Consider the following 111,633-nt stretch of genomic DNA (forward strand, 5'->3'; position numbering starts at 1 on the left):
TTTTGTGGTTAAAAACATTGTACCGTATCAGGCACTCATATGGCCTTTTCTTTTTACACAATTATATGGACTTTATCTCAATATTTATTTTTTAATCTAATGATTGACATTCCTTAAAAAAAACTTAAAATCTAAAAGTATGAGCAGAGAAAATTTAATTTTACCCACGTTAGTTTTAGGAAAAAGTGTTCGTTCTTGATTAACAGTAATGTTTGCTAAATATTTCCATTGAGAAAGGTTGTGTACCCTGGCGTCAAATGGAAGAATAATTAAAATCGGAAATAGCTTAGTCAAATTTTTACTGCAAGAACCTCCTTTTCCTAAAGCGGTCATTAAAGGAATAGGTGAAAAAAATTACTTTAACTACGTATTTGTGGCGTTGCAAACGTCAAAACTTGATTACTTTGTTTTGGATTTTATTAGGCTCTCTTTGTGTGACGGCCAATGGTTGGGCTTCAGGTCAAGCGCTAGCGGCGATTGTTGCATTAAACTTTACAAAATTTTTCTATTGGTCCTTGTGTTTGCTGGCGGTCAATCTTTTGTGGTCCTTACAGTTATTGATGGTGGGGAAAATGGAAGAAAAGTCCATTCAAGGGATGGATGTGGAAATACGCAAAGATATTACAGAGCATTTAACGAAACTTTCTTATCAAACATTTCATGAAGAAAGCGTTGGGACGTACCAATCATGGTTAACGAATGATATTGTGATGATTAATGAAGCAGGCTTTGAGGTCTTATCTTTAATGATTAGCCAGTTTTTGACGATTACCTTTAGCATTATCGTCTTAATCACGTATCATGTCTCGTTACTAGCGACTACTTTTATTTTTGTGGTCTTGATGCTGATTGTGCCTAAATTTTTTCAAAAGAGTATTCAAGAGCGTGCTTTAAAAGTCAGTCAGGCTAATGAAGGACTGACTAAAAAAGTCTTAGATAGCTTAAAAGGATATGATGAGCTGTTTGCTTTTGGTAAAAAGTCTTGGTTGGTGGAGCATACTAGCCATGCTTCTCAAAAATTAGCGACCCAAAAAGTTCGCTATGCTGGTAAAATGGGACAATTAATGGGAAGTTCCAATGGCGTGAGTCTCATTAGCCAAATCGCTATTTTGTTCCATGCGGGTCTCTTGTATGGCAAAGGTTGGGTATCTTTTGGCGTTGTGGGAACGTCGCAATACTTTGCTGCAAACATTTTTGCTGGCTTAACGGGTTTTACTGCCAATCTTGGTGAATTGCGGGCAGTGACGCCACTATTTGAAAAGTTTTTCGCCCAAACTGAAGCTGGAGCGGATGGTGCTAGTATCGAACCACTGGAACTTTTAACCGGAGAGGACGTTAGCTACACCATTCAAGGACAACAACGCTTAAAAGAAATTTCTTTTGAGTTTGCTAAAGGTGAGAAATACGCTTTAATAGGGGATTCCGGTTCAGGGAAATCCACCTTACTCAATATTTTAGCAGGTCATCTGCCTGATTTTAGTGGAAAACTTTATTGGAACGGTCAGGAGCTTACCCAAAGAAAACCTGCCAATTGGCTGCAACACGTGACTTATGTCAATCAAACGCCCCATTTATTTAACGAAACGATTTTAGACAATCTGACGCTAGGAACAGCTTTTCCCCTGGAAGATGTCGAAAAAGTTTTGCAAGCGGTAGGCTTATGGAAATTCGTCCTTCAATTACCCGAAGGCTTACAAACGGTGTTAGCAGAAGATGGACAGAATTTTTCTGGTGGGCAAAAGCAACGCCTCGCCCTAGCCCGGGCTTTATTATTTAAACGCTCGCTTTTTCTAGTAGACGAAGGAACTTCGGCATTGGACGCTTCTTCCGTTGCGGCGTTAGAAAATATCTTGTTGGCAGATCCAGAGTTGACGTTACTGCTAGTGAGCCATCATCTAAGTGCAGCTACCAAAGAAAAATTCACAGCGATTTATACCACAACAAAATAAAAACAAAGAGTCCTTACTTTGCGGAGTGAGGACTTTTTGCTAGAACATTAAATTTTCAGTTGACATGTGCATCGTCATGCATGTAATAGAGACGAGGAGTGAAAAGCATGGAAAAAAATTTGATAGTCAACAGTGTCGGCAATGGCTGGCAGAAAATGTCGATATTGATTTTTTCCGGACGATTTGTGACCCGGTACGCAGTGAGCTGCTGATTTTCCTAGCGAGCAGTGGTGAGCTGACGGTGGGGGAAATTGCGGAACATTTTCCACAAAATCGTTCCGTTATCTCGCGGCATTTAGATCAGATGCATCGGCTCGGGGCAGTAGAGCGCCGTAAGGTCGGACGCGAAATTTTGTATCAGGCTAATAGCCGTCTCATTGTTGATAAATTTGAAGAAGCAACTACCCATATGAAGGCAGTCTTAAAAAATTAAAGGCTGTCTTTTCTAACGGACTATGTGTGCATTAGTACGCACGAATGCTTTTTATTTTTCCGGCTTTAAATTTAAATTTCCTTAGCACAGGAGGCTAAACAAATGAGTTTTATCGAGTTTCAAAACGTATCGAAGGTGTATCAAAGTGGTGAAGTCCAAGTGACGGCGGTGAAAGATGTTAGTTTCACGGTAGAAGAAGGAGAGTTAGTGGTGATTGTGGGAGCCAGCGGTGCTGGGAAAACAACAATCCTAAACATGCTAGGCGGTATGGACGCGGCCACTAGTGGGAAGATTACTATGGACGGAGAGACAGTGAGTTCTTTTTCTAAAAAAGAATTGATGCATTATCGGCGGGCTGCAGTGGGTTTTGTTTTTCAATTTTATAATTTAGTACAAAACTTAACGACGAGAGAAAATGTCGAGTTGGCTTCGCAAATTGTGGATCAACCCTTAGACAGTTTAGCGTTCTTGGAACAAGTCGGCTTAGGGCAGCGGCTGAATAATTTCCCAGCACAGCTTTCTGGTGGTGAACAGCAACGGGTGGCCATCGCCCGCGCTCTAGCCAAGAATCCGCGTTTGCTTTTATGTGACGCGCCCACCGGAGCTTTGGATTTTGAAACGGGGAAAGTATTTTGACCTTGTTGCAAGAAGCGAGTCGTAAAGAAGGCAAGACGGTGGTCATTATTACCCACAATGCAGCTTTTGAAGCGATTGGCGATCGGGTAATTCGCGTCAACAGTGGTACGATTGTGGAAGAGAAAATAAATGACCAGCCCGCTTTAGCAGAAGGGTTGGTTTGGTAATGAAAAATTTATTTCAACGCAGTAGTCGTCGTAATATCCAAGCGACCTTTAGTCGTTATCTCTCATTAATTTTAGTCAGTTTCTTGGGAGCGGGGATGTTAGCTGGGCTTTTGGCCATCGCTCCGGATATGAAAAGCACCGCCGATGAATATTTCCAAGAAAAAAATACGGCGGATTTAAAAATTTCCTCGCCGTTAGGTTTTACCGACGAAGATTTAACGCGGGTCAAAGAAAATAAAAATGTCGCTACTATCACTGCCAGTCAAACCTTTGATGGCGTGGCGCAATTTGGCGCTAGTAGCTACACGTTGCGCGTTCAAGAGTTAGTAGCGGCAGATAAAATGAATCAGCTAACTTTAAAACAAGGACGTCTCCCTGAAAAAGCCAATGAGGCGGTAATTGTCATCCCACCAGACGGCTTAAAGGATTTGAAAATTGGTGTAGAAGGAACCTTTGACACAGCAGACACGAAAAGTTATGTCGCAGATTCAACGTTTAAAATCGTTGGTGTGGTGACGAGCCCCCTTTATCCCACAATAAGCAAGGAACTTCCAGTAAGGGGAAAGGAACGGTGGATTTTGTTTTATTTACCCCGTCGGCAAGTTTCATCACGACTGAGGCTAATACCTTTTATGTGCAATTTAAAAATACGCATCAGCTAAATAGCTTTTCATCAGCTTATGAAGATGCCGTGACAGCAGACATCGCCAGTTTAAAAAAATTTTCCACCCAGCAAGCGCAAAAACAATATGCAACTAAGGAAGATAAACTAGCAACTGCTCAAAGAGAATTGACGGAACAACAAGAACAATTAACGCTCTTAAGTAGTCAACTGGGAGCAGATAATCCACAAGTGGTGACGTTAAGCCAACAACTCGCTACAGCCAGCACAGAACTGACTACAGCGCAAGCGCAATTAGCCACGATTCAACAACCCCAATGGTATTTTGAAGCCCGTAGTCAAAGTCAAGGCTTTGCCATTATTAAGGCTGATGCAAAGAGCATGAAGAGTCTAGCGGCAATTTTTCCGGTAATCTTTTTTCTCGTAGCGGCCCTCGTTGCTTTAACGAGTATGACCCGAATGATTGATGAGGAGCGCACCTTAATTGGCACCTTTCAATCTTTAGGCTATAGTGATGGCAAAATTGCTAGTCGCTACCTCAGCTATTCAATTTCCAGCACTTTAATCGGGAGTGTGTTAGGTGTAATCGCCGGCTTTCTCACCATGCCGAAGATGATTTGGATTGCTTATTCCACCCAGTACAGTTTGCCGGAAATTGATTTAGCAATTCACTGGACATATGCGCTTTTGGCAGTGGTGGTGATGGTGGTGATTACGAGTCTTGTCACTGCATGGACGGTTAGAAAAACGTTACAAGGAGTAACTGCTGAACTGTTGGTGCCTAAAGCTCCAGTTGCTGGAAAACGGATTTTTTTAGAGCGGCTTACTTTTTTGTGGCGCCGTCTTTCCTTTTCGCAAAAAGTGACGCAGCGTAATATTTTTCTAGATAAAAAACGGATGCTGATGACGGTCTTAGGCGTTATTGGCAGTACAACTTTACTGGTCACCGCTTTTGGTCTGCAAAATAGCGCCAGTCAATTTCCTAAAAAGCAATATCAAGAGTTGACGAAATATAACTTAGTCGCGTTTTTTCCGGCGACTACGCAATTAACGACAGGAGAAAATGCGGCACTAGGAGATACACAAGTCATTGCAAAATTTTTACCCGTCCACACCGAAGCTATTGAAGTTAGTGGCACTCAAAAGGACAGTCAGAGCTATTTTATTAATTTAGTTGTGCCGCAAAAGCCTGAAGACTTGGGAGCTTTCGTTACCTTGAAAAATAAGCAGAAGACTTTTTCATTGACGAAAAGTGCGGTTCTCCTCACTAAAAATGTAGCGGAACGTTTGCATTTAAAAGTTGGCGACACTTTCTCGGGTAAACTTTTGAGCCAATACACTCCGGCTCAGCTGACTTTAAAAGGAATCGTGGATAATTACCATTTAAACTATTTATACTTAAGTCCTCAGCTTTACCAAGAAACTTTTCAAACCGACTTTAGTCTCAATCAAGCGCTAGTCATTGGTAAGAATCAAACTGCGTTGCCTTCTTTACAACAACAAGCAGATATTACTAACGTGGAAGAGACCCAGACTACCATGGAGCGCTTGATCAAAAATATGGCCAGCATTCGTTTTGTGGTGGTGATTTTAATTGCTTTAGCTAGCATGTTGACGATTGTCGTGCTTTACAATGTAACCAACATTAATATTGCCGAGCGCACGCGGGAAATTGCGACGTTAAAAGTTTTGGGCTTCACAGATGGGGAAACTTACAGCTACGTATTTCGGGAGACGATTGGCTTAGCTGTCATGGGCACTATTCTCGGGCTACTCACTGGTGGTGTCTTGTTTCAACAAATCATTCGTTCTTTCGGAACGGAGTATTATGTTTTTGATGCCAGCATGACTCCCCTGACTTTTATCTATGCGATGCTTACGTCGGCGATTTTCACCCTGATCATTAATCTTTTAATGATTCCTAAGATTAAAAAAATTGATATGTTGACTTCCTTGAAGTCGATGGAGTAAAAATATTTTGGTCCTCGTGCTAGTTATGAGGGCTTTTTGTTGTCCATTGCACAAGATAAAGAAATTTTGGGGGAGAAATAGCGCTGATTGCAGCTAGTTCAAACAAAATAAAAGATTTTTATATGTTTTTTTAATCACAATAGGAAAAGAATAAGTAATACAGTTTTTTGATGCTGTTTTGTAAATGCAACAGCTGATTTTCAAAAGAAAAATGATTGATTATATCATTTGACAGTTTGGAGATAATGGTACAATATATAATGCAGTTACAATGTTTTTTGAAAGGAGTAGACAATGTATTATTATGCCATGCCTTCGCACGATATTCGTGTGAATTTAGCGACGGAGCAATACTTGTTAGAAAAGGATTTTTCTGAGCCGCTGGTTTTATTTTATATTCAAGAGCCGTGCATTATTATTGGCCGCAATCAAAATGCTTTGGCTGAAATTAATTTGCCTTACGTGAAGCGAAAAGGAATTACTGTTACGCGGCGTTTGTCTGGCGGTGGTGCGGTGTACGATGATTTAGGCAACGTCAGTTTTAGTTTTGTGACTAAAGGTACCAAAGAAAATTTTGGGAACTTTAAAGAATTTACTGAGCCAATTTTAAAAGCAATCCACGACTTAGGGGCGACGGGGGCTGAAATTAGTGGACGTAATGATTTATTGATTGATGGTAAGAAATTTTCGGGTAATGCCATGTACAAGAAAAAAGGAAAACTTTTTTCTCATGGTACCTTGATGTTAGATGTGGATTTAGATGTCTTGCCGCAAGCACTCCACGTGGACCCAGAAAAAATTGCCGCAAAAGGAACCAAGTCCGTGCGTAGTCATGTGACAAATTTGCGGCCTTATTTAGCACCTGCCTATCAAGACTTGACTACCGTGGCCTTTCGTGACGAACTTTTGAAGCGCTTGTTCAAGGTAGACGATTTGGCGACAATTCAAGAGCGGCAACTGCAGTTAACGGCAGCCGATGAAGCCGCTATTGCAAAAATTGTAGCGGAAACTTACGGCAACGAGGATTGGGTTTACGGCGAGGCACCGCAATATACGATTAAAAGGCGCCAACGTTTTCCTAAAGTGGGGATTGTTGAAGCGCACTTAGAAGTGACGGCTGGAAAAATTTCGCAATTAATTTTTTATGGAGATTATTTTTCCCAACAAGAAGCCACGCCCTTAATCACGGCTTTAATCGGGGTGCCTTATACGCAAAAAGCGATTGCTGAAGCTCTGGCGCCCTTTACCATTCATGAATTCTTCAATCAATTGTCCGCTTCAGAACTTGTGGCCTTATTGGCAGATTAGGAGCTTGGGATGATTGTATTAAAAGCACTTAGCAAAAGTTTTACACGAGAGACAGCTGCTTTAGCGGACATCAATCTGACGATTAAGACTGGCGAAGTCTTTGGCATTGTGGGGGAGAGCGGCGCTGGGAAGTCTACCTTGTTACACCTCTTAAATCTCTTAAGTCCACCAACGAAGGGTGAAATTTTATTGGACGGAGTCGATCCTTGGCAATTGACGGAACAGGAAAGACGTCAACTACGCCAAAAGATTGGCACGATTTTTCAAACGCCCCATTTATTAGCCAATCGTACTGTGCTAGAAAATATTGCCTTGCCTCTTAAATTACAAGGAAGAAAAGATTCTGCTAAAGTAAACGAGTTATTAAACTTTGTTGGCTTAGGAGACAAAGGACGTGCTTACCCACGCCAACTCAGTGGTGGCCAACAACAGCGAGTCGCCATCGCGCGTGCTTTAGTCACCGAACCTGCCATGATATTGTGTGACGAGCCTACTTCGGCGCTAGACGAAAGGACGACGCTAGAAATTTTAACGCTCTTAAAACAAGCGCAAACGACTTTTCAACCCACTATTGTTTTTGTCAGTCATGAACTGACGGCCGTCAAGTATTTATGCCAAAACGCGGCTATTTTAGCGGCTGGTAAGCTGCAAGAAGTTACACCGGTGAGACAAAGGGCCATCGTCACCGACACTAACTACACGCAACAAGTTTTGGCGAGGTTACAAGCATGAGTTATTTAGAACGCTTAAATTATTTTCGGCCAGAGATGTTGCAAGCTTTACAAGAGACGGCCGTGATGATGGGGATTGCGATGGTGGCGGCCATCGTCTTAGGTCTGCCCTTAGGCGTGGTTCTTTTTCTCAGTCGTAAAGATGGGCTGCGACCACGGCGTAGTTTGTACTGGGGGGCAAATCTTTTTGTCGATGTCGTGCGTTCCTTTCCTTTTTTATTGTTAGTGGTGGCCTTGATTCCCTTAACACGCTTGGTGGTGGGCACCGCTTTTGGCACGTATGCGGCAGCTTTTCCGTTGAGTTTTGTCGGGGTGGCTATTTATGCCCGTTTAGTGGAGCAAGTCTTATTAGATATTCCTCAAGACGTATTAGAACTCGCACAAGGACTAGGAGCCACGACGCCGCAATTGATGAAAGAGTTTTTATTAGTGGAAGCGCGTAGTGGGTTGATTTTAAGTTTTACCTCGGTCACGATTAGTCTCGTGTCTTATTCCACCGTAATGGGGATTGTCGGTGGTGGGGGGATTGGGGATTTTGCCATTCGCTATGGTTATCAGCGCTATGAATACGATGTGATGTATACCACGATTGTGTTAATGATTGTGATTGTTTTATTGTTACAAGCTTTAGGAACGACGTTAGCAAATAAACTAGATCAACGAAAATAAGGAGTAGTGTAAAATGAAAAAAAGTTTAGGATTATTTTTATTGGTAGCAGTAGGGTTATTGGCGGCTTGTGGGGGCAACAAAAGTGAAGCGAATAGCGATCGCGTAATTAAAGTAGCGAGTCAAACGAGCCCCATGACCGATGTAGTGAAAAAAGCAGCCGAGGTGGCCAAAAAAGATGGTTGGGATATTCAACTGGTGGAAGTCAACGACAACATTCAATATAACGAGCTGTTAAACAATCACGAGGTGGATGCCAATTTTGCCCAACACGCCCCTTACATGGAAAAATTCAACGAAGAAAAAGATGGAAACTTAGTCGCCATCCAAAAAATTTATGATGCCAAAGTCGGCTTTTACGCCAAGGATTATCAAGATGTCGCCGACTTACCAGAAGGCGCAACGATTGCGTTACCTAACGATGTCTCTAATGAGGGACGGGCATTAGCGATTTTAAACGAAGCGGGCTTAATCCAATTAAAAGACGGTGTCGGCTTTAATGGCACTTTAAAAGATATTGTCGCCAATCCGAAAAATTTCCAATGGTTATCAGTGGACTTGTTAAACTTGGCCGAAGCTTATAACGAAAAAAACGTCGCCATGGTTTATAACTATCCTACCTACATTGCTAAAGTTGGCTTGAAACCAGCGGACGCCATCTTATTAGAAAAAGAAATTGACGACCGCTTTGCCATTTCTTTAGTGGCTCGGGAGGATAACCAAGACTCAGAAAAGATTAAAGAGTTGAAAAAAGCTATGACGAGTTCAGAAGTGAAGAAATTTTTAACAGAAGAACATAGCGATACCTTAGTTCCTTCTTTTTAAGCGATAGAAAAAACGACCGCCGACATTTACTCGTCGACGGTCGTTTTTGTAGTGGTGGGTATTTCTGCTAAATTAGTGAGGGTTAAATAATAAATCTCCCGATCTTCGACAATTAAGCGCTGTAAGTTTTGTAGTAACAATAAAACCCAAGCAAAAGCTAGGGCAAAAGCAATCAATTCAAAGGCGGTTAAAGATAAGTAGCCCACTGTTTGGAAAAGAATATTACAAACAAACAGAATAGCCCCCATGCCATAAGAAGCAACTAAAAACTCGCGACTGACTTGGGGCAGTAAAAAGCGAATCGCTAAAATTAAAATTAAAATCAAATAGACTAAATAATTGGCCGCTCGGTCGTGAATATTATGAAGCTGTGGTGTGTTGGGGAAAAAACCTACCGCACCTAAATCGATGGCCGTCAAGACTAAAAGAACTCGCAGGGTCAATAACCGATAATTTTTCGGATAAAGTTTATTTAAGTGAACGAAAAGATAATCCACTAAGACAATCATGAGTAAAGCGGTGAGCATCAAAGTCAGATTAAACTGCCAAGCATTTTTCGCATCCGTCGTTCCTAAAAAACTGAAGTTCACTTGCCACCATTCTAATTGGCTATTGGTGACCATCGCGCTAATAATGCCGCCAATAATCACGAGAATTAAAAGATTAATCAAGAGACTTGAAGATAAACTTAAGGCCAAAAGAATCATCACGTAATTTAAAATCGCCGCAAACATAAAATAAATTAAGGCGGCGGTTAATAAATCAAAACTCGCGCCTTTAAAGACAATGCCTAAGCCCCAAAAAGCAATTAAAAGGCAAATTCCTAAAGTGACGGCGACGGCTAAGACGACAGCCGGGACGTTGCGCCAATAAATGGAAGCAGCCGAGGCTACTTTGCTACGCTTTTGGCGAATGAAAAAAGTCAGGAAGGTAATGATTCCCGATAATAGCCCGACGACGATTGTTAAACTGGCGATGGAAATATTACCAGTTAAAGGAATCAGTTTCGTTTGTGCCCAAAGAAAATAGCCGATGAAAATGGCGGTACTAACTAACGCTGGAATTAAAAACCAGCGGAGGGAAATCGTTTGGGTATTGACTTTCTTTTTCAGGGGAGACAAGGTAATTTGTTTTTCGCTGATTGTTAGCGCAAATTCTTCTCCCGGTTCTAATTGTAATTTGTCCACGACCTCAGGGGGAATCTGGACATGCAGATGATCTTTAGTCACAAATCAGCACTCCTTTAAAAATATCTCCTCCTATCTTCTCAAAATCCGTTAAAAAGTACAAGTCTCGCTGTCAAAATCTCCTCCGCATCTTGCAAAATAATTTTCTTCTGCAGAAAATCTGTGTTATACTAAGTTAAATTTTAAGAGAAGGGAGTTTTTCTGGCATGCTTTTTAATAACAGTGATTTACTAAGTGCTTTGTATCGCCAACACCAAATGACTAACAAATTAGCCATTATGGGAGACGTACGCACTTTTTTTGTAAATTTACTGAGAAATTAAAAAATATCGCCAAGAAAAACCAACTACTCGTATAGTTAAATAACAATTGGCGAATTCTTTTAGAGTTCGTCTTTTTTTGTTGGCGACTTCAAGGAGTCCAAGATGGAAAAAAATATTCGTTACAGTTATCAATATAGTTTTTTACAATTTTTCGGCATTACTAGCCTGTGGGTGCTTTACCTGGCTCAAAAAGGTTTTTCTGCTTTAGAGATTGGCGTGATGGAAGGAATCTTTCATGTTACGAGCTTTTTATTTGAAGTGCCCTCTGGCGGCTTAGCCGATCGCATTGGCTACAAAAAAATGTTAGTCATGGGCCGAATCGCCAGTATCATCAGTTGTCTTTTGCTTATTCCCACCAATAATTTTTATCTTGCTTGCTTGAGCTTTGTATTTTCGGCCCTTAGTTATAATTGTGCCACTGGTACCAGTGAGTCTTTGGTTTTTGAAAGTTTAAAAGGGCTAGGGCGGGAAAAAGAATACTTGAAAGTCAATGCTAATCTCAACGCTTTAATTGAAATTGCCCAAGGGAGTGGGGTGGTAGTAGCGGGCTTATTGTCCCACTGGTTTTTTGACGGTACGTATTGGATTCAAATTTTCTTAAGTCTTTTTGCTATTTGGATTATTAGCCGGATGGTAGAAACGCCGCGGCCACTAGTCGTTAAAGTCAGTTACATTCAACAATTGCGTCAAGCCGCAAGCACCTTACAACATTTACCTGGCTTACTGCGTTTAATGTTGTCCTTTGCTTTATTGGATGCTGTCAATGCCACGTATTATTTTTATTTTCAAAACTACTTTGCCCGCCTAGGGATTGCTGGCTGGGGGATTTCACTTCTCGTAGTCATCTCCCTAGTCTTTCAAGTAGCTGGTGCGAAACTAGCACCGTGGATTGGTGGCAGATTTGCTATTCGCCACGTCTTTATTGGTGTCGTCGTAGCAGTCAGTATCGGCATTGGTGCCGCCAGCTTTTTACCGCGCTTTTTCGTCTTGGTGTGTTACATTATGGTGAACGCTTTACAAGCTTTGACTTATCCCATTAATTCTGACGCCATCAACCAACGCATTCCCTCTGCAGCCCGCGCTACTTTAAATAGCGTAGACAGCTTGTGTTATAGCCTGGTGATGATTCCGCTTTTTCCTTTGACCGGCTGGTTGATTGATGTCGTGGATTATCAAGTGACCTTTAGTTTGTTAGCTGCCTTTATTTTTATCGTCGGTCTTGCTAGCAGTCGTAAGTTAACAGCATAGACAAGCGCGTGGTATAATTGGTCATATCGAAAAAAGAAGGAGTTTTTTCAAGTGGAATATCAGCTTACTAGTCCTGAAGAAACGCAAGTACTTGCCGCAAAATTAGCGCAGCTTGTAACGCCCGGCACCGTGCTTTTCTTAATTGGCGATTTGGGTGCAGGAAAGACCACCTTTACGAAAGGTTTTGCATTAGGCCTGGGGATCAAACAAATGATTAAATCGCCTAGTTACACCATCATTCGCGAGTATGAGACAGGACGCTTGCCTTTTTATCATCTGGATTTGTATCGTTTGGCCGGCAATAATGATGATTTAGGTTTAGAAGAATATTTTGAAGGGGAAGGGGTCAGTGTCGTGGAGTGGGCCAACTTGTTGGAAGAGTTGCCGCGTGATTACGTAACGATTACCTTCACAAAAACTTCTTTGGAGGGTCGAATCTTAAATTTAAAAGCAACCGGTCCCAACAGCACTGCTCTTTTAAAAAAACTAGCTAAGGAGGAAAGCTGATGGAAGTAACCTTAGGCTTAGCTAGAGCTGCAGATGCCAAAAGACTGTTAGCTTACTTACAAAAAGTTGCCCAACAGACAAATTTTCTCGTGATGGAAGATTTAGCGATGGACTCAACGGCCTATGGTGAGTTATTGGATTTTGCGGCGGACTCTCCTCGACATTTGATGCTTTATGCTGAAGTAAGCGGTGAAATTATTGGCTTAGTGAACGTGAATGGTAGTCCAGAAGAAGCGAGGCGCCATTGCGGAGAAATCGGCATTACCGTGGATCAAAAATTTTGGCGCTTAGGCATCGGTCAACTGTTAATGGAGGAACTAGATTATTGGTGGCAAGAAGCCAGTAGCTTAACACGCCTTGAGTTATATGTACAAGAGCGCAACCATGCAGCCCGTGCCCTTTATCGTAAGTTTCACTTTCAAGAAGAAGGCTGCTTACAAGAAGGTGTCTTAACGCCCGATGCCGGCGCGCAAAATTTAATTTTAATGGCTAAACTGCAAGAAAAATGAAAATACCGCCGCGTTAAGGAGTGCACTCCTTAACGTAGCGGTATTTTCTTAATTTTGTTGGTGGACAAAAGGTTTTAACGCTTCGGGTCCGAAGAGCTCTGCTTCTTTTAATAAAATATTAGCACACGCCCGACTATCCTCTAACGCATCGTGGTGATGATCTAAAGCAATCCCCAATTCTTGACAACAAACATTTAAACGGTGACTAGGCCATTGGGGGAAAAATTTTTTAGAAGTCTTGACGGTGTCGATACTTAAAAATTGTGGTAAGGAAAGCTCTGCCGTGGTCAGACAAGCTTTTAAAACACCACAATCAAAGGGCGCATTATGAGCGACAATTAAACGTTGCGGTAAAAAATAATGGGCGATTTCTGTCCACATTTCGGAAAACTTGGGGGCGGTGGTGACCATCGCCGGTGTAATACCGTGGATGCGAATGTTTTGCGGACGAAAGGTTGTCTGAGGATTAATCAAAGTGTAATATTCCCCCACAATTTTACTGTTTTGCACCATGACTAAAGCGAGAGAGCAAGCGGAGTTCATTTGGTAATTGGCGGTTTCAAAATCCATAGCGATAAAATTCATTACGCCGTCACATCCACCGTTAAACCGACTGGACAATGGTCCGAGCCCATAATCTCCGTATAAATCTCAGCACCTTGTAACCGCTCGTTTAAATCTTGGGAAGTTAAGAAGTAGTCGATCCGCCACCCCGCATTATTTTTCCGCGCATTAAAACGATAACTCCACCAAGAATAAACTCCCGTTGTTTCTGGATAAAAGTAGCGGAAGGTATCGGTAAAGCCGCTCCCTAATAAGGCGGTGAATTTTTCCCGCTCTTCCGGTGTAAAGCCCGCATTTTTTTGATTGGTTTTCCAATTTTTTAAATCGATATTTTGGTGGGCGACGTTTAAATCACCACAGACAATGACGGATTTTTTAGCTTTTAACGTCGTTAGATAATTTTTAAAAGCTTCTTCCCAACTTAGGCGATAGTCTAAGCGTTTCAACTCATTTTGCGAATTAGGCGTGTAACATGTTATCAAGTAAAAATCAGGATACTCTAAAGTAATCAAGCGACCTTCTTGATTATGTTCTGTTTGATCCATACCATAATGCACACTTAAAGGATGATGCTTAGTAAAAATCGCCGTGCCGGAGTATCCTTTACGTTCCGCATAGTTATAATATTGTTCGTAACCTAGTAAATCAATTGCTAATTGTCCGGCTTGCATCTTGGTTTCTTGCAAACAAAAAAAGTCCGCATCTAAGGATGCAAAAATTGCCATAAAATCTTTTTGCATGACGGCTCTCAGGCCATTAACGTTCCAAGAGATAAATTTCAAGAAAATCCCTCCTTCCGCTTTATTTTAGCAGAAACTTTCCCAAAAGACACGAAGAGACAGTCAAAAATTCCCCGGTGGCAACTTCTAAAAACATCTGTTAAAATAGAAAAGATGTTAAAAGAAAGGACGTTGACTAATGAAAGATCTCTTGCAAGCATTATCAACTATTACTGTCTTAAAAGATGAACCTTTAAATAAATATACCTTCACGAAAACCGGTGGCCCGGCTGACTTTTTGATTTTTCCTAAAAATAAACAAGAAGTGCAAGCTGTAGTACAATACGCTAATGCCCACGAAATTCCCTGGCTAGTTTTGGGGAATGCCAGTAACTTAATCGTCCGCGATGGTGGCATTCGCGGTATCGTTATGATGTTAACCGAACTTGATGCCTTAGAAGCCCACGGTACAATGCTTTATGCTGGTGCTGGCGCAAAATTAATTGATCTTTCCTACTTTGCCTTGCAACAACGACTGACAGGTTTAGAATTTTCTTGTGGCATTCCGGGTTCTGTGGGGGGCGCACTTTTTATGAACGCTGGCGCTTATGATGGGGAAATTGCTAACGTGGTAGCTCACGTGGAAGTTTTAAAACCCGATGGTACTTTTGCGACGTATGAAAATAGCGAGCTTGCTTTTAGTTATCGTCATTCTTTAGTGCAAGAAACTGGCGACATTATTTTAGGTGGCTATTTCCAGCTAGCTTGCGGCGATGTGGACGCCATTAAATTTCGGATGGAAGAATTGACGAAGGTGCGCCAAGAAAAACAGCCATTGGAGTATCCTTCTTGTGGCAGTGTCTTTAAGCGCCCGGAAGGCCATTATACAGGCAAATTAATTCAAGACGCAGGACTGCAAGGGTTAAAATGGGGCGGGGCTCAAATTTCGGAAAAACACGCCGGCTTTATCGTCAATATTGACCACGCCACCGCCACTGATTATTTAGAACTTATCGCTCATATTCAACAAGTTATTTGGGATAAATTCCTAGTCCGTCTTGAAACGGAAGTCCGCATTTTAGGAGAAGAAGTGTAACCTAAAAAAGCAGCAATGCTCGTTTGTTAGTTTGACAAATGAGCATTGCTGCTTTTTTTAGATTTAACGAGACTTGGCGGCAACTTTCCATAAGACAGAAGTGATGGCCGCCGTGGCAATTGCTGCCACAATGGCTTCTGGTACACCGGAAGTCAAGATGATGCCCAAGATAATACCGTAGAGGGCATCGCTAGTGGCGCCAATTGCTGTCGCATACTGATCCATAAATAAAAAGTAAATAAGATTCATCACCAACAAAGTATTGGTCATGGAACCAAGAAAACCAGCCACTAACAAGCTAACCGATTTTTTTGATGGGGAAGTTTTAGCGAAACGTTTTAAAAATTGGTAGACAAAGTAAGGGACCACACCGATTAAAATGCGGGGAATTAAAGCCACAATCACGGAACGAAAATCTCCCGAGACAATAGGGGAGAAGATAAAGGATGTGACGGTGATTTGGGTGGTGGAGCGCAACATACTGAGAATTCCGAAAAAGCCCCCTAGTAAGGCGCCCACCCGTGGTCCTAAAACAAGGGAGCCAATAATAACTGGAATGTGCATCGTAGTGGCGTTAATCGGACCTAAAGGAATAAAACCAAGGAATGGAAAAGCATACATCAAAAGCATGATACCCATAAAGAGTGCTGTTAGGACAAGGGTGTGTGTCGATTGTTTTTTCAAGAGTCAATCCTCCAAAATTATTTCGTCAACACATGTAAAACGTGTTGGACGATGGTATCCACATTGGCTAAAGCACCGCGGCCATAATCACCACAAGCCAGCAAAGCTTCCCGTGGTAAAATCTCTTCGTAGCCTACTTCTTTTAAAGTAGCGAGATTTTTTTGCGTGATGGGGTTTTCGTACATATAAGTATTCATCGCTGGGGCAAGCACTTTAGGGGTCTCTGGATGTAGGGCTAAAGCTACCGTGGAGAGCAAGTCGTCGGCGATGCCGTTAGCCATTTTGCCAATCAAATTGGCTGTAGCTGGGGCGACTAAAAATAAATCGGCGGTCTTAGCTAACTCAATGTGATTAATCAAGGCTTCGTCAGGCTCCGCCATGACATCGAGATGGACGCGCCGCTTGGTTAAGGACTGTAAGGTTAAGGGCGTGATGAAAGCCGTGGCGCTTTTGGTCATAATCACATTGACCTCAAAGTCTAATTTAGTCAGTTGATTGGCAATGTCGGCGGCTTTATACGCTGAGATACTACCAGATACGCCTAAGACAATTTTCTTTTTCATTTTGCTTCCTCCTCTAAAACCCGTTGCAACATTTCAGCAATTTCTTTTTTGGTAAAAGCTTCGGCCACCACGCCGCGGGGACCAACGAGGTAAGCGTGGTGCTGCTGTGGCGCAACTTCCGTTAAATCATTAGCGACAATGTAGTCGGCGTCATTTTTTTTGAGACTGGCAGTAGCTACTTGGATTAACTCACTAGGTTCCACGTCCACTAATAATTTAAAACCAATTAAACGCGTGGTAGGTTGCAATTTTTTGATTAAACCAATTACTTTGGGGGTCTGTTTTAACACTAAAACTAAATGTTCGGCTTGTGAAGAAATTTTTTTAGCAGTGGACTGCGAGTCTGCTAAAAGTTGCTTAAAACTTTCCTCGACGGTTTTGCCCTTCTCAACATTTGTTTGTAGGGCAGCAATAAATTCAGTGTCGGGAAAACTTTTCGCTACAGTAAAATCACTGACGGCCATGGCATGAATCACGGCGTCAAATTTTTCTTGCTGTAATAGGTTTGTCAGACAAGCAGCTAAATCTTCAGCCGATTCAATGAGAATTGGCGTGATACCTTGTGGCTTCACGGCACTTTTAGTCGTGACATAGGTAACCTCATGTCCTAATGCCCGAAAGTTTTCCCCTAAGGCAGCGCCTAGGCGGCCACTGGAGTGATTGGTAATGGAACGCACGTCGTCAATTTTTTCGCTGGTGCCTCCAGCTGTAATTAAAAGTTTCATGTTTTCCTCCTCTTTAAGTGAACGCCACCAAAGTTCTTCCTTGATGGGTCTGTTGGGCAAAGCTTTGGAAAACTTTTGGCAAGTCAGCCAAAGATACTGTTTCTACCTGCAGTTTATCATAATCTATTTTAAATTCCTCAGTGAAGGCTTGCCAGATTTGTTGGCGCTTAGGATAAGGCGTATTCACCGAATCGATACCTAACAAATTAACGCCACGTAAAATAAAAGGAAAGACGGTGGTGTTCAATTTGAAGCCACCGGCATTACCAAAAGCGGCTACCGCACCACCATAGCTGATTTGCGGCAACAGGCGACTTAAGACTTCGCCGCCCACTGCGTCAATGACGTAATCATAATTTTGTGGCGCCAAAACTTTCGGCTCACTTTGTAACAGTTTTTGCGTGGCTAAAATTTCTGCGTGAGGTAAACGTTCTAAATAAGGAGCTTGTTCTTTTTGACTTACTAAGGTGACCTTAGTAAAACCTAATTTTTCTAAAATAAGACTTGCAATACTACTAACACCACCAGTTGCTCCAGTAATCAATAGGCGATGTTCTGGTTGCATCCCATGAGCTAACAGCGCATCAATGGCTAAACCAGCCGTTAAACCCGCAGTACCTAGCATCATAGCTTCTTTTGTTGTCATTCCACTGGGAAGAGGTACCACCCACTCTTTTTTTAAACTCGCCAGTTGACTAAAGCCGCCATTATGACTGACGCCTATCTGATAGCTAGTAGCAATTACTTTTTGGCCCACAGTAAATTCCGGCACACGACTAGCCAATACTGTACCTGCTAAATCAATGCCTGGAATTAAGGGATAGTGGCGAAGCACGCCGCCTTTAGGTAAGGTTGCCAAGTAGTCTTTATAGTTTACGCTAGAATACTCCACTTGAATTAATACATCTTCTGCCGGTAAAAAGTTTTGCGGAAAAGTTTTGACTGTTGCTGTAACTTTTTCCTCCTCTTTTTCTATCACCAAAGCTTGAAATTTTTCCATTAGACAAACCTCACTTTTATTTGTGTTTAAAAATAGTTTTCTTAAGTAAAAATAACAGAAAGCTCTAACTGCTCTAACTATAGGAAAGCAAGGGAAAACTGTCAAGAAAATTCCCAGCATAATCTTGAAATTTTCCAAGATAAATAGAAGGAAACGAACAATTTTTTTCACAAGTAAAATTTTTGAGGAAAAGGACTAGCTTATTTTTGTAAAGCTGTTAAACTAATTTGCGAGACCAAAATTACGGTCTTTTTTTGACAAGCTTTCACAAAAAAAGATAAAGGGGTTGAAAAAGTGGAAAAAACGATTATCGCGTTCCAAGATGTGGTGAAACAATACGAAGACACCCAGGATGCTGTGCTGAAAAACGTTAGCTTTGAAATTGAGGAAGGGAAGTTCTATACGCTGTTAGGCCCGTCTGGCTGTGGGAAAACCACGATTTTACGGATGATTGCGGGTTTCACAGAAGCAACCTCAGGGGATATTTTTTTTAACGGCAAACGCATCAATGACGTGCCAGCCAACAAACGACCTGTCAACACGGTCTTTCAAGATTACGCCTTATTTCCCCATATGAATGTTTTTGAAAATGTCGCCTTTGGTTTAAAAATCAAAAAGCTGCCAAAAAAAGAAATTGAAAAAAAAGTTATTGATGCTTTAAAGATGGTGCAACTCGCCGGTTATGAGGATCGTGAAATTAATGAAATGTCTGGCGGACAACGGCAACGGGTGGCCATTGCCCGAGCGATTGTCAACGAACCTTCTGTTTTATTGTTAGATGAACCCTTGTCAGCGCTGGATTTAAAATTGCGAACTGACATGCAATATGAATTACGAGAACTTCAACAACGCTTAGGGATTACTTTTATTTTTGTGACCCACGACCAGGAAGAAGCACTCGCCATGAGTGATGTGATTTTTGTCATGAATAAAGGCAAGATTGTTCAATCCGGCACACCGGTGGATATTTACGATGAACCTATTAACCACTTCGTTGCTGATTTTGTGGGAGAAAGCAATATTGTTGCCGGCACCATGGTGGAAGATTACCGCGTGGAATTTGTCGGGAAATCTTTTGAATGTGTGGATGGGGGGATGCGTCCTAATGAACCTGTTGAAGTGGTCATTCGTCCAGAAGATTTATCCATTACGACGCCTGAAAAAGGCAAGTTGGTGGTGAAAGTCGACACTCAATTATTCCGTGGTGTCCACTATGAAATTATTTGTTACGATGCTGACGGCAATGAATGGATGGTTCATTCCACTCGTAAAGCCAAAGAAGGTAGCAAAGTCGGTTTATCCTTTGAACCTGAAGATATCCACGTCATGCGCTTCAATGAATCTGAAGAAGATTTTGATGCGCGGCTGGAAAGCTACGAAGAGTAAGGAGGAGAGAACGTGACCAGAACAAGACGCTTTTTTGGAGTTCCTTATTATCTTTGGCTGTTGCTTTTTGTCATTGCCCCAGTACTATTGATTATTTATCAGTCTTTCTTTGATATGAATGGCCAGTTTACCTTGAGTAACTATGCGGCTTATTTTTCTTCAGGGACCTATTTAAAAATGACCGGCAATTCTGTCTGGTATGCTTTTTTGATTACCCTGTTTACGTTATTAGTGAGTTATCCTACTGCTTACTTTTTAAATAAAACGAAACACAAAGATTTGTGGTTGATGTTAATTATTTTACCGACATGGATTAATTTGCTTTTAAAAGCATACGCTTTTATCGGTTTGTTCAGTATCCACGGTTCAGTGAATACCTTTTTGAGTTTTCTAGGTATCGGTCCGAAACAAATTTTATTTACCGATTTTTCCTTTATGTTTGTAGCGGCCTATATTGAAATTCCTTTTATGATTATGCCAATTTTTAACGCGATTGAAGAAATTAATCCGTCCTTAGTGTCGGCTTCCCGCGATCTTGGCGCAAATAGTTTTGAAACTTTCCGGCGCGTCATTTTTCCTTTGTCCTTAGAAGGAGTAAAAGCCGGCATCCAAGCTGTTTTCATTCCTTCTTTGTCCTTATTTATGTTGACACGACTCATCGGGGGGAATCGCGTCATTACTTTAGGAACGGCGATTGAAGAGCACTTTTTAGTGACCCAAAACTGGGGGATGGGCTCGACCATTGGCGTTGTTTTAATTATCGCAATGCTCATTGTCATGGTCCTCACAGGAGAAAAGAGTCGCAAAGGAGGACGTCGTTAATGAAAAAGAAAAAATTTAGCTTTACACAACTGTATTTGATTATTATTTTTGTTTTACTCTACTTGCCAATTTTTTATTTAATTTTTTACGCCTTTAACGCTGGCGGTTCCATGAAAGAATTTACAGGCTTTACTTGGGATAATTTTGCGGCGGTCTTTGAAGATTCACGGCTGTTGGTTATCTTGCTAGACACCTTTAAACTAGCTTTCTTATCCGCTTTAATTGCGACTTTAGTAGGAACTTTTGGTGCCATGGGCATTTATTACGCTAAAAAAAGACGGACGCGGACGACGCTGCTCAGCTTAAATAATATTTTACTTGTTTCACCCGACGTCATCATTGGCGCCAGTTTCTTGATTTTATTTACGATGGTAGGCTTAACATTAGGTTTTACCAGTGTCCTTTTAAGTCACGTGGCCTTTAGTATCCCCATTGTTGTCTTAATGGTTTTACCAAAGTTGCGGGAAATGAATGACTCCATGGTAGATGCAGCTAGAGATCTTGGAGCCAATACTTTTCAAGTAGTAAAAAATATTATTTTACCCTATTTGACTCCGGGGATTATTGCCGGCTACTTTATGGCCTTCACTTATTCTTTAGATGATTTTGCGGTAACGTTTTTCGTGACAGGAAATGGTTTTACTACCTTATCCGTTGAAATTTACTCACGGGCTCGCCAAGGAATCAGCTTAGAAATCAACGCTTTATCCGCCTTAGTCTTTGTTTTCTCTTTACTATTGGTGGTGGGTTACTACTTTATTAGTAAAGATAACTTATCAAGAAAACAAAAACGTTCCCGCAAAGCACAAAGCGAGGTGGCTAACCTCCTATGAAAAAACTAAACACTTTATTTTTAGGGATTATCTTAATCATCTTACTTTTAACCGTGGGAGCTAATCGGATTGAACATGCCAAAGGACGAGCTAACGCTGATGTTGTAACGATTTACAACTGGGGAGATTACATCGATCCAGAGTTGATTACAAAGTTTGAAGATGAATCGGGTTATAAAGTGAACTACGAGACATTTGATTCCAACGAAGCGATGTTTACTAAAATTCAACAAGGGGGGACAGCTTATGATATCGCCATTCCCTCTGAGTACATGATTGAAAAAATGATGGAAGAAAAATTAGTGCTCCCGATTGATCACAGTAAGTTAACGGGGCTAGAAAATATCGATGCGCGCTTCTTGGATCAAAGCTTCGATCCTGGCAATCAATATTCTATTCCTTACTTCTGGGGAACGTTAGGAATTGTTTATAACGATAAGTTTGTCGCCCCTGAAGACATTCAGCATTGGGATGATTTATGGAACCCAGCCTTAAAGGATAGCGTAATGCTGATTGATAGTGCGCGGGAAGTTCTAGGACTCTCTTTAAACTCGCTAGGATACTCTTTAAACAGCAAAAATATGACGGAAATTAATGAAGCGGCTAAAAAACTGAGTAGTCTAACTCCGAATATTAAAGCAGTTGTCGCGGATGAAATTAAAATGTACATGATTAACGAAGAAGCAGCTGTCGCGGTAACTTTTTCCGGGGAAGCTGCCGACATGATGTATGAGAACGAACACTTGCATTATGTTATTCCTACTGAAGCTAGTAACTTATGGTTTGACAATATTGTTATGCCCAAGACTGCTAAAAATATTGACGGTGCCTATGCGTTTATTAATTTCATGTTGAATCCCGAAAATGCAGCGCAAAATGCCGAATACATTGGTTACTCGACGCCAAATAAGACAGCGCTTGAGCTGATGGATCCTGAAGTTACCAGCGATCCACAATTTTATCCAGATGATGAAGTCATTTCCCATTTGGAAGTCTATCAAAACTTGGGGCCAGAATACCTAGGCATTTACAATGATAAATTTCTAGAATTTAAGATGTACAGGAGATAATGGCAAAACTCAGCGAGAATGGGGATTTATCAACGTTCTAAAAAGCTAAAAATCGTCTTTATTCTATCTGAGTTTTCCAATCTTCTACCAAAAGCGGCTGAAAAGCCGCTTTTTTTGTGTTATTTTATTTTTTCTACCACGTTTTTCTACCAGAGATACTTTACTAGAAGAGCTTTACGATAGAGATTTTTACCAGACGATGTTGAAAATAAAAAGACAGAAACGCTTGACCGTATATAGATAATTATCTATATTGTATATAGATAATTATCTATATACAATTCAATAGGAGGTCCTCCATGGAAAACTATGAACAGATTGCTACCATCATGAAAGCCTTAGCTGATCCAAAAAGGCTGAAAATTGTTGACTTACTTTCTACAGCTGACTCTCTTTGTGCATGTGAAGTGTTGGAGCATTTTGACTTTACTCAACCGACATTATCACACCACATGAAGCTTTTAGAGAAGGCAGGAATTGTCAAAGTAACGAAAAAAAGTCAATGGCATCATTACGCTTTACAGGAAGATTTTGTTGAGGATTTCCTAGTAATTTTGAAGGAACTTCTTATCAAAGAAAAATCAATTAGCTAGTAAGCGATAGGAGTCTTATGAATGAATAATGTATCTACGGAAGTAACTGAAAAACCTGCAATAAATTTTTTCGAGAAGTATCTAACAGTTTGGGTATTGTTATGTATGGCAGCAGGTATGCTAATCGGAAAGTTTTTACCTAGTGTCGCAGACCGATTAGAAAGCTATCAAGTGTTAAATACAAATATTCCAATTGCCGTTTTAACTTGGGTTATGATTTTCCCAATGATGATGAAAATCGATTTTAAATCAATACTGAATGTCCGAAAAACATATCAGGGGATTATGATCTCTAGCATTACAAGCTGGCTAATTAAGCCGTTCTTGATGTTTGGCTTAGCCTCTTTCTTCTTTTATGTTGTTTTTAGCAATTTTATCCCAGCAGACTTAGCAAAAGACTATGTGGCTGGAGCCGTTTTGTTAGGGGCAGCGCCATGTACCGCTATGGTTTTTGTTTGGTCAAACCTTACAAAAGGTGATCCAGCGCATACCTTGGTTCAAGTATCAATTAACGATTTATTAATCATTGTCCTATTTGTACCAATTGTTTCCTTCCTTTTAGGAGTAAATAATGTGTTTGTACCATGGAATATTCTCTTTGCCTCCGTACTACTATTTGTGCTAGTACCGTTAGTTGGTGGGGCATTAACGCGATACTTCATGATAAAACGTAAGGGAATTGATTACTTTAACAATCGCTTCTTACCAAAGTTTGACTCCATTACAACGATTGGCTTGTTATTGACATTGGTAATCATTTTTACTTATCAGGGGGATATTATTTTAAACAACCCGTTTCACGTTCTCATGATTGCCGTGCCTTTAGTCTTACAAAATATTATTACCGCAAACTTTGCTTATTTTACTTGTAAATGGACAAAACAGCCTCATAATGTGGCAGCTCCAGCAGCTTTGATTGGTGCTTCCGACTTTTTCGAGTTATCGGTTGCCGTAGCAATTACGCTTTTCGGTGTCAATTCACCAGTTGTTCTAGTGACAACTGTAGGCGTTTTGACAGAAGTACCTGTTATGTTGTTATTAGTAAAATTGATTAATGGAACGAAAGATTGGTTTCCAACAAAAGGAGAAAATGAATGAAAAAAATCTATTTCTTATGTACAGGTAATTCCTGTCGAAGTCAAATAGCGGAAGGATTTGCAAAAAAATACTTAGACGATTCTTGGGAGATTCGAAGTGCTGGAGTTGAAACTCACGGCCTGAATCCTAGAGCAGTGACTATAATGGAAGAATCTGGAATCGATATTTCGAATCAAACATCTGATTTGATTGATTTGGACTACTTTAATCAGTCCGACATGATTATCACTCTTTGCGGTGACGCAGCAGATAAGTGTCCCATGATTCCAAAGGAAAGCACTCACCTTCATTGGGATTTAGTAGACCCCGCTAAAGCAAAAGGATCTGAGGAAGAAATTAGAAGTGCCTTCCGAAACACAAGAGATGAAATCGAAAAGAGAATGATTGAATTATCGAAGCAGTTAAATGTGTAATTCAAAAAGGGGTGGGGGAAGGTATGTGGACTTGGATTAGCGACCAATTATTGAAAATGGTTTGGCTAAATGATTTGATGGGGAAATTAATTGAGCGTTTTGGACTTTCAATCGATAGCAAGATAGGGGCAAGTCTTCAGTTCTTTCTGTTTGATACAATTAAGATTTTTATCTTATTAACGATATTAATTTTTGTCATGGGGATTATTCAGACTTTTTTTCCACCTGAAAGAACCAAAGTATTGTTGGGTGGCTTAAAAGGTTGGAAGGGGAATTTACTGGGAGCACTTTTGGGTACAGTTACGCCTTTTTGTAGTTGTTCTAGCATTCCAATTTTTATTGGGTTTACAACCGCTGGATTACCGTTAGGAGTAACCTTCTCCTTCCTTATTTCCTCACCAATGGTTGATATTGCCTCAATTATCCTGTTAATGTCTTTCTTCGGCTGGAAATTTGCGATAGCTTATGTTCTTTTAGGATTACTGCTAGCTGTAATTGGAGGTACACTCATTGATAAATTACACCTAGAGAATGAAATTCAAGATTATATTCGCGAGATGGAGGAAGGTCTTAGCCAAGTTGAAACCTATACCATAAAAAAAAGAATGGCTTATGGTTGGGGGCAAGTGAATGAGGTTGCTAGTAAAGTCTGGCTTTATGTATTAATTGGGGTTGGGATTGGTGCGCTCATTCATAATTGGATTCCGACCAGTTTTATTCAAAGCATCCTAGGTAATAATAATCCGTTTGGCCTGATTATTGCGACCTTAATTGGGGCACCAATTTATGCAGATATTTTTGGTGTTCTCCCAATAGCAGAAGCGCTATTCTCAAAAGGAGTGCCAGTGGGAACTTTGATGGCTTTCATGATGTCTGTCACAACGTTGTCTTTGCCGTCATTAATCATGTTAAGTAGAGTGGTTAAACCTAAATTGTTAGGAATCTTTATCACAATTTGTATTGTAGGTATTTTATTGATTGGCTTTACTTTCAATAGTATAGCTTTATAAAAAGTTAAGGGGGATTAGATAATTATGGAAATCAAAATTGTAGGTCCAGGTTGTAAAAACTGTCAAAAGTTAAAAGAAAATGTAGAAACAGCAGTGTCGGAGTTAGGCATTACGCCGACAATTACAAAAGTCGAAGATATGGCTGAAATCGTGAAAGCTGGTGTGATGAAGACGCCAGGACTGATTATTGATGATAAATTAGTTGTTAGTGGCCGAGTTGCAAAACCAAAGGAAATCAAGGAGTTATTGCAAGAGGCTTAAAAGAGATCAAAGATAGATAAATCACTGAATGTTTGGAGATATTCGAAAGAAGCATAAAATAATACTGTAAAGACAAACTCCAGGTCGGGTTTCGCCACAAGCGAATTACCCGATCTGGAGTTTTGTCTATTGCAGGGAGGCGCAGCCGGACTGCATGAATAAAGCCCCCGGTTCTAACAGGGGGCTAACAAAGAACAGGAAACTGGGACAACTACCCATTTGGGAGTGTCCTAGCAGTGTTTTCTTTGTCACATGCTTATAGAGCTTGTCACTTTATTTTGATGATGGATACGCTGCGTTTAACAGACGTTCTTTCTCGACTTCCATCACGAATGGTAGATAGAGATATTGCTGTTCTAGTAGGTATTGATTGTCCTCTGTGTACTGATAAGAAGCGGTTTCTTTTGAATAGACCAACGGAGCAATTCGCACATCCCCGGTTGATTGATTGATTGAGTATAGAAGAATGGCTTTTTCTACTAGTTTCTTGGGCAAATGTTTCCCAAAATAGGAATAGGATTCTTGATTTGCTAAATAGACGAGTAAGCGATCCACACTAAAGTTGGAGAAGGTAAAGGGCATCATGTGCAGAATATGATTTTGATTGTCATGGTGTAAATAGAGCTGCGCTTCTTTACCAAAATTGGTTGAACCAAGGTAAAGCCGCTTTTTCTCGTCGATACATTGGAAAGTAAACTGATCTTGTTCAGTTGGTGGAACGAGGTTTGTAATAAAAAATTCAACCATTCGATCCATTTCTTTTTCACTGACAAGATCTGCTTGTTTCAGTTCGTCTACTATCAGTCCTTCAATCTTAGGATCAAGCTTACCTGCCTTCTTTTGAAGCATTTCTAAAATGTATTGGTTTTCTTGCTCACCATACAAAAGATATTCGTTGGTGACATGGCCTATTTCTGCAATTTGGTGAAGGGTTTCGGTTTTTGGAAGGTTAATCCCACGTTCCCAGTTATTGACTGTACTTCGCGGTAAATCACCAATTAGTTTGCCAAATTTCTCCATACTCAACTTTAACTCTTGGCGAATCTGCCGAATTCGATTGCCAACTGCTTGCTTGTCTATCTCCATGAAAACTCCTCCTCATGATGAGTTCTTAAATTCAGTATACTTGTGTACTTAAAAAAAGTCAAAATCTATTGACTTAAAATAAATACAAGCGTACAATTGATTCGTACTTAAAATAAGTCTATCGGTTCTTTGACAAGTAAATAGCAGAAGGAGGTTTGTCTATGAACCAAGTTAATCAACATGATCTCGGTGAAGCCATTCGAGTTTCTCGAGAAGAAAGGGGGTGGACCCAGCGATATTTAGCAGAAAAAGTGGGAATTTCGAGATCGTTATTATCGAAAGTAGAAAAAGGAACGAGACGATTAAGTGAAGAAAAACTGAATCTTGTATTGGATAGTTTGCAAGAAGAGATTGTTCCAGTTAATCGTGTTTTGATTGATTATCTAACCATTCACTTTTTCTCGAATCAACATTTAAAGTTGATTGAAGAGATTATTGGCATGCCTATTGAACGCTTTGAGGAATTGGATTATGCACCAAAGGGCTATATTGGGCAATATGTTTGGAATCAAGTAATCACGATTCGGTATTCCATTGACGATACGGTTAAAGGAACCATAATGGAGTTTTCAGGTCAAGGCTGTAAACATCTTGCCATGCGTTTGAAGACCGCAAAATCAAACTGGCAAGAGTTCTTCCGTAAGGTATTAGATTATCAGGGAAACTTTACACGGATTGATTTTACTTTAGATGATTTTGTGGGGAGTCTCAGCATTCCAGAACTTAAGCGTAAGGTAACACTAGGCCATGTATGGACCACGTTTCAAGTGAGTGAATCTCATGGCGGGACGGATATCACAAATAATGAATCAAATGGCGAGACCTTGTATTTAGGCTCAAAGAAGAGTCAATGTCGCTTTTGTTTTTATCAGAAGGATTATGAACAACGAAAGCGAAGAGGAATACCACTTGAAGAGGCAGAAGTGAAAAATCGCTTTGAACTACGGTATCGAAAAGAGAAAGCACAAAGCTTGGCAAAGATTATTTCAAGATCCCATGATTTAACCAAACTGTTCTTTGAGTTACTTAATGGAGCAGTTTGTTTTTATGACCGTGATCCAAATGATCCAGGTGCAAAAGTTGATAAAAAATGGGCAGCCTTTATTGGCAATCATGGCGCAATCACTATTTCTTTAGAGACAATTCCTCAAAGCTTTGAGAAAAGTATGAATTGGTTAATTCATGGTGTTTCGCCATCGCTAGCTTTTATAGCACAAGTGGATCAAACGTTTCATTCTTCCTTGTTGTCTTTGATTATTGAACAAGGAGAAATGAATCCAAGACAGATTAAACTTCTCCAAAATATGAAGGCAGACCCAGAATATTATCAGGAGGAGGTTGAGTATTATGAACGAAAACTACAAAGTATATCAAATGAGAAAACAAGCTACTAAAAAAGCAAAGTACTGCTTACACAACAAGTTGTGCAACGTACTCCGCCTCGACAAGACGAGTATAACACAACCATTGAATGAGAAACAATTGATTATAAAGAGGATTAATTTAAAAGGAGTAAAGTATCAGGGGGTGAGAGAATGGAAACAAAATGTGATTTCATGGTAAATCGTGCAATTTTGATAGAGATGGGCTTTAAACCTAGTCAAGCTGCACGAATGATTAAAGAGAGCAAAACGTATCTTGCAAGGGTTGAAGGTATAGATTTTTATAACAATCGCCAAGTTGGTGTGGTACCATCTCGAGTGATTGAACATCTTTTCCACGTACAAGTTGCGGAATAAACAGTACAAGCGCGGTACAATTAAAGTAGCTTTTCTCGAGTATAGAGAGGAATGGTACGATGCCAAAAATTAAAAATATTTATCAAGACAAAAAAACAAAAAAATGGTTCTTTCGAGCATATCTAGGTATAGATGAAAATGGAAGAAAGGTTCAGAAGACTAAACGAGGCTATGCTTCACAAAAAGATGCCAAAATTGCTTATGACAAGTACATGGAAACACATGATTTTAACAAGACAGTTCCTAATCAACTGTGTTCTACCAATCAAATGACTTTCGAAGAGTTTTACAAGGATAGGTTTGTAAAATGGTATGAGAGACAGGTGAAAAGTCAAACATATGAGAATGCGCAATTTATATTCGAAAAGCGAATGCAGTTTTTCTATCATTTTCGTGTTCGAGATATTACAAGTCACGATATTGAGGATTGGCTATTTGAACTAAGCCAGACAGAGTCACGTAATTCACGGAAAAAAGTCAATGGCGAAACGTTATCAAAGTCTTATATCAATCGGATTCGGGGACACTTAAAGATTGTATTGGATCGGGCTGTTAAAGAGGGGGTGATTGCTAAAAATCCCGTTGAAGATGTTTCTTCGCTTCCCTCTGAGAATAAGAAAGTTGAGTTTTGGGAACACAGTGAGTTTCTAAAAGTGATGAATGAATTGAAGGACGATAAGATTCAAACCCACCATCGGAAGATTGTGTATGAAATGCTCTTTTATACTGGCATTCGGATTGGAGAACTTGAAGCTTTGTCTTGGTCAAATGTAGATTTCGAGAAAAACACGATAACGATTGAGAAGACACTAATTTATAATACAAAAAATGATTGGTATTTTTCGACTCCAAAAACTAAATGCGCTTATCGAACGATTGGGATGGGGAAGAAGCTTTCCTTAAAGCTCAGACAATGGTATGACTTGCAAAAACGAATTGGAAATTTTGAATATGTTGCTCAGTTGGACGGAACTTTTACGCCACCTTATTCTTTTGCAAACTGGTTAAAAGAGGCTGCTAAAAAAGCGGGCGTCAAACCGATTAAGCTTCACGCGCTACGACATTCTCATGTTGCATTTCTAATTGAGCAGAATATTCAACCGCTATCTATTCAAGAACGATTGGGCCATGCGAATATTCAAATTACTTTAGGAACTTACGGTCACTTATATGCAAAGTCAGATCAACAAGTAGTTAACGCTATTGATTATGTTCAAGAGGGCGCTATTCTTTCGAAAAATGACGATTTATTGCCAGTCTGAGTTTTCCACTACGCTACCAGAAGACAGACAAATGCTTTCGTACCAGTGTTTTTGGTTGAGTTGCTCCTGTTTAAGATGTATCGTAAGTAAGGGTACTCCTCAATGAAAGTAGCGTGACAGACAAAAAGAACTGTCCTTTTTAGAGAAATAAGATGAAGACTCGCATAACTTTTGTGCGAGTCTTTTTTGGCGATTAAATGACTGTGAAATATAAAGATAGCCGGAAAATATTTTTAAAACTTTAAAAAAAAATAGTAGTGAAAGGTGATATAACAGACCAAAGTTCTAAGTAAAAGTAGGTCTTATGGCTGATTCCTTTAGGATTTTGCTAGGTTAAGATAACAAGTGAATTGTTAGCAAACATAAGGAGGAGCAACATGAAAGTTATTGAAGCAAAACAAATTGTACGAAGTTACGGTTCCGGTCCCACCGCTTTTCAAGCGTTAAAAGGTGTGGACTTGACGATTGAAAAGGGCGAGTCTGTTGCAATTATCGGCAAGAGCGGCTCGGGGAAGTCTACGTTAATGCATATCCTTGCGCTTTTAGATCAACCGACTAGTGGCGAATGTAAATTGTTTGAGGAAGAGACAACAGCGATTAAGAAAAAAGCTTTGAATAAATTACGAAATGAAACGTTTGGTTTTGTTTTCCAACAATTTTTCTTGAATCCTAAAGATACGGTGTTGGATAATGTCGTGCTACCATTAAAAATTGCGGGTATCACCGGAAAAAGAAGAAAAGCCATGGCTATGCAGGCACTAGCTGCTGTGGAGCTTGCAGATAAAGCCCAAAACAAAGCAAACGACTTGTCAGGAGGACAGAAGCAACGGGTTTGTATCGCCCGAGCGCTAGTCAATCAACCTGAAATTATTTTTGCTGATGAGCCCACGGGAAATTTGGATTCCACCACCGGCGAAAAGGTAGAGGAACTTTTATTCAAATTAAATAAGGATCAAGGAATTACTTTAATCATTGTTACTCATGATCCAGATTTAGCGGCGCGTTGTGATCGACAAATAAAAATTAAAGACGGACTCGTGGAGGTAGCCTGATGAAATTCAAAGACAGTCTTGGACAAGCTAGCACAAATTTATGGCGGAATAAAGGACGGACTATTTTAACAATTATTGCTATTTTTATTGGAGCTTTTACAATCTCCATGACGATTGGTATTAAAATTGGGGTCAACGATTATATTGATAAACAAATTAATAATGTCGGACGAAATGATTTGTTACAAATTGTCAAAAAAACGGAAGGGAGTTCGACAGCAACAACTGATGGGCCAGCTGAGTATCATGCGGAAACGGGTAGTGCTGAAGCGGCTAGTATGATTAGCCAAAAGGATCTCACTGCTTTAGAAAATTTTTCAGGCTTAACAACAGTAAAACCAGGAGAATATTTTTCAGTGGATTACATCACTGGTGCTTGGGGGAAAAAATTTGTCCTCTCGGCTTCTAATACGGATGGTATTGATGTGGATTTAAAAACAGGTAAGCAAGTATCACAAAATGGAAATGCTTTAGAAATTGATATTTCACCAGACTACGTCAAGGCATTAGGCTACGATTCTCCTAAAGCAGCACTAAATCAAAGCGTGCATCTTGGGGTCTCGTCCCAAGCCACGGGTGTCCAAGAAGAGGTAACGGCAACCATTGTAGGGGTGCGCAATCCGAGCATTGTCAATAATGGTGATGCTGTGGTGAGTGAAGCGTTAGCTGAAAAACTCATTGCAATTAATCAAACAGATTTGCCAAAAGCGATGCAAGGACAATATTATTACGTAACGGCGGTAGTTAAGAACCCCACCGATGAAAATGTCGCAAAAATGAAAGATACTTTAGCTAACGCTGGGTATAATGCCAGCACCTTTGCTGATCAAGTGGGGATGATTCACTCTACTGTAGATGCGATTACTGGGGTGTTAACCTTATTTGGAGGAATTGCTTTACTAGCAGCTAGCTTTGGTATTATCAATACCTTATTTATGTCGGTACAAGATCGTACGCGAGAAATAGGTTTGATGAAAGCAATGGGAATGGGTCGTGCTAAAGTATTTGCTTCTTTCAGCATTGAAGCGCTGTTAATCGGTTTTTGGGGTTCAGCTTTAGGCGTTCTTGCAGCTTTAGGTGGTGGAGCGCTTTTAAATAAAATTGCGACAGATTCTTTTCTTACTGGCTTAGATGGCTTTCAATTAGTACAATTTAATTTCTCGGCCATTTTTGCTATTGTGGCAGTGATTATGTTGATTGCTTTTCTAGCAGGAACGTTACCAGCCAACCGAGCAGCACGATTGGATCCTATTAAAGCTTTAAGATACGAATAAAAAAATTTTGCCGGCTAGCTGATTCGTCTTGAAGAGAGGGGAATTGGCTAGCTTTTTATGATGGAAATCATTTTCAACGTTGCGGTAATATTTCTTTTACGTTGTTACTAGTCACGTTCAATTGGAAAAGATATACTAAGGACCATAGCATAATAAATATTTTACCAGGAAATGGTTCTGGTAAAGTTAGGAAGATGATTTTGATGAAAACGATTATTTTAAGTTTGCGCCCCACCGTTTTTCCCGCTCTCCTTAGTGGCTTAAAACGCTTTGAATACCGGCACACTTTTCCTGCTGATGTCTCCCAAGTTTATCTTTATTTGTCTTCACCAATGAAAGCAGTTGTGGGGGAACTCACCGTGGGGAAAAGAATTTCTTTAAATCAATTGCTGGTGGAAACGACAGATGAAAAAACAAAATCCCGCTTGCAAATTTTAACGGAAGAGGGTGCACGCTGGGCCATGCCAATAAAACAGTTAAGTCTTTTTCAACAGCCCATTTCCTTAACTACTGCGCGTAACTTTAATGAGGGATTTGTGGCCCCGCAATCTTATTGTTATCTAGAGCGTTATCCGCAATTGGCAGAACAGTTAGTGCAAAGTAGACGGCAAAAGAAAATTACTTGGCCGCTTGCTTCCACGGAATATTTACTTGGCTATTCTTGTCAGGAAATCTATCGCTTACCTACTTTTAAAAATTTGACAGGAGAATATTTAGGACAGAAAATTAAGGTTTAACAGAAAAGTCCCACAAGATTAGCGTTTTGCTGCTAATTTTGTGGGACTTTAAAAAAATATTTTACTTAGCGAATCTTCCGCCACATGGCGATAATCATCATAATGATTAAGCTCAGAGAAATTAAAACGGTGACTCCCCACCCGAGGTTCGTGAAAGGCAAGTCGACGTTCATGCCGAAAAAGCCAGTTACGATGGCGGGAATAGTTAACAGTAGCGACCAGACTGTTAAAAATTTCATGGTATCATTTAGATTGTTGTTTAACAAGTTATTGTAAGTTCCTTGGAGCTGTTCGATAATCTTTGAAGCTAGATCAATCATTTCCACGGCTTGGTTGGCTTCAATCAAAGCGTCGTCCAATTGTTCTTTTTCGCTAGCATTTAGTTTGCGGTAAACTTCTAACGCTTTAAATTGCGTTAAGAGCCCCGCGTTTTGCCGCGTCGCACTCACTAAGTAGACTAAGCCAATCTCTAAGTCAGAGAGCTCTAAAAGGTGTTTATTCGTCGTTTTTTCTCGCAACTTATGATTTAAAAGCGTGCGCTGCGCGTTGACTTCTGCTACTAAAGGAAAATAACCATCGGAAATGACAAACAAAGCGTGGAATAAAAGACTGTAGGTGCCCGTGCTGGTATTTTTTGCTAAAATATTGCGAATCAAGGGTAGCACATAGGCGGTACGATCTGTGACAATCGTAAATAATAAATTGTCCTTCACGATAAAAGTAAGCGGGGAAGTCTCGTAATGATTGTTGGTTTTCGTTTGGTGGGGAACATTAAAAATTAATAGAAAAGTTTCTGCCAGACTATCGTATTCCACCCGCGCACGTTCGTGTTGGTCAAGGGAATAAGAAATCAATTCATCAGAGAGCTGGTAAGTAGTGCTAATTTTGGCAATGGCTGCAACGTCACTGCCATCAACCGTAATCCAAAAATTTTCGCTATTGTGAAAAGGAATTTTTTCCATCTGCTCTGCCTTCCTTCTGTTTAAGATGCCGGAATAATATTATTGGGAATTGTGAAACCAGCTTGAGTCAAAGCCTCCACATAAGCTTTTAGAAAAGCTTCTTTGGTGCTGGCTTGCCGGCCGTTCACGGTATAAAGGATGGTACGATAAGCAAAGTTGCCGTTTCCTAAATCCACTAAGCCAAAGACGTTAGGGCCATCGGTAATCTCTGGGAACTCTACTTTTAATTTTTCGTTGACATCAACAATTAAAGTAGCAATTTTATCCAAACCTTCTTCGGGTAAAATACGAATATCAATAATCGCTTGCATATTGCTGCGAGACAAATTACTAATGGTGGTAATATTGCGGTTGGGAATAAAGTGTACCGTGCCGTCGTAACTGCGCAACTGCGTGGTACGAATCCCCACTGAGGTTACCGTACCCTCAATGTTGATGTTTAAAAGTTTAACATAATCCCCCACATCTAATTGGCGTTCTAACAAAATAAAAAAACCGGTAATGATGTCGTTCATGAAACCTTGCGCACCTAAACCAATGGCAATCCCGACAATCCCCGCCCCAGCAATGAGTGAACCTACCGGCACACCAAAGATGGAAAGTAGCGCGTACAGATAAAAGAAATACAACGTATAAACGTAAAGATTATCTAAGAGGGTGCGAATGGTTTTAGTGCGAGCTTGGGGCCGATCTTGCTTGTGTAGATAGCGAAGATAAACATGGTGAATAATGCTTTTCCCGCCCTTTAAGAGGAGTAAAAAGATCAGGGTGGTAAGGAGCAGGGTAATCCCCTTACTAATGATGATGCCTAAAATTTTATCCCAATCGATATTTTGCCAATATTTAGTCCAAGCGCTAAAATTTTCTTGGGTTTGTTGGATAATTTCGTTGCCAGTAGAATCTGTGGTGTTCATAGTGACCTCCTTATATTCATGGTCAATTGTAACAATTTTACTGCCAGATGAAAAGTTTTCCAACAAGTTACGATAATTTTTCGTCCCTAGTGCGGCTTTTTTTTTTACGATATTTCGACTATACTTAATGAAAAGTGAGGGAAGACCATGTTAAATTTAACTAGCTATTTAGCGCTAGGGCAAACGACTTTAAGTAATGGCTTATTAGATTATTATCACGAGCTAGGCTTAACGGACGCCCAGTGTTTATTATTGATTCAATTATTTCGCTTCCAACAAGCTGGCGATTTTTTTCCAGCGCCAGAGGTCTTAAGTCAAAAAACCGGGAAAGGCATTAACGAAATCTATCAGTTACTGTCGCAATTGCAAGAAAAGAATTGTTTGACGATTACGACATATCAAGACCAACATAAAATGAAATATGATCGTTACGATTTGACGTTAATCTTTGCTACTTTGGAAAAATTTTTGGCGCAAAAAAAAGCTACTGCTAGCCAAAAGCAACAACAAGGCGAGCAGCAAAAACTTTTTCAAATGTTTCAACAAGAATTTGGTCGCAATTTATCGCCTTTTGAATTAGAGACGGTAACGCAGTGGCTGGAAGTAGATCATTATAGTGTGGAGTTGATTCAGTTAGCCTTGAAAGAGGCTGTCTTGAACCAAGCTTTTAGTTTAAAATATATGGATCGGATTCTTTTGAGTTGGCAAAAGAAAAATATCACGACGAAAGGTCAAGTTCAAGTAGAACAAGAGCGCCATCAAAAAGAAATCGACCAGAAAAAGGCGCAACAAACGAATACTGAAGTAGCCGACTTACCAGAAATTCCTTTTGTCCCTTGGGCCAAAGGAACAGAGGAGGGACAAAGATGACCCGCAGTAAAAAAAGTATTCAGGCTTGTCTTTTGGCGATGCAAGAACTTTTCCCCCACGCTGCTACCGAATTGAAAGCAGCGACGCCCTTTCAATTTTTAGTGGCGGTGATTTTAAGTGCGCAAGCCACCGATGTCTCGGTAAATTTGGCGACGCCTGGTTTGTTTGCGGCTTTTCCGGATGCCGAAAGTTTAGGGCAAGCGCCTTTACAAGCGGTGGAAGCAAAGATTCAACGGATTGGCCTGTATAAAAGCAAAGCCAAAAACATTATTGCTACTGCGAAAATTATCCACGACACCTATCACGATCAGTTACCAGAAAGTATGGAAGAATTAATTCAACTCCCTGGGGTGGGGCGTAAGACGGCGAATGTCGTCCGGGGCGAAATTTTTAACATTCCTAGCTTTGCTGTAGACACTCATGTGGAACGGGTTTCAAAACGCTTGCAGTTTGTTACGCAAAAAGCCAGCGTCTTAGAAGTAGAAGAGAAATTACGTTGGGCACTCCCGGAAAGTCAGTGGGTGCAAGACCATCACACGATGATTTTCTTTGGTCGCTATCATTGCACGGCTCGCAAACCGCAATGTATAACTTGTCCATTGCTAGAAACTTGTAACTTTGGACAAAAATATGTCGCGCAACAAAATGGAAAATAACCACGCAAAAAAGGTTCGGCTGCGGCCGAACCTTTTTCATTTAACCTCCATTACTTGGGGGCTTCGTTGTTGTACCATTATTATTTCCGTTGGCATTCCCATTTCCTTGTTCGCCATTGCCCGTTGGTTCTTCTGGAGTTTCAGATGGTGTAGTAGTACTAGGGGTTGTCTCTTCCGTACTGGAAGAGACTGGCTCTGAGGAGGAAGAACTTTCAGGAACACTGGAGGAACTGGTGGAGCTTTCGGTGGTCGTGGAAGAAGTGGTACTTGCTGTTGTTGTCGAAGTGCTAGAAGAAGTGGTGGTCGTGGAACTTGAACGAACAGGTTCTTTGGGCTGACTTCCCTTTAGATACAATTCGCCCCCAGAACGAACGAGATCTGCTGGCATTTCCCAATCGACGTTATCGACATTTTCTGCTAACTTAATCATCATGTTCTTATACACTTTAGCGGCTACAGAGTGGTAACTTGGCGAGATAGATTGTAAATAGTTATCGTAGCCCGTCCAAACAGCCATGACGTAGTGCGTGGTGTAACCTACAAAGCTAACATCTGGCGTGCCGTCTTTATCACCAATAATTTGATCGTAAACGGTATCGTCGTAATTAGAGGTCCCTGTTTTACCCGCTTGAATTAAACCGGGAATTTCAGCAGTCACCCCCGTACCGTCATTCACGACATCTTTTAAGATATCCGTCACCATATAAGCAGTGGTTTCCTTCATGGCTTGTGAGCTTTCCGGTTGATAAGATTCTTCAGTACCATCTTGGTAAACAATTTTATTTACGTAATAAGGTTTAGAGTACGTACCATTATTGGCAAAAGCGGCATATCCCCCCGCAAGTTCTTCGGTAGAAATGGGTGCTGAAATGGCGGAGCTACCTTCAATTTTATCGAGATTAATTCCTAAACCGGTTAAAAAGTCATTAGCTTTATCGACACCGACCTCCACTAAGGTTTTCACAGCGGGGATGTTCCGGCTATCGGTTAAAGCATAGCGTAAAGTGATGTTGCCTAAATATTGATGATCATAGTTGTTCACTTCAAGATCTGTTCCTGGATAAGTATAAGGTTCATCTTTAATAATTTTTCCGGTGGAGTAATCTAAATACTCAAAGGCTGGACCGTAATCAATTAAAGGTTTGATGGTAGAGCCGACATCACGGCCAGCAGTACCCGTGTTGGTGGCGCGGTTAATCCCAAACTGCACGTTGTCGTCAATCTTGCGACCACCAATTTGGGCGACGACAGCTCCCGTAGTTGGATCGATGATGGTGGAAGCTACTTGCATTTGATCGTCAGGAAATTCTACGTATTCATCGCTATTAACAATGTTGTAAAGATTGGTTTGTTGTGCAAGATCAATATTTAAGTAAATATCCATCCCTTCGTTAAACGCATCTTTACCGGTTTTTTCTTTGACTTCCGCAATAGCGCTAGTTAAGTAGTTGTCGACAATTTTACGATTTTCAGAGATGTCTTTTTGCGCAATTAGCCCAGCTTGCACATCGGTGGCTACCGCTTCATCGTATTGACTCTGACTAATTTTTTTATTATCCAGCATCGCTTGTAAGACGACGTTACGGCGCTTAGTGGCATTTTCTGGTTGGGTGTAAGGATCAAAAGTATTAGGTGCATTAGGAATCCCGGCTAAAAGAGCAGCTTGCGCGACACTTAAATCTTTTGCGTCAATACCGTAATAACTTTCGGCGGCAGTACCGATGCCGTAGACCCCGTTGGCCATATACACGCGATTAATATAAAGAGTCAGAATTTCTTCTTTGGATAATTCACGTTCCAATTTTAAAGCGAGCCAAGCTTCTTGTGCTTTGCGCCGCAAGGTTTGATCCGATTGCTTCGTGGAGAAAAAGGAAAGCTTAATCAACTGTTGGTCTAAAGTGGAACCGCCGGCGGTAATGCCCCCGGCTTTTAAATTTCCTAAAGCTGAACCGATAATCCGAATCGGATCCACGCCAAAGTGTTTGTAGAAACGTTTATCTTCTACAGAAACCACCGCATCGCTTAAAACTTGGGGCACTTCAGATGGTTTTAGTTGAATTTGTTCATCAGAGCCTAAGCTATAAATTAAATCGCCATTGGCGGCTAAAAAACGGGTAGTGGCGGGCTCAGAAAGTTTAGTTAAATCTAAAGCCGGCGCATCTTTGACATAATAGAAAAATAAACCAGCACCAGCAATGACCGCCGCGACACCGATGGCGACTAATGCTAAAAAGATACGCAAGAGAATACTTTTTCTTTTTTTGCCCTGCGAACTTTTCTTTTGACCTTGATGTTGACGGGTACGACTCGTACGTGAGTTTTCACTCATGGAATGGGTCCTCCTTTGTTAAGGTTTGCGCCACCGCTTGTAGGTAGGGAATGCGGGGAGCGATACCTGGGGTTAATTCAATACTTTTTTGCTCCAGTTCTTTTAAAGAAATGGAACTTTTCGCGGCTTTTTTTTGCCAATAGTCAATTAAGACGGCAGCTTCTAAAAAGAAACACCGATGCAAACTAGAAAAATAAAGTAAACTAAAACATAGTCCACCTTGGGTCAGGCATGCTGCGAAATGATCAATTTGGTGCTGATGAAAATTTTTCAAAGGAAAAGAAGTTTTATTTTTGGTTTCTTTTGCTTCAAAGTCCAAGTAGTGTCCTTGATAGACGCCATTGTAGTCGGTCGTCGAAGCTTGGCGAAAGTAGGCTTCACGAATTACCGCCGCACTGCGCTTGGGATAATCGACTTTAACAATTTGTAGCGGTGTCGGTTTTTTGTGGACGACCGCCAGTTGATGAGCTAAATAATATTCGTTGCTTTCATTAATCGCTTCTTCCAAGTTCATACCACGCTTACCGTAAGTAACGGGCTTTTTAGCCGTGCCTTGCTTTTTTTGCTTTTCTTTTGCAAAATGTAAGGTAGGGTCTGAACCACTAGGATAGGAAATGTTCAATGGGATCACGCTCCTTCGTTGATTATAGCAAAGATGTGCTTTTCAGGAAAGGTGAGAAGATGGCAGTTATCAGTACACTCTACGTTACCGGTTATCGTAACTTTGAACTAGGAATCTTTCAAGAGCAGGATGAAAAAATTACGCGAATTAAAAAAGTCTTAACACTTCGCTTACGTCAATACTTAGCAGAAGGTCTCAACTGGGTGCTGGTGAGTGGCAATCTAGGCGTCGAGATGTGGGTGGTGGATGTTTGTCAGGAATTAAAAGAAGAATATCCGCAACTCCAAGTGGGGCTGATTTATCCTTTTCAAGACTTTGGCAGTCAATGGAAAGAAAATAATCAATTAAAAAAGCAGCAAATGGAAAGTTTGGTGGACTATCAAAATGCTACCAGTCATCAAGCTTACCAAAATCCTAGTCAGCTGCGAGCCCACACCCAATTTTTACTGGAGCACAGCCAAGGGGCGTTACTCGTCTACGATGAAGAATTCCCAGGGAAAACCCGTTACTTTTATCAGACAGCCCGAGATTATGAAAAAAATTTCCCTTATCAAATAGAGACGATTTCTTTTGATGATTTACAAAATTATGAAGAATAGTCAATTGATAGTTTTTTTTTTCATGAAAATTTGCTACAATGTAACAGTATAATAGAATAGCGAAGGTGGGAAGAAAATGCCAGAAATTATTTTAGGGGCAAAAGAAATTTTGCAAAAAGAATTTAAAACCAAAATGCGCGGGTATGATCCTGAAGAGGTGGATGAATTCCTAGACCAAATCATCAAAGACTATGAAAGCTATAATAAAGAAATTACTTTGTTACAAGAAGAAAACCAACGTTTAGTAGCGAAAATGGATCAAATGTCACGGGCGCAACAAACGATGTCGCGGGTGCAACAAGATGCGCCAAAGACTAGTGCCGTCACTAACTTTGATATCTTAAAACGTTTGTCCAACTTGGAAAAAGAAGTCTTCGGTAAAAAGTTAGATCAAGAAGACGAAGAAGATTTAGAAAAAACGAAACAATTTTAATGAAATAATTTTTTTGTGATTATTAGGTAATTGCGGCAAATGTATATTTGCTGAGGAAAGTCCATGCTCGCACTGGCTGAAACGCCGGTAGTGTTCGTGCTTAGCGAAACCATAAGCTAAGGTACCTTTTAGGTAACGGCAGAAAAAAATCCTAAGGGCAACTATGGATGAGTATTCTTGAAAGTGCCACAGTGACGAAGCGTTTTTGGAAACGGAAACGGTGGAACGCGGTAAACCCCTCGAGCGAGCAACCCAAACAATGGTAGGGGCGTTTTTCGACCGGAAACAAACGGAAGAAGAGCCGAGAAATCGGAGATAGATGATTACCCAAGTGTTTTTTTGCCTGGAAAAAACATTGGACAAAACATGGCTTACAGATAATCACAAACAGGTTGACCTTCTTGCAATTTGCGGAAGGCTTTTTTTTTAAGAAGAGGAGAATTTATGACAAATTATCAATTACTGGCAACTTGTGGGGCCGGTTTAGAAGCTTTAGTAGGCAAAGAACTGCGGGACTTAGGCCTAGAGTGTCAGGTGGAAAATGGGCGGGCCCGTTTTGCTGGTGATGTTGAAACCATTGCCACCACCAACTTGTGGTTGCGGGTGGCGGACCGCGTTAAAATTGTGGTAGGCGAGTTTGAAGCGTTAACTTTCGACCAATTATTTGAAGGGGTCAAAGCGTTACCTTGGGAGGATTTTTTGCCGATGGATGCAACATTTCCCGTCGCCGGCAAATCTGTTCGTTCCAAACTTTTCTCAACGCCAGACGTCCAAGCGATTACTAAAAAAGCTGTCGTTGAACGTTTGAAAAAAGTGTATCATCGTCCCAGTAGTGTACCGTTACCGGAAACCGGGGCTTTCTTCCAATTAGAAGTTAGCATCTTAAAAGACCAAGTGTTGTTAACTATCGATACAACCGGTCCAAGTTTATTCAAACGGGGCTACCGGCTAGAAAAAGGGGGCGCACCCTTAAAAGAAAACTTAGCGGCAGCTTTAGTGATGCTGACAAATTGGCGCAAAGAGATGCCTTTTTATGATCCCGTGTGTGGGAGTGGCACTTTATGTATTGAAGCAGCCATGATTGGGGCCAATATCGCACCGGGCTTTAATCGCGAGTTTCAGTGTGAAGCGTGGCCTTGGGTGGATTCGAAAATTTTTGAAGCCGTACGGGCGGCAGCTGACGAAGCGGCGGACTATGATGTAAAACTAGACATTGCCGGTAGTGATATCGACGGGAAAATGATTGCGATTGCCAAAGCAAACGCTGCAGAGGCCGGTTTTGGTGACCTGATTCAATTTAAACAATTAGCTGTGAAAGATTTTACCACCGAAAAAGAATACGGTGTGATGGTGGCTAATCCACCTTATGGCGAACGTTTAGGCGATCCTGAAGCCGTACACACCTTATATCGTCAAATGGGGAGTGTCTTTAAACCATTAAAGACCTGGAGTAAATATATTTTAACTAGCGATTTAGATTTTGAAAATTATTATGGGGCCAAAGCTACCAAAAAACGTAAACTGTATAACGGTGCATTACGAACGGACTACTTCCAATACTGGGGTCAACGTAAGCCGCGACCAGTGAAGGAGGAACAAGATGCAAGAAACTGATTTTTTAGCCTTTATTAAGGAGTTAGATTTATTAAATCGCAGTATCGCTTTACTAGATTGGGACGAACAAACAGGGATGCCGTCAAAAGCCAGCGACTACCGCAGTGAAATGACCAGCTACTTAGCAAGTCTCGCTTTCGATAAAAAAGTCGGTCCCGAGATGGAAGCATACTTAAGTTATTTTGAAAGTCACCAAGAAGAATTATCGGAAGTTGGGCAAGCCGTCTATTGTGAGGCTAAGCGCGATTTTGATTTGAATCAACGCATTCCTAAAAAAGCTTACGGTGCTTTTCAAAAAGGGAGTTCTAAAGCTTATGCCGCTTGGCAGGAAGCACGCCAGGCTAATGATTTTTCTTTGTTTGCACCAGCCTTAGCAGAAATCGTGACCTTTTTAAAACAATTTATTCCTTTATGGCAAAAAGACGAAGCAACACCTTACGATGTCTTGTTGAACCAATATGAACCCGGCATGACCACCGAAATTTTAGACAAAGTTTTTGCGGAAGTTTTAGCCGGCATCAATGAAATTCGCCAAACGTTACAAGCAAAAGGCCAAGCACCAGAGACGAGCTTTTTACAACGGACGGTGCCTTTAGACCAACAACGACGCTTTGTGGAAGAAGTAGCGCAGCGTTTAGGCTATGATTTTTCTCGGGGGCGCTTAGACGATACGATTCATCCTTTTATGACAGGCATCAACCGCAACGATGCTCGCATTACCACTCGTTGGCATGAAAATGATTTTATGTTTGCCACTTTTGGCGTGATTCATGAAGCCGGTCACGGCATTTACGAACAAAATGTCGATGCCAAATATGACTACACGAATCTTTCCGGCGGAACCTCCATGGGAATTCACGAGTCGCAATCTTTATTTAACGAAATCATCATTGGTTCTTCTAAAAACTTTTGGCAAAAACAATATCCCTTGTTCCAAGAAATTACGGGAGCTACTTTTGCTGATATTTCCTTTGAAGACTTCTACCGCTCTTTAAAGAAAACGCAAGCTTCCTTAATTCGCATTGAAGCAGATCCTTTAACCTATCCGATTCATATTATTATTCGTTACGAAATTGAAAAAGCTTTATTTAATGGGGAATTAACCGTCTCTGAGTTGCCACAAGTTTGGCGGGAAAAATATCAAGAGTATTTAGGCGTCACGCCCCCAGATGACTTAAGCGGTGTCTTACAAGATGTCCATTGGGCTGGCGCGAGCTTTGGCTACTTCCCATCCTATGCTTTAGGTTATATGTATGCAGCGCAACTTTATTACGCCATGAATCAAGACCAAGATGTGGAAGCCATTTTAGCAACAGATGACTATACGCCAATTCGGCAGTGGAATACCGAAAAAATTCACCAATACGGCGCTAGCAAAACACCAAGTTGGTTAATCAAAGAAGCAACGGGAGAAGAATTAAATCCTAAGTACCTGTTAGACTACTTACGGAAAATCTATTTTGTTGTTTACCAAGTCAAAGAATAATAGTTAAAAAGTGCGGCTCTGTTAGGAGTCGTACTTTTTATTTTGTGTTGCCATTTTTCTGGTGGAAACGCTATATTCTCTAGATGTTTTGTGCTATCATTAAACAAATAAAAAAGTTTGAGGGATGTTTATGCTAGGAGAATTTTGGGAAGTTTTAGGGATTGCCCCGTCCACCAATCAAGAGTTCATTACCCGTGTCTATCGCCAAAAGCGGCAAGTGGTGGCCGCGTCGATTGATGCGCCTCATACCGTGCGCCAAGTGGATGTCGCTTATGAAGCAGCGCTTCATTATGCAAAAAAATATGGGAAACCAAAGAAAAATTCAGTTAAACGTAATGCCGTGAAAAAAAATCACTCGGCATCATTAGACGCACGTAATAAAAATGTTGCACCAACCACAAATCGTCCGTCACAAAGTCCAACACGACGTCGTAATGCTCAAGGTCAGCAGCGACTTGCTCCCATTCCCCAGACGGTGGGGAATCATACGATTGGTCATGAGACGACAACCACCAAAAAACGTAACGCTAGTAAGAGCCAGTTATCAGGAGAAAAAAGGCGACCACAAACGCCATATGGTGAAGCACCTGGAACTTTTCAACAGACGAAGGACAATATTAGCAGCACTAAAAAAGGCGCTGGCACACGGAAAACCACAACGCGAAAAAAATCGACTGGTGCTTGGTTACTTGTTCTAACGATTGCGATGATTGTCAAAAGCTGGCCGGCCATAAGTAATTTTATTACTGAACAAGTGGCAGATATTTCTTGGGGTGAGGAAGCTGTTAATCTTTTTGACAACGGTCAAGCCCAGGAGGAAGATCCTGACCACAGCGCTTGGAAAGAGCAAGACGATTTAACAGCGAGGTTTATTTATTATTTTTATTTAGAGCCGCAGGATGCGGATAAAGAACAATTTATGACCGAAAACTGCAGCGCAGCCGTAGAAAATAGTGTGGGGGAGATCGCTGCACCGGTAACTTTTAATGCAGAAGAAAGAGACGCTTTAACGTCACAATTGATTACTACGGCTAACGGTAGAACCATTGAAGCGTGGTGGACAGCTGACACAACCAGCGAACCGTTTATTATTTTCGTACTAGAAGATAACAAAATTGCGGGCGTCTTTGCGCCAGATTGGTTAGACACGGATGGAGCAACGTTTGCTAAGTTGGCAGCTGAATTTGATTAAATAAAAAAATGTCGCTACTCCAACGAGTAACGACATTTTTTATTGGCAGACTTATTCAGCGACAGTTACGTCACCAGAAACAGTTGCACCGTTTTCTTCTAATTTAGCTGAGTCTTGATATTCAGCTTTTTCGAAAGTAACGTTGCCTTCAACTTTAGCGCCATCTAAGACAAAGCCATTTGCTTTGACTACGATGTTCCCTTTAACTGTGCCGTGAACGATGTTGAAGTTTTCAGATTCAACTGTTAAAGTTGGTACAGTCATTGTATATTCAGCCGTAACGTTACGGTTGTCGTCTTGAGCGTATAAAGCAAGTTTGCGGTAAATATCTTCTTTTTCGTCGCCTTTATTGTGGAATTCACCTGACACTGTCACGTCACTATCAAAAGTTACGTCAGCAGTTGCGGCGATAATCCAGTTACCGTCAGCAGATAAAGCTTTGGCTAAAACATCAGAGTCGTCACTAACAGAAGCAGTTGAAGTTACTTCGGCTTCAGAAGAGGCTGCCGTGCTTTCAGAAGTGGCTGCTTCAGAAGATGCTGAAGATGAATCACTTGTCTTGTCAGAGCTACATGCTGCTAATAATCCACCAGCTACCAATAAGGTGGCTAATAAAGATACTACTTTTTTGCTTTTCATGATATGTTCCCCTTTTATGAAATATTGAACAAACTGTTCGTACATTATAATAAGGCAGTTTGGGCATTTGGTCAATTAAAAAGTCAGCGCTTCGTGAAAAACGCCGACTTAAGTAAGGGGACATAGTGATGTAATAAAAGAAGAAGATTTTACACGGGACAGCGGATGTTTTATAACGGTTGCCCAACTTCTTTATGGACTTAATTCTATCATAAAATAAAAGGCTTTCAAGTATTATTTAAAAAAGATTGCAAGAAAAAATTTCCTGCAATCTTTTTTAAATTATTTTCGTTTGTTACCAATGGAAAAGACCGCAATACAACCAATACCTGTGTGACTGGCAATGGTAGCACCTAAAGGATAGATAATGATATCTTGCACTTTAATTTGGTCCATGATTTTTTTCTTCACGATTTCTGCATTGTGTAAATCATCAGAGTGGGCGATAAAAAGAACTTGCTCTTCAGGATTTTCAATATTATCTACGGTATCTTTAGCAAGCTGATCCAAGGCTTTATTCGTACCGCGTACTTTCCCGACATTTTGTAGCTTACCGGAAGCGTCCATAATAATCATGGGCTTAATGTTCATTAAGCTGCCTAGAACAGCTGCCGTTTTAGAAATACGGCCACCACGTTTTAAGTGATCTAAGTCATCCACCTTAACAAATGAATGAACGCGTAAAGCATTTTCTTCACACCAGGCTAAGACTTCAGCACGGCTTTTGCCAGCTTTTTGTAGAGCGTTAGCATAATGGACCATCAACCCTTCCCCTAAAGAAGCATTCAAGGTATCAAAGACGATGATGTCGGCACTAGGGTAATCTTCTTTAATTAAGGCCACCGCTTGAAGTGCGCTTTGATAAGAGCCGGATAAGCCAGAAGAAAAACATAAGTATAATAGCGGGATTCCCTTTTCTACAAAAGGAGTAAAAAATTCTTGATAGCGTCCGACGTTAATCTGGGAAGTAGTGGGCATGCCACCTTGGTGTAATTGTTCTACCATCCACTCCGGTTTAAAGGTTTCTCCTAAGTCATCGAAATATTCTTTGCCGTCAAGCATGACAGACATGGAGATGAAAGGAATATTTTGTTCCTTTAACCAAGTGTAGGGCAAGTCACAACAAGAGTCCGTAACGAGTTGATAGGTCATAGGTGACCTCCTTTGATAAATGTTTTTTATCCTCCTTATATTGTAAAGAACCGCCTAAAACTTTGCAAGCATTGCAGCGGAATAAATTCATAGGAAAAGGAAAAACTTTTTCGTTATTTTTTTGGCAGCTCTTCCAAAAGCGAAATGAACTCTTCTACCATAACGTGGTAGCTATCGTCGGCAGGACTCAAGTTATTTTGGAAGTAACCTAAAAAGCGCATCGAGATGTAACCGTGGAGCATACTGCGCAACATGCGGCTCTTGTTTAAAATGCTAACTTCATCCAATGGATAGTACGCCATAATTTTTTGCAAAATCCGATTTAATTCCATATTTTTTTCAATCAAGACCTCGGAATGGCTGTGGGGGATATTAATTAAAAGTTCGTAGACGCTCGCATTTTCAAAAGCGAAATCGTGATACAGTTGACAATAAGTCCGCAACGCATCGGGCCCACTTTTACCAACTAAACCACTAAGCAAGCGTTCCTTTAATTGGTCAATCAACTCTTTAGTCAAAATAAATTTTACTTCCCCCATATTTTTAAAATGATTGTACAAGGAAGGATATTTAATATTTAAACTAGCAGCAAGTTTGGGAAAAGTTATTTGACTCATGCCAATCTCTTTGGCTAAGTCACGGGTTGCTTGTAAAATTTTTGCTTGGGATAAATTCCTGCGCTGGGTCATAACACACCTCGATGAGAAAAATTTCATTGTTGTTTCAAGCATTTTCAATACTTAAACTACAAAAAATAGGTTATAACAACACGAATATTGTTAACCCTATTTTTGCACAAAATTTAGGTATGTCAACCACTGAGCGAGCATTTCCGGAAAATAATAGTTTATAATAAACTTTTTTTGGTGATAGTTTCGGTGATAGGTTTCGCTAAAATGGATTTTGCTTTCATTCGCCTTTACTCAATTCCCCTAGATATTCCTCCACTAAATTCATGGACCGTTCTCTAACTTCCGGAGTAATATGGGCGTAAATTTGAGTGGTAGAAATTTCTTTGTGTCCCAAAAGGTCTTTAATGTCTTCCAAAGGTACACCTGCTTGTCTGGCGCGTACAGCAAAAGTGTGTCTAAATTGATGGACGGTTAATCTAGGAAGCCCAGCTTTATCCGCGATACGATTAAATGCTGCGTTAACGCTTGAACCTTTTGGCGGCATGCCTTTTCCTTTTCCGATGGTGTTAATAAAAATAAAATGCTCTCCATCAATTGTTGCTGGCAATTCTCGAAAAGTGCTTAGCATATAATTCCGATAGCTTAGCAGTCCTTGTTTCGTCCTTTGGGTAATGGGAAGGGGGCGCACTCCGCTAGACGTCTTGGGGTCGTCTGTTATAAATTCCTCACCTTTTTCAGCGGCTAGCAGCCTTTCCCTAGCAATACTAATATAGCTTTTAGAAAAGTCTACATCCGACCACTGGGCGCCTAAAACCTCACCTTTGCGTAGTCCGGAATCTAATATCAATAAGGCAATGGGGTACCATATTGCATTTTTTTCTTTTTTAGCTTGATCTAAAAATTTTTGTGACTGTTCATAAGTATAATATTTTACCGACTTATCCAAGCTTTGCCGTGGAAATTCAACGTGTGTAGCAGGATTAATAGTCATGTATCCCGATTTAATTCCCCAGTTAAATGCGGTGCTCATTACAGTGTTTAATACCTTTGCTGTGGATATTTTTAAGCCTTCGCCACTACGACCGACTGTTTTATCGTTAAGCAAATCATCAATAAACTTCTGGTGAGCTTCTACGCCGTATTTTCCGATTTGGTAGTTAGCGAGGCGAGGTTTGATGTAGCTCCGCATAAACCCGTTGTAAGAGATGATAGTTCCTTCCTTAACCGATTTTTTGCTAGCAAGCCACGCGTCCATAAAATCGGAAATACGTGTCCGGCTTAAATTCTTTTTAGAATACTGTCCGGCTGCTATTTGCCCCTCGATAATCTTAGCAGCTTTTTCGGCTTCCTTAATCGTGTCAAAGCCACGTTTGTGGATTTTGATTTGTTTTCCCGTGCCAGGATTGATGCCATTTGAAATAAAGTATTCATACTTAGTTTTTCCGTTGCTTAATGTATATGGTTTAATCGACGCCATAATTTTTCTCCTTCTTACTTTAGATTGCTAAATCAGATTTACAGGCAGTATTCGAGTGATTAGTCGCGTTATTTCAAACGAATATCTTATTTTTTTGCTTAAAATAGGAACATATGTTCTTTTTAGTGGTAAAAAGAAAAGCCCGGAGGCTAATCTTTATGATAGATTTTCTGGTCAATTGATGATAACATAAAGTAAAACAAGGGACTTAGCCACTATCTACGCATAGGTACGGAGGCTAAGTTCTATTTTTTTATTTCCCCGTATTTCAAAATATCCCACATTGAAAATAATTTTCTATATGCTGATTTAAGATTGCCATCTTTTTTGTTTCTCTTTTTGTAAAGAGAAACAAAATTTGGCAATGCTATTTCTTTTACATATTTATTAAATTCTTCAAAGCTCAAATTTGGAGAATTGTAAGTGATTAAATCAATTTTTTTATTTAGCTGTAAATCCATTGCAAGGATGTCTTCTAGAGAGGCATAAGTTTTTTGATGGGATAAATTAATGGTACTTTTAATTCCGCTTATTTGTGCTTGATTTCTATTATTTATTTTATCGTTTATTCTATCTATTTCCCAAGGCTCAAGAGACGAATTATTAATATCTAAATTTTTATAATGGTATATAAAAGGATTTTTTGTTGCCGCTCCTTGGTTTGCAACAAATCTTAATGCGTTATCAGATAATATTTCATGTTTTTCAAGAACGTAATCTTCCATATAATTTGTGACTGTTGGATTTACAAAAATGTATTTTGAGTCCCCGATGGCAAGTACTATCGGCTTCCCTTGATCTATTTGTTCAGCGATATTTTCCAATTCCACGGGGGAAACTAGTACAGAATCAAGAGCTCCTTTTTGCCCCGAAGCCATCACTAATTTTTTTATTACACCATTGAATTTTCTAACTTCATAAGGACTCAACCCTTCATCGATTTTAGACAGTTTAGAAAATATTTCCTTATAGTTGTCAGTCTTGATGTGAGTGTAACTTATATTACTTTCACGATCTAAAATATTTTTTTCATCAATATTCGTATTTCCCTCTTCGTATTCGACAACGACAATTCGATTAGCTGTTTTCCTTAAATCCTCTATTGGAATTTGAGAAGAAAAGTCAGTTAATAATTTAACGACATTTCTATCTGTTAAGGAATACCCTAAGAAAATAATAGGAGAATGAATCATATTGCTTAACAATTTTGCGCTAATAAGGATAGAGTTTTTATCGTAAGAAGAATAGTCGTCCTCATCTATAACGATAGAAGATGGTTCGAGTACACTACCATGAATTTTATAAAGTTCTCCCCAATCTTCGTATGGATCAAAGAAACCTTTTTGGCCGATAAAAACTTTCGCCGGATTGTTACGTTCGCTCAAGATATCCTCTATAAACGTATCGTAATTAGTTGTTACTATTATTTTTGCATTCACTAGGACATCGCAAAAAAGTTCATACTCTTCCATATCAATATTTTCTTTTAATTTAACTGATTGAAACTTCAAAGATAGAGCATATTTAAAAGGGTCAATAGATTTAAGGAAAACGTCTTCGGAGTTTAGATTTGGAATAGTAACTTCTTTTTTTCTAAATGCCTGATTAAATTTATCGTGGATGTTTTTTGCGACTTTTATATTCACCTGAAAGTTCTTTTCGTTCTCCGTTAAGTGCTGAGGTAGTTTTTCCTTTATTTCTGATAAGTAGCTATAAAAGTCATCTTGTGTTAATTCTACCCAAAATTGTTGTAACAAATCTAGCCAAGAGGGACAATTATTTAAATAACGTTTAGACATCCCTGAACCTATAAAAACAATAGGATACGTATTACGCTTCACTAATTCATCAAAAAAAGACATTCAAACACCTCATTTCTTTTCTTTTATCGCATTTACATCCCCAGCAGTTCCTTCTTCTTCGCGTCGAACTCATCTTGCGTGATAATACCATCATCAAGAAGGGCTTTAAACTTGCGAAGTTCATCGGCAGAAGAGAGAACTTGGACGGGCGGGGCGCTTTGTTCAATCGTTTGATTAGGAACCGCGTTGGGAATGATAGTATCCATTTTGTCGGTAAGCCGAATGATGTTAGACCACGCAGCACGAGCTGCCATAGAATCTGATTTAATAACCTTAGAAACAAATGCTAGCGGATAGTAAGTTCCTGAGTTTAAAGTTACTTTCACTACTAAAGACGTGGTCAGAGCAGGGCCTTGCTGTCCTTTACCTATAACGGCTCCTGTTATCATACCGGCGGGGCCGGCTATAACTCCACCGATAATAGCTTTCCCAAGTCCGCTTTTAGTTTTAACTTCGTTATTTTCAATTAGCTCGTAAGAATGCAATTCTTCATATTTCCCTTTATATTCAGGAGTGGTCAGGTTGGGTTTTATAGAAAACATTTTATTTGTATCGTCAAATGACATAAACATGAAGTCTGTTCCTATTTTTTCAGTGGGATTAAACACATCAAGGCCTTTATCATGATATAATTCCCGTATTTTCGCCATTGACATGGTTTTCAATTTGTTTTGCCCATCTTTCCAAATACCTGCTAAATCTACGGCACAATCGTGACAGATAAAGTCACCATTATCTAGTTTAAATTTAAAACGTGTTATCCCCAGTGTGTTATTGCACAAGGGGCAAGTTTCTTTTTTTCCAAATAATCCCATGAGAGAACCTCCAATCGCGTGGTAACTTTTATAATCCGAGTAGCTCTTTTTTCTTTGCTTCAAATTCTTTTTCCGTAATAACTCCTTCGTCAAAAAGAGACTTGAAGCTGCGGAGTTCTTCCGTCACAGAAATGGGAGGAATAACATTTCCGCCTTGGCGCTTAGCTTGACGAAACTTATCCATTACATAATCATAAAAAGCTTCAGCAGCTTCCGTTTTTTCTTTTTTCATCGCTCTGAGGACGACCGAATTAGGGTCTTTTAATGCGTCCAAGCTGGTTCCGCCCATAAAATTAGTTTGTTGGTCTGTCGCTAGCTCAGGACTGGTAACAAATTGAATATAACCATTAGCCCATTTTGTGGGTTTTTTGAATTCGATTGAAACAATATCTCTAAAATAAATTTTCTTGTCACCTTTGAAACCTTGTGCAGCCCAACCGCCTAGAGATTTCCGGGAAATAGTAATAGTCTCGTCATCCACAATGACAGTTCCGTTAGTACCTTTTAATTCCATGATAAACCCTCCTTAATACATAGCAATAATTTCTTTCACTCTATTCTCGAATGCAAGGTCTAAATGGTTGCATTCTAAAAATTTGATACAGTTCAAATCTTTTGTTTCCAATTCTGAATTGCTGAGGTATTTCTTTAGTAGCATTCGTAGCATTAAATCATCTGCTTCACGTTCCATTTTCGCTCTTGCATTGTAAGTAGCCCGGTAGAGTTCTAAATTTCCATTGTGCTTGGCAGCATGGCTAAGCTCATGGAGTAGGGCTTTTTTTTGCTCAAGCTCAGATAATTTCGTATCTAAAACAATCAATTTAGCTTCAGGGATGTAATAGCCTTCGTTATCCAAGTCCATGCTAAACCTAATCTGTACGCCTAGTTGTTTAATTAAATCTTTAATTTCATTATCATACATAGGCGATTCCTACTCATTACTTTTATTTTCTTTTAAATAGGCTTCAATAATGCTAGCTAAAACTTTTCTATCATTATCAGTTACAGGTTTACCCTCATAAGACATCACAGATTTAAGAGCTTGCTCAACGGTAAGCTCTTTTTGTTCTCTCGATTCGGCACTAACTTCATATCCCGCTAATTTCATCAAGTAGTTGTAATCAGCATTGTAAACTTTCGCCAACGTTTTTAACGTCTCAGGGCTGGGTTTAATCTCGTTGCCTCTGCGGCTGACGCCTTTCTCTAAATCCGAGATATAGGAGTGGCTTAAGCTTCCGTTAGATCTATCTGCGACGGACCGCAAGGATTCTGTTCCTCGAAGACCTCTTAAATAATCGCCTAATGAAATTTTGTTCGACATGTTCGTCACCTCTAACAAGATTGTATGATATATACTACAAAATTAAAATGAAAAATATGTAATAAATGGTTGACATGATGTAATACATGGATTACAATAATTCTTGTAAGATATGACTTACAAGTCGGAAAGGAGACATTATGAAAAACAAAATTCGCGAAATGAGAATTTCCAAGGGGATTAGTCAAAAAAAGCTCGCCGAGACCGTGGGTATATCTCGCCCATACCTTGCTGAGATAGAAAAAGGTTCAAGTGCACCAGGTACGCCAATCGCTTTAGCCTTAGCAAGCGCATTAGATTCAACGGTAGAAATTATTTTTTCGCTCAATTTGTCGTACGAATACGACAAAACGTGATAGAAAGGAGGCGGTGAAATGAACCGAAAAGAAAAAATCAGCATCATCTTGGACGCGCGTCCGAGATTAATCCACATCATCCAATGCGCTAGCGATGAACAGCTTGACCGTTTGGTCGAAGAAGTTCAAAAGGATTTGGAACACGAACTGATGGAAGCTTCATTTGCTTAAAGTTTACCAATACTACTTATTGATTGGTATCACCACAAATAAGAACGAAAGAGAGGGAAAGACATGCAGACACAATCGAAAGTTTTGAAGCGTCCTTTGTTGAATTGGCTCGCTAAAAGTAAGACGACCAAGCGAAGCCTAGCCGATGATTTAAAAGTTTCCAGACAATCTCCTAGTGACTGGACCGCTGACAAACCTAAACCAGTCACACCAGAAAATGCCGTTAGAATTTCCGATATTGCCAACGACACGGATTTAACAATGCAAATCATCTGGAAGTTTTTCGGGATATTTAGACCGCTAGACGGTGATATGTACCGACAAGACTTGTCTTCAACCGACAGCCTTCGGGAACTTGAGGAAAACGAGAGGGACGAAGCAAAACAACTAGCACAGCGAGTTTTGCTAAAGCAAGTCCACAAATTAAAAAAAGCCGATTACGACTTACTGCTCAAATTTTCCAAGGAACAAGCTGAAGCGGTTTTCGCAAATATTCAATATCTCAATGCTTTGTGTGAGGTGCAGAATTTATCCATCATGGATTTATTCGAGTATTTTATGCCGATGTGGCAAGAAGCAGGGTATTTCGGAGGTGACAACTAATGCCGTTAAAAAAATCGAAGATGGCGCCAATTGTACCATTACCATCAAGGACAGCTAAAAAGCATGAATCTAAGTGGATTACTCAGACGGAAGTCGCCAAGCGGCTAGGTGTATCAAATAGTTGGGTGAGTACCCACACAAGTCAACCAATTGACCCAATCCCGCACCGCCGATTGCTAGGTAAGCTGCAATACGACTTCGAAAAAGTCGAAGAATGGGTAAACAAAAATAGCGAGTATACGGGAATGGAGGCCTAAACGTGAAATCAATTAGACGACAATTTTTTATTTATCTCGTGGCTTTGGTAGCCGTGAGCGGGGGATTTATTTTAAGTCAATACGGACTAATCGCCATCGTGCTAATCTTTGCACCAATCGCATTGCTACTGCTCATGGGCTGGGACGAGAACCGCTACAAAAGAGCAGAAAAAAAGACTAGCGTCCGCCAACGCTAGCCAGTTAGAAACATTTGTAAATATTTTATACGTTAATTTTAACACGAAAGAGAGGAAAGAACAATGCTACCAAGTAACTATGATGCCATCATGGCAGACGAAAGTAGCCATGTGATGGTCAACACTCACAGGGATGTGCCAACGGAAACTTACGAACAAAAGAAACTCCGCTACATTTTAGAAATCACAACCAAGCCAAGAACACGCAAAGATTTTTATGATGATCCAATCGATAAAAATGATTTCGTTTACGAAGTCGAGTTCATCGAGTTTGATGTATCAGACTACCGTATGGACCAGTACCGAGGGACAGCAATCCTTTTACAAGGAAATCTAGGGACTTTCCTAGAGGAGCACGACGATTTTATCACGCTTGAATTTATCGGACGAGGTTCCGATTACTTTAAAACTTTGGAGGACGAATAAATGGCAAATGAACTTTTAGAAAAACCAGTAATTTATGAAGTTGACGGAGAAGAAATCAAGCTTACTGGAAACATCATTAAGAACTTTATTGCAAAAGGAAGTAAAAACATTACAGACGAAGAAGTGGTTAGCTTCCTTCAACTTGCTAAGTATCAAAAACTTAACCCGTTTTTAAATGAGGTGTACCTAGTTAAATTTGGCACAACACCAGCTCAAAACATTGTTAGTAAGGAAGCGTTTATGAAACGTGCAGAGCAAAATCCAAATTTTGAAGGATTTAAAGCGGGAATCATCGTGGAAAGAGACGGAGAGATGGTTAGATTGCCAGGAGCTATGAAGCTTTCTAAAGACAAGCTAATTGGTGGCTGGGCTGAAGTATATCGCTCAGACAGAAAAATGCCTATTGAGATTGAAATTTCTATGGAAGAATTTTCCAAAGGTCAATCTACTTGGAAGACAATGCCAAGCACGATGATTAGAAAAACGGCAATAGTTAACGCGTTGAGAGAGGCATTTCCTAACACGCTAGGGGCTTTATATACTGAGGAAGACCGAAGCCCTAACGAAATAAAGCAAGCTATCCCAGTTAAAGAAAACAAGGTAATAGATAAGCTAGAACAAAAAATAAAAAAAGCTGATGAAATCATAGAAGTTGTACACGAACCAGAAATAGCTATCCCAGTTAAGCCTAAAGAGCAACATGCAGAACAGCTCCAAGAAAATCTAGATTTGAAATATACAGGAGCAACGCCAGATTTTAGTAGGGAGGAAGGCTTCGATGACTATGACGAAGAAAACCTTCCTTTCTAGCGAAAATTACTATGGAAACGAGGCTAACTGGCAGTATATGTCAGTTAGCCAATATAAAAGGTTTTTAGAGTGTCCTGCATTAGCTATTGCTGAATTAAACGGCTGGGAAAGTAAAGCTGATAAAACAGCTTTATATGTTGGAAATTATGTTCATAGCTTTTTTGAAAGCTCTGAGGTTCATGAGAAATTTAAAGAGGACAATAAAGACATTATGTTTTCTTCCAGAAAGCCGTTTGGACTATTGAAAGCATATCAAGTAGCAGAAGATATGATCCAAGCGTTAAACCATCAGCAAGCTTTCAAAACCTTATATAAAGGAGAAAAAGAGCACATTGTTCAAGGCGAGTTGTTTGGTGCTGATTGGAAAGGGAAAATTGATTGTTTAAACGTCAAAGAAGGTTATTTCGTAGACATCAAAACTCATGCTGGCGATTTTAAAAAGAAAGTATGGAATGACCGCTACGGAATGCGAGTGAGTTGGATAGCAGATTACGGGTACTACTTACAAATGGCTGTTTACCGTGAGTTATTACGAATGGAATTTAACAAAGACTTCACACCGATTATTGCAGCCGTTAGTAAACAAAGCCCACCAGCTTTTAAGCTTTATGAATTACGAGAAGATATGATGGCTTTTGAATTAGAAGAATTAGAAAGAAGCCTTCCTAGTATTTTACAAATGAAATATGGGCAAGAAGAACCTAAGCATTGTGGTTCTTGTGAATATTGCCGTGAAACGATGCAAGTAACAGAATTTAGCGATACAGAAGAATAGGGAGGAAAGCCATGAATAATTATTTTCCTCACGATAGCAATTCTAGAAATTCCGATAAATTACTTCCTGTTCGTATGAAATTTGGCGCCGAGGGTTACGGCATTTACTTTATGATTTTAGAACGTCTCCGAGAAGAAAAAACATACACGAGTGTCAAAGATTATAACATGATAGCCTTTGACCTTCGTGTAGATGCTCAAAAAGTAAAGAGCATAGTTGAGGACTTTGGGTTATTTGCCTTCACCGATGATGGTGAGTGTTTCTACTCCGAAGGATTCCTTAAACGCATGGAGATAAAAGACGAAAAATCAAAGAAAAGGTCAGATGCTGGTAAAAAAGGGGCAGCTAAAAGATGGCAAACGGATAGCAATGCCATAGCAATGCCAATAACAAACGATAGCAAGGAAAGTAAAGAAAAGGAAACTAAAGAAAAGGAAACTAAAGAAAAGGATAGTAGAGCAGAAGAAAAGCAAAAAGAAGAGGCTGCTCCTGCTAATTCCGAGAATATGTTTCAGGCTTATCAACATTTCTTTGGCCATGGCTTTAGTCCAGTACAGGCTGAGGATATGCATAAATGGGCAGAGGACATAAGCGAGCCTTTAGTTATCGAAGCTATGAAAAGAGCAGCAATAGGCATGAAAAGCTACGGCTACTCAACGGGGATTATGAAGAAATGGGCTGATAAGGGCATAAAAACCATCCAAGGTGTCACTGAAGATGACAAAAGGTTTAATAGCTCTCAAGGCGCAAGAAATGACCGCAAAACCGCCAATCAGCTAGAAATGGAACGGCGTGAAGCTGAAATTGAGCGAGATTATGGCACTTTGCCATTTTAGGAGGGAAGTACATGAAAACAGGTATTCAACCGGCACAAACGGTAGGAGAGGCTATTACATTGCTAATTCAAAAGTATTTGTACGTGGTAGAAAAGCCTTGCCCGAACTGTAGTGGCGAGATGTTCGCTTGGCGTGAAGCTGAAGGACAAGAACCAAGATGTGCACCAGTATGTATGGCTTGCGGGTATGCTTCTAAGCTAAAAAGCGATGCAGTATCCACCGAGGCGATTTATCAAGCGAGCTTGAAGCAAAAGGCATTGCAGTACTTCCGGGGGTCTCTAGTTGGCAATAAGGATATGCTGAAAAGAACTTTTGACGACTATCACGCAAAGAATGCAGAAGGCTTGCAAGCTAAACAAACCGCCATGAAGTTTTGTGAGAATGTCTTAAAAGGCGAGCAACCGCATTTCATCATGACTGGGAATGTTGGAGCTGGAAAGACACATCTTGCAATGGCTAGCCTAAACGAGATTATGACTAAATCGAACTACGACAAGCGAGTACTGGCAATCAGCTATTCAGAACTGTTAGAAAGTTTAAAGTTCGCCATGGGGAATGATGCTGCAAGAAAGCAACTCATGGCAAATCTCATGCAAGACATTAAGACGGCAGATGTTTTACTCCTGGACGACTTAGGAGCGGAGTTAGGACATGAAAATAATCGAGTATCGGCTACTGACTGGAATATTAAAACGGTCACAGAGATTCTAGATGCAAGAGCCAGCAAAGCCACAATCTTTACCACGAACCTTACCGGCAAACAAGTTGGGACTGCATACGGCAAGCGAGTCATTAGCCGACTGTTGCAAGGTTCAGATGGCTATGTTGCGGCCTTTAACGAAACGAAAGACCACAGGGCGACTGCATGACAATGATCACCATCCCAATGCCGCCCAAGCCACAATCTAGACCACAGTCCACGATAAGAAGAGGCCGTATCTTAGTTTACGAAGAAAATCCCATGACACTTTATAAAAGACGGGTGGCCGGTTGGGTTTATGAATCGGGCGTGAGCAAGATTGTAACGGGGCCAGTGGCGCTCACGTTGCGGTTTTACATTGCCCCGCCTAAATACCTAGCCAAGGTCAAAAAGCGCCAAGAAGCGCTAAAAAATGAACAAATTTACGTGGATAAAAAGCCGGATGCTGATAATTATGTCAAGGCTATCTTAGATGCGATTAACGGCATCGTGTACAAGGATGATGGTCAAGTTGCTAGCTTATCAGCGGTCAAGCTTTACAGTTACAATCCACGGACAGAAATCGAGGTGACAGTGCTTGAAGCAGAAAAGCGAAATGATACCGACACAACGACAAATACGAGCGACAAGACGTAAATTAGCACTAGATGCATTTGATCGCGGCGACCACGAGTTATCCATAAAACTATTTGGCGGCAATGCCGATAAACTTGATGTGAGCCAAAAAACTTTAGTGACTATGGACTTACCGGAGGACGTGCTAGACGAAATCAGACGGAAATATATTGCTGAGGAAATCAATCAAGCGGAGATTAGCGAGCAATACGGGATACACCGTACTAGGGTATGCCTTTACTGCAATCAGCAAGGATGGACGCAAGAACGTAAAAATAAGCATAGCCGAAATTATGCTAAAGCCGCGGTAGAGGTAGCTAGTCTTATCCGTCAAGGATTGACGGAAAAAGAAATTATGGCGCAAGGTTACACGCCGGGGCATATTAAGGCCGCACGAAGATTGTATAAACTAAAAGGGACGAGGGGACGGAAATCTAATGACGATTAAATTTACAGCAACAAACGGCGCTCAATTGCCATGCAGAGCAACAAAGGGCAGTGCGGGTTATGATTTTTACGCGACAGAGGACGCGACGATACCGAGTGCGTGGGGGGAATTTGATAATTATAGATGTGCCTATGCGGACGCGTTGAATTGGGATAGCGTTGATAAAGCGAAGGAAACGTTTCTAAAATCCACCGCTTCAACCATCATCGAAACTAACATTGCAGCAGAGATGCCTAGCAACGTCTACCTGCAGCTTTGCCCACGGTCAGGGTTATCTATCAAAAATACGTTAATCATGCCTAATAGCGTGGGAATTATTGACTCTGACTATTTTCCGAATACGGTCAAGTTTGCATATGTAAATCTTGGCGCAAATGATGTGCACATCAAAAAAGGCGAGCGCATCGGTCAAGGGATATTTTTAAATTATCTCACTGTGGACGATGATACCACGACAGCGGAAAGAGATGGTGGCTTTGGCTCAACCGGAAGATAACGCCATCGAGAATGTTTGCCGCAACATCATGTGGTACGCCAGGACACACGACAAGATAGACGACTTGCGGATAGAGATGCAGGGGAGCTTTGGTGCTATGCGTGATGGCGTATATAATCCGACTGTTAGAAAACTAGTACGGATAGCTACGGCATTGGATATTGATTTAACAGAAATTAGCATACTGCTAGAGTCGGAAGTTCCGGAAACGGAGTATCAGCGCGGGTATCGTGAGGGAGCCGAAAGTGTGCGGGATAAGGTTAAGGCGGCACTGGTTTGATTAAAGGAGGAAGCGGAATGAAAACAAAATTTAGAGCGTGGGATAAAAAAGAAGAAGTAATGCGAGAAATTAAAGCATTGATTTGGGAAGAAAACAATCTGATAGCGCATTGCCCGCCAAGAGGACACGAATACAACGAGTGGTTTACCGTTGTATTGCAAGGATGTGAATACCAGCTCATGCAATCCACAGGCTTGAAAGACAAGAATGGTGTGGAGATTTATGTTGGTGATATCGTCATTTTGACCAACAAGTCAATAAACTACGCCGATACCTATTGGCATAACTATGCGGAGGTTTTCCAACACCCGAATGGTGCCTATCGCTTGAGAGGTAAAGGAATATATGAGACGGAACTTTACAGCAACAGAAAACAAGTAACTCTGAATGGAAATATTTATGAGACACCGGAATTGTTGGAAAACGACCGATTTTGTACAGAGACAGATGACCCGGATTATTAATCAAACCTTGGAGGAAGAAGATGAAGCACTATCTAATTAAATACGGTAGGTACTATCTCCTATCGGTTGATAGAAAAACAGACAAACATCCGTCTAAGTTAACGTTAGTAGAGTTTAAGAGCGGAGCGACATGGTATCAAAAAGAAAAAACGGCGGTTAGAAGAAAAAGCCGTGAAGAATGGGACGGCGAACAAAAAGTAAAACGAAAAAAGCCATCCCTTACGGAATGACCTCGACAAGATTATTTTACCATAAGGGGTGAGCAAATGGACTTATTTAATTTAGATGATTATCAAATTCCTACTGCCGATGAAGTGGATATGGCCAAAACTAAAAATAATGTCGGTGTCTTCTTGATGGCTTATAAGTCAGTGCGGCAAAGAATCGGTTGCCCAAGAGAACCTAAAATCACATCTACCTTTGCAGATACGCCGGCATTTTCTAACGAGTTCCATTCCCAAGTTGAACAAATTGTGATTAAAAACGATTCAGACCGTGAGGAATTTTTACGCCTAAACGAAATTTATCGGCGAGGGATTTCTTCCATTCAGCATCCTTTCTTGCCAGAGGTCACAGACCGTAGAAAATCAGTCTTTTATAAGCGTTATATCCAAGGATTAGCGATTTATCAGATAGCCTTAGAAATAGGGTACAGTGAGGATGTGGTAGCCGAAGAGAGCCGCGAAAGTTTAATCCAATTTGCAAATGCTATCGGAATTTTGGCAAAATCGGACTTTAAGCGGAGTTCGTCCGGCTTTTAGTCGGGAATGTGTCGGCTATAAACCCTGCTCACACCGGTATAAATCGAGGTAGTATGTTATTAGGGACATCTGGGCAAGCACAGTTGTTTTCAAACGCTAACCACCAAAAAACCAATTAAGGGAGTTGAAAAGCTTCCTCCTTGTATTTGACCTTACAAACTAGGTTAGCGGTTATTTGAGGAGATGAGTACCAAGCTCACGTTAAGGTGCAATGCCTTTACTTCTCGTTGGCATAAGCCAAAATACACGTATACTGTTTTGCGTGTGTACAAGATTTTTCTCCTTTCTTTTGTTTAGTGGCTGCGGAAACAGCCACAACAGGCATATTCATACCGAGAGACCTTCCGAACGACGTCGGGAGGTTTTCTTGCGTTCTAGGGGGCGTTTAAATGTACTGGTACGTTGAGTTAGCAAAAATATTAATACATAGTCACCCGCTTGTAATTCAGGCGGAGTTGCACAAACAGTACAATCTCTTGGAATGTATGGAGCCTATGACAGACGAGGACTGCGACAGGTACAAACTTGTTTATCTGGGACATGGAGCAAGGGAGGAAATCACAGATAAATTAAGCAGGTACGAATGAAAGGAGTTGGCGCTACATGACTAAATTGACCGAAAAGCAGCAGCGTTTTGCCGATGAGTACATCATTAGTGGTAACGCCACTCAAGCCGCTATTAAGGCAGGGTATAGTAAACGGACGGCCAAACAGATTGGTCAAGAAAACCTGACTAAACCTGACCTCAAAACATATATAGACAAACGTCTTGAACAAATCAAGTCCCGAAAAATTGCAAGTCAAGAAGAAGTATTGGAGTACCTAACTTCTGTAATGAGAGGCAATGAGCAAGAGCAAACATTAATTAATTCAGGCGAATGGCAAGAAATAACTGAAATTGATGTTGGCGCAAAGGACCGCATTAAGGCTGCTGAATTACTTGGCAAACGTTATGCCTTGTTCACTGACAAGGTGGACTTACAAACTGGCGATATCGTGATTAAGGTAGGTGATTGGGATGCAGACGAAGAAGATTAATATCATTCTGGAGTTTCCTAAGCCTTCAAAAGTGTTCAACCGGCATATCTATAGCCTGTTAGATGATTATTCAAAATTTACTGAAATTCACTACGGTGGTGCTTCATCTGGCAAGTCTCACGGTGTTGTTCAGAAGGTCGTATTAAAGGCTTGTAAAACATGGAAGAAACCACGCAAGGTTTTATTTCTTCGCAAGGTTGGTCGGTCTATTCGTGATTCTATTCTGGCGGATGTGATGGCTTGTCTTTCTTCTTTTGGGCTAATAGATCGTTGCAAAGTGAATATGACCGACTTCCGCATCACGTTACCCAATGGTGCGGAGTTTTTATTTAAAGGAATGGATGACCCAGAAAAGATTAAATCCATCAAAGGCATTTCAGACGTAGTGATGGAAGAAGCTACTGAGTTTACTCTTGAAGATTACACACAGCTTACTTTGCGTTTGCGGGATAGAAGCCATAAATACCGGCAAATCTTCCTCATGTTTAACCCTGTCAGCAAGCTGAATTGGGTGTACCAGCATTTCTTTAGTGAAAAAGCGATTGTGAATCCGGAACGTGTCGGAATATTTCACACGACTTACAAAGATAATCGTTTCTTGGATGATGAAAATAAGACAACCATTCAAGAGCTAGAGAAACGTAATCCTGCTTACTATCGTATCTATGCATTAGGCGAGTTTGCCACGCTCGATAAGCTAGTCTTTCCTGTCTACAAGAAAAGAAGATTGGACAGATACGGTCCGGAGTTAATTAATATTCCTTCTTATTTTGGTCTGGACTTTGGGTATATTAATGACCCATCAGCGTTCGTTCATATCAAAGTAGACCAACAAAACAAGAAGATTTATTTCCTAGAAGAACTGGTCAAAAAAGGAATGCTTAACGATCAGATTGCTAATGAAGTAAAAAACATGGGCTATGAGAAAGAAATTATTACCGCTGATTCTGCTGAGAAAAAGTCCATCGAAGAAATAAAGCGCTTGGGAGTTAAACGGATTAGACCGGCTACTAAAGGTCCTGATTCAATTATTCAAGGAATAAATTTTCTTTTGCAATATGAATTCATCGTAGATGACCGCTGTGTAAAGCTAATCGAAGAGTTAGAGAATTACACTTGGCAAAAGGACAAGAAAACTGGCGAGTACAAAAATACGCCAATCGATTCTTATAACCACGTGCTAGATGCTGCCAGATATGCAGTAGAAGAAATTAACAAGAAGAAAGTAAAATGGCTTATTTAAAGGGGTGAGTATATGCAAGATTTATTGTTGAGTGAAGAACCAGCCAAAATAGCAAAAGCATTGAAATCTGTGATTGAAAAAGACACTAAGTCCACTGCAAAAGAAGCGGCAAGAGAAGGTGTCCGCTATTATTCTGGAGAGAATGATATTCTCAAAAATAGAATTTTCTACATTGATGATGAAAACATTTTGAGGGAAGATAAGTACGCATCTAATACGAAGATTCCTCATGGCTTTTTTCCAGAGATTGTAGACCAAAAAACGCAGGTCTTGCTAAGCAATCCTTTGGAAGTAGTAGCCGAAGATGGACGATTGCAAGAAGAACTTGATAATTACTATGATGAGGATTTTCAAGTTTTCCTGCAGGACGTTGTGACTAACGCTTCTCAAAAAGGATATGAATATATATTTGCTAGAACGACTGAAGAAGACAAATTAACTTTCCAAGTCGCTGACGCATTGAAAGTAATTCCTATCTATGACGACCGGAACAACTTGAAAAAGATTGTCCGAAGCATTGATAAAGAAATCGTGAAAGATGGAAAAACAATTGTCGTTCACATTGCTGAAGTGTGGGATGACAAGCAAGTTTATTTCTTTAAAGCAAAAGATAAAGAAGAATTTGCGCTAGATCCCGACATTCTGCCTAATCCAAGACCGCACGTTTTAGCGATTGACGAAAACAATAAGAAATTGCTAGGGCGTTCATATGGTCAAATTCCTTTCTACCGTTATCAAAATAACGCTAAAGAAACTAGCGATTTGAAGCCCATTAAAGCATTGATTGATGATTATGATTTGATGAATGCTTTTCTATCTAACAACTTACAAGACTTCACAGAAGCAGTATATGTTGTTAAAGGATATGAAGGAGATAACTTATCTAAACTTCGCCAAAATATCAGAGCTAAGAAAACAGTTGGTGTTGATTCAGACGGTGGCGTGGATATTAAAACTTTTGATATTCCTGTTGCTGGCCGACAAACGAAAATGGCGATTGATAAAGAAAACATTTATAAGTTTGGTATGGCTTTTGATTCAACTGCTATTGGGGACGGAAATATCACAAACGTGGTGATTAAATCCCGATATAGTCTTTTAATCATGAAAGTGAATAAAACAGAAGTTCGTATTCGTGCTTTGTTGAAATGGATTAATCAAATGGTGGTAGCTGATATTAATCGCCGGTTGAACACTAATTACAATGCTAAAGAAGTTTCCTTTGAGTTCACTCGTGAAATGATGGTAAATGAAACGGATTTAGCCACCAACGAAAAGACCGTTGCTGAAACTCGTCAGATTATCATTAACACAATTTTAGAAGTTGCTCCACAGCTACCTGAAGAAGAAGTTCTTCGCATGATTTGCGAGCAGTTTGAACTTGATTTTGAAGAAGTGCAATCCGCCTTAGAGGAAGAGCTCTACACGAAAGGCTTAGCGACTGGGACGGATGAGGAGGTGCTGAACAGTGGACCAGCAAACCAAATGGGAGAAGGAACTGGAGCGCCTAACCAAGAAGCAGTACAAGAAAACGGACAGCCAACTATTTAATGTGTATCGTAAAGCTTTGATTGATATCAAGAAGAAGTTGAAGGATTATACAGACCAATACGACAGCTTATCTTTTTCAAATCGTCTTCAAGTGGAACGTATGTTTCAGGTAGCTAATGAGATTGTTAAAATTTTGAATGCATCTCAACCGAAAATTAACGAAATTATTGAAAAGTATTCTAGCCAGCAAACCGAACTAGGCTATTACGGCACGTGGTACACGCTGGAACAATCTCAACAAATTCAATTGCAGATGCCCGTTCTGAATCATGACTATGTGGTGAAGGCAGTGAATGCCCCTGTAGACGGTACGAGGCTTTCTAAACGGCTTTACAAGCACCGCGATAAATTAGCTGAAGCAACCACACAAAGCATTGTGAATGGGCTATTTAGTGGTAAAGGGTATAAAGAAATAGCCAAGATGATTGCCTTACAAACTGAGGCTTCTTACAAACAAGCTTTGAGAATTGCACGAACTGAAGGTGGGCGAACTTCTTCACTCGCTCAACAGGAATCTTCCGAACGTGCTGAAGAACTAGGCGTCAAGATGGAAAAGAGATGGCTGGCTACTTTAGATGCTAAAACTCGTGATACACACCAAGCTTTAGATGGCCAGACGGTTCCAATTAAAGGAGACTTCACTTCAAATGGCTACAAGGCTAAAGGCCCACGCCTTTTTGGTGTAGCTAGCGAAGATATTAATTGCCGTTGCACTACGATTAATATTGTCAATGGTCTGTCCCCGTCCATGCGAAGAGACCAGGAAAGTAAAGAGTATATTCCTTATAAAAATTATGCTGAGTGGCTAAAAGATAAAGGGGTGTCATGATGGCCGTGTCAACTAATATAGAGCGTTTATTGAAAGGCATTCTAGAAGAAAAGAAAAAGCAAACGAAGATTTTAAATGAAATAGCAAATATCTTGAGCAAAAGTAGTAAGTCTTGATTAGCTTCAGGGCTTTTTATTTTGTCCTGGTGATGACGTTAAACCCACCACTACTGTTGCCGGCAGTATATCCGGACAAATCCAAGCGGAACCGACCGCTATAAAAGGTATGGAGGGAATAGAAATGGAATGGATTAAAACGATTTTAGAGCAGTACAAGAAAGAAGACGGAACATTTGATGTAGAGGGTGCTAACAAGGCAATTGATAAAGCATTTCCTGAAAATGCTGTGCCGAAAGACCAATACAACAATGTATCTAGCCAATTGAAAACTGCAAACAAAGCTTTAACCGATTTGAAGGAGCAAACAAAAGATAATCCTGAAATCCAAAAACAATTGGAAGATGCCCAACAAGCACGAGAAAGTGCTGAAGCTGAATTAAAACAGTTGAAGATTGACACAAGCGTAAAAGATGCTTTGCAATCGGCCGGTGCAAAAGATGTTGATTACGCTATGTTTAAATTGGGCAAATTGGAAATGGATGCAAAAGGGAATATCAAAGATTTGGATAATCGAGTTAAAGAATTGAAAGAATCCATGCCGGATTATTTTCAAACAGCCAAAGAGCCGGAAACTAAAAATGAAACTGATGAAGGTGCTGGCAATGGCTACAGAACAATAGACAACGGCTTACAAGATGGCAAAGAACCCACTGGGACAGATGTCTTTCAAGCAATTGTCGACAAATACTAATTAAATTGGAGGAATTACAATGGCTTTAAAACTTTATACAAAACAATACGCTGGTATGCTGCCAAAATTATTTGAAAAGAAAGCGAAATTCTTACGGGCTTTTGGTGGGACTTTACAAGTTCGTGACGGTGTATCTCAAAAAGAAAACTTCTTAGAATTGAAAACATCTGATACTGATGTGGTAATTCAAGCATATTCTACTGAAGAAAACGTTGGCTTTGGTTCTGGTACAGGTTCTACTTCTCGCTTTGGGGAACGGAAAGAAGTGAAGTCTGTAGATACTACAGTGGCTTACGAAACACCTTTAGCAATCAACGAAGGTATTGATGACTTTACCGTCAATGATATTCCTGATCAAGTTGTTGCCGAACGTTTAGCATTGCACGGTGTAGCTTGGGCGCAACACGTTGATGGCTTGCTCGGTAAAGCTATTTCTGATAACGCTTCTAAGACATTAACTGGTGAATTATCTGAAGCTGGCGTGAATAAATTATTCGCTGACGCTCATAAAGAATTCGTGAACAATGATGTCTCTGAAAACATCGCTCACGTGGCATATGTAACTTCTGACGTGTACAATTTCTTAATTGATAGCAAATTAGCGACTACTGCTAAAGCCTCTTCTGTAAATGTAGATGAACAATCTTTATACAAATACAAAGGATTCGTTTTAGAAGAATTACCAGATTCTAAATTCCAAACTGGGGAAAATGCTTATTTTGTTGCCGATAACGTTGGCGTTGCTGGTATTGGCTTACAAATTGCACGTGCTATGGATTCTGAAGACTTTGCCGGCACAGCCTTACAAGCGGCTGCTAAGTACGGTAAATTTATTCCTGAAGCAAACAAGAAAGCTATTTTAAAAGCTAAATTAACTGCACCTACTGAACCCTAATGCCACTCCTTTAAAAGAGGAGGATAAACCGACAGAGGCTAATACAATCGCTGAAATTAAAGCTTATCTTGATGCAAACGGCATTGATTACACAGGTAAGACTTTGAAAGCCGACTTATTAGCTTTAATCAATGAGGAAGGTGCATAGCCTTCCTTTTCATGTAAGGAGGGGTGCACATGATTATTTCTTTAACAGATGCTCAAAAGATTGACCCTAACGTAACTCAAGAAGAACTAGATGCTTATGAACAAATGGTCCGACAATTGACACATAACACATTTCAAAATTTGAATGTAAGATACTGGCAATTAGATTTTGAAGATAGCGCTGTTACTTTTGCAAGTAATCCGCCGAGTGGAGAACCAATTGCTTTAAGAGCAGGAGACACAATCCAAATTAGTGATTCTAAATACAATGACGGGCTGTATGTTATTCAAGAGGTAGAAAATAAACGTCTAGCGTTAGACAATCCAAAGCTTTTTTATACTGGACTATATACTGGCGCTTTTCTAACTAAGATTGAGTACCCGGCAGACATTCGCTTTGGCGTTTCTGGACTGATTGAGTTTAAACACAAGATGGGTTCTAAGCTGGGTATCAAATCCGAAACTATTTCTAGGATGTCAGTAACGTACTACGACATTAACTCTACGGATAACATCGAAGGGTTTCCTGCTTCAAAATTCAGTTTCTTAAACAAATATAAAAAAATGAGGTGGGGCTAATGTATCCACCTCGTGTTTTTAGTTTGCAAAAAAGAGTTCAGTTGGACGATGGTATTGGTGGTTTTGAAGAGAAATGGAAGGCTGTCAAGAAGGTTTCTGGTTATATTGACTTATTGACAGGAGATGACAGAACAAGCCCACAACAAGCTTTTATTGAGGAATCTACGCATGTTTTAGTGATACCTGATTATCACGTAGGCATTACTGACGAAATGCGAGTGGTAGACGATGAAAGTCGTTGGTATGAGATTACCTATTCAGATAATCCAGTCGGGATAGCTCATCATAACGAACTCTATTTGAAATATGGCGGGGTGCTTCAGGATGGGCAATAAATGGGAATTTAAAAGCTATCGCAAGGAAGTAGAACGTCAATTAGATGAAACATCAAAAAGAGGCCTAACGGCAGTTCTGGAGTTTCTCAAGTCTGCCATCAAAGCCAACGCTCCAGTACAAACAGGACATTTGCGAGATTTTATTTCTTATCAGATTAAAAAAGAAGGCGCATCTATTGTAGGTGTTGTCGGGTCTCCTGATGAATATGCTGTATATGTGGAATATGGTACCGGGGAATTTGCTGAAAATGGTGCTGGGCGTAAAGGTGGCTGGGCTTACCAAGCGCCTGATGGAAAATGGTACTTCACATACGGAATGCAGCCTACTAAGTTTATGCGAGAAGCTTTCCGCCAAAATAAAAGCCAAGTACAACAAATTTTGGGTGAAGAATTTGGAGCAACATTCAAAGGAGCGTGAGATGAGTGATTGAATTTTTGCAAGAGTTAACAAAGTTATTGCGAGAGATTAACGAGGAAACTTACTATGACCGCAATCGAAAAAAGGAAGTCGTTTATCCGTACGCTACCTTTGATTTTGATTCTGAGCCTATTTCTCGTAATCAAGACGGTTTTTATCTGGATATAGATATTTTTGATCTAAACTCTAGCTACATTCGCATTATCGATTTAGAAGATAAGTTTAAAGACAAGCTACTGTTCAGAAGAATTCTTATGTCAAATATGTATTTACGATTCTCATTCCTTGGGTCTTCTAAGGTCCCAACAAATGACGAAAATTTAAAAAGGCGCAACGTACGTCTTTATATCAAAATAGATTGGAGAGATAAACACTATGGCATTACCAAGAACGAATTACACTAGTAAATCTGCGGAGAATTTCCGTTACGATTCTGCAGTATTGTTTAAAGATGTTGATTTTGAAAGCGGGGTTCCTACTACAGGGACACCGATTGGTGCTACAAATGGTGGCGTTAAAATCAAGTTTGAAAAATCCTATCGTAAAATGGAAGTAGACGGTACTTACTTGTCACCCGTAAAAGGATTAGAACGTATTGAGAGCGCTACTGCTACCATTACAGGTACGTTTAAAGAGTTCTCTACAGAGTTGCTTGCTGCTGAAATTCACGGCGCTGTGACAGACTCCACTAAACTAACAGGCTATCAAGAAATTACTCCAAAAGTATGTATCACAGAAGATGACTACTACGAAAACTTAGTGGCTGTCTGCTGGAATAGCGATTGTGGCGAAGGCGAACCAATGACTTTCTATGTGTTAGATAACGCACGAGTGACTAGCGCTTTTGAAGTATCTACGGAAGACAGCAACGAACATAGTGTAGAAGCTACCTTCACTGCTCATCAAAGTGTAGAACAATTAAACAACCGTCAATTGCCTTACCGTGTCTTTAATAAAAAAGCAGTAGGAGCTGGTGCATAATGGCTTTAGAATTGCGTGAGTTAAAAGGTGACGATATTTTTCCAATGTTAGCAATCGTGGGTAAATTAAACATGAAAGACGAATTTGTCAATATGTTTAAGAAAAATACAGCAGTCAGCAATGTAATCCCTATGGATCATTTAAAAAAAGAACCAACAAAGGCTGAGTTGAAAAAAATAGAAGAATTGCAAGCAAAAAAAGCAAAAGAAGCTACTGAACGTGGCATTGAAGCTGGAGCTGCTTTACTTCAAAAAGTATTAATGAATATTTCTACAGTAAAAAATGATTTAAATAGCTTTCTTGCTGATTTATCCGGTAAGACTGTAGCTGAAATCCAAGATTTGAGTTTAATTGAATACACAGGAACGCTAATAGCTTTCTTTAAAAAGCCTGAGTTAGCTGATTTTTTCTCCTCTATCGCCTCGTTGTTGAGCTAGATGATGGCGAGTTTCGGATAAAAGATACTCTGTGGCGTAGATACGGAAATCCACAGTCCCTTCTAAACACGTATAGTTTGGAAGCGACTGCGGATTTTATTTTTTATGTATTTGACCGTGAGCAAGAAGATTTGCTTTGGCAACAATATCTCCACACGGATATGCTAATGAGCTTTAAAGAATTTAAATCCAAACAAAAAGTTAGAGATATTCGCTCTATCCAGAAACAAAAACCAATTAGCAAAACAGAAGAGAAAAATCTTCTTAACTTTGCAAAAGCAACCCTATTTTCTAACGAGAAGGGCGGTGAGAATTAATGGGGGAAATATTCAAACTCTTTGGAACGATTGGCATTGAAAATGCCGAAGCTAAGAAGGCTTTGCAAGAAACTGAAAAGCAAGGCGAAACAACAACTAATAAGCTAAAAGGGTTCTTTGATAAGCTAGGAACTAACATTGGAAAAACCTTTTCAGGTATTGGCAAAAAGATTGATTTTAAAGGTATCCACAAACAGTTTGATACTTTGGGCGGTAAGATTAACTCCGCGCTTGTAAAAGGGGTTCAAACGGGCGCTAAAGCTGTGGCAGTAGTCGGTGGTGTAGCTATGGCTACCGCTGGAGCAACCTTAGTTAAAAGCATGAACCTTGCCGGCGAGCTGGAACAGAACTTAGGCGGTAGCGTGGCAGTATTCGAGAAATATGCTAACGAGATGCAGCAAACAGGGGTTAATGCCTTTAAAACGATGGGTCTGTCACAATCAGACTTCTTAGCCACCGCAAACGTTATGGGTTCTTTATTCCAAGGTACCGGGTTTACAGTTAAAGAATCTATGGATATGACTTCTGAAGCTATGCAAAGAGCTTCTGACGTTGCTTCTATCATGGGTATTGATATTGACAGCGCAATGCAATCTGTAGCCGGTATGGCTAAGGGCAACTTTACAATGATGGATAACTTAGGTGTCGCTATTAATGACACCACCATCGGGAATTATGCGTTGTCTAAAGGTATTGAAAAGTCTACGCAAGAAATGTCTATTCAAGAAAAAGTCGGACTTGCCAATCAGTTGTTCTTGGAGAAAACCGCTAAGTATGCCGGAAACTATGCGAAAGAAAACGATACTCTATCAGGTTCTTTGCAAACCGCTAAAGGAGCTTTAAGCAACTTTATGTCGGGTGCTGGAGATATTGATGCAGTAGTAGATTCTTGGATGAATTTTGGTTCAGTTGCCGGTAAGATGGCTAAAGAATTAGCGCCAAAACTATTTAAGGGATTACTTCAGGCTATTCAAACTTTAGTTCCAAAGATTCCTGGAATTGCTGCCGACTTAGCCGAAAACTTCGCGAGCGTGTTGGCAGAGATGTTCGGTGACGGTGCGAGAGATGCGTTCGGGGTGCTGTATGACACGATAGTTGCATCGATAGACGGTCTTAAATCTGCTTTTGATTTTATCGTCAAATACAAAGATATCTTTACACCTATCGCGGTAGGAATTGGTGCAGTGGTAGCGGGGTTGAGCGCTTATAATGCGATTACTAAAATTGCTACTGGCATTCAAACCGCTTTTAATATAGTTTTGAGTGCTAATCCAATTGCTCTTGTAATTATGGCAATTACTGCCTTGGTTGCCGGCTTAACCTATTTCTTCACTAAAACAGAAACAGGAAAAGAAATTTGGCAAAAGTTTATGGACTTCTTAGTGAATACTTGGAACTCCATCAAAGAAACTGCAGTGAATGTATTTACAGCGGTTTCTGAGTTCTTTTCTACGACTTGGGCTGCTATTAAAGACTTCTTTGTGAACACATGGAATAGCATTGTTGAGTTTATGACACCAATCATTGAGACGATTAAAAACGTCATTACAGTGGGGTTCATGCTCATTCAATCAATCATTGAAGGGGTTATTACTTTTGTAACTTCGATAATTCAAGCAGGATGGAACATCATTCAAGCGGTATTCCAAACAGTAATGAATATCATTCAGTCAATTATTGATGCAGTATGGGGTGCTATTGGTGATAAGGTAATGGCGGTAATGACTTCCATTCAAAACGTTATCTCTACTGTCTGGAGTGTCATTAGTAGCGTGGTTTCTACTGTGGTTAATGCTATTAAAGATACTGTCGGAGTAGCCTGGGATTGGATTAGTTCTAAAACTAATGCTGCTTTCAATACTGTCAAAAGTGTAGTTTCTACCATTTGGAATGCTATTAAGTCGGTCATTTCAACCGTTGTCGAAAATGTAAAAACTGTTGTATCTAATGTATGGAATGCAATTAGTTCAATAACATCTAGCATTTTTAATGCTGTCAAAGGCGTAGTAACAAGTGTCTGGGATAACATCAAGTCTACTATCAGCAATGTTGTAAATACTGTTAAAAATAAGGTTACGGAAGTTTGGAATGGTATTAAGTCCACTACTTCAAGTGTATTTAATGGTATTAAAGATGTGGCTACAAACGTTTGGAACAATATCAAATCTGCTATGACTGCACCAGTAGAAGCTGCTAAGAATACTATTAGTGGAATAATTGATAAAATCAAAGGATTCTTTAGCGGGCTTAATCTTAAACTTCCTGAAATTAAAATGCCTAAGCTTCCACACTTTAGCATTAAGGGTAGTTTTAGTTTAACGCCTCCTTCCGTGCCGAAGCTTAGCGTGGATTGGTATGCCAAAGGTGGTATCATGCAAAAAGCTATGGCATTTGGTATGAATGGCAATAATGTCATGGTTGGTGGCGAAGCTGGTAAAGAAGCTATTCTTCCGTTAAATGAACAAACACTTGGTGATATTGGCAAAGGCATTGCAGGACAAATGGGTTACAGCCAAGAAGCGGTAGTTTCCAAGCTAGATGAATTAATCTACGCCATTAAATCACTGTTTGAAGAATTTGAGGGATTAAAAGTAGTTCTTGATTCCGGCGAGTTAGTCGGTGCAATTAAAGAAAAGATTAACGAAGTTTTAGGTGAAAAAATTGTCTATGAAGGGCGGGGGATTTAATGCGACAAATTGAAATCAATGGTAAATGGACCTTTGACGACTATGGTCTACTATTAGCTCCTGACCCTGAAATAGGCACTGCTGAACCTAAAACAGAATTGATTGACATTCCCGCGGGAGACGGCTCCTTGGATATCAGTGAAGCCTTGACTGGAGAAATCCACTATAAAGACCGTGAACTAAAATTTGATTTACTTTTTCCTGAAGATCGTACGGATTGGGATGCTATTTACAGCACTATTTTGAATGCTTGGCACGGGAGAAGATTGCCTATCACTATGCCTCAGTATCCTGAATACTACTTTGAAGGGCGACTACACGTCAGCCGATTAGAAGAAGACAATTCAATGGCGAAGGTAGAAGTGAAAGCTACAGTTAATCCTTATCGTTTGAAAAAAGAAATAACTAAAGTTTCTGGAACTGTTTCAGGAACATCGCTTGTCTTTGAGTTGTTCAATCAAAGAATGTCTACTTTTCCTACGTTTAAAATATCCGCAAACTGTCAAATTAAATTTAACGGAGGGACTTATGCTCATAGTTCTGGCGAGTTTACTTTGGCTGAAATATTATTCACTGAGGGAATCAATACAGTTGAAATTGTGGTGCCTTCTGGAACTACGGTAGAAATTAGCTATCAAGAGGGGGCTTTATAAAATGTATCTCGTTAAATTAGATGGAGAAGTTTTATACGATCCCCGCGCTAAAGGGTACGAAATTTTCACACCAAAGTTAAAACTAGAAGTAAATAAAGTGGGTAGTTTTGAGTTTACGATTTATAAAAGCCATCCACTCTTTAATCGTATTAACAAATTAAAAAGCATTGTTGAAGTCTATCAGAATAATGTATTACGTTTTAGGGGTCGTGTCTTAAATGATACGGCTTCTTTTGTTAATGCGAGAAAAGTGACGGTTGAAGGCGAGCTTTCTTATTTCAACGATACAGTTTTACGACCGTACAGCTTCACTGGCCCAGTGGCAGATTACGTCCAATTAATACTAGACCAGCACAATAGCCAAGTATCCGCGGATAAACAGTTTGTTTTAGGAGAAGTGACAGTCACAGACCCTAATGACTTAATTGTAAGAAGTGATACGACTTATCCCAATACTTGGGATGTGGTGGAAGATAAATTGATTAAATCTCTTGGCGGTTTTTTAATGATTCGGCGTGAAGATGGCGTGAACTATCTTGATTACTTGGTAGATAGCGATTACCGCTCTGACCAAGAAATCACGCTTGGAAAAAATTTATTGGACCTCGTTAAAACATCTTCGGCTGCCGAGTTGTATACTGCACTACTGCCTTTGGGAGCAGAATTACACGACGGAGAAGGTCACAATACTAGCGAAAGATTAACTATTAAAAGTGTTAACAATGACCTAGATTACATTCAAGATGATGATGCGGTAGCTCAATATGGTTTTATCCTTAAAACAAAAGACTGGAAAGATGTTACTCTTCCTGAAAACTTGTTGCGTAAAGCAAAACAAGACTTAGCAGACGGAATTAAGCTATCTACTACGCTAAATTTATCTGCAATTGATTTAAAAAATGCCGGACAAAGCGTCAATAACTTCCGTATTTTTGAATATGTAAAAGTAAATAGTACTGCTCATTTGGTTGATGAGTTTCTACTAGTAGAAAAGCTAGAACTTAACTTAGCAGACGTCAGTCAAGACAAACTGACTATTGGGATTACTCGCAAGACATTAACGGATAGCCAAGTTTCCACAGACAAAGTTATCAAAAAAGTAGAATCTGATTATGTAGTCGGCGAGCGAGTTACTAATTTGCAAAATCAAATTACAGAGCAAAGTTCTTTGATTCAACAAGAAGCCGATTCTATTCGCATGGATATCGAAGAAACTTATACTTCTAAGGACGATTTTTCCACGTATAAAGAAACGGTGGGCACTCAATTTGAGCAGGCAAAAAACCAATTCTTGTTTAATTTCAACCAGTTAATTGAGCAGATTGAAAACGTGGACAATGAGACAAAAACACAATTCTTAGAAATCGTGAAGTATATCCGTTTTGTAGATGGAAATATCATCTTAGGCCGTTCGGATAGCGAAATTACTTTGCGTATTATGAATAACAGAGTGCAGTTTCTTCAATCGGGACATGAAGTAGCCTATATTACGAACAACAAGCTATATATTACTGATGGCGAGTTCTTGAATAGTTTACGCCTAGGGAATTTTGCCTTTGTGCCACGAGAGAATGGAAACCTAAGCTTTAAATGGGTAGGGGGAACAGTTTAATGGCAACTTATTATTCAAATAAGCGTGGTGGTTGGCAGTTAAAAGCTGATATCACCTACACGCAGAACATAGGTGGAAACTATTCAGACATTACAATAAAAGTCTACCTAGTGGCTGACCCAACTTGGAGAATTAATGCTTCTACTATGAGTGGGAGCACTACAATTAATGGTAGCTCTGCTGGTTTTAGTGCTAATCCTTCTACTGGTGGCGGAACTACTCAATTGTTAACATCACGAACAGTGAAAGTTAACCATAACTCTGATGGTTCTAAATCCGTCGGTATTTCCTTCAGTTATGCTTTAAATATTTACTCAGGGTCTCTTGGTGGAAACGTGGGGACATTGAGTGGTAGTGGCACCTTGGCATTGCCTAAAATTCCAAGGGCGTTCGATTTTATCATTAGCACAAGAACTGTTGAGATGGGTACTAATCTAACTGTAAATGTTAGAAACAATGGGTCTGGCTATCAAGGATGGCTTTACTTAAAATTTGGCAACAAGAAAGTTAAGCTAGCTGGTCCCACTCCTATCGGCTCAAACTTTACTGTTAATCCTAAAATAGAAGATTTTGCCTCTGTAATTCCTAATGCAACTAGTGGTACCGGTTCGGTAGTTTTGGAAACTTGGCAAGGTGACAATAACAAGATAGGAGAAAACGTAGAACCGGTAACTCTGACTATTCCAGACAGTGTTAAGCCATCTATTTCAGAATTAATCGACACCGAAACCGAATCTAAAGTAACTGACATTATTGATGTTGCTGACACTTTTGTACAATACCAAAGCAAAATAAAGCTTTCGGCAACAGGAACAGGAATATACGGTTCAACCATAAGAAGTTACAAATTTGAGTTAGACACCGCTAATTTTAATGGTTCAGCTAACAATGCCACTTTTGACCTTAAAACATTAGAACTTCAAACTGGAACCGTGCCAATTAAAGCAACTGTAACGGATAGTCGGGGCAGAACTGCAAGTATTACCAAAAATATTAATATCCTGACGTACAAACAGCCTACAGCATTGCTAAAAGCTTGGCGAAGCGATGATGAGCAAAATCCTTTGGACGAAGGTACGTTTGTAACTTTGCAGACTATTGTGTCTGCATCTCCACTATTCGAGAAAAACCCAATGGCTTTTACTCTAGAACGTGCTAAACAAGGTACAGACAACTGGACGGAGATTAGTCAAAATTTTGAAGGATATGAATTTGATGAAGAAAACACGTATTCTGGCTTCACATTAGATGAGGGATACATCTTCCGCTTTACAGTCAAAGACCAATTCACAGAGGTACGGTCGCAATCCTTTGTTTCTACAGCTTTTACCACCGTGGACTATCGAGCGGGGGGACACGGCATCGCTTTTGGAAAAGTAGCTACTGATGATGGATTTTGGGTAGGCGGTCAAATGCCCGCTCACATTCAGATGAGTGAAGAACGTCATATCCTGACTATTAATAAAGAAGACGGAGAACCTTCTAAAATCATTACTATGGATGCTGATGAGCGCGTTTTAGTGAATAACCAATTGCGCTTTTTTGACACTGGGTGGATTGAACTCAATAGTGATAAAACGTTGATATACCGTGTTAAGGACAACGTCTTATACATTTATATTGATATGAACAGTAGCACAGCAATGCCTAGTGAAGGATATGTATTCGGAACTCTCCCGGAAGAATATAGACCTGAGCGAAGAATGATGATGGATATTGCTCAATGGCATATGTCTACAACGTCTATCGGGCGTTTTCAAATTAACGGTAAAGGCGCACCTGACCATGGCAAATGCCAATTAATTAAAGTATCAAATGATACTGTCGAATTATCAGGATATGTTACGCCAATTTTATTAGGGTAGGAGTTGAATACATGCAAACAATTAAATTATTTTTAGATAAAAACAATCCCTTGACGGAAACCATACGACTACGTCAAGGAGATGGTGGGATTAAACAAATTCAAATTATTGTTGAAAAAGACGGAGCGCCCGTCAGCCTTGCGAACTATTCTATGAAGTTTGAAGCCACATTGCCTAGCGGTAAATTTACTGACGGAGTATGTGTTAAGCGAGACGACAGCTTTGTTTACACTTTCAGCAAGACAAATACTTCAGAAGCTGGGAAGATGTCTATTGCATATTTTCGACTTATCGGAGCTCTAGATACTTCGGTAGCAACTCGAGATGTCAGCGTCTATGTAGATAAAGCAGCAGACATCAGCCAAGGGCAAGCTGATAAGTATATGTCTGATGCAGATAAATTGCTACAAGACATGGAAAACCATCTAGCAAATGCTTCCGAACAATTAGACGAGCAAGACCGACAGATTGCGGAATTGCAAGAAAATTTACGGCTGAAACAAGCCTGGTGTCGTAATACTGATACGGGGGAAGACTTTACCAAAACAAGGCCTGGGGAAAACTTGCTTTCCGGAAATACATCTGCGGAATGGACTACGCCACCGTATAATGAGACGGGTGTGGGATTTGGCATATATAAGAGCGGGCTAGAAAGTTTTCTTGCTGCTAGAGTAGGTGAGAATGTAACGTTTTCTTTCGAGGCAAAAGTATCCGGTACACCCGGCGATTGGGATATGTATACCGACAACGGACAGCCAAAATATATGTATGAACATCAAGGATTTACCGCGAAAACCAATGGATGGGAATACTATAGATTTTCTTCGATTATTGTAGAAATCGCAGGGAATACAGGTCCGACTCAGATACAAGTGTACGGGAGAAGTGGCGGAAGGCTAGTCTCCCTAAGAAATTTTAAAATCGAAGATGGAGAAAATTTAAGCCCTATCTATACTCCATCCCCGCAAGATGACCCAGTCAGTGCTTATTTGCCATACGTCGGATTTGCCAACACAGATTCCAATATTTTTTCTGATTACAAATGGATTGGCAATCCCGACCGATTGCAGTCGCAAATTGAGCAATTGCAATCGAGTAATATCAATGCGCGACTTTTACAAATTGAAAATCAACTAAAATTGGGGGAATAAAAAATGAAAACAGTGTATAAAGTTAGTGGAAATACTTATGAAGAATGGCAAGCACCAGAAAACGCAATCGTGGTTAGACCGTTTACGGAAATCGAGCCACCACAAGACGAAAATATGATGATTGCTGGATATGACTGGGAAAATAATAAATGGATTGCGGTGGAAGGAGTACCTGTTGCTAAATACGATAGCTTAAATCGCATGGCTGGACAACTCATGCTTAATTTGGCTAAATTGCAAAAAGACGTAAACAATTTAAAGGGGGCTGAATAATATGTTTCCAACTGCTGAAGATGTGAGATGGTTTTATGATTCAGGAGCATACACTGAAGACGATGTGCAAACTTTTGTCGACTTAGGCGTGATTACAAAAGAAGATTATCAATCTATTGTTGGAACTGAAGACGTGCTACTGGACGCTATGAAACAGATTAGTGATGCTGTAAATAAATAATTTTCGAGGGGAGCTGAAAAGCTCCTCTTTATTTTGGGATAAGGAAGTGTCGGGATGTGGCAAATGACGAAAAATTATGGCAAGAAGTTTTACAGCGCCTAGTCAAAATCGAAGAGAATACAAAAGGGCTAGATGATGTAGCAAAAAAAGCACAAGATGCCTATGCGATGTCTTGTGCAAATAAAGATGATATCAGCGAGCTAAAAGACGCTCAAAAAAGCAATCGCAATTGGCTCATGACGATTATAGCTGGGATTATTGGATACGTTATCACTACTTATTTATTTAAATAGGAGGCAAATAAGATGGATTTAAGTTTTATCACAGATGGTTTTGTACCAGTAATCGTTGCAGCGTGTTTGGTAGTCGGGTATGTCATTAAAAATACACCGCTGTTTGACAAGGTAGCCAATGCCTATATCCCGTTAATTGTAGCGGTACTAGGCGCAATTTTAGGCGGCGTACTAAACGGCATTAGTGTAGATGCAATTGTCTATGGTGCAATCAGTGGATTGGCATCCACGGGCTTACATCAATTATTTACCCGTATTATCGAGGGCAAGCAAGAGTAAGTGGTGTGTGCAGTTTTTGCATGCACCACTTTTAAATTTAAAGGAGGGATGATAAATGTTACCAATTACAAGACAAATCTCAAGTTATAATCACAATAGCGGTCGTAACTCCGCTATTAAGTACATTGTGGTGCACGATGTCGGTGGAAATAATTCCACAGCTAAAAATAATGCGGACTATTTTGGGCGGAATGAGAATCAACAGGCATCTGCTCATTATTTTGTGGACGAAAAGTCCATCTATCAAGTTGTAGAGGATTGCGATACCGCCTGGCACTGCGGTGATGGTCGGGGGAAATATGGTATTACTAACGGCAACTCTATTGGCATTGAGATGATTGTCACCAATTATGCTATCTCAGATAGTACAATTAGCCACACTATCGACCTCGTTAAGATGCTGCAAGCAAAATATGGGATTGATAATGCCCACGTTGTCCGTCACTATGACGCTAGTCGTAAAAATTGCCCGCAATATCTTAATACGGACGGCAAATGGAGCGGATGGATTGCTTTTAGAGCTAAGTTAGCAGGAGCAAGCACACCAACTCCTCAACCAACTCCTGCTGCTAAACCGCAAACGGGCATTGGCGCTAACTTAGTCAACAAAGTTACTTATCAAAAAACAGACACCGTAGTTAACGTTAGACGCTCGCAGACTACTCAATCAGACGTTATTCGCACTTTAGCACAAGGTGCAGTGTTTAAGTCTGACCGTTACGCAAATGGCGAGGACGTGGACGGACACGCTTATAAATGGTTTGAGGTTAATGGGCAAGGCTGGGTGTACGGTGGACTGATTACGCCAACGAGTGCGCCGACGAGTATCCCACAAATTGCTGTAGATGGCTATTGGGGCAACGCTACCACCAAGCGCATCCAACAAGTGTTGGGCATCACGGAAGATGGCTTAGTTGGTCCTAACACGTACAAGGCTATCCAAAAAGCGGTAGGTGTGACCGCTGACGGCATTATCGGCCCTAACACAATTAAAGCCATGCAAAAACACTTTGGTACTGGTGCTGACGGTATTATCAGTAAGCCTTCGCCAATGGTCAAAGCGATGCAGAAACGATTAAATCAAGGTAAATTCTAAAGTTAAATCCAAAAATCGCCGATTTTCGCAATTAGCTTCGGCGATTTACAACTTAAATCAAAAAGAGTTGATCATAGGCGTAATCAGTATGGTATCAACGCTTTCGGGCTGAAATAGCCTAAATATAGCGGTTTTTGATCACGCATTTCTATTTTTTACAACTGCAAACAGCCTATCTCTCTTAATCGGGAGGTAGGCTTATTTTTTTACATATTTTTAAAAAATAATACGCAAAACGCTTTACAAACAATACGCAATATGGTATTATAAGAATGTAAGGAAGAGGTAAACAAATTAAAGGAGGAAACGAAAATGATTGAAATTAGATTTGAAGGAAGCTTTGATGAATTAACAGTAGTGATTGTAAACCATGACGAAAAAACTTTTGTAGTAACTGATTTGGAAACAGCTAACACTTTAGTAGATTTTGAAGCAGAAGGCGTTAACCCTAACTTAGAAAACGCTGAAGATATGTGGGTACAAGATTTAGGAATGTTTTTAGATTACTTGGAAGGCCAAGGATATGAAAGAGAGGATGACTAATGCTAGACACGTATTTAAAAAACCACAACACCACACGCTACCAATTATCCAAAGCTTCTGGCATCACCGCATCCACATTGCAGCGGTGGTCTGAGATGCCATTAGACAAACTACCAGTGCGTGCGTTGCGAGTGGCCGGTGAGTTGGTTGGTTGCGATGCGTGGGAAGTCTTAAAAGAGATGCAAAGCTACGATGCGTAAAAATTTACTCGGTCAAAAGTTCGGCAGACTGACCGTCATTAAAGACTTAAAATCAAAATGGCTTTGCCGTTGCGAGTGTTGCAATGAGATCACCGCTACCAGTCACGCCTTGCTTTCTGGTGATTTAAAGTCTTGTGGCTGTCTTAAAGTAGAGCAGGACGAAAAAAACTTGCGTGATGCCTATGACGACAAGCGAGTGAATGGCGTAGCTACTCAATTATTTAAAGGCAAGGAGCCGAGAAAGGATTCCTCCACAGGTTTTAGAGGGGTGTCTAAATATTTAACTCGCAAGTCAAAAGAGACCAGGTATCGTGCTTGGATTACCGTCAAAGGCAAGCGGTACTACAAGAGTGGCTTTATGACTGCTGACGAGGCGTACTACAAAGGACGCATAATGCTAGAGGATAAATATTTGCCAAAAGACCCCCGAAATTAATCGGAGGTCTTTTTTAGTATGGTGATGGTAGTCTCCCGAAGCACGTCGATATAGCTCACCTCCTCAAAGAGAAGATACGCAAAAGAAATCTATAAAATTTTCAAAATGAAAAAAGTTTTCTGGTGATAGCTTTGGTGATAGCTATCAAAAAATTAAGAAAAGTAAAAAACTGTTAAAACGAGGATAACCCTTGATTTAACAGCGTTTAGAAAATCTTTAAAATAGATAAACCCGAGCAATCAAGGGTGGTAATCTACAAAAAAAAGTTTATAATAAAAAAGAATAAATTTCAATGGAGATGAAGCTGTGTGATAGAACGATTAAAAGCTAAGTTGTTTCGTAAGCGGGCCAACTGGGAGCGAAACTTACTAGTCTTGTGGTTTGGTACTTTTATGGCTGGCGTGGGCTTCTCATTGGTGATGCCCTTTATGTCTTTATACATAGACACTTTAGGAACATTTAGTCAACCAGAATTAAATTTTTATAGTGGGATTGCTTTTTCGGCTACTTTTTTAGTGACCGCGATTGTTTCGCCGTGGTGGGGAAAACTTGCAGACCAAAAAGGGCGGAAGGTAATGTTGATTCGCGCTTCTTTGGGAATGGCCGTGGTGATTTCCTTAATGGGCACCGTCAATAATGTTTATCAACTGATTGGCTTGCGTTTTTTGCAAGGCTTTTTTTCCGGTTATATTTCTAATGCAATTGCGCTTTTGGCGACGTGTTCACCGCGGGAAAAAAGTGGACAAGTTTTAGGAACCTTGACGACCGGTCAAGTGACGGGAACTTTATTGGGGCCGTTACTAGGCGGGGTGGTAGCCGCAGCCTTTGGTTACCGCATTACTTTCTTCATTACCGGTGCGATTCTTTTTGTCGTCTTTTTACTCAGCGCCTTTTTAGTGCATGAAGAGTTTCAACCAGTGGCCAAAGAAAAAATGGAACCGGCTAAAACTATTTTTAAAAATTTAGAATATCCTCACGTTATTTTGGGGATGTTCATTACGACGATGATTATTCAAGCGTCTAATACATCCATTAGTCCGATTATTAGTTTGTACGTGCGCCAATTGCTTCACGGTCACGGTAACGTCACCTTAATGAGTGGAATCATCGCGTCGATTCCTGGGATTGCCACCTTAATTGCAGCTCCACGCTTTGGTGCTTTGGGGGATCGGATTGGTACAGAAAGAATTTTAGCAATTGGCTTAATTTCCGCCATTGTCGTCTACATTCCCATGGCTTTTGTGCAAAATGTTTGGCAGCTGGCAGCACTTCGCTTTTTAGTGGGGATTACCGACGCCTGTATGTTGCCAGCAGTGCAAACGTTACTGACCAAGTATTCGCCGCAACACGCCGCCGGACGAATTTTTAGTTACAATCAATCCTTCCAAGCCTCCGGTAACGTGGTCGGTCCCATGATTGGTTCAGCGGTTTCTAGTTCTTTTGGTTACGGCGGTGTTTTTATTTCCACCTCCGTCTTAGTTGTAATTAATTTCATTTGGGTACGCACTAATACCGCCGAAATTAAACAAAAAGAAGCCTTGAAAAAACAAAATGCTTTAAATAGTGCTCCGCTTACATCAACGGTAGAACAAGTGAAAGAAGTTCATCATCACGGATAAAGAAAGGGGGAATTAAGGATGGAAAAGTCCGCAATTATACAACAAATTTTTCAACACCAAACGGTGCGGCAGTTTACGGGGGAAAAAATCTCGCCGCAAGTGGCCCAAGAATTAGTGGCTGCCGGTCAACGAGCCGCTTCTTCGCAAAATATGCAAAGCTTTTCCGTGATTTCCGTCACGGATGAAAAAATATTAGCGGCAATTGCCGAAATTACTGGCTATGATTTTATTTTAAAAAGCGGTTGGTTCTTTGTATTTTTGGCAGATCAGTATCGCAATCAACAAATTATCGCCCAGCTAGGAGGAACCAGCCAAAAGACCTTCGATCGTTTCCTGGCTGGCGTGTATGATGCTACCTTGGCTAGTGAGAATGTCACCTTAGCTGCCGAAAGTTTAGGCTATGGAACGGCATATCTAGGCAGTATTTTAAATGATGCACCTCAAATGATTGAACTGTTACATTTACCGCCTTTAACCATGCCGATTTTTGGTTTAGCGGTGGGGCAACCGGCAGTCAGCTTGGCGACACAAGTCAAACCAAGGGTACCGCAAGAACTTTTACATTTCACTAATGAGTATCCTTCAGTGTTGCCGTTTGCAACGAGTCTAGCAGCTTATGATGAGGAAGTGTTCGCCTATTACCAAGAAAAAGGTTATCCAAAGACAGAAACATTTTCTAAACATCTCCTTAAAGCGGGAACGAATAGCAAAGAAAAAAGGAAAAAATTATTGAGTGTCCTGCGGTCCCAAGGCTTTTTAGCCGATGAACAATAAAAGTCCACAAAAAAACGAGGGAGCCAAGTCTTACGACTTGTTTCTCTCGTTTTTTTTCAGTAAAATTAGAAAACAATTTCGTTTTCTTCTTCAGCGATGATGTGGACAACATTTTGTAAAAAAGTTGCCAAATTACTTTCAGCTTGTGCTAATTTAACTTGACCTGAGCCATCTTTCAGTACATAGTTAAGTTGGTCATCCTCTTCTAAGTAATAGTCTTTCTCGCCTTCGATGTAAAGTGCCTTGGCATCTTGAGGAAACTCAATTTTTTCATCGATAACGGTGATGCCGGAGAGTTTGCCGGTTAAATAATCTTCTAAGTCTTGTACTGATAAATCAGTCATTACTTTCGCCTTCTTTTTTTATTTCGTCTACATTGTAGCACCATTTCAGGGAAGTGGCGCAAGAAATGCTTCTTTGGGGGGAATTTCGTTTGAAGCTTTGGAAAAAAGAAAATTTAATACTCATTGTCGGTGTCTTGCTGTTAGTAGGAGGCAGTGTGCTCTTTTTTATTAAGGATCGTTATCCCGTTTTAGTGAGTGATATGCGCTATCAACATACGTTAAAAGAAGCCTATGATACTTGGGCACGAGTGGCGGTAGTCGATGAAGAGAGTCAAACCATTTTATCAGACATTCAGAGCATCCCCATTGCTAACCAGATTCGTTTAGCTAAAACGAAAACCAATGACGATGAGCGAATTGCCCTGTTAGAAATGGTTTATGAACGCTCATTGCCACGAAAAAATCCGGTGCTTTATACGGACATTTTAAAAAATAAAACCTTAACTACCTATGCACTAAATATTTCTGATGGCCAGAGTTTTAACCGTGCGCAAGCCAAGCTGACTGATAGTAAATATCTAACGAGCTTTGCTGCCATGAAAAAAGTTGTGAAGGAATTAACGGCTGTCTATAATTCAGAACTCTTCGTTAATTTTACCGAGTGTTTTTATTTGTACAATGCAGCCGACACGAATTTTTTTGTCTTTAGTAATAATCAGCAGTATCTCTTGTGTTACACGGGAGAATATTTATATGTGTATCATCGCATTTAGCAGAAAGAAGTTTTGAATGTGGAAATTATTGCAGGAACGCCGCAAGATGCAGCAGAATTAGCCCAAGTGGCGAGTATTATTTGGCACGAGACGTATGTGCCCATCAACGGTTTGGCTCATGTGGAATACATGTTGGCTCAATTTCAGTCGCCGCAAGCTTTTACTAGTCAAATGACCACTGGCGGGTATCGCTACTGGCTTTTAAAAAATCATGATAAAATTGTCGGCTATCTCGGTTATCAAGAAAAGCCAGATGAAATTTTTTTGAGTAAAATTTATTTGCTAAAAGAATATCGCGGACAAGGATTGGCGCAAAAATTATTTGCTTTACTCCCTACCCACCTACCGATTCGTTTGACGGTGAATAAACATAATTTGCAGGCTAAAGCCCGTTACGAAAAGTGGGGCTTTCAAGTGGTGGAGTCAGTGGTGACAGACATCGGTTCCGGCTATGTGATGGATGACTACGTACTAGTAAAGCCCGCGGTAAAATAAAAATAAATGCAAGAAGCAGTGGTAGCAGAGGCCGCTGCTTTTTTTGTGGTCGCAAAGTGCAGAAAAAATTTTTAAAACATTACCGTTGACAAATGTAGACGATAAGCTGTAAGCTAATGATGTTAAAGGAGGGGAGCACGATGGAACAAGAGGGGATTACCAAAGCAGAATGGGAGATTATGCGCGTCATTTGGACCCAACACTCCAGTACTAGCCGTGAAATTGGTGAACTATTAAAAGATAAATTGGCTTGGCAACCGTCTACGGTGAAAACTTTATTAAATCGACTGGTGGAAAAAGATTTTTTACAGACGGAAAAAGTGGGGAAAAGTTTTATTTACACGGCGAAAATTTCCGAAGAAGATTCTACCCAACTCATGAGTCACGAGGTGAGCCAAAAACTTTGCGCCAAAAAAATTCCCCAGTTATTGGCGTATTTGATTGCCGAAAATGATTTAACGTTAGGCGATATTATCAACTTGCAAGAACAATTAGAAAATAAAAAAGCAGAAGCGGTCACTGCGATTGCGTGTAATTGTGTCAAGCGCGGCGATGCCTGTCAGTGTTAGGGGGAATGAAGATGGAAGAACGCTTTAATGTCACAGGCATGAGCTGTGCATCTTGTAGTCAGCGGGTGGAAAAAGTCGCCGGTCAAGTCCCAGGAGTGGTAAAAGCCAGCGTGAATTTAGCGACGGAAATTTTACAAGTGCAAGTGGAAGATTCTTTTGACTTTCCCAAATTGCAACAAGCTGTTCATGAAGCCGGCTATGAGGTTTTAACGCCAGAAAAAAGATTTACTTTTCAAATTAAGGGCATGAGTTGTGCCAGCTGTGCCGCGACGATTGAAAAAGCGGTCGCCAAAATGTCTCAGGTAGAAAATGTTAACGTCAACTTGGCTAGTGAAAAGATGACAGTAGCAGCCCACGCTTTTAGGGATTTTCCACAAGAAGTGGCTGCGGTAGTGCAAGAGGCCGGCTATGTTGCCGTCCCTTTAACGGATAGTAATTGGGTGTTGCCGCAAGTGAATCACGACAAAGAAATGCAGCAACAAAATTTATGGCGGCGCTTCATTGCTTCAGCTATTTTTGCGGTACCTTTGTTTTATATTGCGATGGGGCATATGGTGGGTTTACCTTTACCGCAAGTCCTTGATCCGCATCATGCACCTGTTACTTTTGTCTTGACGCAATTAGTCTTAGTTTTGCCGGTGCTTTACATCGGGCGAACTTTTTTCACCCATGGCTTTAAAGCGCTAGTCAAAGGTCATCCCAATATGGACTCGCTAGTAGCTTTGGGAACTAGCGCCGCGTTTCTTTACAGTTTATATGGAGTGATTATGACTGTAGACGGCAGCCACGAATTTACCATGGACTTGTACTTCGAATCGGCAGCAGTGATTTTAACCTTGATTACCTTAGGAAAATTTTTTGAAGCTCGGGCCAAAGGAAAAACTTCAGAGGCCATCACGCGCTTACTGGATTTAGCACCAAAAACAGCGCGGGTGGTAAAAAATGGCCAAGAGCAAGTGGTAAAAGTTACGGAGTTAATGCCTGGCGACGAAATTCTCGTCAAGCCAGGTGAAAGTATTCCCACCGATGGTCTCGTTGTAGCCGGGAGTAGTGCTGTGGATGAATCTTTAATCACCGGTGAAAGTTTGCCGGTGGAAAAAACAGTTAACAGTCAGGTTGTCGGCGGCAGTTTAAACCAAAAAGGAAGTTTTACTTTCCGGGCCACAGAAGTTGGTGGCGATACGGCCTTAGCTAAAATTATTCAGCTGGTGGAAGAAGCGCAGGGTTCTAAAGCCCCCATTGCCCGCTTAGCTGACGAAATTTCGGCAATTTTTGTGCCGGTGGTGATGGCTTTGGCGATACTAAGTGGTTTAGCTTGGTACTTTTTAGGTCAAGAAAGTTGGGTCTTTGCCTTAACGATTACGATTTCTGTTTTAGTCATTGCCTGTCCTTGTGCCCTAGGTTTAGCTACACCGACAGCGATTATGGTGGGGAGTGGTAAAGGAGCCGAAAATGGGGTCCTCTTTAAAAATGCCACAGCACTAGAGACGACGAATAAAATTGATACCATTGTCTTTGATAAGACGGGCACCTTGACGCAAGGAAAACCGGCAGTCACTGACGTAGTAGCATTTAACGGCGCCACGGAAAAAGAAATTTTACAATTGGCCGCTAGTTTAGAAAAATATTCTGAACATCCTTTAGCTCAAGCAATTTTGCAACAGGCCCACGAGGAACAGGTAGCCTTAAGTACGGTAACTGATTTTGCAGCAATTGCTGGTCGGGGTATCACAGGCCTTTTGGCCGATAAAAAAATTTATTTCGGCAACCAAGCTTTATTCACAGAAGTTGGACTGGATGTGAGTGTAGCAGAAAAGGAGCTCAACCGCTTAAGCCGTCTCGGCAAAACGGCGATGCTTTTAGGAAATCATGAAAAATTTTTAGGGATTGTCGCCGTGAGTGATCCTTTAAAAGCGGAAAGTAAAGAAACCGTCGCCGCTTTACAAAAAGAAAAAGTTGACGTGGTGATGCTGACGGGGGATAATCAAAAAACAGCCCAAGCGATTGCCCAACAATTAGGAATTACCCAAGTGATTGCAGAAGTCTTGCCGCAAGAAAAATCAGCGGTCATTGCCGATTTACAAGCAAAAGGTCACCGGGTTGCCATGGTGGGGGACGGCATTAATGATGCGCCAGCGTTAGCTTTAGCTGATGTAGGGATGGCTATTGGTACCGGTACTGATGTTGCTTTAGAGTCGGCTGATGTCGTCTTAATGCAGGCCAGTTTGACTGGTGTCTTAAAGGCGTTTCGCTTAAGTCGTAAGACAGTGATTAACATTAAAGAAAATCTTTTCTGGGCCTTTATTTATAATATTATCGGCATTCCAGTAGCGATGGGAATTTTACATCTCTTTGGTGGCCCATTGTTAAACCCCATGTTAGCGGGTGCAGCCATGAGTTTTAGTTCTGTTTCGGTATTGCTTAATGCTTTGCGTTTAAAAAAATATAAAATGAATTAGGAGCGTTGATGATGGAAAAAGTTTATGAAGTGCAAGGAATGAAATGCGATGGTTGTGTGGAAAATGTGACGGAACGTTTTCAAAAAGTAGCTGGCGTTACTGCCGTCAAGGTGAGCTTAGCCGATAAAACAGCAACGGTCACCGGCACAGCTAGTAAAGAAGATTTAGCAGCGAGCTTAACGGGTACCCATTTCCAATTAGGATAAAAGCGTAACAAAAATAAAAAGAGGGTCATCTTCTAAAAACTTCTTGGAATTTTCAGAAAAAGTGTGCTACACTTTCTCTCGTAAGTTGAAGAAATTTTTAGGGGATGACTTTTTTGAATCAATCCTTCCACGAGAATCGCGCGGTAGGCTTATTGCTTACTTTTGTCGGCGGGGCAATGGATGCGTATACTTACTTCCATTACGATGCATTCGCTTCGGCACAAACTGGTAATTTAGTTTTAGCTATTATTCAAGGCAGTGAAGGACAATGGGGCAGTGTTTTAATGAAGCTCATGAGTACCTTGTTTTTCTTTGCCGGGTTGTTGTTAGCCAAATTTTTAATTCAGTTTTTCCGTCAGAAGAAAATTCATTACTGGCGCTTGTACGTTTTATTTTATGAGACCTTGATTTTCTTTGTTTTATCTTTACCAAAAATTAATCAGCATCCGGTTTTAGTGACGGTGGTGATTGCTTTTACCGCCTCTATTCAGTGGATTACCTTTGATAAGATTAACGGACTGGCCTACACGAATTTATTTACGACGGGAAATTTAAAAGGCATGGTGACAAATTTTTACGATTATGCGGTGGTGAAAGTGCCTGGGGCTAAAGAAAAATTTTTCCATTTTCTCAGTGTTGTACTAGCCTTTCTTGGAGGCGCGATTGCTTCGGTAGCCTGTTGCCACTGGCTGGACCGTTATGCGTTGTTATTGCCTGCTTTTGTCTTATTATGGTTAGCCTTGTCAGAATCTTATTTCACTTGGCGCTTTTTCAAAGGTGACGGTCAACAATTATTGGAACAAACCGCGGAAAAAAATTAAAAAATTGCGGAGTAGCGCTGTCTGTTAAGTAAGGGCAGGAACTACTCCGCAATTTTTATTTTTCTAGCTTCTTTTGGGTCTCGGCATCTAATTGTGCCCGCAGTTGTTGCAAGAGAGGATCATTAAAAAATTTTTTTCCATAACTTAAATTAAACGCATAAGAAAAGTCTGGAGGATTGCTTCCTTGGTTGTGTTGGATAATTGTTTCAGCTTTGTCTAAAGCTTTAATTAGGTGGGCTTCGGGTGTAGCGTCGTGATTATAGGCTGTGAATAGTTCCAAGTAATGCTTCTGTTGCGCAATAGGTAAAGAAGCGATTAATTCCTGAAAGGCAGCTTCTTCATCTCGGACTTTAACCGTAGCATCAGGCTTTAAATAAGCGGAGATGTCACCAGTGAGACACTCTGCTAAATCGTGAATCAAAGCCATCTCCAGTGCTTTTTGGGGATGAACTTCTGGAAAATAAGGAAGCAGGCAACTAGTGAGTAGCGCTAAACGAAAAGAATGTTCAGCGGTGTCTTCTTGTTGTCCATTACTAAGCCACGCGGTGCGTAGCGTTTTTTTTAAACCTTCACAATTTTTAATAAAGGTTAGAATACCCAATAAATTTTCTTCAGCCATAAGGAACCTCCAACGATTTTGTTAGCTTCACTCTACCGCTTTTTTTCTTTTTTGCCTAGGAAAAATTCTAAGAAGAAGACTTGTTTTTTTACGCGATTCGCTGTAAAGTAAAATGGATTTGAGAGAAGTTCTCAATTAGGAGGGAGCTACATGGCAAAAATTTTAGATTTAAATGATTCCGTCTATACGTTGGTCCAAACTTATCCTGAAGTAAAAGAACATCTCGTTGCTTTAGGTTTTAAAGATATTCAAAATCCTGGCATCTTAAATACGATGGGGCGTTACGTGACAATTCCTAAAGGTGCCCGCATGAAGAAAAAAGATTTAACCGCAATTATTCGTTACTTTGAAGCGCAAGGCTTCACGGTGAAAGGAGCCGACTAATGGATCAAACCTCTTATGCACGTCAAAAGAAAATTGTCGAGATTTTAAAATTATTACATGAAGGTGGCGAGTTTGAAGAAGCCAAACGCCTCTTTAATGAATCTTTCGACGGGGTAGACGTTACCGAAATTACTGCTGCGGAACGAGAATTGATTCAAAGTGGCTTGAACCCTTCAGAAATTCAACGCTTATGTAACGTTCATGCCGCAGTATTTAAAGGTTCCATTACGGATATTCATCGTTCCAACTATGAGCATGAACAACCAGGACATCCCGTGCATACTTTAAAATTGGAAAATCGGGTCATTCAATCTTTAATTGATGATGAACTGCGGGATACTTTTAAAAAAATGGAAAAAGGCGATTGGAGTCAACGGGAACGCCTCTTGACAGCTTTAAAAGATTTACTCCAAATTGATAAGCACTACGCCCGCAAAGAGACGTTAATCTTTTCTTATATGGAACAATATGGCATCTCTGCTCCGCCTAAAGTGATGTGGGGAGTTGATGACCGAGTACGGGAACAAATTAAGGCAGTGATTACTTATCTGTCTTCCCCAAAAGCCGCCATTAATCCACTGCGGGAATTATTGGAAGACGCCTTAACGGAAATCGAAGAGATGATTTTTAAAGAAGAAGAAATCATGATTCCTATGACTTTGGACGTCTTTAGCTTAAAAGATTGGGAAAAAATTGCCCGCGATTCAGCCGACATTGGTTACGCCTTTATTCCAGAACCACTGCCGTATAAAGCCAGTGTAGCTGGTCTAGCTAAAGAAGCGGAACATGAAGCAGAGCGCCAAGAAAAAATTCAACGGGCTAAAATGTCCACAGAAGCGATTCAAGAAAGTTTAACCACCGGCGAAGTTGCCGCACCTGAAAAACATTACGATTGGGAAGAAGCGGTGAATACTGCGGAACAATTAGTTTTTCCCACGGGCTTACTAAAATATCAAGAACTCTTAGCAATTTTCCAAGTGCTCCCGGTGGACTTAACTTTCGTTGACAGTAACGATGTGGTACGTTTCTATTCTGAAGGTAAGCATCGCGTCTTTCCACGGACTAAATCTGTAGTTGGACGGGAAGTCGTCAATTGTCATCCACCAAAGAGTATGCATATCGTGGAAAAAATTCTCACTGACTTTAAAGAAGGAACGCGGGATGTCGCTGACTTCTGGTTTGAAATGCGGGGGAAGAAAATTTATATCCGCTACTTTGCTTTACGGGATGATAATAATCAATATTTAGGTTGTTTAGAAGTGACGCAAGAAATTACCGAAATTCAAGCTTTAGATGGACAAAAACGTTTATTAGACTAAAGAAAAAAGTTGTAGCGCATCCGCTACAACTTTTTTTAACCGGCAAAGCGTGTACCTAAAACATTTTGGGCGTCCATCACCACGACAAAAGCCTGCGGGTCGACAGCATGGACAATTTTTTTCAGGGTCAAGACCTCGTTATCTTCCACGACCACAAAAAGTACGCGTTGGTTTTGGTGACTGAAGCTACCTTCCCCCGTAAAAAACGTACCGTTGCGGGCTAAATCTTTTTCTAATGCACTGGAAATCGCAGTGACTTGTGGCGAAATAATTAAAACTGACTTCCGTGGTTTGGCACCTTCTGAAATGTAGGCGATGGCTTTGGCCCCCACCACGACCGAAATAATTGTTAGACACATTTTTTCAAAGCCAATCACTAAGCCAGAAGGTAAAATCACCATCAGATCAGTGGCTAAAATCACGGCGCTTTTAGAAAGACCGAATTTGACGTTCAAAATTTCGGCAATAATCGTACTCCCAGCCGAAGTCCCGCCCCCTTGATAGATAATGCCAATGCCCGCCCCCATAAAAAGACCCGCTGCTAAGGGCGCCAGAATCGGGGTGATGAAGGTGTAAGGATAGGGCGCCAGAAGACTTAAAAAAAGACTATTACAAAGAATGACAAATAAAGTCTTGAAAAGAATAATTTTTTTTAGAAATTTTAAACCTAGTAAAAAAAGTAAACCGTTCAGGATAAAGCTAGTGACGGCGGTGGGGATATTAAATAAATAATAGCTCATCATGGTGAGCCCCGGCACGCCACCTTCTCCTAGGTGGTTACTAACAGCAAACGTATTGACGGAAATAGCGGTAAGTAGACTGCCTAAAACCAAAAGGCTGTAGGCTTTCACATTTTTCATGAGAACCTTCCTTTTATTTTTTCTTTTTATTCAATTGACCCACTGCTTTTTTAGGCGCTTGAGTGGCGTCTTCATGCACTTTTTTGTCGTACCTTAAAATATCTAGTAAATCGTAAAGGACAAAAGCTACGGCAATAACGATTAAAGCAATGGTGACTATCTTGCTGGGAATAAAATTGAACTGCAGCTGGATTAAAGCTAAGAAATAAATGATTAAGCGTACAGCTGTAAATGTTTTTTTGGACATGATTTTAACTCCTTTAGGGGATTGCGAGAACTCCTTTTATTTTAGCGAATTAAAATATTTTTACAAGGTCTATGAGAAATAACAGAAAGTTTGGCAAAAGAGTAGTAACTCAGCGGGATGTTTGATACAATGTTAAAGGTAAAATAGGACAAAAGGAGATTTTTATTCATGATTGCAGCAAGTGATTTAAAAGCCGGCATGACTTTTTTGCAAGGCGACAAATTGATTAAAGTTTTAGAAGCATCGCACCATAAACCAGGTAAAGGAAATACTGTGATGCGGATGAAATTAAAAGACGTCCGTAACGGTGGGGTAGTAGATACTACTTTCCGTCCTGAAGAAAAATTTGAACAAGCCATGATTGAAACCAAAACAGTACAATATTTGTACTCTATGGACGATACCGCCTACTTCATGGATTTAGAAACATATGAACAATACGAAATTCCCGTTGATGCCGTAGCTAATGAATTGAAATTCGTTTTAGAAAACATGGAAGTAAAAATTCAATTCTTCGGTTCAGAAGTAATCGGTGTACAATTACCATCAACCGTTATCTTGCAAGTAACAGAAACGCAACCTTCCATTAAAGGGGCAACAGTGACCGGTTCTGGTAAACCAGCAACGATGGAAACTGGCTTAGTAGTTAACGTTCCTGACTTTATTTCTACGGGTGAATATTTAGAAATTAATACTGCTGAAGGTACGTATTCTAAACGGGCAACAAAATAATGATCAGTGCTGCCTTCCTTATTTAAGGGAAGGCGGTGTTTTAAAAAAGGAGTCTGACAAAAATTTTGTCAGACTCCTTTTTTCACATAAACGGTGTAACAGCAACTTTTTTTAATCATAATAAACTTCATCGAGAAAGAGACCTTGGGCGGGGACTGTCTCACCGGCTTGGCTGCGGACTTTTTGGTGGAAAACTTCATCGATGATACTGATTTCTTTTGCACCTTGGCCGATAGCTAACAGTGTGCCGACTAAAATTCGCACCATCTTGTGTAAAAAGCCATCGCCAACAAAGGTAAAGTGAAGCAGTGGTCCTTCTTTTGCAATCGTAATGCTTTCAATGGTGCGAATGGTGGATTTTTTCGTTTTCTTTAAGGCTGAGAAACCTTGGAAGTCGTGGGTACCTAATAATTTTTTACAAGCGGCTTCCATCAAGGCCAGGTCAAGTTCTTCTGGCATGTGGTAGCTATAATTTTTTTCAAAAGCTGAAGGAACTTCTTGATTCCAGACGAAGTAACTATATTTTTTACCGGTGGCATTGTAACGAGCGTGAAAACGCTCCGGTACCTCGATTAATTCTTTCACGACAATGTCTTGAGGGAGATAGCGATTCAAAAAAGTGCGCATCGCTGGTAAAGAAAGTTCACTTGTCGTTTTAAAATTAGCAATTTGATTTCTGGCGTGGGTCCCACCATCCGTGCGTCCGGAGCCGTTAATTTCGGTGGATACGCCAGTCATCTGTTTTAAAATATTTTCAATTTTTCCTTGAATCGTTTTATCGGAATCCCCCAGCTTTTGCCAGCCGAGGTAACGGGTACCATCATATTCAATCGTCATTTTAATATTGCGCATCGTCTTGCTCCTTTATTTATGATAAGGTTCGTGGTTGTTAATGCGAAAGCTGCGGTAAATTTGTTCCGTCAAAATTAAACGCATTAATTGGTGAGGATAAGTCATTTTGCCAAAAGAGATGAGGGTATTGGCACGTTTTAAAACAGCAGGACTTAACCCTAACGAGCCGCCAATGACAAAAACAAAGTTGGAGTGTCCTTGAACTGTGAGGCGCTCCAGTTCGGCGGCAAAAGCTTCACTACTGCGTTCCGTTCCTTCAAGAGCTAGGGCAAAGACATAATCCGTGTCACGAATTTTATTTAAAAGGCGTTCCCCTTCTTTTTCTTTTACTTGCTCCATTTGGGCTGGACTTAAATTTTCTGGTGCTTTTTCATCGGGGACTTCAATTATTTCAAATTTAGTGTAGGCGCCTAAGCGTTTGGCGTACTCGTTAATGCCCAAGACGAGATATTTTTCTTTTAGTTTGCCCACGGTTAAGATTTTAATTTGCATGGTTTGACCTCTTCATTTTTCTTTCATCACTACGTCTAACTATAGAGAATAAGTTCAAGAAGATAAAGCAATTTTACAAAAGTTTCTTCATATTTTCTTCAAAGCTCTCCAGTAGACTGTAAATGAATCAAGTGAGATACTTAATTAAAGGATTAAAAGGAGGAAAGGTGTTTAACACCGTCAATTATGGAAAGAAAAGATGTTACACCAAAAGATAAACAAAGTAAGGAACCAAAAAATCCACATGGTAATCGTTTTGTCTCAGGACTTTTAGGTGGTTTAGTCGGCGGGGCCTTATTATTTGGTGCCTTATATTTTACAGTAGGGCTCGGCAATCCTAGCAGTACCGCAGACAATACGGTGACTAGTGGCAATGTGGATTCTGCCGGTAATACGACGGTCAGCAGTATTTCTTATGACGTAAATAGTGATGTAACGGATGCGGTGGCCAAAGTACAAGACGCCGTCGTTTCGGTCATTAATTTACAATCTGCTCAACAAAGCTCAGATCCTTTTGCCGGCATTTTTGGTAACGGCGGGAGTCAAGGTAACGGGAATAATTCCGGTTCCACCGATGATTCCGATTTAGAAGCAGCCAGTGAAGGTAGTGGTGTCATTTATAAAAAAGAAGGCGACTACGCTTACGTGGTGACGAATAATCACGTGGTGGAAGGACAAGATGGTCTGGAAGTTTTACTAGCCGATGGGACAAAAGTTACTGGCGAATTAGTCGGAACTGATTCTTACACCGACCTAGCTGTCATTAAAATTGCCGCGGACAAAGTAACGACGGTGGCTTCTTTTGGTGATTCCGATGCTTTGAAAGTCGGCGAACCGGCTATTGCCATTGGTTCTCCTTTAGGGACGGATTACGCTAACTCAGTAACCCAAGGAATTATTTCTTCTGTTAATCGGGAAATTGATAGCACTAATGAATCCGGCGATGCGGTTTACATTAACGCCATTCAAACGGATGCCGCTATTAATCCTGGTAACTCCGGTGGGGCGTTAGTCAATGTCGCCGGTCAAGTGATTGGGATTAACTCTTCTAAGATTACAGACACTCAAACGTCTAGCTCTAGTGTTGCGGTAGAAGGTTTAGGTTTTGCCATTCCTTCTAATGATGTGGTGACAATTATTAATCAACTAGAAACAAATGGTTCCGTTGAACGGCCAGCTTTAGGCGTTTCGATTACAGATTTGACTAATTTATCCACCGCGCAAAAATCATACATTGGTGTGGCTGATGATTTAACAAGTGGCGTAGTGGTTGCCTCTGTAGAAACTGCTACCCCAGCGGAAAAAGCCGGCATAGAACAATACGATGTGATTGTTAAAGTTGACGATACCGATATCACTAGCACCACTGATTTAACGAAAGTCTTGAAGAGCAAAAAGATTGGCGATACAGTCACCGTAGAATTTTACCGCAAGACAGAGAAAAAATCTGTCAAAGTGGAATTGACTTTAGACTCTAGTGCTTTAACGAGCCAAGCAGAAAGTAACAGTAACCAACAAAATGGTCAAAGTTACTTCGGTGATTAAATAAAAAATCTTAACAGGAAAAAAGCGGAGCGCAGCAGCGTTCCGCTTTTTTTGTGTTAAGACGTTAAAAGCACTGAGCCAAAGTTTGAGCTCAGTGCTTTTAAATTTTAAAGAGTTAAGGCAGTTGCATTTTTAGTTTTTCGTAAGAATAATAATTATCGGCTAAATCATTTTTCAAAAGGTCGTTAGCATCTCCTAAGGCTTCATAGAGGACTAAAGGTGCGCTAGGGTCGGGGATTAATTCTTTTAATTGGTGGAAAAGCTCGGGTTGAGCGCTTAAGCCTTCCACGCAAGTAACGTTAAAGATATTAGCCATGTATTCACCAAAATAATTTTGATAGAAGATGTCGCCGAACGTATATTCAGCACTTTCTAAGCTGCGTAATTTTTCAGCGACGGTAATAATGATTTCGTTGGAGGACACCGGGTCGACTGCGGGTAAGGCATCAACGGCATCTAAAAATTTTCCCGGGGCGATGGCGGCCAGATTATCTTCCACAATGGCTGTGGTAAAAAGCTGAATTAAGCCTACACCTTGACCCATCACTGAAACAATTTCAATTGCGGCTTCATGATAGCGTTGGGTGTCAGAGGGGTAGAGTACTTGTAATTCTTCGGCCCGTTTCACCGTATCCCGCGCAATTTTAATAAATGATGTTGGTTCCTCTTTAATTTTAGCTAAAAAGATTTTGTTTTTTTCTTGTACATAGTGTTTAAATTTTTCTTCTAAGTTCATGGGCGTACTCCTCGTTTAATTTTCCCGGCTCAAGCGACCATCTTCTAGTTGATAGACCACGTCGCAAAAAGTAACCATGCGAATATCGTGGGTCACCATGATACACGCTTTGCCTTTCGTATGAGCCTCTTTAGCAAGTAATTTTACCACATCTGTAGCGTGTTGGGTATCTAAAGCTGCTGTGGGTTCATCGGCTAAAATAATTTGCGGATCATTATACAAGGCTTTAGCTAAAGTAACTCGTTGTTTTTCACCACCAGAAAGTTCCCGCGGCATTTTGTCCGACAAATCGGCGATGTCTAAAGAAGTTAATAGTTCTTGATAGACCGTTTCTTGAAAAGGACGTTTTAAAACGTGATCTAAAAAGCGAAATTGTTCTTTAACTTTTAGAAAAGGAACTAAGTTATTGCTTTGTAAGATAAAACCGATATCATGAAGCCGCGCTTTTGCCCGTTTATTTTCAGCAAGGCCGGTTAAGTCTTGGTCCCCAAGAAAAACTTTGCCGGCAGTTGGCGTTTGTAAAAGACCAGCAATCGTTAAAAAGGTGGACTTACCTGAACCAGATGGACCGATGATCGCGACAAACTCGCCAGGATTTACCGTGAAGTTTAATTTTTTTAAGGCGTGGATTTCCGTATGACCGCTGCCAAAATTTTTTTCAATATTTTCTAAACGTAAACTACTTGAAGCCATGAGTTATCCTCCAATCGCCGTGACGGCATCAATTTTATAAATCATGGGTAAAGAGCAAAGACCGGCAAAGGTGGCCACCATTACTAACAAGCTGCCGGAGAAAAGCCACGTGCCCCAATCTAAGCTAAAGGGCATACTACTAGGAAAGGCGAGGCTCAAAGCAGCTGTCAGGAAAAGCGCTAAAATAGTCGCTACGGCACTTAGCAAGAAACCTTGGAAGACAATGGCGCGTCCCATGGTTCCCATGGGTACACCTTGGGCTTTTAATACCCCAAAGAGGGATTTTTTCTGCAGCGTTAAAACGTAAATAAAAATCCCGACGACAGCGGCAGCAATGAAGATTAAAACGTAAATCATTAAGTTTAAAGTAATTTTTTCTGCCGTGTAACCAGGCAAGTTTTCAATGAAGGTTTGATTGGAAATTTTTTCTAAGGTTTGCTCTTTACTTTGGGTCACTAAAACTTTGGACCAATCGTCAGCTTGAAAGACAAAGGCATTCACCGTAACCTCGTCGTCACTGGCAGGTAAGGCACCATACTTCAAGGCTTGATACGTTGCCAGGTTCGTATACACTACCGGCTCTACTGAGTAAGTGGTGGTTGGAAAAATTCCCGTCACTGTAAGGTCTGCTGCCAAGTTACCAATTTTAACTATATCACCAACTTTTAAATCTTCTGCAGTAGCTAAATTTTTAGCGATGGTAATTTGATAATTTTCTTGGAAATTTTTACCAGTAGTCACTTTGGGGGTGACAAAGGCAGTGGAATCCGCGCCGAAAACAGAGACATTATCTTTAGTGGCACTGGTTTCATCTTTAACCAAAGAGCCAGCGTAAAAACCAACGGCAGCAACTTTGTCAGCACTGACTTTAGTCAGGTCTTTAGCTGCCAAACTAGAGGCGTTAACAATTTTATTGGCGCTAGCATTTAAGACCATACCGGTAGCGTCCCAATCGCTAATGGCTTTTTTGTGACCGTCAGAAAGTCCGGCAGCCAAGCCTGACAACATAAAGACCACTAAAGCGATTAGTAAGATGATGCCAGTCAGTAAACCGTATTTTAATTTGGTATCGCGAATTTCTTTCAAGGCGAGAAACATCTCATCACTCCTTAAACATTATTTTAAGCACTATCACCTTAACACTTTTTAAAAGCATTCCAAAACAAAAAGGACTTGTCTCAAAGAGACGCATCCTTCTTGTTTGGCTAGTTTAAATAAATTTATTCGGCGTACTTTTCAGCGAAAGCTTTTAATGTCTCTTCAATCCAATCCTTGCGTTGCAATTGAGCTAGCCATTCTTCGGGAATAGAAGAAAATTCGTAATAAATCCCAGCTAAGCCGCCACAAATTGCCGCGTTAGTATCCGTATCGCCGCCAAGATTGACGGCCTTCATGACACAGTCGGCATAGTTCCGGCCGTTAATAAAACTCCAAAGACTAGCTTCTAAGGAATCCACCACATAGCCAGTGTTTTTAATTTCTTTTCTAGGCAGCATTCCAAAGTAAGTGTTAAAGATGCGGGCGAAGTAGGCGCTCTCCGCTTGGAAAGTCGGCATCCCTTGATAGTAGTCTCGTGCTTTTTTCAAACCCACAGAAATGGCGTGACCTTTATAATTTTTCAAACGGCGCTCCGTCCGATTTAATAACTCATTGGCGATGGAAACATAAATACCACAAGCCATTAAATTGCGGGGATGGCCATGGGTTAATTTTGCGTAATTATGAATGATGTCATAAGCTTCTGGTAACGAGTTGAAGTCGTTACCGAATTTTTTCCGTAAGACAAAGACTAACGGCAGTACGCGCATTAAAGCGCCATTACCATTGTCAGATTCTTCGATACCGCCACACTTCAAAGGGGTCAAGCCGCCTTCAAAACGGGAGATGGAACGTTCAGTACTGACGCCAACGCCAAAGCTAAGACCATTAGGAGTGTATTCGCCGTTACGTAACCACCCTAAGAAGCGTTCCATGACGTCTTGATAATCGACGCCTTTTTCTGTCAAGCTAACGACAGTTGCTAAGAGCATTGAAGAATCGTCAGACCAGGTTCCGGCTGGTTGATTGTGGGTACCAAAGCCGCGCATCCCAACAACCGGTTGCCGTGTTAAACGATCACGAGGAATAAATTCTACCGGGACGCCTAATGCATCGCCGACGATACTGCCTAATAAGGCTCCTGAAATAAGTTGTGTTTCCATAGTTCTTGCCACCTTTCTTTACCTACCCTCATTGTAGTAAAAAAACATCATAAAAGCAAAATATACTTTTAATTTTTTTCACCAGATATTCATTTTTCATTTTTTTCTGCGAGGTTGACTGTTTTGTGCTAAAATCAAGACAAAGATCTGCAGTGGCTTGGGCCAATCTTGCTAAAGGGGTTTGTGTATGAAAATTATTTTGGTTTATGGGGGACAGAGCCCAGAACATGAAGTATCCATCATGTCGGCTTACGCAATTTTGCAAGCAATTTTTTATAGCTATTATGAAGTGACGCCGGTTTACATTCAAAAGAATGGTCGCTTTAAAATTGGCGACGTGTTGCATGAAGCGCCAACGGAGATGGACAGCTTACGTTTACTTCAACAAGCAGAAGTGGAGCCCACTAGCTTATACCAACCAGAAGCGTTAGTCTTTCCTTGCTTGCACGGACCAAATGGTGAAGACGGTACTTTCCAAGGATTTTTAGAAACGTTAAATATGCCTTACGTAGGTTGTGGCGTCTTAGCTAGTGCCTGTGGGATGGACAAAATCGTCACGAAAAATTTAATGTTGCAAGCAGGTATTCCGCAAGTTCCTTTTGTTCCCGTGATTCAAGACATTTGGAAAGAAAATCCCCGTGCCATTTTTGAACGGATAGAAGGGGCGCTACTTTATCCCATGTACGTGAAGCCAGCCAATATGGGCTCTTCGGTGGGGATTACTCGCGTCGAAGATCGAGAGAGTTTGCAAAAGGCGCTAGGACAGGCTTTTCAATTTGATCGCCGTGTCATTGTGGAACAAGGGATTGACGCTCGAGAAATCGAAGTAGCTTTATTAGGCAATCATGAGGTGCGTACTAGTTTGCCAGGAGAAGTGAAAAAACCGGTCGACTTTTACGACTATCAAACAAAATATGAAAATCAAGACGTGGAGCTGGTGATTCCAGCAGTCTTAGCGCCTGAGACACAAGAAAAAGTTTTGCAATACGCTAAGCAGGCCTACCAAATTTTAGCAGCCACCGGTCTCAGCCGTTGCGACTTTTTTGTCACCAACAGTGGGGAAGTTTTCTTTAATGAAATCAATACCATGCCAGGCTTTACCCCCAAGTCCATGTATCCTGCATTATGGCAAGAGCGGGGCTTAAGTTATGGGGACTTGATTGAAGAGCTGATTCAATTAGGCTTGAATCGTTTCCGTCAAAAACAAGAACGGCAACAAAGTTTAACAAAATAGGAGAAATTATGTTTACCTTTAATGAAATCGCCGCACTTTTTAATAGTGGGCAACGTTTAAATCCAGATATCACCATCACGAGTGTCGAGTTTGATAGTCGGAAAGTACAAGCAGGCAGTTTATTTATTCCCCTAAAAGGAGCCACCGATGGTCATGATTATCTTGAAAGTGCCATAGCGAAAGGGGCGGTAGCAACTTTATGGGGCCAGAAGGTTGCGCCTCACCAACTGCCGGCTATCCTTGTTGAAGACACCTTAACAGCCTTTCAAGATTTAGCACGCTTTTATTTACAAAAAGTCGCCCCGAAAGTAGTGGCAATTACAGGAAGTAACGGCAAGACCACCACGAAGGATATGACCGCTAACGTCTTGAGTCAAAAGTATCTGACGTATAAAACGCAAGGAAACTTTAACAATCATATTGGTTTGCCTTACACTATTTTAGCGATGCCCCAAAACACCGAATTTTTAGTTTTAGAAATGGGGATGGATCATCCAGGGGAAATTGATTTTCTTTCCCGCTTAGGACAACCTGACGCCGCAGCAATTACTTTAATTGGCGAGAGTCATTTAAAATATTTTGGTCAGCGGTCCGGTATCGCTAAAGCCAAAATGGAAATTACCCATGGTTTGAAAAAAGATGGCTTTTTAGTGGTCCCTGGCGATGAAGTTTTATTAGAACCTTTGTTAGCAGACGTCAGCCAAGAAATTTTTCGTTTTCAAATGGAGACGGGTTCACCTTTAACCGCCCACATTGTAGAACAACAGCAACAAAAGACGACTTTCACCCTCAGTTTTTTACCAGGAGAATTTGAAATTCCTGTTTCTGGTAACTTCAACGTGAAAAATGCTTTAATCGCCGCTTTTTTTGGTAAACAATTTGGTGTGAGTCCGGCAGACATTTTCAAGGGTTTAAAAAATGTCGTCTTAACGCAAAATCGTAGTCAATGGTTGGCACATGACGAGGTGCATATTTTAAGTGATGTCTATAATGCTAATCCAACGGCTATGTCTTTAGTGCTTCAAAGTTTTCAAGATTTTACTACCACTGGCAAAAAAATTGCAGTCTTAGGCGATATGTTAGAATTAGGGGTGACTTCGCCGGCTTTACATGCCGGTATCGCTGAGTATTTGCAACCGGATAAAATTCAAATCGTTTACTTGTATGGTTCAGAGATGCAAGCTTTGTATGAGGAACTCTTGAAAAAATATCCGCAAAGCGCGCTTCATTATTATCCGCAAACGGCCAAGGCGGACTTAATTGCCGATTTATTAAGCACCGTTGCGCCTAATGATTACGTTGTTTTAAAGGGGAGTAACGGCATGCATCTGGATGAAATTGTCGCTGCTCTCTTAAAAAAATAAAATTTTTAGCTGACTTTCTGAAATTTTGAAAAGAAGTCAGCTCTTTTTGCATTCTGGTTGCATTTGTGGTAAGATTACTTGTCGTTGATAAATATAATATTAAGATGAAATAAACTTTTTTTAAAAAGTAGGAGGAACATTTATTTGAAATTTACTGAACTTGGCTTAGCCCCTGAACTCTTGAAAGCAATCGAACGGTCAGGGTTTGAAGAAGCCACCCCCATTCAAGCAGCAACCATCCCTTTAGCATTAGCTGGTGGCGACGTGATTGGACAAGCACAAACAGGAACTGGTAAAACCGCAGCTTTTGGGTTACCGATGATTCAAAAAATTGATACCCATAATCGTGATCTTCAAGGTTTAGTGATTGCCCCAACACGGGAATTAGCAATTCAAACGCAAGAAGAATTATATCGTTTAGGGAAAGACAAAAAAATTAAAGTCCAAGTTGTTTACGGTGGTGCCGATATCAGTCGCCAAATTCGTGGCTTAAAAGATCATCCCCACATCGTCGTAGGGACGCCTGGTCGGTTATTAGACCATATTAACCGCAAAACGTTAAAACTTGGTACCGTACAAACGTTAGTTTTAGATGAAGCCGACGAAATGTTAAACATGGGCTTTTTAGAAGATATTGAAAAAATTATTAAAGAAGTTCCCGAAGAACGCCAAACTTTATTGTTCTCAGCAACCATGCCCAACGAAATCAAGCGCATCGGTTTACACTTCATGAAAGAACCCGAACACGTGAAGATTAAAGCCAAAGAAATGACTGCTGAAAACATTGAACAATATTACGTGAAAGCCAAAGAATACGAAAAATTTGATGTTATGACGCGGCTGTTTGACGTCCAATCACCAGAATTAACCATCGTCTTTGGTCGGACAAAACGGCGGGTGGATGAATTAGCTCGTGGTCTAGAAATGCGTGGTTATAAAGCAGAAGGTATTCATGGCGATTTATCCCAACAAAAACGGATGAGCGTCTTAAAAGCCTTTAAGAGTGGTCGTTTAGATGTGTTAGTGGCTACTGATGTTGCGGCACGTGGTTTGGATATCAGTGGCGTGACCCACGTCTATAACTACGACATCCCACAAGATCCAGAAAGCTATGTCCATCGGATTGGGCGGACCGGTCGTGCTGGTAAAGCTGGTGTCTCCGTAACTTTTGTCACCCCTAATGAAATGGGGTACTTGCACGTGATTGAAGACTTAACCAAAAAACGGATGGATCCAATGCGTCCGCCAACGGAAAAAGAAGCCTTACAAGGTCAATTAGGACAAGCTGTTGAAGAAATCCAAGGAAAATTGGATGAAAATGGTTTGGCTCTTTACCAAGAAACAGCTGGTCAATTGTTAGAAAGCTACGAAGCACAAGACTTAGTTGCTTTGCTTTTAAAAACTTTGGCTAAAGATCCCGCTAGTGCGGTGCCGGTTAAAATTACGCCAGAACGGCCATTGCCTTTTAATAAAAAAGGCGGCAGCAAAGGCGGTAACTCCCGTGGTGGTTCACGGAAAGATAGCCACAAAGGAAATTCCCGTGATGGCCGTCGGTATAACAAAGAAGGTCAACGACCAAGTAACCGTCGTAAAAAAGATGATGGCTACAAAGACCGCGGCGACGGTAAAGGCTATGATCGTCGTAAGAAAAACGAAACCAATGGCAAGCGCAACTATGATCGTAAGTTTACCATTCGTAAAAAAGAAGATTAAGCGTTAAAAAGGCTAGTTGCTCACCTGAGCAACTAGCCTTTTTTCAGAATCGGGGACCAAAAATTTTGACACCATTGTTGCCAAGCACAGATATAATTTTCAGCACTCGTTGCATCATGAATACATAATAAGTATTGATGGGTGACTTCTTCAAAGACGTCTTGTAAATATGTTTCATAAGGGATTTTTTCCTGTGCACAAGGCAACAGGGCCGCATAATATTCTTGGAGTAAGCTGGCGACAATTTCTGGCGTACTGTGATAATATCCTGACGATAAGGGCAAGACAAAAAATGCACAAAAGCGGCCAACTTCACTGACGTAAGAACCCCAACAAGCACAATCCCAATCAAAGAAGAGGGGACCCTGGACGGTATTCAAAACATTTAGCGGCAATAAATCATCCGTCACAAAAGTTTGCGGAATATTTTGTTGTCTTGCTAAAAATTTTTGGATAATGGCGGAAAACTCGGGATAGGCAGTTAAATAGCTTTTTCTTTTTTCCCAGCGGGTTGTCTCCCGTTGCCCTAAGTCGGTCTTTTTCGTCGTCGTGTAAAAAGTATTGGTCATTTTTCCTAGGGCGCTAGCTAAAGGTTGGGCAGAAGCGGCGGTAAATTCTTCCAAAGTTTCCCCGTCATAAAATTCCCGCAACAACCACGTTTTTTGGTTTGCGGTAAAAGTTTGGCGTAAAGAAGGGACCGGCAGCGCTTGATTGGCCTCTTGGAGAAATTTTAAGGCGGTGATTTCCGTATCATTTGTTTGCTTCAATAAATAAATTTTCTCCCCGTACGTTACTTCGTAGACTTCATAAACTTTTGCCAAAGTTGGGTCGGTGTACTGGGCTAGCTGTGTAGGTTTTTCAAGATTGAATGAAGGATGTCTAGTTAGAAATTGTTCATAAGGAATCGGAATCTTAACAACCGTCATCTTTGCACCTCCTAAAATTTTTTCTAGTATACCATATTTTAAGGAAATCTTTTTTTCTTTGTTGTCTTTTTTAGAAAAAGTTTGATACAATTAGGCGTATCTAAAAGACAAAGGGGTGCTAAGAGATGATTTATGGCATCGGTGTAGATTTAGTAGAACTACCGCGTATGCAACAATTGATTGCCCAAAAGCCACAGTTTATCTCCCGCGTATTAACCCCCAATGAAATTGCTGTCTTTCAAACCTTAACACCTAAACGGCAAACCGAATTTTTAGGTGGACGTTTTGCCTGCAAGGAAGCTTTTAGTAAAGCGTACCACACGGGTATTGGTTCAGCGGTGAGCTTTTTAGATTTAGAAATTTTAAACAATGAAGCCGGCCAGCCGGTCATGACGAAGCACCCTTTTGCGGGGAATGTTTTTGTCACGATTTCGCATAGTCAAACGACGGCCATGGCCCAAGTTTTATTGGAAACTGTTGCATAAAGGAAGGATTCAGATGATCACAGGTTGGCACCGTCCAACACGAGTTGTTGTACATACAAAGCGCATTACCGATAATGTGCGTTGGCACTTAAGCCAGTTGCCGCAAGGAACAGAAATTTTTGCAGTAGTCAAAGCTAATGGTTACGGTCATGGGGCCGTGGCAGTAGCGCAAGCCGCGAAAGCTGGTGGCGCGACGGGCTTTTGCGTTGCCCTTTTAGACGAAGCGTTGCAGTTAAGAAGTGCAGGCTTTACTGAACCGATTTTAATTTTAAATATGGTAGACGCCCATTATTTACCTTTAGCCATTGAAAATAATTTCATGGTGACCTGTGGTAATTTGCCGTGGCTTAAAGAAGTCAGGGACCAGTTAGCAGCAAATCCTAAAGCTGGCACGTTACATTTACAATTGAAGATTGATTCCGGGATGGGACGGATTGGTTTTGCTGAAGAAAAAAATCTTTTAGAAGCGTACAACTTGATTACTCAAGATTCTCAATTGGACTTACAAGGAGTCTTCACCCATTTTGCTACCGCAGACGAAGAGGATGCGACTTATTATCAAGAACAACTAGCTAAGTTTGAAAAATTAGTGGCTGTTCTACCAGAACGCCCGCGTTATGTACACTCTTCTAATTCGGCCACCGCTCTTTGGCATCACGCTGGGGTGGGGAACGTTGTGCGTTTAGGTGTTAGTATGTACGGTTTAAATCCGTCAGGCACAGCACTAGCCTTAGATGCTCCTCTCAAGCCAGCTTTAGAATTAGTGTCAGAGTTAATTCAAGTAAAATTAGTGCCATCAGGTCAAGGAATTAGTTACGGCAAGACCTATACCACGCCCGCCACGGAATGGATTGGCACGGTGCCCATTGGTTATGCTGACGGCTGGTTGCGGAAGATGCAAGGTTTTCACGTTTTAGTAGCGGGTGTTCCTTGCGAAATTATTGGACGGGTTTGTATGGATCAAATGATGATTCGTTTGCCCCAAGAATTTCCGATTGGGACTAAAGTTACTTTGATTGGTGAAAATAATGGCCAACGTATTTCTGTCCAAGCTGTAGCGCAACATCTAGGAACAATTCATTACGAGGTGTGCTGTCAATTATCCGACCGTATTCCTCGCGTTTATCAAGAAAAATAAGGAGGATTGCTATGGTCAAACGCGGTGATATTTACTTTGCGGATTTATCGCCTGTGATTGGTTCAGAGCAAGGTGGCACACGACCGGTCTTAGTGGTGCAAAATAATTTAGGCAACCATTTTTCCCCCACCGTCATTGTGGCGGCGATTACAGCCAAGATGGCTAAGCCTAAATTACCAACCCATATTGGCATCACCGCAAAAAATTCAGGCATCGATCGTGATTCTGTCATCTTGCTAGAACAAATTCGCACCATCGATAAAGCGCGCCTAAAAGAAAAAGTTTGTCACTTGGCTCCTTGCATCATGGAGCAAGTGGACGATGCGTTACGGATTAGTGTTGGCGTCGCCGCAGTACCCGTGAAAAACTAATTTCAGGATTATACATAAAGTTTGGCAAAAAGGCGGGGCACCATTTAAAATAAGGTGTCGCGCCTTTTTTACTTAAACCTTTGCAAGGAGGAAGAAGATGTTAAAAATTGGGGTCATGGGTCTTGGAAATATTTGTCAAAAAGCTTACTTGCCTTTATATAGTCAAATGCAAGATTCTTTAAAAGTTATTTTAGCTTCAAATGATCAGGAGAAAGCACAACACTTGCAACAAAAATATGGCTTCAGTCAAGTCGTAACCAACTTAGACGATTTGCTGGCGCAAAACATCGATGCTTGTTTTATTCACAGCGCTACTCAAGTCCATTATGCCTTCATCAAGCAGTGTCTCAAAGCAGGCGTGGCGGTTTATGTCGATAAACCTATTAGTGAAGATTTTTCTGAGGTCCAGGAATTAATTGCTTTGGCTAACAGTCAACAATTACCATTTTATGTTGGTTTTAATCGGCGTTATGTGCCGCTTTTAACGCCATTAACTAAAAATAATAGTACGCAATTTTATTTACAAAAGAATCGCCGAAAAGGTGGAGGGGAGCCAGCCTACTTATTGTACGATTTAATGATTCACTTGATGGATACCGCAGTCTTTTTAATGCACGGGGACGTACAGTTAGCTGATAGTCAAATCGTGACACAAGTTGGCGTATTGCAACGGGTCAACTGCCGCCTTGTTAACCGCCAGCAGACGGCATTTTTAACGTGTAACTTTAATGCTGGTGCTAATCAAGAAATTATACAAAGTGAAAGTCATCAAGGAACATATCGTTTAACCAATTTAAATCATTTGGTACACTTTGCCCAAGAAGAGATGCATTTTGTTCCAGCGGATTGGCAAGAAAATTTAACGACGCGGGGATTTAAGGCTTGTTTGCTAGATTTTTTACAAGCCGTGGAAAAGTGGCGTACAGGCGAAAGTTTTCCCGTACAACCGTATCTGTTACAAAGTCATCAATTAATTGCCGAAATTTTAGCAGCTAACGAAAATAATAGCGAAAGGAAGTAGCATCATGTTAGGTTATGTAGTCGTCATACTTATTTTGCTAGGCTTCCTTTATTTTGTTTACCAAAAGTTTCAGCGCTTGCGGCATCCTAAAGTTGCTGTCGTCGAAATTTTTGGCGAAGTCTTAGCCTGTGACTATTCGCAGCTTACCGTCATCTTACAAACAAAAGCCGGCGAGCTGCATTTGACGGGCAATAAAGAACAATTAAAAAATTTAGGAATCGGGATGCGAGGGCTCGTCTCTTTTCAAGGGGAAAAGTTAATTGATTTCATGCCCTATGAGAGTAAATAAGCTGAATAACGAATGGAACAGTAGCGTAAAGTTGTACCTTTTAGGCTACTGTTTTTTATTTTCTTGTTTTTCTACTTATCAATTGTCAGTATTCATGGTACTATTAGCGACAACTTAACAGGTGAAGAGGTGGCAAGATGGAAAAGAGTAGAAGAAAAATTATTGAAAGTAAACGTATCGTGATTAAAATTGGCACCAGTTCTTTAATGCAAGCCAATGGTCGAGTAAATTATCAACAGTTTGATCGACTGGCATTTGTTCTAAGTACTTTGAACCAGGGCGACAAAGAAATTATTCTCGTTTCTTCTGGCGCCATTGGGGTGGGTTTAAATAAATTAGCCTTGCACCAAAGGCCACAAACCATTAGTCAACAACAAGCAGTAGCTGCTGTGGGACAAAGTGAGCTGATGAACCTTTACAGTCGTTTCTTTGCCCATTATCAACAAACAGTGGGACAAATTTTAATGACCCGAGATATTGTGGAATTTCCTACTAGTCATCAAAATGTCGTCAATACTTTGGAGACACTTTTAGCCATGAAGATTATTCCTGTCGTCAATGAAAATGATACTGTCGCTGTCGATGAGTTAGCCCATGCCACAAAATTTGGCGATAACGATCAACTCTCAGCGATTGTCGCTGAAATTTGTCAGGCTGACTTATTGATTATGTTATCAGATGTCGCCGGTTTTTATGATAAAAATCCAGCGGAAAATCCTGATGCTGTTTTATACGCGACAATTCATGAAGTAACGGATGCACTAATGGCTAAAGCCGGCGGACAAGGAAGTATCTTTGGCACTGGGGGGATGTTGACGAAGCTTAAAGCAGCGAAGCGCATCCTAGCCAATGGTCAAGGGATGGTTTTAGCCCAAGCCCAAGATCCAGCGTTACTTTTTAATATTTTAGCAGGGGAAAAGATTGGCACTTATTTTATCGGTGCCAATACGGAAGGGGGAGTAGGCGATGAGTAGTTTACTAGAAAAAATGGGCCAAGCAGCCAAAGCTAGCGCAAATGTTTTACGTAAAATGTCAACGGCGCAAAAAAACGCCGCCCTTTGCGCTATGGCAGCGGCCTTATTAGCAGAGGAGTCGGCAATCTTGGCCGCTAACGAAGAGGACCTCTTGTCAGCCCGTGAAATGGGCTTGAGTGCGGCCCTCTTAGAGCGCCTAAAATTAAACGCGCAACGGGTGGCGGCAATGGCTGATAGTATTCAGCAAATTACCCAGCTCCCTGACCCCATTGGTTACGTGGAAGAAATGTTTGTTTCTCAAGATGGTCTGCAAATTGGCAAACAACGGGTGCCCATCGGCGTCATTGGAATTATTTATGAATCGCGCCCCAATGTGACCGCTGATGCCGCCGCCCTTTGTTTTAAATCAGGTAATGCGGTAATTTTACGCGGTGGTAAAGAAGCCTTGCAATCGAATCAAGCTATTTGGCACGCCCTACAAAGAGGATTAAAGGCCACTAACGTGCCGCAAGAAACAATTCAACTCATTACCGATCCTAATCGGGCATTAGTGACAGAATTGTTACAAATGAATAATTATATAGATTGTTTGATTCCCCGCGGCGGCGCGAGCTTAATTCAGCGGGTGGTGAAGGAAGCAACGGTCCCGGTGATTGAAACAGGTGTCGGCAATTGTCATTTATATGTGGACTGCGCTGCGGATCTTACGATGGCCACGCGAATTTTAATTAATGGCAAAGTAGATCGCCCGGCGGTTTGTAACGCTTTAGAAAATTTAATTGTCCACGAAGCTGTCGCCGCTGAATTTTTAAAGGTAGCCGGCGCTGAACTGGAAAAATATGGTGTGACTATTAAAGGTGATGCCCCGACTTGTGCACTCTTGCCAAAAGCCATACCAGCGACAGCCGCCGATTACGATACCGAATTTTTGGATTTAACACTCGCGGTTAAAGTGGTAGCCGATTATCAAGCCGCAATTGAACATATTCAAAAACATTCGACGGGTCATTCAGAGGTCATTGTGACTAATGATTATCAGACGGCGCAAGCTTTTTTAGCGGACATTGATGCGGCGGCGGTCTACGTGAATGCTTCCTCGCGTTTTACCGATGGCGAACGTTTCGGACTTGGTGGGGAAATTGGCATTAGCACGCAAAAATTGCACGCTCGTGGTCCCATGGGGCTAAAAGAATTAACCTCTTACAAATATATTATTTTAGGGAATGGACAAATTCGGGGTACGACAGGCGCCGATTTTAGCAAATAGAAAAAAAGAGGCTGGAACATTTCGTTCCAGCCTCCGTGCTTTTTAAGCTTCTTCTTTTGGTAATTCATTTTCTAAATCAGTCCGTACAATTAACACATCACAGGGAGCGTTACGAATGACATATTCGGAAACGGAACCGATGAAGAGCCGTTCTACGGCATTTAACCCCGTAGCGCCTAACATAATCAGGTCAACGTGGTGTTCTTGCGGCAAGTCTTTGGCGATAATTGGTTTTGGCGAACCATATTCTAAGACGAAGGAAACTTTTTCTACACCGTTTTCTTTAGCGTATTCGATGTAGTCGTTTAACGTCTGCTTAGCCATTTCAGTAGCTTGTTCTGCTAACATGCCATCAAAACTTGTGACGGTTTGGAAAGCCCGGGTGTCGATAACGTGCACCAATAATAATTCTCCGTTGTTCCGCTCAGCGACGTTCACAGCTTTTTTAAAAGCTAATTCCGCCTCATCAGAACCATCCACGG

Annotated in this window: 132 protein-coding genes, 1 other RNA gene and 1 pseudogene (1 of these 134 only partly in view); 101 read left to right on the plus strand and 33 right to left on the minus strand. The window is 40.6% G+C overall.

All coding sequences use genetic code 11. From position 1 onward, the window contains the following. The first annotated feature begins 344 nt into the window (after window positions 1-344). The 9 genes and pseudogenes from FFM57_RS00005 (at window position 345) to FFM57_RS00045 (ending at window position 9,309) form a co-directional block, all read left to right on the plus strand. Complete coding sequence (locus tag FFM57_RS00005; protein ID WP_137598474.1) at window positions 345-1,949, plus strand: ABC transporter ATP-binding protein; 1,605 nt, start codon at window positions 345-347, stop codon at window positions 1,947-1,949. Between the two features lie 76 nt (window positions 1,950-2,025). After that, entirely contained in the window at window positions 2,026-2,382 is a 357-nt protein-coding gene (locus tag FFM57_RS00010) for an ArsR/SmtB family transcription factor (RefSeq protein WP_137598475.1), read from the plus strand. A 102-nt stretch (window positions 2,383-2,484) separates the two neighbouring features. Further along, window positions 2,485-3,185 (plus strand): annotated as a pseudogene (locus FFM57_RS00015) (ABC transporter ATP-binding protein). Continuing rightward, window positions 3,185-3,847 (plus strand): hypothetical protein, encoded by a 663-nt coding sequence (locus tag FFM57_RS00020; RefSeq protein ID WP_137598476.1) that lies wholly within the window; start codon window positions 3,185-3,187, stop codon window positions 3,845-3,847. The pseudogene FFM57_RS00015 and the gene FFM57_RS00020 overlap by 1 nt, the downstream one beginning before the upstream one ends. Continuing rightward, a complete protein-coding gene (locus FFM57_RS00025; protein WP_137598477.1) occupies window positions 3,757-5,778 on the plus strand; it encodes an ABC transporter permease in 2,022 nt (673 codons plus the stop codon). The genes FFM57_RS00020 and FFM57_RS00025 overlap by 91 nt, the downstream gene beginning before the upstream one ends. 294 nt (window positions 5,779-6,072) lie before the next feature. Further along, window positions 6,073-7,086: a lipoate--protein ligase gene (lplA, locus tag FFM57_RS00030; protein WP_137598478.1), complete on the plus strand. Its 1,014-nt coding sequence runs from the start codon at window positions 6,073-6,075 to the stop codon at window positions 7,084-7,086. A 9-nt stretch (window positions 7,087-7,095) separates the two neighbouring features. Beyond that, the gene (locus tag FFM57_RS00035) at window positions 7,096-7,818 is read left to right on the plus strand and encodes an ATP-binding cassette domain-containing protein (protein WP_137598479.1); all 723 of its coding nucleotides are present in this window, start codon (window positions 7,096-7,098) and stop codon (window positions 7,816-7,818) included. Beyond that, complete coding sequence (locus FFM57_RS00040) at window positions 7,815-8,486, plus strand: methionine ABC transporter permease (protein WP_137598480.1); 672 nt, start codon at window positions 7,815-7,817, stop codon at window positions 8,484-8,486. The genes FFM57_RS00035 and FFM57_RS00040 overlap by 4 nt, the downstream gene beginning before the upstream one ends. Before the next feature lie 13 nt (window positions 8,487-8,499). Beyond that, the gene (locus FFM57_RS00045; protein ID WP_137598481.1) at window positions 8,500-9,309 is read left to right on the plus strand and encodes a MetQ/NlpA family ABC transporter substrate-binding protein; all 810 of its coding nucleotides are present in this window, start codon (window positions 8,500-8,502) and stop codon (window positions 9,307-9,309) included. A gap of 26 nt (window positions 9,310-9,335) precedes the next feature. Here the strand turns inward: FFM57_RS00045 and FFM57_RS00050 are convergent, their stop codons facing one another. After that, on the minus strand, window positions 9,336-10,538 hold the full coding sequence (locus FFM57_RS00050; RefSeq protein ID WP_137598482.1) for an AbrB/MazE/SpoVT family DNA-binding domain-containing protein: 1,203 nt from the start codon (window positions 10,536-10,538) through the stop codon (window positions 9,336-9,338). A 383-nt stretch (window positions 10,539-10,921) separates the two neighbouring features. Here FFM57_RS00050 and FFM57_RS00055 point away from each other — a divergent pair, with 383 nt between their 5' ends. From FFM57_RS00055 to FFM57_RS00065, 3 genes are read left to right on the plus strand one after another with little or no spacing between them, the layout of a single operon-like run. Then, on the plus strand, window positions 10,922-12,067 hold the full coding sequence (locus tag FFM57_RS00055; RefSeq protein ID WP_137598483.1) for an MFS transporter: 1,146 nt from the start codon (window positions 10,922-10,924) through the stop codon (window positions 12,065-12,067). A gap of 51 nt (window positions 12,068-12,118) precedes the next feature. Further along, window positions 12,119-12,574 carry a tRNA (adenosine(37)-N6)-threonylcarbamoyltransferase complex ATPase subunit type 1 TsaE gene (gene tsaE / locus FFM57_RS00060; RefSeq protein ID WP_137598484.1) on the plus strand — a complete coding sequence of 152 codons (456 nt, stop codon included), beginning with the start codon at window positions 12,119-12,121 and terminating at the stop codon, window positions 12,572-12,574. Beyond that, window positions 12,574-13,083, plus strand: a complete 510-nt coding sequence (locus FFM57_RS00065; protein WP_137598485.1) for a GNAT family N-acetyltransferase — start codon at window positions 12,574-12,576, stop codon at window positions 13,081-13,083. Before tsaE ends, FFM57_RS00065 begins: the two co-directional genes overlap by 1 nt. A 48-nt stretch (window positions 13,084-13,131) precedes the next feature. Here the strand turns inward: FFM57_RS00065 and FFM57_RS00070 are convergent, their stop codons facing one another. Together FFM57_RS00070 and FFM57_RS00075 are read right to left on the minus strand one after the other, a co-directional pair. Then, complete coding sequence (locus tag FFM57_RS00070; protein ID WP_137598486.1) at window positions 13,132-13,668, minus strand: 3'-5' exonuclease; 537 nt, start codon at window positions 13,666-13,668, stop codon at window positions 13,132-13,134. After that, window positions 13,668-14,429 (minus strand): exodeoxyribonuclease III, encoded by a 762-nt coding sequence (locus FFM57_RS00075; RefSeq protein WP_137598487.1) that lies wholly within the window; start codon window positions 14,427-14,429, stop codon window positions 13,668-13,670. Before FFM57_RS00075 ends, FFM57_RS00070 begins: the two co-directional genes overlap by 1 nt. Window positions 14,430-14,565: 136 nt before the next feature. Between FFM57_RS00075 and murB the strand changes: the two genes are divergently transcribed. Then, entirely contained in the window at window positions 14,566-15,462 is an 897-nt protein-coding gene (gene murB / locus FFM57_RS00080) for a UDP-N-acetylmuramate dehydrogenase (protein ID WP_137598488.1), read from the plus strand. A 63-nt stretch (window positions 15,463-15,525) separates the two neighbouring features. Here murB and FFM57_RS00085 read toward each other — a convergent pair whose 3' ends face one another. Genes FFM57_RS00085 through FFM57_RS00100 form a run of 4 tightly spaced genes read right to left on the minus strand, consistent with a single transcriptional unit; the run spans window position 15,526 to window position 18,434 of the window. Beyond that, entirely contained in the window at window positions 15,526-16,146 is a 621-nt protein-coding gene (locus tag FFM57_RS00085) for an ECF transporter S component (protein ID WP_137598489.1), read from the minus strand. 17 nt (window positions 16,147-16,163) lie between these two features. Then, on the minus strand, window positions 16,164-16,709 hold the full coding sequence (gene coaC, locus FFM57_RS00090) for a phosphopantothenoylcysteine decarboxylase (protein WP_137598490.1): 546 nt from the start codon (window positions 16,707-16,709) through the stop codon (window positions 16,164-16,166). Next, complete coding sequence (gene coaB, locus FFM57_RS00095; protein WP_137598491.1) at window positions 16,706-17,434, minus strand: phosphopantothenate--cysteine ligase; 729 nt, start codon at window positions 17,432-17,434, stop codon at window positions 16,706-16,708. Before coaB ends, coaC begins: the two co-directional genes overlap by 4 nt. A gap of 13 nt (window positions 17,435-17,447) precedes the next feature. Further along, window positions 17,448-18,434 carry an acrylyl-CoA reductase family protein gene (locus tag FFM57_RS00100; RefSeq protein WP_170999823.1) on the minus strand — a complete coding sequence of 329 codons (987 nt, stop codon included), beginning with the start codon at window positions 18,432-18,434 and terminating at the stop codon, window positions 17,448-17,450. A 294-nt stretch (window positions 18,435-18,728) separates the two neighbouring features. Between FFM57_RS00100 and FFM57_RS00105 the strand changes: the two genes are divergently transcribed. The 9 genes from FFM57_RS00105 to FFM57_RS00145 all read left to right on the plus strand — a co-directional run bounded on the left by FFM57_RS00105 (window position 18,729) and on the right by FFM57_RS00145 (window position 25,920). After that, complete coding sequence (locus FFM57_RS00105; RefSeq protein ID WP_137598493.1) at window positions 18,729-19,820, plus strand: ABC transporter ATP-binding protein; 1,092 nt, start codon at window positions 18,729-18,731, stop codon at window positions 19,818-19,820. A gap of 12 nt (window positions 19,821-19,832) precedes the next feature. After that, window positions 19,833-20,642 (plus strand): ABC transporter permease, encoded by an 810-nt coding sequence (locus tag FFM57_RS00110; RefSeq protein ID WP_137598494.1) that lies wholly within the window; start codon window positions 19,833-19,835, stop codon window positions 20,640-20,642. Beyond that, window positions 20,642-21,475 (plus strand): ABC transporter permease, encoded by an 834-nt coding sequence (locus tag FFM57_RS00115; protein WP_137598495.1) that lies wholly within the window; start codon window positions 20,642-20,644, stop codon window positions 21,473-21,475. Before FFM57_RS00110 ends, FFM57_RS00115 begins: the two co-directional genes overlap by 1 nt. Further along, the gene (locus FFM57_RS00120) at window positions 21,472-22,545 is read left to right on the plus strand and encodes an ABC transporter substrate-binding protein (RefSeq protein WP_137598496.1); all 1,074 of its coding nucleotides are present in this window, start codon (window positions 21,472-21,474) and stop codon (window positions 22,543-22,545) included. Before FFM57_RS00115 ends, FFM57_RS00120 begins: the two co-directional genes overlap by 4 nt. A gap of 299 nt (window positions 22,546-22,844) precedes the next feature. Further along, entirely contained in the window at window positions 22,845-23,138 is a 294-nt protein-coding gene (locus FFM57_RS00125) for an ArsR/SmtB family transcription factor (protein ID WP_005471753.1), read from the plus strand. 21 nt (window positions 23,139-23,159) lie between these two features. Continuing rightward, window positions 23,160-24,236, plus strand: a complete 1,077-nt coding sequence (gene arsB / locus FFM57_RS00130) for an ACR3 family arsenite efflux transporter (RefSeq protein WP_029487212.1) — start codon at window positions 23,160-23,162, stop codon at window positions 24,234-24,236. After that, complete coding sequence (gene arsC / locus FFM57_RS00135) at window positions 24,233-24,649, plus strand: arsenate reductase (thioredoxin) (RefSeq protein WP_137598497.1); 417 nt, start codon at window positions 24,233-24,235, stop codon at window positions 24,647-24,649. The genes arsB and arsC overlap by 4 nt, the downstream gene beginning before the upstream one ends. Before the next feature lie 23 nt (window positions 24,650-24,672). Beyond that, window positions 24,673-25,659: a permease gene (locus FFM57_RS00140; RefSeq protein WP_137598498.1), complete on the plus strand. Its 987-nt coding sequence runs from the start codon at window positions 24,673-24,675 to the stop codon at window positions 25,657-25,659. A gap of 24 nt (window positions 25,660-25,683) precedes the next feature. Further along, window positions 25,684-25,920: a thioredoxin family protein gene (locus FFM57_RS00145; protein ID WP_048720939.1), complete on the plus strand. Its 237-nt coding sequence runs from the start codon at window positions 25,684-25,686 to the stop codon at window positions 25,918-25,920. A gap of 273 nt (window positions 25,921-26,193) precedes the next feature. Here FFM57_RS00145 and FFM57_RS00150 read toward each other — a convergent pair whose 3' ends face one another. Beyond that, a complete protein-coding gene (locus FFM57_RS00150) occupies window positions 26,194-27,006 on the minus strand; it encodes a helix-turn-helix domain-containing protein (RefSeq protein ID WP_048720937.1) in 813 nt (270 codons plus the stop codon). Between the two features lie 161 nt (window positions 27,007-27,167). On the opposite strand from FFM57_RS00150, the gene FFM57_RS00155 reads away from it, so the two are divergent. The 6 genes from FFM57_RS00155 to FFM57_RS00180 all read left to right on the plus strand — a co-directional run bounded on the left by FFM57_RS00155 (window position 27,168) and on the right by FFM57_RS00180 (window position 33,070). Further along, a complete protein-coding gene (locus FFM57_RS00155; RefSeq protein ID WP_137598499.1) occupies window positions 27,168-28,400 on the plus strand; it encodes a replication initiation factor domain-containing protein in 1,233 nt (410 codons plus the stop codon). A gap of 141 nt (window positions 28,401-28,541) precedes the next feature. Continuing rightward, window positions 28,542-28,745, plus strand: coding sequence for a DUF3173 domain-containing protein (locus FFM57_RS00160; RefSeq protein WP_048720931.1), 204 nt, complete (start codon window positions 28,542-28,544; stop codon window positions 28,743-28,745). A 59-nt stretch (window positions 28,746-28,804) separates the two neighbouring features. Further along, window positions 28,805-30,007, plus strand: a complete 1,203-nt coding sequence (locus FFM57_RS00165) for a site-specific integrase (protein WP_137598500.1) — start codon at window positions 28,805-28,807, stop codon at window positions 30,005-30,007. Window positions 30,008-30,384: 377 nt separating this feature from the next. Next, window positions 30,385-31,059, plus strand: coding sequence for an ABC transporter ATP-binding protein (locus FFM57_RS00170; protein WP_137598501.1), 675 nt, complete (start codon window positions 30,385-30,387; stop codon window positions 31,057-31,059). Next, window positions 31,059-32,333, plus strand: coding sequence for an ABC transporter permease (locus tag FFM57_RS00175; protein WP_137598502.1), 1,275 nt, complete (start codon window positions 31,059-31,061; stop codon window positions 32,331-32,333). Before FFM57_RS00170 ends, FFM57_RS00175 begins: the two co-directional genes overlap by 1 nt. Before the next feature lie 203 nt (window positions 32,334-32,536). Continuing rightward, window positions 32,537-33,070, plus strand: a complete 534-nt coding sequence (locus FFM57_RS00180; protein WP_137598503.1) for a hypothetical protein — start codon at window positions 32,537-32,539, stop codon at window positions 33,068-33,070. A 65-nt stretch (window positions 33,071-33,135) separates the two neighbouring features. Here FFM57_RS00180 and FFM57_RS00185 read toward each other — a convergent pair whose 3' ends face one another. Continuing rightward, on the minus strand, window positions 33,136-34,032 hold the full coding sequence (locus FFM57_RS00185; protein ID WP_137598504.1) for a magnesium transporter CorA family protein: 897 nt from the start codon (window positions 34,030-34,032) through the stop codon (window positions 33,136-33,138). Window positions 34,033-34,052: 20 nt separating this feature from the next. Beyond that, complete coding sequence (locus FFM57_RS00190; protein ID WP_137598505.1) at window positions 34,053-34,946, minus strand: mechanosensitive ion channel family protein; 894 nt, start codon at window positions 34,944-34,946, stop codon at window positions 34,053-34,055. A gap of 147 nt (window positions 34,947-35,093) precedes the next feature. On the opposite strand from FFM57_RS00190, the gene FFM57_RS00195 reads away from it, so the two are divergent. Continuing rightward, window positions 35,094-35,816, plus strand: coding sequence for a DnaD domain protein (locus tag FFM57_RS00195; RefSeq protein WP_137598506.1), 723 nt, complete (start codon window positions 35,094-35,096; stop codon window positions 35,814-35,816). Continuing rightward, a complete protein-coding gene (nth, locus tag FFM57_RS00200; protein WP_137598507.1) occupies window positions 35,813-36,472 on the plus strand; it encodes an endonuclease III in 660 nt (219 codons plus the stop codon). The genes FFM57_RS00195 and nth overlap by 4 nt, the downstream gene beginning before the upstream one ends. 40 nt (window positions 36,473-36,512) lie before the next feature. On the opposite strand, the gene FFM57_RS00205 is transcribed toward nth, so the two are convergent. Both FFM57_RS00205 and recU read right to left on the minus strand, forming a co-directional pair. Continuing rightward, window positions 36,513-38,801: a transglycosylase domain-containing protein gene (locus FFM57_RS00205; protein ID WP_137598508.1), complete on the minus strand. Its 2,289-nt coding sequence runs from the start codon at window positions 38,799-38,801 to the stop codon at window positions 36,513-36,515. Beyond that, a complete protein-coding gene (gene recU / locus FFM57_RS00210) occupies window positions 38,794-39,423 on the minus strand; it encodes a Holliday junction resolvase RecU (protein WP_137598509.1) in 630 nt (209 codons plus the stop codon). Before recU ends, FFM57_RS00205 begins: the two co-directional genes overlap by 8 nt. A gap of 59 nt (window positions 39,424-39,482) precedes the next feature. Between recU and FFM57_RS00215 the strand changes: the two genes are divergently transcribed. The 6 genes from FFM57_RS00215 (at window position 39,483) to FFM57_RS00240 (ending at window position 44,747) form a co-directional block, all read left to right on the plus strand. Then, window positions 39,483-40,022, plus strand: coding sequence for an SLOG family protein (locus FFM57_RS00215; protein ID WP_137598510.1), 540 nt, complete (start codon window positions 39,483-39,485; stop codon window positions 40,020-40,022). A 76-nt stretch (window positions 40,023-40,098) separates the two neighbouring features. Beyond that, a complete protein-coding gene (gene gpsB / locus FFM57_RS00220) occupies window positions 40,099-40,455 on the plus strand; it encodes a cell division regulator GpsB (protein ID WP_137598511.1) in 357 nt (118 codons plus the stop codon). 18 nt (window positions 40,456-40,473) lie between these two features. Continuing rightward, window positions 40,474-40,834: RNase P RNA component class B (gene rnpB / locus FFM57_RS00225), an RNA gene on the plus strand. 65 nt (window positions 40,835-40,899) lie between these two features. After that, entirely contained in the window at window positions 40,900-42,069 is a 1,170-nt protein-coding gene (locus FFM57_RS00230) for a THUMP domain-containing class I SAM-dependent RNA methyltransferase (RefSeq protein WP_137598512.1), read from the plus strand. Further along, entirely contained in the window at window positions 42,056-43,555 is a 1,500-nt protein-coding gene (locus FFM57_RS00235) for a carboxypeptidase M32 (RefSeq protein ID WP_137598513.1), read from the plus strand. The genes FFM57_RS00230 and FFM57_RS00235 overlap by 14 nt, the downstream gene beginning before the upstream one ends. 130 nt (window positions 43,556-43,685) lie before the next feature. Continuing rightward, the gene (locus tag FFM57_RS00240; RefSeq protein ID WP_137598514.1) at window positions 43,686-44,747 is read left to right on the plus strand and encodes a hypothetical protein; all 1,062 of its coding nucleotides are present in this window, start codon (window positions 43,686-43,688) and stop codon (window positions 44,745-44,747) included. A 51-nt stretch (window positions 44,748-44,798) separates the two neighbouring features. Here the strand turns inward: FFM57_RS00240 and FFM57_RS00245 are convergent, their stop codons facing one another. From FFM57_RS00245 to FFM57_RS00285, 9 genes are all read right to left on the minus strand, one after another. Beyond that, the gene (locus tag FFM57_RS00245) at window positions 44,799-45,386 is read right to left on the minus strand and encodes a bactofilin family protein (RefSeq protein WP_137598515.1); all 588 of its coding nucleotides are present in this window, start codon (window positions 45,384-45,386) and stop codon (window positions 44,799-44,801) included. A gap of 282 nt (window positions 45,387-45,668) precedes the next feature. After that, the gene (locus FFM57_RS00250; RefSeq protein WP_137598516.1) at window positions 45,669-46,538 is read right to left on the minus strand and encodes a DegV family protein; all 870 of its coding nucleotides are present in this window, start codon (window positions 46,536-46,538) and stop codon (window positions 45,669-45,671) included. A 113-nt stretch (window positions 46,539-46,651) separates the two neighbouring features. Next, entirely contained in the window at window positions 46,652-47,227 is a 576-nt protein-coding gene (locus FFM57_RS00255; protein WP_137598517.1) for a TetR/AcrR family transcriptional regulator, read from the minus strand. Window positions 47,228-47,447: 220 nt separating this feature from the next. After that, the gene (locus tag FFM57_RS00260; RefSeq protein WP_137598518.1) at window positions 47,448-48,647 is read right to left on the minus strand and encodes a site-specific integrase; all 1,200 of its coding nucleotides are present in this window, start codon (window positions 48,645-48,647) and stop codon (window positions 47,448-47,450) included. 245 nt (window positions 48,648-48,892) lie between these two features. Next, a complete protein-coding gene (locus FFM57_RS00265; RefSeq protein WP_137598519.1) occupies window positions 48,893-50,509 on the minus strand; it encodes an SIR2 family protein in 1,617 nt (538 codons plus the stop codon). A gap of 32 nt (window positions 50,510-50,541) precedes the next feature. Then, window positions 50,542-51,324, minus strand: a complete 783-nt coding sequence (locus tag FFM57_RS00270) for an SHOCT domain-containing protein (RefSeq protein WP_137598681.1) — start codon at window positions 51,322-51,324, stop codon at window positions 50,542-50,544. Window positions 51,325-51,352: 28 nt separating this feature from the next. Next, a complete protein-coding gene (locus FFM57_RS00275; RefSeq protein ID WP_137598682.1) occupies window positions 51,353-51,838 on the minus strand; it encodes a DUF4429 domain-containing protein in 486 nt (161 codons plus the stop codon). 12 nt (window positions 51,839-51,850) lie between these two features. Beyond that, window positions 51,851-52,246, minus strand: coding sequence for an ImmA/IrrE family metallo-endopeptidase (locus FFM57_RS00280; protein WP_137598520.1), 396 nt, complete (start codon window positions 52,244-52,246; stop codon window positions 51,851-51,853). A 9-nt stretch (window positions 52,247-52,255) separates the two neighbouring features. Then, the gene (locus tag FFM57_RS00285) at window positions 52,256-52,645 is read right to left on the minus strand and encodes a helix-turn-helix domain-containing protein (RefSeq protein WP_137598521.1); all 390 of its coding nucleotides are present in this window, start codon (window positions 52,643-52,645) and stop codon (window positions 52,256-52,258) included. 140 nt (window positions 52,646-52,785) lie between these two features. On the opposite strand from FFM57_RS00285, the gene FFM57_RS00290 reads away from it, so the two are divergent. From FFM57_RS00290 to FFM57_RS00505, 45 genes are all read left to right on the plus strand, one after another. After that, window positions 52,786-53,001 carry a helix-turn-helix transcriptional regulator gene (locus FFM57_RS00290; protein ID WP_137598522.1) on the plus strand — a complete coding sequence of 72 codons (216 nt, stop codon included), beginning with the start codon at window positions 52,786-52,788 and terminating at the stop codon, window positions 52,999-53,001. An 18-nt stretch (window positions 53,002-53,019) separates the two neighbouring features. Continuing rightward, window positions 53,020-53,172 (plus strand): hypothetical protein, encoded by a 153-nt coding sequence (locus tag FFM57_RS09780; protein WP_170999824.1) that lies wholly within the window; start codon window positions 53,020-53,022, stop codon window positions 53,170-53,172. Between the two features lie 63 nt (window positions 53,173-53,235). Then, window positions 53,236-53,775, plus strand: a complete 540-nt coding sequence (locus tag FFM57_RS00295; RefSeq protein ID WP_137598523.1) for a hypothetical protein — start codon at window positions 53,236-53,238, stop codon at window positions 53,773-53,775. A 20-nt stretch (window positions 53,776-53,795) separates the two neighbouring features. Then, on the plus strand, window positions 53,796-54,032 hold the full coding sequence (locus FFM57_RS00300) for an SPRY domain-containing protein (RefSeq protein WP_137598524.1): 237 nt from the start codon (window positions 53,796-53,798) through the stop codon (window positions 54,030-54,032). Between the two features lie 2 nt (window positions 54,033-54,034). Further along, on the plus strand, window positions 54,035-54,229 hold the full coding sequence (locus tag FFM57_RS00305; RefSeq protein ID WP_137598525.1) for a hypothetical protein: 195 nt from the start codon (window positions 54,035-54,037) through the stop codon (window positions 54,227-54,229). Between the two features lie 63 nt (window positions 54,230-54,292). Further along, window positions 54,293-54,655, plus strand: a complete 363-nt coding sequence (locus FFM57_RS00310) for a hypothetical protein (RefSeq protein ID WP_137598526.1) — start codon at window positions 54,293-54,295, stop codon at window positions 54,653-54,655. Next, on the plus strand, window positions 54,656-55,465 hold the full coding sequence (gene bet, locus FFM57_RS00315; RefSeq protein ID WP_137598527.1) for a phage recombination protein Bet: 810 nt from the start codon (window positions 54,656-54,658) through the stop codon (window positions 55,463-55,465). Then, window positions 55,440-56,240: a PD-(D/E)XK nuclease-like domain-containing protein gene (locus tag FFM57_RS00320; RefSeq protein WP_137598683.1), complete on the plus strand. Its 801-nt coding sequence runs from the start codon at window positions 55,440-55,442 to the stop codon at window positions 56,238-56,240. Before bet ends, FFM57_RS00320 begins: the two co-directional genes overlap by 26 nt. 11 nt (window positions 56,241-56,251) lie before the next feature. After that, complete coding sequence (locus FFM57_RS09785; protein WP_170999825.1) at window positions 56,252-57,076, plus strand: Lin1244/Lin1753 domain-containing protein; 825 nt, start codon at window positions 56,252-56,254, stop codon at window positions 57,074-57,076. A 119-nt stretch (window positions 57,077-57,195) separates the two neighbouring features. After that, window positions 57,196-57,945 (plus strand): ATP-binding protein, encoded by a 750-nt coding sequence (locus tag FFM57_RS00330; RefSeq protein WP_170999826.1) that lies wholly within the window; start codon window positions 57,196-57,198, stop codon window positions 57,943-57,945. Further along, the gene (locus FFM57_RS00335) at window positions 57,942-58,412 is read left to right on the plus strand and encodes a RusA family crossover junction endodeoxyribonuclease (protein WP_137598529.1); all 471 of its coding nucleotides are present in this window, start codon (window positions 57,942-57,944) and stop codon (window positions 58,410-58,412) included. Before FFM57_RS00330 ends, FFM57_RS00335 begins: the two co-directional genes overlap by 4 nt. Beyond that, entirely contained in the window at window positions 58,354-58,839 is a 486-nt protein-coding gene (locus FFM57_RS00340; RefSeq protein WP_170999827.1) for a hypothetical protein, read from the plus strand. The genes FFM57_RS00335 and FFM57_RS00340 overlap by 59 nt, the downstream gene beginning before the upstream one ends. Next, window positions 58,829-59,335, plus strand: a complete 507-nt coding sequence (locus tag FFM57_RS00345; protein WP_137598531.1) for a dCTP deaminase/dUTPase family protein — start codon at window positions 58,829-58,831, stop codon at window positions 59,333-59,335. The genes FFM57_RS00340 and FFM57_RS00345 overlap by 11 nt, the downstream gene beginning before the upstream one ends. Further along, on the plus strand, window positions 59,316-59,615 hold the full coding sequence (locus tag FFM57_RS00350; protein ID WP_137598532.1) for a hypothetical protein: 300 nt from the start codon (window positions 59,316-59,318) through the stop codon (window positions 59,613-59,615). Before FFM57_RS00345 ends, FFM57_RS00350 begins: the two co-directional genes overlap by 20 nt. A gap of 17 nt (window positions 59,616-59,632) precedes the next feature. Next, window positions 59,633-60,079 (plus strand): YopX family phage-derived protein, encoded by a 447-nt coding sequence (locus FFM57_RS00355; protein ID WP_137598533.1) that lies wholly within the window; start codon window positions 59,633-59,635, stop codon window positions 60,077-60,079. A 20-nt stretch (window positions 60,080-60,099) separates the two neighbouring features. Continuing rightward, entirely contained in the window at window positions 60,100-60,309 is a 210-nt protein-coding gene (locus FFM57_RS00360; protein WP_137598534.1) for a hypothetical protein, read from the plus strand. A gap of 36 nt (window positions 60,310-60,345) precedes the next feature. Further along, window positions 60,346-60,840, plus strand: a complete 495-nt coding sequence (locus tag FFM57_RS00365; RefSeq protein WP_137598535.1) for an ArpU family phage packaging/lysis transcriptional regulator — start codon at window positions 60,346-60,348, stop codon at window positions 60,838-60,840. A gap of 603 nt (window positions 60,841-61,443) precedes the next feature. Continuing rightward, window positions 61,444-61,878: a terminase small subunit gene (locus tag FFM57_RS00370; protein WP_137598536.1), complete on the plus strand. Its 435-nt coding sequence runs from the start codon at window positions 61,444-61,446 to the stop codon at window positions 61,876-61,878. Then, window positions 61,859-63,121, plus strand: a complete 1,263-nt coding sequence (locus tag FFM57_RS00375) for a PBSX family phage terminase large subunit (protein ID WP_137598537.1) — start codon at window positions 61,859-61,861, stop codon at window positions 63,119-63,121. Before FFM57_RS00370 ends, FFM57_RS00375 begins: the two co-directional genes overlap by 20 nt. A gap of 12 nt (window positions 63,122-63,133) precedes the next feature. Further along, window positions 63,134-64,672, plus strand: coding sequence for a phage portal protein (locus tag FFM57_RS00380; RefSeq protein WP_137598538.1), 1,539 nt, complete (start codon window positions 63,134-63,136; stop codon window positions 64,670-64,672). Continuing rightward, a complete protein-coding gene (locus tag FFM57_RS00385) occupies window positions 64,590-65,501 on the plus strand; it encodes a phage minor head protein (RefSeq protein ID WP_137598539.1) in 912 nt (303 codons plus the stop codon). Before FFM57_RS00380 ends, FFM57_RS00385 begins: the two co-directional genes overlap by 83 nt. A 240-nt stretch (window positions 65,502-65,741) precedes the next feature. Further along, window positions 65,742-66,311, plus strand: coding sequence for a phage scaffolding protein (locus FFM57_RS00390; RefSeq protein ID WP_137598540.1), 570 nt, complete (start codon window positions 65,742-65,744; stop codon window positions 66,309-66,311). Between the two features lie 19 nt (window positions 66,312-66,330). Further along, window positions 66,331-67,206, plus strand: coding sequence for a capsid protein (locus FFM57_RS00395; RefSeq protein WP_137598541.1), 876 nt, complete (start codon window positions 66,331-66,333; stop codon window positions 67,204-67,206). A 177-nt stretch (window positions 67,207-67,383) separates the two neighbouring features. Then, the gene (locus tag FFM57_RS00400; RefSeq protein ID WP_137598542.1) at window positions 67,384-67,932 is read left to right on the plus strand and encodes a hypothetical protein; all 549 of its coding nucleotides are present in this window, start codon (window positions 67,384-67,386) and stop codon (window positions 67,930-67,932) included. Continuing rightward, on the plus strand, window positions 67,932-68,267 hold the full coding sequence (locus tag FFM57_RS00405) for a phage head completion protein (RefSeq protein WP_137598543.1): 336 nt from the start codon (window positions 67,932-67,934) through the stop codon (window positions 68,265-68,267). The genes FFM57_RS00400 and FFM57_RS00405 overlap by 1 nt, the downstream gene beginning before the upstream one ends. Continuing rightward, window positions 68,257-68,685 carry an HK97-gp10 family putative phage morphogenesis protein gene (locus FFM57_RS00410; RefSeq protein WP_137598544.1) on the plus strand — a complete coding sequence of 143 codons (429 nt, stop codon included), beginning with the start codon at window positions 68,257-68,259 and terminating at the stop codon, window positions 68,683-68,685. The genes FFM57_RS00405 and FFM57_RS00410 overlap by 11 nt, the downstream gene beginning before the upstream one ends. A gap of 5 nt (window positions 68,686-68,690) precedes the next feature. Continuing rightward, a complete protein-coding gene (locus FFM57_RS00415) occupies window positions 68,691-69,089 on the plus strand; it encodes a hypothetical protein (RefSeq protein ID WP_137598545.1) in 399 nt (132 codons plus the stop codon). Beyond that, the gene (locus FFM57_RS00420) at window positions 69,061-69,666 is read left to right on the plus strand and encodes a hypothetical protein (protein ID WP_137598546.1); all 606 of its coding nucleotides are present in this window, start codon (window positions 69,061-69,063) and stop codon (window positions 69,664-69,666) included. The genes FFM57_RS00415 and FFM57_RS00420 overlap by 29 nt, the downstream gene beginning before the upstream one ends. Then, the gene (locus FFM57_RS00425; protein ID WP_137598547.1) at window positions 69,666-70,103 is read left to right on the plus strand and encodes a hypothetical protein; all 438 of its coding nucleotides are present in this window, start codon (window positions 69,666-69,668) and stop codon (window positions 70,101-70,103) included. The genes FFM57_RS00420 and FFM57_RS00425 overlap by 1 nt, the downstream gene beginning before the upstream one ends. 77 nt (window positions 70,104-70,180) lie before the next feature. Beyond that, complete coding sequence (locus FFM57_RS00430) at window positions 70,181-70,420, plus strand: peptide methionine sulfoxide reductase (RefSeq protein ID WP_137598548.1); 240 nt, start codon at window positions 70,181-70,183, stop codon at window positions 70,418-70,420. Then, complete coding sequence (locus tag FFM57_RS00435; protein ID WP_137598549.1) at window positions 70,420-73,107, plus strand: phage tail protein; 2,688 nt, start codon at window positions 70,420-70,422, stop codon at window positions 73,105-73,107. Before FFM57_RS00430 ends, FFM57_RS00435 begins: the two co-directional genes overlap by 1 nt. Next, window positions 73,107-73,760 (plus strand): hypothetical protein, encoded by a 654-nt coding sequence (locus FFM57_RS00440; protein WP_137598550.1) that lies wholly within the window; start codon window positions 73,107-73,109, stop codon window positions 73,758-73,760. Before FFM57_RS00435 ends, FFM57_RS00440 begins: the two co-directional genes overlap by 1 nt. A gap of 1 nt (window position 73,761) precedes the next feature. Next, window positions 73,762-75,372, plus strand: a complete 1,611-nt coding sequence (locus FFM57_RS00445) for a phage tail protein (protein WP_137598551.1) — start codon at window positions 73,762-73,764, stop codon at window positions 75,370-75,372. Then, on the plus strand, window positions 75,372-77,237 hold the full coding sequence (locus FFM57_RS00450; protein ID WP_170999828.1) for a DUF859 family phage minor structural protein: 1,866 nt from the start codon (window positions 75,372-75,374) through the stop codon (window positions 77,235-77,237). Before FFM57_RS00445 ends, FFM57_RS00450 begins: the two co-directional genes overlap by 1 nt. Before the next feature lie 11 nt (window positions 77,238-77,248). Then, window positions 77,249-78,388, plus strand: a complete 1,140-nt coding sequence (locus FFM57_RS00455) for a BppU family phage baseplate upper protein (RefSeq protein ID WP_137598553.1) — start codon at window positions 77,249-77,251, stop codon at window positions 78,386-78,388. 3 nt (window positions 78,389-78,391) lie between these two features. Next, window positions 78,392-78,661: a hypothetical protein gene (locus FFM57_RS00460; protein WP_137598554.1), complete on the plus strand. Its 270-nt coding sequence runs from the start codon at window positions 78,392-78,394 to the stop codon at window positions 78,659-78,661. A gap of 1 nt (window position 78,662) precedes the next feature. Further along, a complete protein-coding gene (locus tag FFM57_RS00465) occupies window positions 78,663-78,842 on the plus strand; it encodes an XkdX family protein (protein ID WP_137598555.1) in 180 nt (59 codons plus the stop codon). Window positions 78,843-78,898: 56 nt separating this feature from the next. After that, window positions 78,899-79,135 (plus strand): holin, encoded by a 237-nt coding sequence (locus FFM57_RS00470; RefSeq protein ID WP_137598556.1) that lies wholly within the window; start codon window positions 78,899-78,901, stop codon window positions 79,133-79,135. A gap of 12 nt (window positions 79,136-79,147) precedes the next feature. Next, window positions 79,148-79,414, plus strand: a complete 267-nt coding sequence (locus FFM57_RS00475; protein WP_137598557.1) for a phage holin family protein — start codon at window positions 79,148-79,150, stop codon at window positions 79,412-79,414. A gap of 55 nt (window positions 79,415-79,469) precedes the next feature. Then, window positions 79,470-80,510 (plus strand): peptidoglycan recognition protein family protein, encoded by a 1,041-nt coding sequence (locus tag FFM57_RS00480; protein ID WP_137598558.1) that lies wholly within the window; start codon window positions 79,470-79,472, stop codon window positions 80,508-80,510. Between the two features lie 312 nt (window positions 80,511-80,822). Next, the gene (locus FFM57_RS00485; protein ID WP_137598559.1) at window positions 80,823-81,053 is read left to right on the plus strand and encodes a hypothetical protein; all 231 of its coding nucleotides are present in this window, start codon (window positions 80,823-80,825) and stop codon (window positions 81,051-81,053) included. Next, window positions 81,053-81,253 carry a hypothetical protein gene (locus FFM57_RS00490; protein WP_137598560.1) on the plus strand — a complete coding sequence of 67 codons (201 nt, stop codon included), beginning with the start codon at window positions 81,053-81,055 and terminating at the stop codon, window positions 81,251-81,253. The genes FFM57_RS00485 and FFM57_RS00490 overlap by 1 nt, the downstream gene beginning before the upstream one ends. Beyond that, window positions 81,246-81,689 carry a hypothetical protein gene (locus tag FFM57_RS00495; protein WP_137598561.1) on the plus strand — a complete coding sequence of 148 codons (444 nt, stop codon included), beginning with the start codon at window positions 81,246-81,248 and terminating at the stop codon, window positions 81,687-81,689. The genes FFM57_RS00490 and FFM57_RS00495 overlap by 8 nt, the downstream gene beginning before the upstream one ends. Before the next feature lie 308 nt (window positions 81,690-81,997). Beyond that, window positions 81,998-83,308, plus strand: coding sequence for a multidrug efflux MFS transporter (locus FFM57_RS00500; protein WP_137598562.1), 1,311 nt, complete (start codon window positions 81,998-82,000; stop codon window positions 83,306-83,308). An 18-nt stretch (window positions 83,309-83,326) separates the two neighbouring features. Then, complete coding sequence (locus FFM57_RS00505; RefSeq protein ID WP_137598563.1) at window positions 83,327-84,082, plus strand: nitroreductase family protein; 756 nt, start codon at window positions 83,327-83,329, stop codon at window positions 84,080-84,082. A gap of 65 nt (window positions 84,083-84,147) precedes the next feature. On the opposite strand, the gene FFM57_RS00510 is transcribed toward FFM57_RS00505, so the two are convergent. Further along, window positions 84,148-84,426: a hypothetical protein gene (locus FFM57_RS00510; protein ID WP_137598564.1), complete on the minus strand. Its 279-nt coding sequence runs from the start codon at window positions 84,424-84,426 to the stop codon at window positions 84,148-84,150. Window positions 84,427-84,515: 89 nt separating this feature from the next. Here FFM57_RS00510 and FFM57_RS00515 point away from each other — a divergent pair, with 89 nt between their 5' ends. From FFM57_RS00515 to FFM57_RS00540, 6 genes are all read left to right on the plus strand, one after another. Then, on the plus strand, window positions 84,516-85,139 hold the full coding sequence (locus FFM57_RS00515; protein ID WP_137598565.1) for a hypothetical protein: 624 nt from the start codon (window positions 84,516-84,518) through the stop codon (window positions 85,137-85,139). 18 nt (window positions 85,140-85,157) lie between these two features. Continuing rightward, window positions 85,158-85,634: a GNAT family N-acetyltransferase gene (locus tag FFM57_RS00520; protein ID WP_137598566.1), complete on the plus strand. Its 477-nt coding sequence runs from the start codon at window positions 85,158-85,160 to the stop codon at window positions 85,632-85,634. A gap of 140 nt (window positions 85,635-85,774) precedes the next feature. Further along, window positions 85,775-86,203 carry a CopY/TcrY family copper transport repressor gene (locus tag FFM57_RS00525; protein WP_137598567.1) on the plus strand — a complete coding sequence of 143 codons (429 nt, stop codon included), beginning with the start codon at window positions 85,775-85,777 and terminating at the stop codon, window positions 86,201-86,203. A 5-nt stretch (window positions 86,204-86,208) separates the two neighbouring features. After that, a complete protein-coding gene (locus FFM57_RS00530) occupies window positions 86,209-88,662 on the plus strand; it encodes a heavy metal translocating P-type ATPase (RefSeq protein ID WP_371851223.1) in 2,454 nt (817 codons plus the stop codon). A gap of 11 nt (window positions 88,663-88,673) precedes the next feature. Next, complete coding sequence (locus FFM57_RS00535; protein ID WP_137598569.1) at window positions 88,674-88,868, plus strand: heavy-metal-associated domain-containing protein; 195 nt, start codon at window positions 88,674-88,676, stop codon at window positions 88,866-88,868. A 104-nt stretch (window positions 88,869-88,972) separates the two neighbouring features. Continuing rightward, on the plus strand, window positions 88,973-89,689 hold the full coding sequence (locus FFM57_RS00540) for a YoaK family protein (RefSeq protein ID WP_371851224.1): 717 nt from the start codon (window positions 88,973-88,975) through the stop codon (window positions 89,687-89,689). Window positions 89,690-89,744: 55 nt separating this feature from the next. Here the strand turns inward: FFM57_RS00540 and FFM57_RS00545 are convergent, their stop codons facing one another. Beyond that, a complete protein-coding gene (locus FFM57_RS00545; RefSeq protein WP_137598571.1) occupies window positions 89,745-90,308 on the minus strand; it encodes an HD domain-containing protein in 564 nt (187 codons plus the stop codon). 150 nt (window positions 90,309-90,458) lie between these two features. Between FFM57_RS00545 and FFM57_RS00550 the strand changes: the two genes are divergently transcribed. Then, the gene (locus tag FFM57_RS00550; protein ID WP_137598572.1) at window positions 90,459-90,692 is read left to right on the plus strand and encodes a DUF1858 domain-containing protein; all 234 of its coding nucleotides are present in this window, start codon (window positions 90,459-90,461) and stop codon (window positions 90,690-90,692) included. Then, window positions 90,692-92,011 (plus strand): DUF438 domain-containing protein, encoded by a 1,320-nt coding sequence (locus FFM57_RS00555; protein ID WP_137598573.1) that lies wholly within the window; start codon window positions 90,692-90,694, stop codon window positions 92,009-92,011. Before FFM57_RS00550 ends, FFM57_RS00555 begins: the two co-directional genes overlap by 1 nt. Window positions 92,012-92,046: 35 nt before the next feature. On the opposite strand, the gene FFM57_RS00560 is transcribed toward FFM57_RS00555, so the two are convergent. Then, complete coding sequence (locus FFM57_RS00560) at window positions 92,047-92,871, minus strand: YitT family protein (RefSeq protein ID WP_137598574.1); 825 nt, start codon at window positions 92,869-92,871, stop codon at window positions 92,047-92,049. Between the two features lie 13 nt (window positions 92,872-92,884). Then, the gene (locus FFM57_RS00565) at window positions 92,885-93,118 is read right to left on the minus strand and encodes a hypothetical protein (protein WP_137598575.1); all 234 of its coding nucleotides are present in this window, start codon (window positions 93,116-93,118) and stop codon (window positions 92,885-92,887) included. A gap of 168 nt (window positions 93,119-93,286) precedes the next feature. Here FFM57_RS00565 and efp point away from each other — a divergent pair, with 168 nt between their 5' ends. Then, the gene (efp, locus tag FFM57_RS00570; protein WP_137598576.1) at window positions 93,287-93,850 is read left to right on the plus strand and encodes an elongation factor P; all 564 of its coding nucleotides are present in this window, start codon (window positions 93,287-93,289) and stop codon (window positions 93,848-93,850) included. A gap of 111 nt (window positions 93,851-93,961) precedes the next feature. On the opposite strand, the gene truA is transcribed toward efp, so the two are convergent. Both truA and rlmH read right to left on the minus strand, forming a co-directional pair. After that, window positions 93,962-94,702 carry a tRNA pseudouridine(38-40) synthase TruA gene (gene truA, locus FFM57_RS00575; protein WP_137598577.1) on the minus strand — a complete coding sequence of 247 codons (741 nt, stop codon included), beginning with the start codon at window positions 94,700-94,702 and terminating at the stop codon, window positions 93,962-93,964. 12 nt (window positions 94,703-94,714) lie between these two features. Further along, window positions 94,715-95,194: a 23S rRNA (pseudouridine(1915)-N(3))-methyltransferase RlmH gene (rlmH, locus tag FFM57_RS00580; protein WP_137598578.1), complete on the minus strand. Its 480-nt coding sequence runs from the start codon at window positions 95,192-95,194 to the stop codon at window positions 94,715-94,717. Window positions 95,195-95,380: 186 nt separating this feature from the next. Here rlmH and FFM57_RS00585 point away from each other — a divergent pair, with 186 nt between their 5' ends. Next, window positions 95,381-96,739 carry a S1C family serine protease gene (locus tag FFM57_RS00585; RefSeq protein WP_137598579.1) on the plus strand — a complete coding sequence of 453 codons (1,359 nt, stop codon included), beginning with the start codon at window positions 95,381-95,383 and terminating at the stop codon, window positions 96,737-96,739. A 115-nt stretch (window positions 96,740-96,854) separates the two neighbouring features. Here FFM57_RS00585 and FFM57_RS00590 read toward each other — a convergent pair whose 3' ends face one another. The 4 genes from FFM57_RS00590 to FFM57_RS00605 all read right to left on the minus strand — a co-directional run bounded on the left by FFM57_RS00590 (window position 96,855) and on the right by FFM57_RS00605 (window position 100,369). Further along, window positions 96,855-97,475: a hypothetical protein gene (locus FFM57_RS00590; protein ID WP_137598580.1), complete on the minus strand. Its 621-nt coding sequence runs from the start codon at window positions 97,473-97,475 to the stop codon at window positions 96,855-96,857. 15 nt (window positions 97,476-97,490) lie between these two features. Beyond that, complete coding sequence (locus FFM57_RS00595; RefSeq protein WP_137598581.1) at window positions 97,491-98,168, minus strand: ABC transporter ATP-binding protein; 678 nt, start codon at window positions 98,166-98,168, stop codon at window positions 97,491-97,493. A 3-nt stretch (window positions 98,169-98,171) separates the two neighbouring features. After that, on the minus strand, window positions 98,172-99,266 hold the full coding sequence (locus tag FFM57_RS00600) for an ABC transporter permease (RefSeq protein WP_137598582.1): 1,095 nt from the start codon (window positions 99,264-99,266) through the stop codon (window positions 98,172-98,174). Window positions 99,267-99,388: 122 nt separating this feature from the next. Beyond that, complete coding sequence (locus tag FFM57_RS00605; RefSeq protein WP_137598583.1) at window positions 99,389-100,369, minus strand: ADP-ribosylglycohydrolase family protein; 981 nt, start codon at window positions 100,367-100,369, stop codon at window positions 99,389-99,391. Window positions 100,370-100,556: 187 nt separating this feature from the next. Between FFM57_RS00605 and FFM57_RS00610 the strand changes: the two genes are divergently transcribed. The 3 genes from FFM57_RS00610 to cshA all read left to right on the plus strand — a co-directional run bounded on the left by FFM57_RS00610 (window position 100,557) and on the right by cshA (window position 104,680). Then, a complete protein-coding gene (locus tag FFM57_RS00610; RefSeq protein ID WP_137598584.1) occupies window positions 100,557-101,603 on the plus strand; it encodes a D-alanine--D-alanine ligase family protein in 1,047 nt (348 codons plus the stop codon). 5 nt (window positions 101,604-101,608) lie between these two features. Further along, the gene (locus tag FFM57_RS00615) at window positions 101,609-102,967 is read left to right on the plus strand and encodes a UDP-N-acetylmuramoyl-tripeptide--D-alanyl-D-alanine ligase (RefSeq protein ID WP_371851225.1); all 1,359 of its coding nucleotides are present in this window, start codon (window positions 101,609-101,611) and stop codon (window positions 102,965-102,967) included. Between the two features lie 144 nt (window positions 102,968-103,111). After that, window positions 103,112-104,680 (plus strand): degradosome RNA helicase CshA, encoded by a 1,569-nt coding sequence (gene cshA, locus FFM57_RS00620; protein WP_137598586.1) that lies wholly within the window; start codon window positions 103,112-103,114, stop codon window positions 104,678-104,680. Between the two features lie 32 nt (window positions 104,681-104,712). Here cshA and FFM57_RS00625 read toward each other — a convergent pair whose 3' ends face one another. Further along, window positions 104,713-105,606: a phosphotransferase gene (locus FFM57_RS00625; RefSeq protein WP_137598587.1), complete on the minus strand. Its 894-nt coding sequence runs from the start codon at window positions 105,604-105,606 to the stop codon at window positions 104,713-104,715. Between the two features lie 125 nt (window positions 105,607-105,731). Here FFM57_RS00625 and acpS point away from each other — a divergent pair, with 125 nt between their 5' ends. The 7 genes from acpS to FFM57_RS00660 all read left to right on the plus strand — a co-directional run bounded on the left by acpS (window position 105,732) and on the right by FFM57_RS00660 (window position 111,151). Next, window positions 105,732-106,091 carry a holo-ACP synthase gene (acpS, locus tag FFM57_RS00630; RefSeq protein WP_137598588.1) on the plus strand — a complete coding sequence of 120 codons (360 nt, stop codon included), beginning with the start codon at window positions 105,732-105,734 and terminating at the stop codon, window positions 106,089-106,091. Window positions 106,092-106,104: 13 nt separating this feature from the next. Next, entirely contained in the window at window positions 106,105-107,229 is a 1,125-nt protein-coding gene (gene alr, locus FFM57_RS00635; protein WP_137598589.1) for an alanine racemase, read from the plus strand. An 11-nt stretch (window positions 107,230-107,240) separates the two neighbouring features. After that, window positions 107,241-107,600, plus strand: coding sequence for a type II toxin-antitoxin system PemK/MazF family toxin (locus tag FFM57_RS00640; protein ID WP_137598590.1), 360 nt, complete (start codon window positions 107,241-107,243; stop codon window positions 107,598-107,600). 97 nt (window positions 107,601-107,697) lie between these two features. Next, window positions 107,698-108,621, plus strand: coding sequence for a Gfo/Idh/MocA family protein (locus tag FFM57_RS00645; protein ID WP_137598591.1), 924 nt, complete (start codon window positions 107,698-107,700; stop codon window positions 108,619-108,621). Between the two features lie 4 nt (window positions 108,622-108,625). Then, a complete protein-coding gene (locus tag FFM57_RS00650; RefSeq protein ID WP_137598592.1) occupies window positions 108,626-108,910 on the plus strand; it encodes a hypothetical protein in 285 nt (94 codons plus the stop codon). Window positions 108,911-109,047: 137 nt separating this feature from the next. Next, window positions 109,048-109,884, plus strand: coding sequence for a glutamate 5-kinase (proB, locus tag FFM57_RS00655; protein ID WP_137598593.1), 837 nt, complete (start codon window positions 109,048-109,050; stop codon window positions 109,882-109,884). After that, window positions 109,877-111,151, plus strand: a complete 1,275-nt coding sequence (locus FFM57_RS00660; protein ID WP_137598594.1) for a glutamate-5-semialdehyde dehydrogenase — start codon at window positions 109,877-109,879, stop codon at window positions 111,149-111,151. The genes proB and FFM57_RS00660 overlap by 8 nt, the downstream gene beginning before the upstream one ends. A 42-nt stretch (window positions 111,152-111,193) precedes the next feature. Here the strand turns inward: FFM57_RS00660 and FFM57_RS00665 are convergent, their stop codons facing one another. After that, a protein-coding gene (locus FFM57_RS00665; protein ID WP_137598595.1) for a universal stress protein crosses the window boundary here: on the minus strand, window positions 111,194-111,633 show its 3' portion. It continues 31 nt past the right edge of the window; only the last 440 of its 471 coding nucleotides appear in the window; its start codon lies off the right edge, out of view; its stop codon occupies window positions 111,194-111,196.

It is taken from the genome of Enterococcus nangangensis (assembly GCF_005405245.1).
Lineage (GTDB): Bacteria > Bacillota > Bacilli > Lactobacillales > Enterococcaceae > Enterococcus_J > Enterococcus_J nangangensis.

What these genes read in the sequence shown, in the direction of transcription:
- FFM57_RS00265 (WP_137598519.1), bottom strand. Translation starts at nt 50,509, where the DNA reads ATGTCTTTTTTTGATGAATTAGTGAAGCGTAATACGTATCCTATTGTT.
- FFM57_RS00245 (WP_137598515.1), bottom strand. Translation starts at nt 45,386, where the DNA reads ATGAAAAGCAAAAAAGTAGTATCTTTATTAGCCACCTTATTGGTAGCT.
- FFM57_RS00330 (WP_170999826.1), top strand. Translation starts at nt 57,196, where the DNA reads ATGTTCGCTTGGCGTGAAGCTGAAGGACAAGAACCAAGATGTGCACCA.
- FFM57_RS00490 (WP_137598560.1), top strand. Translation starts at nt 81,053, where the DNA reads ATGCTAGACACGTATTTAAAAAACCACAACACCACACGCTACCAATTA.
- FFM57_RS00115 (WP_137598495.1), top strand. Translation starts at nt 20,642, where the DNA reads ATGAAAAAGAAAAAATTTAGCTTTACACAACTGTATTTGATTATTATT.
- FFM57_RS00540 (WP_371851224.1), top strand. Translation starts at nt 88,973, where the DNA reads ATGACTTTTTTGAATCAATCCTTCCACGAGAATCGCGCGGTAGGCTTA.
- proB (WP_137598593.1), top strand. Translation starts at nt 109,048, where the DNA reads ATGGAAAAGAGTAGAAGAAAAATTATTGAAAGTAAACGTATCGTGATT.
- FFM57_RS00640 (WP_137598590.1), top strand. Translation starts at nt 107,241, where the DNA reads ATGGTCAAACGCGGTGATATTTACTTTGCGGATTTATCGCCTGTGATT.
- FFM57_RS00175 (WP_137598502.1), top strand. Translation starts at nt 31,059, where the DNA reads ATGAAATTCAAAGACAGTCTTGGACAAGCTAGCACAAATTTATGGCGG.
- FFM57_RS00465 (WP_137598555.1), top strand. Translation starts at nt 78,663, where the DNA reads ATGTTTCCAACTGCTGAAGATGTGAGATGGTTTTATGATTCAGGAGCA.
- FFM57_RS00275 (WP_137598682.1), bottom strand. Translation starts at nt 51,838, where the DNA reads ATGGAATTAAAAGGTACTAACGGAACTGTCATTGTGGATGACGAGACT.
- FFM57_RS00155 (WP_137598499.1), top strand. Translation starts at nt 27,168, where the DNA reads ATGAACCAAGTTAATCAACATGATCTCGGTGAAGCCATTCGAGTTTCT.
- FFM57_RS00535 (WP_137598569.1), top strand. Translation starts at nt 88,674, where the DNA reads ATGGAAAAAGTTTATGAAGTGCAAGGAATGAAATGCGATGGTTGTGTG.
- FFM57_RS00045 (WP_137598481.1), top strand. Translation starts at nt 8,500, where the DNA reads ATGAAAAAAAGTTTAGGATTATTTTTATTGGTAGCAGTAGGGTTATTG.
- FFM57_RS00435 (WP_137598549.1), top strand. Translation starts at nt 70,420, where the DNA reads ATGGGGGAAATATTCAAACTCTTTGGAACGATTGGCATTGAAAATGCC.
- FFM57_RS00295 (WP_137598523.1), top strand. Translation starts at nt 53,236, where the DNA reads ATGCAGACACAATCGAAAGTTTTGAAGCGTCCTTTGTTGAATTGGCTC.
- FFM57_RS00450 (WP_170999828.1), top strand. Translation starts at nt 75,372, where the DNA reads ATGGCAACTTATTATTCAAATAAGCGTGGTGGTTGGCAGTTAAAAGCT.
- FFM57_RS00335 (WP_137598529.1), top strand. Translation starts at nt 57,942, where the DNA reads ATGACAATGATCACCATCCCAATGCCGCCCAAGCCACAATCTAGACCA.
- FFM57_RS00190 (WP_137598505.1), bottom strand. Translation starts at nt 34,946, where the DNA reads ATGAACACCACAGATTCTACTGGCAACGAAATTATCCAACAAACCCAA.
- FFM57_RS00480 (WP_137598558.1), top strand. Translation starts at nt 79,470, where the DNA reads ATGTTACCAATTACAAGACAAATCTCAAGTTATAATCACAATAGCGGT.
- coaC (WP_137598490.1), bottom strand. Translation starts at nt 16,709, where the DNA reads ATGAAAAAGAAAATTGTCTTAGGCGTATCTGGTAGTATCTCAGCGTAT.
- FFM57_RS00495 (WP_137598561.1), top strand. Translation starts at nt 81,246, where the DNA reads ATGCGTAAAAATTTACTCGGTCAAAAGTTCGGCAGACTGACCGTCATT.
- FFM57_RS00560 (WP_137598574.1), bottom strand. Translation starts at nt 92,871, where the DNA reads ATGAAAAATGTGAAAGCCTACAGCCTTTTGGTTTTAGGCAGTCTACTT.
- FFM57_RS00420 (WP_137598546.1), top strand. Translation starts at nt 69,061, where the DNA reads ATGGCATTACCAAGAACGAATTACACTAGTAAATCTGCGGAGAATTTC.
- FFM57_RS00390 (WP_137598540.1), top strand. Translation starts at nt 65,742, where the DNA reads ATGGAATGGATTAAAACGATTTTAGAGCAGTACAAGAAAGAAGACGGA.
- FFM57_RS00040 (WP_137598480.1), top strand. Translation starts at nt 7,815, where the DNA reads ATGAGTTATTTAGAACGCTTAAATTATTTTCGGCCAGAGATGTTGCAA.
- FFM57_RS00555 (WP_137598573.1), top strand. Translation starts at nt 90,692, where the DNA reads ATGGATCAAACCTCTTATGCACGTCAAAAGAAAATTGTCGAGATTTTA.
- FFM57_RS00460 (WP_137598554.1), top strand. Translation starts at nt 78,392, where the DNA reads ATGAAAACAGTGTATAAAGTTAGTGGAAATACTTATGAAGAATGGCAA.
- FFM57_RS00355 (WP_137598533.1), top strand. Translation starts at nt 59,633, where the DNA reads ATGAAAACAAAATTTAGAGCGTGGGATAAAAAAGAAGAAGTAATGCGA.
- FFM57_RS00055 (WP_137598483.1), top strand. Translation starts at nt 10,922, where the DNA reads ATGGAAAAAAATATTCGTTACAGTTATCAATATAGTTTTTTACAATTT.
- efp (WP_137598576.1), top strand. Translation starts at nt 93,287, where the DNA reads ATGATTGCAGCAAGTGATTTAAAAGCCGGCATGACTTTTTTGCAAGGC.
- FFM57_RS00545 (WP_137598571.1), bottom strand. Translation starts at nt 90,308, where the DNA reads ATGGCTGAAGAAAATTTATTGGGTATTCTAACCTTTATTAAAAATTGT.
- FFM57_RS00310 (WP_137598526.1), top strand. Translation starts at nt 54,293, where the DNA reads ATGCTACCAAGTAACTATGATGCCATCATGGCAGACGAAAGTAGCCAT.
- FFM57_RS00280 (WP_137598520.1), bottom strand. Translation starts at nt 52,246, where the DNA reads ATGTATGATAATGAAATTAAAGATTTAATTAAACAACTAGGCGTACAG.
- FFM57_RS00505 (WP_137598563.1), top strand. Translation starts at nt 83,327, where the DNA reads ATGGAAAAGTCCGCAATTATACAACAAATTTTTCAACACCAAACGGTG.
- FFM57_RS00565 (WP_137598575.1), bottom strand. Translation starts at nt 93,118, where the DNA reads ATGTCCAAAAAAACATTTACAGCTGTACGCTTAATCATTTATTTCTTA.
- FFM57_RS00365 (WP_137598535.1), top strand. Translation starts at nt 60,346, where the DNA reads ATGGACTTATTTAATTTAGATGATTATCAAATTCCTACTGCCGATGAA.
- FFM57_RS00125 (WP_005471753.1), top strand. Translation starts at nt 22,845, where the DNA reads ATGGAAAACTATGAACAGATTGCTACCATCATGAAAGCCTTAGCTGAT.
- FFM57_RS00260 (WP_137598518.1), bottom strand. Translation starts at nt 48,647, where the DNA reads ATGGCGTCGATTAAACCATATACATTAAGCAACGGAAAAACTAAGTAT.
- FFM57_RS00425 (WP_137598547.1), top strand. Translation starts at nt 69,666, where the DNA reads ATGGCTTTAGAATTGCGTGAGTTAAAAGGTGACGATATTTTTCCAATG.
- lplA (WP_137598478.1), top strand. Translation starts at nt 6,073, where the DNA reads ATGTATTATTATGCCATGCCTTCGCACGATATTCGTGTGAATTTAGCG.
- FFM57_RS00100 (WP_170999823.1), bottom strand. Translation starts at nt 18,434, where the DNA reads ATGGAAAAATTTCAAGCTTTGGTGATAGAAAAAGAGGAGGAAAAAGTT.
- FFM57_RS00440 (WP_137598550.1), top strand. Translation starts at nt 73,107, where the DNA reads ATGCGACAAATTGAAATCAATGGTAAATGGACCTTTGACGACTATGGT.
- FFM57_RS00230 (WP_137598512.1), top strand. Translation starts at nt 40,900, where the DNA reads ATGACAAATTATCAATTACTGGCAACTTGTGGGGCCGGTTTAGAAGCT.
- FFM57_RS00510 (WP_137598564.1), bottom strand. Translation starts at nt 84,426, where the DNA reads ATGACTGATTTATCAGTACAAGACTTAGAAGATTATTTAACCGGCAAA.
- FFM57_RS00475 (WP_137598557.1), top strand. Translation starts at nt 79,148, where the DNA reads ATGGATTTAAGTTTTATCACAGATGGTTTTGTACCAGTAATCGTTGCA.
- FFM57_RS09785 (WP_170999825.1), top strand. Translation starts at nt 56,252, where the DNA reads ATGAATAATTATTTTCCTCACGATAGCAATTCTAGAAATTCCGATAAA.
- FFM57_RS00215 (WP_137598510.1), top strand. Translation starts at nt 39,483, where the DNA reads ATGGCAGTTATCAGTACACTCTACGTTACCGGTTATCGTAACTTTGAA.
- FFM57_RS00185 (WP_137598504.1), bottom strand. Translation starts at nt 34,032, where the DNA reads ATGGAAAAAATTCCTTTTCACAATAGCGAAAATTTTTGGATTACGGTT.
- FFM57_RS00525 (WP_137598567.1), top strand. Translation starts at nt 85,775, where the DNA reads ATGGAACAAGAGGGGATTACCAAAGCAGAATGGGAGATTATGCGCGTC.
- rlmH (WP_137598578.1), bottom strand. Translation starts at nt 95,194, where the DNA reads ATGCAAATTAAAATCTTAACCGTGGGCAAACTAAAAGAAAAATATCTC.
- FFM57_RS00065 (WP_137598485.1), top strand. Translation starts at nt 12,574, where the DNA reads ATGGAAGTAACCTTAGGCTTAGCTAGAGCTGCAGATGCCAAAAGACTG.
- FFM57_RS00250 (WP_137598516.1), bottom strand. Translation starts at nt 46,538, where the DNA reads ATGACCTATCAACTCGTTACGGACTCTTGTTGTGACTTGCCCTACACT.
- FFM57_RS00625 (WP_137598587.1), bottom strand. Translation starts at nt 105,606, where the DNA reads ATGACGGTTGTTAAGATTCCGATTCCTTATGAACAATTTCTAACTAGA.
- FFM57_RS00240 (WP_137598514.1), top strand. Translation starts at nt 43,686, where the DNA reads ATGCTAGGAGAATTTTGGGAAGTTTTAGGGATTGCCCCGTCCACCAAT.
- nth (WP_137598507.1), top strand. Translation starts at nt 35,813, where the DNA reads ATGACCCGCAGTAAAAAAAGTATTCAGGCTTGTCTTTTGGCGATGCAA.
- FFM57_RS00445 (WP_137598551.1), top strand. Translation starts at nt 73,762, where the DNA reads ATGTATCTCGTTAAATTAGATGGAGAAGTTTTATACGATCCCCGCGCT.
- truA (WP_137598577.1), bottom strand. Translation starts at nt 94,702, where the DNA reads ATGCGCAATATTAAAATGACGATTGAATATGATGGTACCCGTTACCTC.
- FFM57_RS00165 (WP_137598500.1), top strand. Translation starts at nt 28,805, where the DNA reads ATGCCAAAAATTAAAAATATTTATCAAGACAAAAAAACAAAAAAATGG.
- gpsB (WP_137598511.1), top strand. Translation starts at nt 40,099, where the DNA reads ATGCCAGAAATTATTTTAGGGGCAAAAGAAATTTTGCAAAAAGAATTT.
- bet (WP_137598527.1), top strand. Translation starts at nt 54,656, where the DNA reads ATGGCAAATGAACTTTTAGAAAAACCAGTAATTTATGAAGTTGACGGA.
- FFM57_RS00140 (WP_137598498.1), top strand. Translation starts at nt 24,673, where the DNA reads ATGTGGACTTGGATTAGCGACCAATTATTGAAAATGGTTTGGCTAAAT.
- FFM57_RS00585 (WP_137598579.1), top strand. Translation starts at nt 95,381, where the DNA reads ATGGAAAGAAAAGATGTTACACCAAAAGATAAACAAAGTAAGGAACCA.
- FFM57_RS00150 (WP_048720937.1), bottom strand. Translation starts at nt 27,006, where the DNA reads ATGGAGATAGACAAGCAAGCAGTTGGCAATCGAATTCGGCAGATTCGC.
- FFM57_RS00320 (WP_137598683.1), top strand. Translation starts at nt 55,440, where the DNA reads ATGACGAAGAAAACCTTCCTTTCTAGCGAAAATTACTATGGAAACGAG.
- FFM57_RS00395 (WP_137598541.1), top strand. Translation starts at nt 66,331, where the DNA reads ATGGCTTTAAAACTTTATACAAAACAATACGCTGGTATGCTGCCAAAA.
- FFM57_RS00645 (WP_137598591.1), top strand. Translation starts at nt 107,698, where the DNA reads ATGTTAAAAATTGGGGTCATGGGTCTTGGAAATATTTGTCAAAAAGCT.
- acpS (WP_137598588.1), top strand. Translation starts at nt 105,732, where the DNA reads ATGATTTATGGCATCGGTGTAGATTTAGTAGAACTACCGCGTATGCAA.
- FFM57_RS00590 (WP_137598580.1), bottom strand. Translation starts at nt 97,475, where the DNA reads ATGAACTTAGAAGAAAAATTTAAACACTATGTACAAGAAAAAAACAAA.
- FFM57_RS00255 (WP_137598517.1), bottom strand. Translation starts at nt 47,227, where the DNA reads ATGACCCAGCGCAGGAATTTATCCCAAGCAAAAATTTTACAAGCAACC.
- FFM57_RS00530 (WP_371851223.1), top strand. Translation starts at nt 86,209, where the DNA reads ATGAAGATGGAAGAACGCTTTAATGTCACAGGCATGAGCTGTGCATCT.
- FFM57_RS00650 (WP_137598592.1), top strand. Translation starts at nt 108,626, where the DNA reads ATGTTAGGTTATGTAGTCGTCATACTTATTTTGCTAGGCTTCCTTTAT.
- FFM57_RS00020 (WP_137598476.1), top strand. Translation starts at nt 3,185, where the DNA reads ATGAAAAATTTATTTCAACGCAGTAGTCGTCGTAATATCCAAGCGACC.
- FFM57_RS00485 (WP_137598559.1), top strand. Translation starts at nt 80,823, where the DNA reads ATGATTGAAATTAGATTTGAAGGAAGCTTTGATGAATTAACAGTAGTG.
- arsC (WP_137598497.1), top strand. Translation starts at nt 24,233, where the DNA reads ATGAAAAAAATCTATTTCTTATGTACAGGTAATTCCTGTCGAAGTCAA.
- FFM57_RS00285 (WP_137598521.1), bottom strand. Translation starts at nt 52,645, where the DNA reads ATGTCGAACAAAATTTCATTAGGCGATTATTTAAGAGGTCTTCGAGGA.
- FFM57_RS00360 (WP_137598534.1), top strand. Translation starts at nt 60,100, where the DNA reads ATGAAGCACTATCTAATTAAATACGGTAGGTACTATCTCCTATCGGTT.
- FFM57_RS00170 (WP_137598501.1), top strand. Translation starts at nt 30,385, where the DNA reads ATGAAAGTTATTGAAGCAAAACAAATTGTACGAAGTTACGGTTCCGGT.
- FFM57_RS00455 (WP_137598553.1), top strand. Translation starts at nt 77,249, where the DNA reads ATGCAAACAATTAAATTATTTTTAGATAAAAACAATCCCTTGACGGAA.
- FFM57_RS00345 (WP_137598531.1), top strand. Translation starts at nt 58,829, where the DNA reads ATGACGATTAAATTTACAGCAACAAACGGCGCTCAATTGCCATGCAGA.
- FFM57_RS00010 (WP_137598475.1), top strand. Translation starts at nt 2,026, where the DNA reads ATGCATGTAATAGAGACGAGGAGTGAAAAGCATGGAAAAAAATTTGAT.
- FFM57_RS00205 (WP_137598508.1), bottom strand. Translation starts at nt 38,801, where the DNA reads ATGAGTGAAAACTCACGTACGAGTCGTACCCGTCAACATCAAGGTCAA.
- FFM57_RS00660 (WP_137598594.1), top strand. Translation starts at nt 109,877, where the DNA reads ATGAGTAGTTTACTAGAAAAAATGGGCCAAGCAGCCAAAGCTAGCGCA.
- FFM57_RS00595 (WP_137598581.1), bottom strand. Translation starts at nt 98,168, where the DNA reads ATGGCTTCAAGTAGTTTACGTTTAGAAAATATTGAAAAAAATTTTGGC.
- alr (WP_137598589.1), top strand. Translation starts at nt 106,105, where the DNA reads ATGATCACAGGTTGGCACCGTCCAACACGAGTTGTTGTACATACAAAG.
- FFM57_RS00605 (WP_137598583.1), bottom strand. Translation starts at nt 100,369, where the DNA reads ATGGAAACACAACTTATTTCAGGAGCCTTATTAGGCAGTATCGTCGGC.
- FFM57_RS00370 (WP_137598536.1), top strand. Translation starts at nt 61,444, where the DNA reads ATGACTAAATTGACCGAAAAGCAGCAGCGTTTTGCCGATGAGTACATC.
- FFM57_RS00300 (WP_137598524.1), top strand. Translation starts at nt 53,796, where the DNA reads ATGGCGCCAATTGTACCATTACCATCAAGGACAGCTAAAAAGCATGAA.
- FFM57_RS00410 (WP_137598544.1), top strand. Translation starts at nt 68,257, where the DNA reads ATGGGCAATAAATGGGAATTTAAAAGCTATCGCAAGGAAGTAGAACGT.
- FFM57_RS00375 (WP_137598537.1), top strand. Translation starts at nt 61,859, where the DNA reads ATGCAGACGAAGAAGATTAATATCATTCTGGAGTTTCCTAAGCCTTCA.
- FFM57_RS00610 (WP_137598584.1), top strand. Translation starts at nt 100,557, where the DNA reads ATGAAAATTATTTTGGTTTATGGGGGACAGAGCCCAGAACATGAAGTA.
- FFM57_RS00035 (WP_137598479.1), top strand. Translation starts at nt 7,096, where the DNA reads ATGATTGTATTAAAAGCACTTAGCAAAAGTTTTACACGAGAGACAGCT.
- FFM57_RS00195 (WP_137598506.1), top strand. Translation starts at nt 35,094, where the DNA reads ATGTTAAATTTAACTAGCTATTTAGCGCTAGGGCAAACGACTTTAAGT.
- FFM57_RS00235 (WP_137598513.1), top strand. Translation starts at nt 42,056, where the DNA reads ATGCAAGAAACTGATTTTTTAGCCTTTATTAAGGAGTTAGATTTATTA.
- FFM57_RS00180 (WP_137598503.1), top strand. Translation starts at nt 32,537, where the DNA reads ATGAAAACGATTATTTTAAGTTTGCGCCCCACCGTTTTTCCCGCTCTC.
- FFM57_RS00400 (WP_137598542.1), top strand. Translation starts at nt 67,384, where the DNA reads ATGATTATTTCTTTAACAGATGCTCAAAAGATTGACCCTAACGTAACT.
- FFM57_RS00070 (WP_137598486.1), bottom strand. Translation starts at nt 13,668, where the DNA reads ATGAATTTTATCGCTATGGATTTTGAAACCGCCAATTACCAAATGAAC.
- arsB (WP_029487212.1), top strand. Translation starts at nt 23,160, where the DNA reads ATGAATAATGTATCTACGGAAGTAACTGAAAAACCTGCAATAAATTTT.
- FFM57_RS00270 (WP_137598681.1), bottom strand. Translation starts at nt 51,324, where the DNA reads ATGGGATTATTTGGAAAAAAAGAAACTTGCCCCTTGTGCAATAACACA.
- FFM57_RS00160 (WP_048720931.1), top strand. Translation starts at nt 28,542, where the DNA reads ATGGAAACAAAATGTGATTTCATGGTAAATCGTGCAATTTTGATAGAG.
- FFM57_RS09780 (WP_170999824.1), top strand. Translation starts at nt 53,020, where the DNA reads ATGAACCGAAAAGAAAAAATCAGCATCATCTTGGACGCGCGTCCGAGA.
- coaB (WP_137598491.1), bottom strand. Translation starts at nt 17,434, where the DNA reads ATGAAACTTTTAATTACAGCTGGAGGCACCAGCGAAAAAATTGACGAC.
- FFM57_RS00380 (WP_137598538.1), top strand. Translation starts at nt 63,134, where the DNA reads ATGCAAGATTTATTGTTGAGTGAAGAACCAGCCAAAATAGCAAAAGCA.
- FFM57_RS00405 (WP_137598543.1), top strand. Translation starts at nt 67,932, where the DNA reads ATGTATCCACCTCGTGTTTTTAGTTTGCAAAAAAGAGTTCAGTTGGAC.
- FFM57_RS00600 (WP_137598582.1), bottom strand. Translation starts at nt 99,266, where the DNA reads ATGTTTCTCGCCTTGAAAGAAATTCGCGATACCAAATTAAAATACGGT.
- FFM57_RS00290 (WP_137598522.1), top strand. Translation starts at nt 52,786, where the DNA reads ATGAAAAACAAAATTCGCGAAATGAGAATTTCCAAGGGGATTAGTCAA.
- murB (WP_137598488.1), top strand. Translation starts at nt 14,566, where the DNA reads ATGAAAGATCTCTTGCAAGCATTATCAACTATTACTGTCTTAAAAGAT.
- FFM57_RS00550 (WP_137598572.1), top strand. Translation starts at nt 90,459, where the DNA reads ATGGCAAAAATTTTAGATTTAAATGATTCCGTCTATACGTTGGTCCAA.
- FFM57_RS00120 (WP_137598496.1), top strand. Translation starts at nt 21,472, where the DNA reads ATGAAAAAACTAAACACTTTATTTTTAGGGATTATCTTAATCATCTTA.
- FFM57_RS00145 (WP_048720939.1), top strand. Translation starts at nt 25,684, where the DNA reads ATGGAAATCAAAATTGTAGGTCCAGGTTGTAAAAACTGTCAAAAGTTA.